Source organism: Streptomyces longispororuber (genome assembly GCF_024448165.1).
GTDB lineage: Bacteria > Actinomycetota > Actinomycetes > Streptomycetales > Streptomycetaceae > Streptomyces > Streptomyces longispororuber_A.
Map to the genome: position 1 here is coordinate 57,672 of NZ_JAMOLN010000001.1, position 101,605 is coordinate 159,276.

90 protein-coding genes and 22 pseudogenes (1 of these 112 running past the window's edge) are annotated in these 101,605 nt (G+C 69.0%); 55 read left to right on the forward strand and 57 right to left on the reverse strand.

What is annotated here, in order from left to right; translation table 11 throughout:
* A protein-coding gene (locus M4J07_RS00280; protein ID WP_255965656.1) for a cysteine hydrolase family protein crosses the window boundary here: on the forward strand, positions 1-403 show its 3' portion. 161 nt of this gene lie to the left of the window's left edge; 403 of the gene's 564 nt are visible here — the last part of the coding sequence; the start codon falls outside the window, past its left edge; the stop codon is at positions 401-403.
* Here the strand turns inward: M4J07_RS00280 and M4J07_RS00285 are convergent, their stop codons facing one another.
* Both M4J07_RS00285 and M4J07_RS00290 read right to left on the reverse strand, forming a co-directional pair.
* On the reverse strand, positions 404-682 hold the full coding sequence (locus M4J07_RS00285; RefSeq protein WP_374214964.1) for a VOC family protein: 279 nt from the start codon (positions 680-682) through the stop codon (positions 404-406).
* Between the two features lie 240 nt (positions 683-922).
* On the reverse strand, positions 923-1,150 hold the full coding sequence (locus tag M4J07_RS00290; RefSeq protein WP_255965658.1) for a DUF5133 domain-containing protein: 228 nt from the start codon (positions 1,148-1,150) through the stop codon (positions 923-925).
* 377 nt (positions 1,151-1,527) lie between these two features.
* Here M4J07_RS00290 and M4J07_RS00295 point away from each other — a divergent pair, with 377 nt between their 5' ends.
* The 3 genes and pseudogenes from M4J07_RS00295 (at position 1,528) to M4J07_RS00305 (ending at position 4,180) form a co-directional block, all read left to right on the forward strand.
* A complete protein-coding gene (locus M4J07_RS00295; RefSeq protein WP_255965865.1) occupies positions 1,528-2,316 on the forward strand; it encodes a SigB/SigF/SigG family RNA polymerase sigma factor in 789 nt (262 codons plus the stop codon).
* Between the two features lie 111 nt (positions 2,317-2,427).
* Positions 2,428-2,751, forward strand: coding sequence for an ANTAR domain-containing protein (locus M4J07_RS00300; RefSeq protein ID WP_255965661.1), 324 nt, complete (start codon positions 2,428-2,430; stop codon positions 2,749-2,751).
* 310 nt (positions 2,752-3,061) lie between these two features.
* Positions 3,062-4,180 (forward strand): annotated as a pseudogene (locus tag M4J07_RS00305) (IS630 family transposase).
* On the opposite strand, the gene M4J07_RS00310 reads toward M4J07_RS00305, so the two are convergent.
* Positions 4,181-4,414, reverse strand: coding sequence for a hypothetical protein (locus M4J07_RS00310; protein WP_255965664.1), 234 nt, complete (start codon positions 4,412-4,414; stop codon positions 4,181-4,183).
* A 1,079-nt stretch (positions 4,415-5,493) separates the two neighbouring features.
* On the opposite strand from M4J07_RS00310, the gene M4J07_RS00315 reads away from it, so the two are divergent.
* Positions 5,494-5,829 (forward strand): ANTAR domain-containing protein, encoded by a 336-nt coding sequence (locus M4J07_RS00315; RefSeq protein WP_255965666.1) that lies wholly within the window; start codon positions 5,494-5,496, stop codon positions 5,827-5,829.
* Positions 5,830-6,473: 644 nt separating this feature from the next.
* Positions 6,474-6,688, forward strand: a pseudogene (locus M4J07_RS00320) (IS256 family transposase); the annotation flags it as partial.
* Here the strand turns inward: M4J07_RS00320 and M4J07_RS00325 are convergent.
* Positions 6,684-7,569: pseudogene (locus tag M4J07_RS00325) on the reverse strand (transposase); the annotation flags it as partial. The pseudogenes M4J07_RS00320 and M4J07_RS00325 overlap by 5 nt on opposite strands.
* A 603-nt stretch (positions 7,570-8,172) precedes the next feature.
* Between M4J07_RS00325 and M4J07_RS00330 the strand changes: the two are divergent.
* The 4 genes and pseudogenes from M4J07_RS00330 to M4J07_RS00345 all read left to right on the forward strand — a co-directional run.
* Positions 8,173-9,027: pseudogene (locus M4J07_RS00330) on the forward strand (chitosanase); the annotation flags it as partial.
* A gap of 69 nt (positions 9,028-9,096) precedes the next feature.
* A complete protein-coding gene (locus M4J07_RS00335; protein WP_255965867.1) occupies positions 9,097-10,338 on the forward strand; it encodes a discoidin domain-containing protein in 1,242 nt (413 codons plus the stop codon).
* Between the two features lie 70 nt (positions 10,339-10,408).
* Positions 10,409-11,668 carry an MFS transporter gene (locus M4J07_RS00340; RefSeq protein ID WP_255965669.1) on the forward strand — a complete coding sequence of 420 codons (1,260 nt, stop codon included), beginning with the start codon at positions 10,409-10,411 and terminating at the stop codon, positions 11,666-11,668.
* Positions 11,665-12,648, forward strand: a complete 984-nt coding sequence (locus M4J07_RS00345) for a hypothetical protein (RefSeq protein ID WP_255965672.1) — start codon at positions 11,665-11,667, stop codon at positions 12,646-12,648. The genes M4J07_RS00340 and M4J07_RS00345 overlap by 4 nt, the downstream gene beginning before the upstream one ends.
* Before the next feature lie 267 nt (positions 12,649-12,915).
* Here the strand turns inward: M4J07_RS00345 and M4J07_RS00350 are convergent, their stop codons facing one another.
* Complete coding sequence (locus M4J07_RS00350; protein ID WP_255965674.1) at positions 12,916-13,926, reverse strand: hydroxyacid dehydrogenase; 1,011 nt, start codon at positions 13,924-13,926, stop codon at positions 12,916-12,918.
* Positions 13,927-14,414: 488 nt separating this feature from the next.
* Between M4J07_RS00350 and M4J07_RS00355 the strand changes: the two genes are divergently transcribed.
* The 10 genes from M4J07_RS00355 to M4J07_RS00400 all read left to right on the forward strand — a co-directional run bounded on the left by M4J07_RS00355 (position 14,415) and on the right by M4J07_RS00400 (position 24,575).
* Positions 14,415-15,743, forward strand: coding sequence for a sugar ABC transporter substrate-binding protein (locus M4J07_RS00355; protein WP_255965676.1), 1,329 nt, complete (start codon positions 14,415-14,417; stop codon positions 15,741-15,743).
* Positions 15,740-16,714 (forward strand): carbohydrate ABC transporter permease, encoded by a 975-nt coding sequence (locus M4J07_RS00360; protein ID WP_255965679.1) that lies wholly within the window; start codon positions 15,740-15,742, stop codon positions 16,712-16,714. The genes M4J07_RS00355 and M4J07_RS00360 overlap by 4 nt, the downstream gene beginning before the upstream one ends.
* A complete protein-coding gene (locus M4J07_RS00365) occupies positions 16,711-17,577 on the forward strand; it encodes a carbohydrate ABC transporter permease (RefSeq protein ID WP_255965681.1) in 867 nt (288 codons plus the stop codon). Before M4J07_RS00360 ends, M4J07_RS00365 begins: the two co-directional genes overlap by 4 nt.
* Positions 17,578-17,629: 52 nt before the next feature.
* The gene (locus M4J07_RS00370) at positions 17,630-18,958 is read left to right on the forward strand and encodes an alpha-L-fucosidase (RefSeq protein WP_374214960.1); all 1,329 of its coding nucleotides are present in this window, start codon (positions 17,630-17,632) and stop codon (positions 18,956-18,958) included.
* Between the two features lie 46 nt (positions 18,959-19,004).
* Positions 19,005-20,438 (forward strand): polysaccharide lyase 6 family protein, encoded by a 1,434-nt coding sequence (locus M4J07_RS00375; RefSeq protein WP_255965684.1) that lies wholly within the window; start codon positions 19,005-19,007, stop codon positions 20,436-20,438.
* A gap of 32 nt (positions 20,439-20,470) precedes the next feature.
* Entirely contained in the window at positions 20,471-21,898 is a 1,428-nt protein-coding gene (locus tag M4J07_RS00380) for a polysaccharide lyase 6 family protein (protein WP_255965686.1), read from the forward strand.
* A gap of 182 nt (positions 21,899-22,080) precedes the next feature.
* Positions 22,081-22,839 carry a sugar phosphate isomerase/epimerase family protein gene (locus tag M4J07_RS00385; protein WP_255965688.1) on the forward strand — a complete coding sequence of 253 codons (759 nt, stop codon included), beginning with the start codon at positions 22,081-22,083 and terminating at the stop codon, positions 22,837-22,839.
* Positions 22,840-22,937: 98 nt separating this feature from the next.
* Complete coding sequence (locus tag M4J07_RS00390) at positions 22,938-23,585, forward strand: GDSL-type esterase/lipase family protein (RefSeq protein ID WP_255965691.1); 648 nt, start codon at positions 22,938-22,940, stop codon at positions 23,583-23,585.
* A gap of 51 nt (positions 23,586-23,636) precedes the next feature.
* Positions 23,637-24,227 carry a nucleotidyltransferase domain-containing protein gene (locus tag M4J07_RS00395; RefSeq protein WP_255965693.1) on the forward strand — a complete coding sequence of 197 codons (591 nt, stop codon included), beginning with the start codon at positions 23,637-23,639 and terminating at the stop codon, positions 24,225-24,227.
* A 78-nt stretch (positions 24,228-24,305) separates the two neighbouring features.
* Complete coding sequence (locus M4J07_RS00400) at positions 24,306-24,575, forward strand: hypothetical protein (protein ID WP_255965695.1); 270 nt, start codon at positions 24,306-24,308, stop codon at positions 24,573-24,575.
* Positions 24,576-24,899: 324 nt separating this feature from the next.
* On the opposite strand, the pseudogene M4J07_RS48640 reads toward M4J07_RS00400, so the two are convergent.
* Positions 24,900-25,067, reverse strand: a pseudogene (locus M4J07_RS48640) (IS110 family transposase); the annotation flags it as partial.
* Between the two features lie 138 nt (positions 25,068-25,205).
* Here M4J07_RS48640 and M4J07_RS00410 point away from each other — a divergent pair.
* Together M4J07_RS00410 and M4J07_RS00415 are read left to right on the forward strand one after the other, a co-directional pair.
* Positions 25,206-26,417: an IS110 family transposase gene (locus M4J07_RS00410; RefSeq protein WP_255965697.1), complete on the forward strand. Its 1,212-nt coding sequence runs from the start codon at positions 25,206-25,208 to the stop codon at positions 26,415-26,417.
* A 214-nt stretch (positions 26,418-26,631) separates the two neighbouring features.
* Positions 26,632-26,991: pseudogene (locus tag M4J07_RS00415) on the forward strand (transposase); the annotation flags it as partial.
* Positions 26,992-27,056: 65 nt separating this feature from the next.
* Here the strand turns inward: M4J07_RS00415 and M4J07_RS00420 are convergent.
* On the reverse strand, positions 27,057-27,521 hold the full coding sequence (locus tag M4J07_RS00420) for a hypothetical protein (protein WP_255965699.1): 465 nt from the start codon (positions 27,519-27,521) through the stop codon (positions 27,057-27,059).
* A gap of 114 nt (positions 27,522-27,635) precedes the next feature.
* On the opposite strand from M4J07_RS00420, the gene M4J07_RS00425 reads away from it, so the two are divergent.
* A complete protein-coding gene (locus M4J07_RS00425; RefSeq protein ID WP_255965702.1) occupies positions 27,636-27,968 on the forward strand; it encodes a transposase in 333 nt (110 codons plus the stop codon).
* 249 nt (positions 27,969-28,217) lie between these two features.
* Here M4J07_RS00425 and M4J07_RS00430 read toward each other — a convergent pair whose 3' ends face one another.
* From M4J07_RS00430 to M4J07_RS00450, 6 genes and pseudogenes are all read right to left on the reverse strand, one after another.
* Positions 28,218-29,015 carry a hypothetical protein gene (locus M4J07_RS00430; protein WP_255965705.1) on the reverse strand — a complete coding sequence of 266 codons (798 nt, stop codon included), beginning with the start codon at positions 29,013-29,015 and terminating at the stop codon, positions 28,218-28,220.
* 174 nt (positions 29,016-29,189) lie between these two features.
* Entirely contained in the window at positions 29,190-29,444 is a 255-nt protein-coding gene (locus M4J07_RS00435) for a hypothetical protein (RefSeq protein WP_255965707.1), read from the reverse strand.
* Between the two features lie 442 nt (positions 29,445-29,886).
* A pseudogene (locus M4J07_RS48390) lies at positions 29,887-30,333 on the reverse strand (nSTAND1 domain-containing NTPase); the annotation flags it as partial.
* Positions 30,334-30,486: 153 nt separating this feature from the next.
* On the reverse strand, positions 30,487-30,861 hold the full coding sequence (locus tag M4J07_RS00440; protein ID WP_255965710.1) for a hypothetical protein: 375 nt from the start codon (positions 30,859-30,861) through the stop codon (positions 30,487-30,489).
* A gap of 338 nt (positions 30,862-31,199) precedes the next feature.
* Complete coding sequence (locus M4J07_RS00445; RefSeq protein ID WP_374214965.1) at positions 31,200-31,982, reverse strand: IS5 family transposase; 783 nt, start codon at positions 31,980-31,982, stop codon at positions 31,200-31,202.
* A gap of 333 nt (positions 31,983-32,315) precedes the next feature.
* A complete protein-coding gene (locus M4J07_RS00450) occupies positions 32,316-32,582 on the reverse strand; it encodes a hypothetical protein (RefSeq protein ID WP_255965712.1) in 267 nt (88 codons plus the stop codon).
* 528 nt (positions 32,583-33,110) lie between these two features.
* Here M4J07_RS00450 and M4J07_RS00455 point away from each other — a divergent pair.
* The 6 genes and pseudogenes from M4J07_RS00455 to M4J07_RS00480 form a co-directional block, all read left to right on the forward strand.
* Positions 33,111-33,329 (forward strand): annotated as a pseudogene (locus M4J07_RS00455) (IS30 family transposase); the annotation flags it as partial.
* Between the two features lie 666 nt (positions 33,330-33,995).
* The gene (locus M4J07_RS00460) at positions 33,996-34,574 is read left to right on the forward strand and encodes a reverse transcriptase N-terminal domain-containing protein (protein WP_255965715.1); all 579 of its coding nucleotides are present in this window, start codon (positions 33,996-33,998) and stop codon (positions 34,572-34,574) included.
* Positions 34,462-34,989, forward strand: a pseudogene (locus M4J07_RS00465) (reverse transcriptase/maturase family protein); the annotation flags it as partial. The gene M4J07_RS00460 and the pseudogene M4J07_RS00465, both read left to right, overlap by 113 nt.
* A gap of 138 nt (positions 34,990-35,127) precedes the next feature.
* Entirely contained in the window at positions 35,128-35,484 is a 357-nt protein-coding gene (locus tag M4J07_RS00470) for a group II intron maturase-specific domain-containing protein (RefSeq protein WP_255965872.1), read from the forward strand.
* A gap of 399 nt (positions 35,485-35,883) precedes the next feature.
* Positions 35,884-36,338 (forward strand): annotated as a pseudogene (locus M4J07_RS00475) (IS30 family transposase); the annotation flags it as partial.
* Between the two features lie 274 nt (positions 36,339-36,612).
* Positions 36,613-37,053: a hypothetical protein gene (locus M4J07_RS00480; protein ID WP_255965717.1), complete on the forward strand. Its 441-nt coding sequence runs from the start codon at positions 36,613-36,615 to the stop codon at positions 37,051-37,053.
* A gap of 267 nt (positions 37,054-37,320) precedes the next feature.
* On the opposite strand, the gene M4J07_RS00485 is transcribed toward M4J07_RS00480, so the two are convergent.
* From M4J07_RS00485 to M4J07_RS00515, 6 genes and pseudogenes are all read right to left on the reverse strand, one after another.
* Positions 37,321-38,763, reverse strand: a complete 1,443-nt coding sequence (locus M4J07_RS00485; RefSeq protein ID WP_255965720.1) for an IS30 family transposase — start codon at positions 38,761-38,763, stop codon at positions 37,321-37,323.
* 32 nt (positions 38,764-38,795) lie between these two features.
* Entirely contained in the window at positions 38,796-39,380 is a 585-nt protein-coding gene (locus M4J07_RS00490) for a DDE-type integrase/transposase/recombinase (protein ID WP_255965723.1), read from the reverse strand.
* Positions 39,377-39,685, reverse strand: coding sequence for a transposase (locus M4J07_RS00495; RefSeq protein ID WP_255965725.1), 309 nt, complete (start codon positions 39,683-39,685; stop codon positions 39,377-39,379). The genes M4J07_RS00490 and M4J07_RS00495 overlap by 4 nt, the downstream gene beginning before the upstream one ends.
* 284 nt (positions 39,686-39,969) lie before the next feature.
* Positions 39,970-40,368, reverse strand: a pseudogene (locus M4J07_RS48645) (winged helix-turn-helix domain-containing protein); the annotation flags it as partial.
* Between the two features lie 4 nt (positions 40,369-40,372).
* A pseudogene (locus tag M4J07_RS48650) lies at positions 40,373-40,633 on the reverse strand (transposase); the annotation flags it as partial.
* 200 nt (positions 40,634-40,833) lie between these two features.
* Positions 40,834-41,442 (reverse strand): TetR/AcrR family transcriptional regulator, encoded by a 609-nt coding sequence (locus M4J07_RS00515; RefSeq protein ID WP_255965729.1) that lies wholly within the window; start codon positions 41,440-41,442, stop codon positions 40,834-40,836.
* Between the two features lie 142 nt (positions 41,443-41,584).
* Here M4J07_RS00515 and M4J07_RS00520 point away from each other — a divergent pair, with 142 nt between their 5' ends.
* Positions 41,585-42,388: an alpha/beta fold hydrolase gene (locus M4J07_RS00520; protein ID WP_255965732.1), complete on the forward strand. Its 804-nt coding sequence runs from the start codon at positions 41,585-41,587 to the stop codon at positions 42,386-42,388.
* A 59-nt stretch (positions 42,389-42,447) separates the two neighbouring features.
* Here the strand turns inward: M4J07_RS00520 and M4J07_RS48655 are convergent.
* A pseudogene (locus tag M4J07_RS48655) lies at positions 42,448-43,455 on the reverse strand (IS256 family transposase); the annotation flags it as partial.
* A gap of 360 nt (positions 43,456-43,815) precedes the next feature.
* Between M4J07_RS48655 and M4J07_RS00540 the strand changes: the two are divergent.
* Both M4J07_RS00540 and M4J07_RS00545 read left to right on the forward strand, forming a co-directional pair.
* The gene (locus M4J07_RS00540; RefSeq protein ID WP_255965742.1) at positions 43,816-44,418 is read left to right on the forward strand and encodes a CGNR zinc finger domain-containing protein; all 603 of its coding nucleotides are present in this window, start codon (positions 43,816-43,818) and stop codon (positions 44,416-44,418) included.
* 5 nt (positions 44,419-44,423) lie between these two features.
* Complete coding sequence (locus M4J07_RS00545; RefSeq protein ID WP_255965744.1) at positions 44,424-44,819, forward strand: SRPBCC family protein; 396 nt, start codon at positions 44,424-44,426, stop codon at positions 44,817-44,819.
* A 566-nt stretch (positions 44,820-45,385) separates the two neighbouring features.
* On the opposite strand, the gene M4J07_RS00550 is transcribed toward M4J07_RS00545, so the two are convergent.
* Positions 45,386-45,493: a hypothetical protein gene (locus M4J07_RS00550; RefSeq protein WP_308284714.1), complete on the reverse strand. Its 108-nt coding sequence runs from the start codon at positions 45,491-45,493 to the stop codon at positions 45,386-45,388.
* A gap of 45 nt (positions 45,494-45,538) precedes the next feature.
* Here M4J07_RS00550 and M4J07_RS00555 point away from each other — a divergent pair.
* Both M4J07_RS00555 and M4J07_RS00560 read left to right on the forward strand, forming a co-directional pair.
* Positions 45,539-45,989, forward strand: a pseudogene (locus M4J07_RS00555) (transposase); the annotation flags it as partial.
* A gap of 273 nt (positions 45,990-46,262) precedes the next feature.
* Positions 46,263-46,595, forward strand: coding sequence for a chaplin (locus M4J07_RS00560; RefSeq protein WP_255965747.1), 333 nt, complete (start codon positions 46,263-46,265; stop codon positions 46,593-46,595).
* 412 nt (positions 46,596-47,007) lie between these two features.
* Here M4J07_RS00560 and M4J07_RS00565 read toward each other — a convergent pair whose 3' ends face one another.
* The 5 genes and pseudogenes from M4J07_RS00565 to M4J07_RS00585 all read right to left on the reverse strand — a co-directional run bounded on the left by M4J07_RS00565 (position 47,008) and on the right by M4J07_RS00585 (position 51,193).
* Positions 47,008-47,565 carry a GNAT family N-acetyltransferase gene (locus tag M4J07_RS00565; protein WP_255965749.1) on the reverse strand — a complete coding sequence of 186 codons (558 nt, stop codon included), beginning with the start codon at positions 47,563-47,565 and terminating at the stop codon, positions 47,008-47,010.
* A 67-nt stretch (positions 47,566-47,632) separates the two neighbouring features.
* Positions 47,633-48,857, reverse strand: a pseudogene (locus tag M4J07_RS00570) (IS256 family transposase).
* 560 nt (positions 48,858-49,417) lie between these two features.
* Complete coding sequence (locus M4J07_RS00575; RefSeq protein WP_255965751.1) at positions 49,418-50,065, reverse strand: fasciclin domain-containing protein; 648 nt, start codon at positions 50,063-50,065, stop codon at positions 49,418-49,420.
* A 135-nt stretch (positions 50,066-50,200) separates the two neighbouring features.
* Positions 50,201-50,701, reverse strand: coding sequence for a DUF4383 domain-containing protein (locus M4J07_RS00580; protein WP_255965754.1), 501 nt, complete (start codon positions 50,699-50,701; stop codon positions 50,201-50,203).
* A gap of 42 nt (positions 50,702-50,743) precedes the next feature.
* Positions 50,744-51,193, reverse strand: a complete 450-nt coding sequence (locus tag M4J07_RS00585) for a hypothetical protein (protein WP_255965756.1) — start codon at positions 51,191-51,193, stop codon at positions 50,744-50,746.
* Between the two features lie 292 nt (positions 51,194-51,485).
* On the opposite strand from M4J07_RS00585, the gene M4J07_RS00590 reads away from it, so the two are divergent.
* Positions 51,486-52,067, forward strand: a complete 582-nt coding sequence (locus M4J07_RS00590; protein WP_255965758.1) for a fasciclin domain-containing protein — start codon at positions 51,486-51,488, stop codon at positions 52,065-52,067.
* 98 nt (positions 52,068-52,165) lie between these two features.
* Here the strand turns inward: M4J07_RS00590 and M4J07_RS00595 are convergent, their stop codons facing one another.
* The 5 genes and pseudogenes from M4J07_RS00595 to M4J07_RS00615 form a co-directional block, all read right to left on the reverse strand.
* A complete protein-coding gene (locus M4J07_RS00595) occupies positions 52,166-52,771 on the reverse strand; it encodes an RskA family anti-sigma factor (protein WP_255965760.1) in 606 nt (201 codons plus the stop codon).
* A pseudogene (locus tag M4J07_RS00600) lies at positions 52,768-53,360 on the reverse strand (sigma-70 family RNA polymerase sigma factor). Before M4J07_RS00600 ends, M4J07_RS00595 begins: the two are co-directional and overlap by 4 nt.
* Positions 53,361-53,473: 113 nt before the next feature.
* Positions 53,474-55,147, reverse strand: coding sequence for a sulfite oxidase (locus M4J07_RS00605; RefSeq protein WP_255965762.1), 1,674 nt, complete (start codon positions 55,145-55,147; stop codon positions 53,474-53,476).
* A gap of 378 nt (positions 55,148-55,525) precedes the next feature.
* Positions 55,526-55,711 (reverse strand): annotated as a pseudogene (locus M4J07_RS00610) (transposase); the annotation flags it as partial.
* 71 nt (positions 55,712-55,782) lie between these two features.
* A complete protein-coding gene (locus M4J07_RS00615) occupies positions 55,783-56,442 on the reverse strand; it encodes an alpha/beta hydrolase (RefSeq protein ID WP_255965764.1) in 660 nt (219 codons plus the stop codon).
* 150 nt (positions 56,443-56,592) lie between these two features.
* Here M4J07_RS00615 and M4J07_RS00620 point away from each other — a divergent pair, with 150 nt between their 5' ends.
* Both M4J07_RS00620 and M4J07_RS00625 read left to right on the forward strand, forming a co-directional pair.
* Complete coding sequence (locus M4J07_RS00620; RefSeq protein ID WP_255965767.1) at positions 56,593-57,177, forward strand: sigma-70 family RNA polymerase sigma factor; 585 nt, start codon at positions 56,593-56,595, stop codon at positions 57,175-57,177.
* A complete protein-coding gene (locus tag M4J07_RS00625; protein WP_255965769.1) occupies positions 57,174-57,929 on the forward strand; it encodes an anti-sigma factor in 756 nt (251 codons plus the stop codon). Before M4J07_RS00620 ends, M4J07_RS00625 begins: the two co-directional genes overlap by 4 nt.
* 54 nt (positions 57,930-57,983) lie before the next feature.
* Here M4J07_RS00625 and M4J07_RS00630 read toward each other — a convergent pair whose 3' ends face one another.
* The 6 genes and pseudogenes from M4J07_RS00630 to M4J07_RS00655 all read right to left on the reverse strand — a co-directional run.
* Complete coding sequence (locus M4J07_RS00630; protein ID WP_255965771.1) at positions 57,984-58,784, reverse strand: DUF1295 domain-containing protein; 801 nt, start codon at positions 58,782-58,784, stop codon at positions 57,984-57,986.
* Positions 58,781-60,091: an SAM-dependent methyltransferase gene (locus tag M4J07_RS00635; RefSeq protein ID WP_255965774.1), complete on the reverse strand. Its 1,311-nt coding sequence runs from the start codon at positions 60,089-60,091 to the stop codon at positions 58,781-58,783. The genes M4J07_RS00630 and M4J07_RS00635 overlap by 4 nt, the downstream gene beginning before the upstream one ends.
* Positions 60,088-61,371, reverse strand: a complete 1,284-nt coding sequence (locus M4J07_RS00640) for an SAM-dependent methyltransferase (protein ID WP_255965776.1) — start codon at positions 61,369-61,371, stop codon at positions 60,088-60,090. The genes M4J07_RS00635 and M4J07_RS00640 overlap by 4 nt, the downstream gene beginning before the upstream one ends.
* Positions 61,368-62,110 (reverse strand): annotated as a pseudogene (locus M4J07_RS00645) (DUF1365 domain-containing protein). The gene M4J07_RS00640 and the pseudogene M4J07_RS00645 overlap by 4 nt, the downstream one beginning before the upstream one ends.
* Positions 62,104-63,426, reverse strand: a complete 1,323-nt coding sequence (locus M4J07_RS00650; RefSeq protein ID WP_255965778.1) for an NAD(P)/FAD-dependent oxidoreductase — start codon at positions 63,424-63,426, stop codon at positions 62,104-62,106. The pseudogene M4J07_RS00645 and the gene M4J07_RS00650 overlap by 7 nt, the downstream one beginning before the upstream one ends.
* A 162-nt stretch (positions 63,427-63,588) precedes the next feature.
* Positions 63,589-63,922 (reverse strand): annotated as a pseudogene (locus tag M4J07_RS00655) (transposase); the annotation flags it as partial.
* 1,003 nt (positions 63,923-64,925) lie between these two features.
* On the opposite strand from M4J07_RS00655, the gene M4J07_RS00660 reads away from it, so the two are divergent.
* Entirely contained in the window at positions 64,926-65,141 is a 216-nt protein-coding gene (locus M4J07_RS00660) for a hypothetical protein (RefSeq protein ID WP_255965781.1), read from the forward strand.
* Positions 65,142-65,215: 74 nt separating this feature from the next.
* Positions 65,216-65,965, forward strand: a complete 750-nt coding sequence (locus M4J07_RS00665) for a YqjF family protein (protein WP_255965800.1) — start codon at positions 65,216-65,218, stop codon at positions 65,963-65,965.
* A 33-nt stretch (positions 65,966-65,998) separates the two neighbouring features.
* Here the strand turns inward: M4J07_RS00665 and M4J07_RS48110 are convergent, their stop codons facing one another.
* Positions 65,999-68,053, reverse strand: a complete 2,055-nt coding sequence (locus M4J07_RS48110) for a glycosyltransferase (RefSeq protein WP_255965803.1) — start codon at positions 68,051-68,053, stop codon at positions 65,999-66,001.
* Between the two features lie 570 nt (positions 68,054-68,623).
* On the opposite strand from M4J07_RS48110, the gene M4J07_RS00675 reads away from it, so the two are divergent.
* Positions 68,624-69,976 carry a glycosyltransferase gene (locus M4J07_RS00675; protein WP_255965805.1) on the forward strand — a complete coding sequence of 451 codons (1,353 nt, stop codon included), beginning with the start codon at positions 68,624-68,626 and terminating at the stop codon, positions 69,974-69,976.
* Positions 69,977-70,155: 179 nt separating this feature from the next.
* Here the strand turns inward: M4J07_RS00675 and M4J07_RS00680 are convergent, their stop codons facing one another.
* Together M4J07_RS00680 and M4J07_RS00685 are read right to left on the reverse strand one after the other, a co-directional pair.
* The gene (locus tag M4J07_RS00680) at positions 70,156-70,719 is read right to left on the reverse strand and encodes a DUF4383 domain-containing protein (RefSeq protein WP_255965807.1); all 564 of its coding nucleotides are present in this window, start codon (positions 70,717-70,719) and stop codon (positions 70,156-70,158) included.
* An 81-nt stretch (positions 70,720-70,800) separates the two neighbouring features.
* Entirely contained in the window at positions 70,801-71,667 is an 867-nt protein-coding gene (locus tag M4J07_RS00685; RefSeq protein ID WP_255965809.1) for an alpha/beta fold hydrolase, read from the reverse strand.
* A 69-nt stretch (positions 71,668-71,736) separates the two neighbouring features.
* Here M4J07_RS00685 and M4J07_RS00690 point away from each other — a divergent pair, with 69 nt between their 5' ends.
* Entirely contained in the window at positions 71,737-72,702 is a 966-nt protein-coding gene (locus tag M4J07_RS00690) for an ArsR/SmtB family transcription factor (RefSeq protein WP_255965812.1), read from the forward strand.
* A 74-nt stretch (positions 72,703-72,776) separates the two neighbouring features.
* On the opposite strand, the gene M4J07_RS00695 is transcribed toward M4J07_RS00690, so the two are convergent.
* Positions 72,777-73,298, reverse strand: coding sequence for a DUF2231 domain-containing protein (locus tag M4J07_RS00695; RefSeq protein WP_255965814.1), 522 nt, complete (start codon positions 73,296-73,298; stop codon positions 72,777-72,779).
* A 355-nt stretch (positions 73,299-73,653) separates the two neighbouring features.
* Between M4J07_RS00695 and M4J07_RS00700 the strand changes: the two genes are divergently transcribed.
* The 4 genes and pseudogenes from M4J07_RS00700 (at position 73,654) to M4J07_RS48120 (ending at position 77,196) form a co-directional block, all read left to right on the forward strand.
* On the forward strand, positions 73,654-75,987 hold the full coding sequence (locus tag M4J07_RS00700; RefSeq protein WP_255965816.1) for a heavy metal translocating P-type ATPase: 2,334 nt from the start codon (positions 73,654-73,656) through the stop codon (positions 75,985-75,987).
* Positions 75,988-76,085: 98 nt separating this feature from the next.
* Entirely contained in the window at positions 76,086-76,484 is a 399-nt protein-coding gene (locus M4J07_RS00705) for a DUF6153 family protein (protein WP_255965818.1), read from the forward strand.
* A 303-nt stretch (positions 76,485-76,787) separates the two neighbouring features.
* Positions 76,788-76,868, forward strand: a pseudogene (locus tag M4J07_RS48115) (DUF305 domain-containing protein); the annotation flags it as partial.
* Between the two features lie 61 nt (positions 76,869-76,929).
* The gene (locus M4J07_RS48120; protein WP_308284710.1) at positions 76,930-77,196 is read left to right on the forward strand and encodes a DUF305 domain-containing protein; all 267 of its coding nucleotides are present in this window, start codon (positions 76,930-76,932) and stop codon (positions 77,194-77,196) included.
* Positions 77,197-77,308: 112 nt separating this feature from the next.
* Here M4J07_RS48120 and M4J07_RS48125 read toward each other — a convergent pair whose 3' ends face one another.
* The 6 genes from M4J07_RS48125 to acsA all read right to left on the reverse strand — a co-directional run bounded on the left by M4J07_RS48125 (position 77,309) and on the right by acsA (position 83,438).
* Positions 77,309-77,524 carry a hypothetical protein gene (locus M4J07_RS48125; protein ID WP_308284711.1) on the reverse strand — a complete coding sequence of 72 codons (216 nt, stop codon included), beginning with the start codon at positions 77,522-77,524 and terminating at the stop codon, positions 77,309-77,311.
* Positions 77,525-77,902: 378 nt separating this feature from the next.
* Positions 77,903-78,151, reverse strand: coding sequence for an acyl carrier protein (locus M4J07_RS00720; protein WP_255965819.1), 249 nt, complete (start codon positions 78,149-78,151; stop codon positions 77,903-77,905).
* Positions 78,148-79,512: a dihydrolipoamide acetyltransferase family protein gene (locus tag M4J07_RS00725; RefSeq protein WP_255965820.1), complete on the reverse strand. Its 1,365-nt coding sequence runs from the start codon at positions 79,510-79,512 to the stop codon at positions 78,148-78,150. Before M4J07_RS00725 ends, M4J07_RS00720 begins: the two co-directional genes overlap by 4 nt.
* A gap of 1 nt (position 79,513) precedes the next feature.
* Positions 79,514-80,566: an alpha-ketoacid dehydrogenase subunit beta gene (locus tag M4J07_RS00730; protein WP_255965822.1), complete on the reverse strand. Its 1,053-nt coding sequence runs from the start codon at positions 80,564-80,566 to the stop codon at positions 79,514-79,516.
* Positions 80,563-81,618 (reverse strand): pyruvate dehydrogenase (acetyl-transferring) E1 component subunit alpha, encoded by a 1,056-nt coding sequence (gene pdhA / locus M4J07_RS00735; protein ID WP_374214961.1) that lies wholly within the window; start codon positions 81,616-81,618, stop codon positions 80,563-80,565. The genes M4J07_RS00730 and pdhA overlap by 4 nt, the downstream gene beginning before the upstream one ends.
* Positions 81,615-83,438 (reverse strand): acetate--CoA ligase, encoded by a 1,824-nt coding sequence (gene acsA / locus M4J07_RS00740; protein ID WP_255965824.1) that lies wholly within the window; start codon positions 83,436-83,438, stop codon positions 81,615-81,617. The genes pdhA and acsA overlap by 4 nt, the downstream gene beginning before the upstream one ends.
* A 615-nt stretch (positions 83,439-84,053) precedes the next feature.
* On the opposite strand from acsA, the gene M4J07_RS00745 reads away from it, so the two are divergent.
* Both M4J07_RS00745 and M4J07_RS00750 read left to right on the forward strand, forming a co-directional pair.
* Complete coding sequence (locus M4J07_RS00745) at positions 84,054-84,215, forward strand: hypothetical protein (RefSeq protein WP_255965827.1); 162 nt, start codon at positions 84,054-84,056, stop codon at positions 84,213-84,215.
* 298 nt (positions 84,216-84,513) lie between these two features.
* Positions 84,514-85,173 carry a phosphoribosyltransferase gene (locus M4J07_RS00750; protein WP_255965830.1) on the forward strand — a complete coding sequence of 220 codons (660 nt, stop codon included), beginning with the start codon at positions 84,514-84,516 and terminating at the stop codon, positions 85,171-85,173.
* Between the two features lie 789 nt (positions 85,174-85,962).
* Here M4J07_RS00750 and M4J07_RS00755 read toward each other — a convergent pair.
* Positions 85,963-86,532 (reverse strand): AIR synthase-related protein, encoded by a 570-nt coding sequence (locus M4J07_RS00755; RefSeq protein WP_374214966.1) that lies wholly within the window; start codon positions 86,530-86,532, stop codon positions 85,963-85,965.
* A pseudogene (locus M4J07_RS00760) lies at positions 86,506-87,172 on the reverse strand (4Fe-4S dicluster domain-containing protein); the annotation flags it as partial. The gene M4J07_RS00755 and the pseudogene M4J07_RS00760, both read right to left, overlap by 27 nt.
* Before the next feature lie 175 nt (positions 87,173-87,347).
* Here M4J07_RS00760 and M4J07_RS00765 point away from each other — a divergent pair.
* Positions 87,348-87,575 carry a dsRBD fold-containing protein gene (locus tag M4J07_RS00765; protein ID WP_374214967.1) on the forward strand — a complete coding sequence of 76 codons (228 nt, stop codon included), beginning with the start codon at positions 87,348-87,350 and terminating at the stop codon, positions 87,573-87,575.
* Positions 87,576-87,840: 265 nt separating this feature from the next.
* Here M4J07_RS00765 and M4J07_RS00770 read toward each other — a convergent pair whose 3' ends face one another.
* Both M4J07_RS00770 and M4J07_RS00775 read right to left on the reverse strand, forming a co-directional pair.
* Positions 87,841-88,212 (reverse strand): hypothetical protein, encoded by a 372-nt coding sequence (locus M4J07_RS00770; protein WP_255965832.1) that lies wholly within the window; start codon positions 88,210-88,212, stop codon positions 87,841-87,843.
* Between the two features lie 18 nt (positions 88,213-88,230).
* Positions 88,231-88,383, reverse strand: coding sequence for a hypothetical protein (locus M4J07_RS00775; RefSeq protein ID WP_255965834.1), 153 nt, complete (start codon positions 88,381-88,383; stop codon positions 88,231-88,233).
* A gap of 340 nt (positions 88,384-88,723) precedes the next feature.
* Here M4J07_RS00775 and M4J07_RS00780 point away from each other — a divergent pair, with 340 nt between their 5' ends.
* Together M4J07_RS00780 and M4J07_RS00785 are read left to right on the forward strand one after the other, a co-directional pair.
* Positions 88,724-89,623: a universal stress protein gene (locus tag M4J07_RS00780; protein WP_255965836.1), complete on the forward strand. Its 900-nt coding sequence runs from the start codon at positions 88,724-88,726 to the stop codon at positions 89,621-89,623.
* A 259-nt stretch (positions 89,624-89,882) separates the two neighbouring features.
* Positions 89,883-90,911 carry an Acg family FMN-binding oxidoreductase gene (locus M4J07_RS00785; protein WP_255965838.1) on the forward strand — a complete coding sequence of 343 codons (1,029 nt, stop codon included), beginning with the start codon at positions 89,883-89,885 and terminating at the stop codon, positions 90,909-90,911.
* A gap of 5 nt (positions 90,912-90,916) precedes the next feature.
* Here the strand turns inward: M4J07_RS00785 and M4J07_RS48130 are convergent, their stop codons facing one another.
* From M4J07_RS48130 to M4J07_RS48140, 3 genes are all read right to left on the reverse strand, one after another.
* Positions 90,917-91,141 (reverse strand): universal stress protein, encoded by a 225-nt coding sequence (locus tag M4J07_RS48130; protein WP_308284712.1) that lies wholly within the window; start codon positions 91,139-91,141, stop codon positions 90,917-90,919.
* 160 nt (positions 91,142-91,301) lie between these two features.
* A complete protein-coding gene (locus M4J07_RS48135) occupies positions 91,302-91,517 on the reverse strand; it encodes a universal stress protein (RefSeq protein ID WP_308284715.1) in 216 nt (71 codons plus the stop codon).
* Entirely contained in the window at positions 91,514-91,939 is a 426-nt protein-coding gene (locus M4J07_RS48140; protein WP_308284713.1) for a universal stress protein, read from the reverse strand. Before M4J07_RS48140 ends, M4J07_RS48135 begins: the two co-directional genes overlap by 4 nt.
* Positions 91,940-92,181: 242 nt before the next feature.
* Here M4J07_RS48140 and M4J07_RS00795 point away from each other — a divergent pair, with 242 nt between their 5' ends.
* Positions 92,182-92,958, forward strand: a complete 777-nt coding sequence (locus tag M4J07_RS00795) for a hypothetical protein (protein WP_255965840.1) — start codon at positions 92,182-92,184, stop codon at positions 92,956-92,958.
* Between the two features lie 75 nt (positions 92,959-93,033).
* Here M4J07_RS00795 and M4J07_RS00800 read toward each other — a convergent pair whose 3' ends face one another.
* Entirely contained in the window at positions 93,034-93,462 is a 429-nt protein-coding gene (locus tag M4J07_RS00800) for an STAS domain-containing protein (protein WP_255965842.1), read from the reverse strand.
* Between the two features lie 1,104 nt (positions 93,463-94,566).
* On the opposite strand from M4J07_RS00800, the gene M4J07_RS00805 reads away from it, so the two are divergent.
* From M4J07_RS00805 to M4J07_RS00815, 3 genes are read left to right on the forward strand one after another with little or no spacing between them, the layout of a single operon-like run.
* Positions 94,567-95,445 carry a universal stress protein gene (locus tag M4J07_RS00805; RefSeq protein ID WP_255965844.1) on the forward strand — a complete coding sequence of 293 codons (879 nt, stop codon included), beginning with the start codon at positions 94,567-94,569 and terminating at the stop codon, positions 95,443-95,445.
* Between the two features lie 22 nt (positions 95,446-95,467).
* Positions 95,468-96,214 carry an HAD family hydrolase gene (locus M4J07_RS00810; protein ID WP_255965847.1) on the forward strand — a complete coding sequence of 249 codons (747 nt, stop codon included), beginning with the start codon at positions 95,468-95,470 and terminating at the stop codon, positions 96,212-96,214.
* The gene (locus M4J07_RS00815) at positions 96,211-98,610 is read left to right on the forward strand and encodes a glycoside hydrolase family 65 protein (protein ID WP_255965849.1); all 2,400 of its coding nucleotides are present in this window, start codon (positions 96,211-96,213) and stop codon (positions 98,608-98,610) included. Before M4J07_RS00810 ends, M4J07_RS00815 begins: the two co-directional genes overlap by 4 nt.
* 846 nt (positions 98,611-99,456) lie before the next feature.
* Here M4J07_RS00815 and M4J07_RS00820 read toward each other — a convergent pair.
* Entirely contained in the window at positions 99,457-100,086 is a 630-nt protein-coding gene (locus M4J07_RS00820; protein ID WP_374214962.1) for an IS3 family transposase, read from the reverse strand.
* A gap of 318 nt (positions 100,087-100,404) precedes the next feature.
* Between M4J07_RS00820 and M4J07_RS00825 the strand changes: the two genes are divergently transcribed.
* Positions 100,405-100,626 (forward strand): hypothetical protein, encoded by a 222-nt coding sequence (locus M4J07_RS00825; protein WP_255965852.1) that lies wholly within the window; start codon positions 100,405-100,407, stop codon positions 100,624-100,626.
* Positions 100,627-101,068: 442 nt separating this feature from the next.
* Here the strand turns inward: M4J07_RS00825 and M4J07_RS00830 are convergent.
* A pseudogene (locus tag M4J07_RS00830) lies at positions 101,069-101,605 on the reverse strand (hypothetical protein); the annotation flags it as partial.

The following is a 101,605-nucleotide window of genomic DNA, read 5'->3' on the forward strand; positions in this document are numbered from 1 at the left end:
GATCTACGCCAACGACAACTTCGGACAGTGGCGCTCCCACCACGGCGAGATCGTCGACGAGGCCCTGGCCGGGCCCCACGCGGACCTCGTGGAACCACTGCTCCCCGACGCGGAAGCGCTGTTCGTCGTCAAAGCCCGGCACTCGATCTTCTACGAGACGCCGCTGGCCTACCTGCTGTGGGAACTGGGCGTGCACCACGTCGTCCTGTGCGGGCAGGTGACCGAGCAATGCGTGCTGTACTCCGCCTTGGACGCCCACATCCGGCACCTCGATGTCACCGTGGTGTCCGACGCCGTGGCCCACATTTATCCACAGCTGGCCGACGCAGCCCTGGAGATGATGCGCCGGAACATGGGTGCCAGGGTCCTCGCCCGGCACGACATCACGTTCACGCCGAGGTAATCAGTCGACCTTCGGTCCGTGGCTCAGGGACTGCCGAACCCTGAACGAGTGCCCGGCCGGATCCGTGCACAGGCGGGCCTCCGTCGGACCGCCTCGGCCCGACGCCTCGATCGGGATCCCGCCCAGGGCCACAATCCGGCGCTCCAACTCGGCGAAGCCGTCGGCTTCGACGAGGAAGTCGACATGAGCCTGGGACGCGTCCTCGGGCCGCGGCCAGCTCGGCGGGGTGGCGTTGAGGTCCCGCCGAAACCCCATGCGCAGCCCGTTCGGCGCCTGGATGTCGGTGCGGTTGCTGGTGGTTTACGGTCACGGCTCTGCGCCGAGCAACTTCAGATAGGACTGGGCCAGTTCCTCCGGATACGAACACTCCAGCACGATCGCACCCGCAGTGATCAGTCCCACACCGCCTCATTGGCTCATGCGGCGGGGGGCCGTGGCAGTGCCGGACAAACGGAACCGCGCGTGAACGGCGCGAAGTCGAGCCGTGCCCCGACCGCGTCCGTGCCGCCAGGACACCGCTCACGAGGCAAGCAGAGAGTCGTCCTCCACGCCCGTGCCAGGCAGCCGGTGGCGCGCCGCAATGAGCGCGGAGTCGATGTCACGCGTGCCGGTACTCACACACAGCATGTACGCGAGGTCGTCCATGCGGTTTCGCACGTCTTCGGCACCGTTGCCCGCGTGCAGCACGCGCAGCGAGTCGTACTGCTCTACCAGGTTGTTCAGAACCGCAGGGTGCGCCATCAGCATGGGGACTCCTTCGATCGCTCGCACCAGAGGCCTTGCCGTCACTTCAGTACCCCCGCCGCACGGCCACACGCATCAAGGGCAAGAGACGAACGCACCCCCTCCCCTCTCCCTGCACCGGGTTACGGACCCGAACGCCGGCGCTCCCGGACAACTGTGTTCCGGAGATGGCACGCCCATCACCACGACGAGCACATCGTCCACTTCAGAAACCTAATCCCCACACGAGTCACGTGACCGTTTGCCGGTTCACATGCCGGGCAGGCGAAGCCGTGTGCTTGGGACAACAGGCGCAGCGAGAGGCAGCGGCACCGGACATCACGGCCCGTGCGTTTCTCGCGGTCACCTTGCCGAGTCCAGCGCTCGAGGAGCAATTTCTGATGGCTACTCGCCACTCGCACGACGACGCCCCCGACACCCAGCAAACCTTCGAGCGGCTCGCCGACGCCGCGGCAGGCCCCGAACACGACCTGCTCAGCAACGAGCTGGTCGAAGCATGGCTTCCCATGGCCCACCGCCTCGCCAGCCGGTTCCGCAACAAGGGCGAGAACATGGACGACCTCCGCCAGGTCGCGGCCATCGGCCTGGTCAAGGCCGTCGACCGCTACGAGGTCGAACGCGGCGCCTTCGAGCCCTACGCCGTGCCGACCATCACCGGCGAACTGCGCCGCCACTTCCGTGACCACACCTGGGACGTCCGGGTCCCCCGCCGCGTACAGGACCTGCGCAACAAGGTCCGCAGCACCCGCCGCGAGCTGGTCAACCAGCCCGGACGGCATGCCGAGCCCGGCATCGAGGAGATCGCCGCCGGCGCCGGCCTGACCCTCGACGAAGTCCGTGACGGGCTGGAAGCCCTCGACAGCTACAACGCCCTTTCCCTGGACGCCGAAATCGGCCCCGCCGACGAGGGCCTCAGCCTCTCCGACAGCATCGGCGCAACCGAACCCGGATACGACCTGATCATCGACCGCGAAACCGCCAAGGAAGGGCTCAAGCACCTCGCCGAACGCGAACGCGCCATCTTGTACCTGCGCTTCTTCGAAGACATGACCCAAGCAGCCATCGCCGAAGAGATCGGCATCTCCCAGATGCACGTCTCACGCCTGATCACCCGCAGCTGCGCACAGGTCCGCGACCACGCCACACCGGGTGCCCAGCAAGCGGCCTGATCTTGGCAGCACATCGTCCAACGGATGGCTCCAGCGAGGTCTTGCCGATCACCGTCTGTCGGGGCAGGGTGGCACAACGTACCCGCCCCCTGGCCCCCGGAGGCGATATCGGTGTCCACCACGCCGGAACAGTCCGCTGTAGACGACGAGGCCCCACCCGTCAGCGCCGAGGTCGAGGAATCGCGCGACGAGATCTCGCAGCTCAAGCACGCCGTGGATTCCCACGCCTCGGTCGACCAGGCCATCGGCGTGGTGCTCGCCGTGGGGCAGCTGACCCCGGCCGAGGCGTGGGACGTGCTCAGGGAACTCTCTATGCGGACCAACATTAAACTCCGGCATGTCGCCGAGCTGCTGGTCGAGTGGGGCAAGACGGGTGAACTCACTGGGGAGATCCGCGCCGAACTGGACCGTCAACTCCGTATGCGTCGCTCGTAGATGAGACAGGATGGCGGCGCTCTGCATCGGAGCACGGGCAGGGCTTCGGCGAGCAGTGTGAGGAAGGCTGCCATCGCTGGCGTCAGCAGGGGCTCCAGGGCCGGTCGTGCTCCGTGCCGCGGCCGGAAGGGTCGGCACCTTCTTGGGGAAGGTCGACTCAGGGCCCCTCCGAGAGCCTTGCACGAGGTAATGCCCGGCGGCCGTCCACGACAGCAGCGATCATCTAGTGCTCTGACCGGGTTGGATAGCCGGGTTGGTGGTCGGGGCACTTGGACGTGCGATGACGTCCGATCCGACCGGTGGAGGTGCGGTGGCTGAGCCTGTCCGTGTGCGCAGATTGACCGACCAGGAAGGGCAGAAGCTGCAGCAGATCGTGCGCCGGGGCAGCACCAGTTCGGTGCGCCACCGGCACGCGATGATCCTGCTGGCCCCGGCCGGCGGGAACCGCGTCCCAGTCATCGCCCAGCTGGTGCAGGCGGACGAGGACACGGTCCGCGACGTGATCCACCCGTTCAACGAGTCTGTCTGGCCTGCCTGGACCCTCGCTGGGCGGGAGGCCGTCCCCGCCTGCTCAGTCCTGACGACGAGGACTTCGTCGTCACGACGGCCACCACCCGCCCGACCAAGCTCGGCCAGCCCTTCACGCGCTGGTCGATCCGCAAACTCGTCATCTACCTGCGACGCGTTCACAGCCGCGTGATCCGGATCGGCCGGGAGGCGTTACGGTGCCTACTCGCCCGCCGCGGCGTCACCTTCCAGCGCACGAAGACCTGGAAGGGATCCCCGGACCCGGACCGCGACGCCAAGCTTGACCGGATCGAGCACGTCCTGGACCGCTTCCCCGGCCGGGTCTTCCCATTCGATGAGTTCGGACCCCTGGGAATCCGCCCGACCGGCGGCTCGGGCTGGAACGCCTCCGGACACCCCGAAGGGCATCCCACGACCTATCACCGCACCCACGGGGGTCCGCTACTTCCATGGCTGTTACTCAATCGGCGACGACACCCTGTGGGGCGTCAGCCCGCGCAAGAAGGGCGCCAGCAACACCTTGGCTGCGCTCAGATCGATCCGCGCGGCCCGCCCGGACGACGCCCCGCTCTACGTGATCTTGGACAACCTGTCCGCCCACAAGGGCGAGAGAATCCGTGCCTGGGCCAGGAAGAACCGGGTCGAGCTGTGCTTCACCCTCACCTACGCGTCCTGGGCGAATCCGATCGAGGCGCACTGCGGGCCGCTGCGGCAGTTCACCGTCGCCAACTCGAACCACCGCAACCACACGGCCCAGACCAGGGCTCTGCACGCCTATCTGCGCTGGCGCAACGCCAACTCCCGCCACCGCGATGTCCTGGCGGCCGAACGCCGCGAACGCGCCCGGATCCGCAGCGAGAAGGGGATCCGCTGGGGCGGACGAGCCCAGATGGCAGCCTGATCAGTGGCTGACGTTCATCGTCGCGCACCCCGCGACGCCCAGTTTGGACAGCACGCGCTGCAGTCGCTCCAGAGCCACGGCAGCTTCCAGACTCTCCGCGACTTCAAGGTCGAGATGGCAATGGCCCATGCCGCTGCCCGCCCCCGTGACCTCGCCGTCGAGCTCGAACGCCGCTTCCAACGCCTCCTCGACCTCGTCACGGTCGATCGGCAGCCCCACGAAGACGATCTCCACAAACACCACGGTCCTCCATCTCAACCCAGCGAACCATAGCGGTCACAGCACTAGGGAGCGCGTCGCCGCCGGGCCAGGGGCCGTGCCGGGGAGTTGCCGGTCCGCCGTCCTCGGGCGGCCGGAGCCGCATCGCCGACCGTACGGCTCCGGCCCTCCGTTCGCACTGCCGGTGATGGGCATCCTTCCGCATCCTTTGGCTCGGCGAACGGAGTGGTGCGATAGCACGGGGAGGGCCGTGCTATCACGAGCGGTGCTGTCTCCCGACACGGCGTCGCCCCGTACTTCATATCCGATACACGCGCGTAACAGCCCCCACTAGGCAACATCCACTCCGAGCCTCCTCATGCGCCCACGCCCCGCATGGCCGCAGAGCCCGGGAAAGGAGGGCAGCAAGGCCCAGGAACGAGACCGTCCAGACGCCGCCCCGGCTGCTGTCCGGCGTACGGTCAAGCAGGGCGCATTCAGGTATGCGCGGTCCGCAAGGTAGGCGAGGAGGACGGCCGCTGCCAGCGTCAATGGCGCGGCAGCGGCCGTCGTGTGCGCGGGACAGGGGGCTCCCCCCGGCCCCGCGTGGGTGTCCGCTGCGGCCCCGGCCGGCGGGAGCGCTCTGTCAGGCGGCAGCGGACGGGGGCTGGAGCCGTGTCTGTCGGCGAATGCGGCCCCAGCATGCCTCTGAGCCGCACGCGGTCATGCCGCCCCTGGGACTGGGAGGCGCGGCAGGGCGCGGGCGGTAACCGCAACGCTCACGGCGCTTACTCACAACACCTCCTCCAGAAGCGGAGCCTGGGCCAGGGGCGCGGTCTCGTTGCTCTCCATCCCCTCAACAACGAACAGAGCACGCGCCAAGCCACGCCCCGGCCAACACACCCGGGCAAGGCCCACACCTCGGACGGGCCCTGCCAAGGGTTCGGGCCGACGCCCTGCCATGCGGCATTTCGCGATCACGCGCTTCCGGGGATGTGCGACGTGCCAACGGAAGGAACAGGTCATCGCCGCGTTGAGGGGTTGCAGACCGTCCTGGGGCAGGGCACCGTGGGGGTACCCGACGCCGCAGCCCCCCATGTCCTCGGAGGCGAAGGTTGACGTCCAATGCCGAGCAGCCGTCCGAGCTGGCCGCCCACCTGGAAGCCGCCGAGGACAGGGTGGACGAGTTGCTCGGCGAAGTCCACCAGCTCAAGCATGCAGTGGCCTCACATGCGGATGTCGACCAGGCCATCGGCGTTGTCCTCGCCGTCGGCCAACTGACACCGGCCGAAGCCTGGGATGTACTGCGGGAGACCTCCATGCACACGAACACCAAGCTGCGGCGCCTGGCCGAACTGGTCGTCGAGTGGGGACGGGGCGCCGAGTTGCCCGCAGACATCCGCACCGAGCTCGACCGCCAGCTCCGTGCCCGGCAGGCCGCGTCCGAGTAGGTCCACCAGGAGGCCTGTTGTCCGTGCCGTGCGGTGGTCTGGCGACTCGCCGATACACCTCAGCCCCGTGACGCTGCAATTCTGTCGACCCCGCAGGGGCGTCACACTGCTGCCGCCTTCGTGGGGCCGGTCGTCCGGCCCGTCTCGCCCGTCGATGGGCGAGGACCGGTGGATTCAGCCCGCCCCGGCACTCCGCACGGGACTGATCAAGACACCGTGGTGCCGGCCCCGATCCAGCGGACGGTCGTGTGGTCAGCACGCCCGCCCCCTGAAGTCGGGCCCGCGACGAAGGCGCCGTGCCACGCCACGGGCCCCAGCCGAAAGGGACCTGCCCGACGTGTGCTGACAACTCGCTCCCCCACCGCAACTGAGGCCGCCGTCGGCAAGGAGCGACGTCAAACCAGGGCGAGACTGGGAGGAGGCGCCCCAGCGACCGTGTGCCTGGTGTGATGAACGGCTGCCCTACAAGAAGCGCGGCCGCATGCCGCGTTACTGCAGTAGATCGTGTCGGCAGCGGGCCTATGAGCTGCACACGGTGAGCCTGCCCAGTTCGATGAGCAGGCTGATGACCGCCAGGCTTCCGGGCCCGTCGGCGACAGCAAGGAGCAGTAGCTGTCCAACGCGCCACTCCCATTCAACGGTCTCCCGCTGGGTACGGAGTCCACCTGAGCACCACGACCCCATCGAGTCCTCCTTCGCGACGGATCGACTCCGCGCCAAGGTCACCAAGGGTGCCAAGGGTTCCGGAAGCACGGCCGCTGCCTCGGCCATGGTCTTCAACCTGGTGGAGTTTGCCCAGCAGCGGTGGCGAGCCGTGAACACACCACACCTCGTCGCGCTGTTCGGTGCCGGGGGGTGACGGAGGACCACAGCCAGACCGGTGGCGCATCACGGTCGCCGGGCAGGTGATCGACGTGGAGGCTGATCAACGTGCCCTCGACGACGGGGAGATCGCTGTCGTGGTCGATCCATGCGGATCTCTGCTGCAGCTTGGGGTGGAGTCGGTCCCAAGGCGCGGGCCTCGGCCTTGCCGTAGCGGGCTGTGTCGTTCACCGTGATCACGGACGGCTCGGGCCAGGAGGCGGGCCTGGCCAGGCTGAACTCCTTGCCGTGCCGGGGCGGTCACCCGCCCTGGGGATAGGCCTGGGCGTACTCCTTGAGCGAGGGCGCGGGCCGTCGCAGGAGACGGTCCGAACGCAGCCGCTCGATCAGCTCCACCGGCAGGTCGCGCAGTACCCAGGCCAGCCGCATCACGTCGTAGCCCACGTCCATCACGACCAGGACGTCGCGGTCACCGTCCTGCCACTGACCGGCCGCGATCAGGCGCTCAACCACGGTCCTCGGCTGACTGGCAGTGACCGCCGCGGCGTCGTTGGCCGGCCCCAGCCGGACCGCGTCCAGGACCTGTGTCCACGAGGTGCGGTCCGGGGTGAGCACGGCGACGAACGAGTACGGCCAGCCCGGCACTACGTGATCCGATGAGCGGCCGTTACGGCCGTGTACCAGGCAGAACAGCCGATCCGGCGAGCAGGCGGCGTCCGACCGCAGCCACGGTGAGACGTCGACGGTGAGCACGATCCACTCCACCGGAGCCCGAGTCGGACCGTCCGCACACAACAGCGCGTCGGTCAGCTCGAAGAACGCGTCCGCACGCGCGGACAGACATCCATAGAAGGCCGTCCGGAAGCTGGACAGTTCCGCGAGCGCCTCCCGCCCGTCGATCTGCGGCACCACACCCACCCCACGGCCTTCCCACTCAACTCCCCTATACAGCAGCTGAGTTCAGCATCGCGAGGAAGGCCGCCTCATACCCTGGAATCACTCCAAAGAGTGACGATATGGCCGAGCTAGAGGTTAAGGAACAAGCTCAGCGCCCTGTGGAACTTCGCCTACGACGCGGGCATGGGCGTCGGTGCCGTCGGCTTCGGAGTGCTCGCGAGCCGGACCGGATACCCCTGAGCCTTCGCGCTCACCGCCGCGCTGCTGCTCACCGCGCTCGCCCCGGCCTGGCGCGACCTCCGGGCCGGCGACCCCCCTCCGGTAGAGACGGCATCCACCCCCGGAGCGTCCGGGACGCCCTCTTTGCCCTCTTCCGCATGCCACTTTCGTCGCACGAGCTGGCGCACGCGTCTTGCGGAGCGGGTGATTCTGCCAATAGAAAGGAAAGGTTCCTATCAGTCAGTGGACAGGACAGGGACGATCAGCGCTCAGCGTTCCGCAGCTCGTCCAGCACGCTTCCGCACCTTCATGCAGCCCCGAACTCCCCTGCCGGGCCCGCGCGTCGGCCTGCCTCACGCCGCCCGCGCGAGCAGCACCCGGCCAGACGAGAAACCGGAGAAGCACATGCCACTCCCCACTCCGCGACGGCGTTCAGCGCCGCCCGGAACGCGGCATCGCACCCCCGTTCACCGACGCCGGCGCAAGACCGGCTTCAGGATCGCCCTCGCCATGGTGCTCGCCGCCGTCCCCGCGGTGATTCTCCTGAACACCAGTCAGGCAGCGGCTCCCACCGGGCTCGACGATCCGGTGACGAAGGAGATCGCCATGCAGCTGGTGTCCAGCGCCGAGAACTCCTCGCTGGACTGGAAGGACCAGTTCGCCTACATCGAGGACATCGACGACGGCCGCGGCTACACGGCCGGGATCGTCGGATTCTGCTCCGGCACCCACGACATGCTCGACCTCGTCGAGTACTACACCGAGCAGGTGCCCCAGAATCCGCTGGCCGCGTACCTGCCGGCCCTGCGCGAGGTCGACGGCTCCGATTCGCACGAAGGCCTCGACCCCGGCTTCACCGACGCGTGGAAGAAGGCCGCGCAGACCTCGCAGTTCCAGGCGGCACAGGAACACGAACGCGACCGCGTCTACTTCGACCCGGCCGTCTCCCGGGCCAAGGGGGACCACCTCCAGGAGCTGGGCCAGTTCGCCTACTACGACGCGATCGTGATGCACGGCCAGGAGGGCTTCGACTCGATCCGCGCCGCGGCCCGCACCGAGGCCGACACTCCGGCCGAGGGCGGTGACGAGACCGCGTACCTCAACGCGTTCCTCGACGCCCGTGTGGTGGAGATGAAGAAGGAGGCCGCGCACGAGGACACGAGCCGGGTGGACACCGCGCAGCGGGTCTTCCTCGACCAGGGGAACCTGCGCCTGAACACACCCCTGGCCTGGCACGTCTACGGGGATCCGTTCGAGATCACGCACGATCCCTCGACGGGATCCTCCCCGACCCCCTCACCAACCGAACCGGGCGGCGGGCAGGAGCAGTTGATCTCCCGGGGCAGGCCCGCGAGCTCGTCCTCCGACGAGGACGCGACGCTCACGGCCGGCCGGGCGGTCGACGGCGACACCGGCACCCGGTGGGCCAGCAAGGAGGGCGCGGACCCGCAGTGGCTCCGTGTCGACCTCGGCGAGAACTCCACCGTCTCCCGGGTGAAGCTGCTGTGGGAGGCCGCGTACGCCAAGGGCTACCGGGTCGAGATATCCGCCGACGGCACGTCCTGGAGCCCGCTCGCCGTCGAGGCGAACGGCAACGGCGGCACGGACGAGTGGACCGGCCTGAGCGGCAAGGGCCGCTACCTGCGGGTGTACGGGACGGCGCGCAGCACCGCGTACGGCTACTCGCTGTTCGAGGTGGAGGCCTACGGGACGAGCGGCTCGGGCCCCGGCCCGACCGATCCGCCGACCGACCCGCCCGCCGGGGCGTTCACCGTCGTCGGCGCGGGTGACATCGCCGACCGGTGCGACCAGGACGCGGCGGGCTGCCAGCACTTCAAGACCGCCGACCGGGCCGAGGCCATCGACCCGGACTTCTACCTCACCCTGGGCGACAACCAGTACGACGACGCCCACCTCGCCGACTTCAAGAACTACTACGACAAGTCCTGGGGCCGCTTCAAGGCGAACACGTACCCGGTGCCGGGCAACCACGAGTCCTACGACGACTACGAGAACCGGGACGAGAAGGCCTACCGCGAGTACTTCGGCTCCCGCGCCACTCCGCAGGGCAAGATGTGGTACTCGTACGACCGCGGGAACTGGCACTTCGTCGCGCTCAACTCCAACCGCTTCGACGAGCGCGAGCAGATCGACTGGCTCAAGGCCGACCTGGCCTCGAACGGAAAGAAGTGCGTGGCCGCGTACTGGCACGAGCCGCTGTTCAGCTCCGGCGACCACGGGAACGTGCCGGTGAGCCGGCCGGTGTGGGAGCTCCTCGAGTCGGCCGGCGCCGAACTGGTGCTCAACGGGCACGACCACCACTACGAGCGGTTCGCCCCGCAGACCCGGGACGCCAAGGCCGACCCGAACGGCATCGTCGAGATCATCGGCGGTGCGGGCGGCAAGGATCTGTACGGCGCCGGCGACACGGTCCAGCCCAACAGCGCGAAGCGCATCTGGGACAAGTTCGGTGTGCTGAAGCTCGACTTCACCGACACCGGGTTCCGTTCGCAGTTCGTCGGCACGGACGGAACGGTGCTCGACACCAGCCCCACGTACTCCTGCCACTGACCGGCCGACACCGGCGCCCCGGGCGCGTCCGTGAGCACGGGCACGTCCGGGGCGCTTCCCGGGAGTTCTCATGTATCTCGCCGCCGGCCGGAGCGGACCGTCCTCGACCGCTCCCGCCGCCCTCGAACCCCCCGCGCGCCGCACCCGTGTCGCCTCCACGGTCGTCGCGCTCGGTGCGGTCAGTCTGGTGACCGACATCTCCTCGGAGATGGTCACCGCGGTTCTTCCTCTCTACTTCGTCCTCCAACTGGGGCTCAATCCCCTGCAGTTCGGCTTTCTCGACGGGCTGTACACCGGCGTCTCGGCCGTCGTCCGCCTGGCCGGCGGGCATCTCGCCGACCGCCGGCAGCGCCACCGGCTCGTCGCGGGCTCCGGCTACGCCCTGTCCGCGCTGTGCAAGCTGGGGTTGCTGTTCGCCGGCGGCTCCACCGCGGCGCTGTCGGCGACGCTCGCCGCCGACCGGGTCGGCAAGGGCGTGCGGACGGCGCCGCGCGACGCGATGATCTCGCTGTCCTGCGCCGAGCGGGACCTCGGCCGCGCCTTCGGTGTGCACCGTGCGATGGACACGACGGGTGCGCTGCTGGGCCCGCTGGCGGCCTTCGCGCTGCTGTGGCTGGCGGTGGACGCGTACGACGTCGTGTTCCTCGTCAGCTTCTGCTTCGGCCTGTTCGGCGTGGTGCTCCTGTACGCGTTCGTACCGGAGCGGTCGTCGCCCGCGGTCTCCGCGTCCCGTCCGTCCACCCTGCGTGCGGTCCTCCGGCTGCCCGCCGTGCCCGCGTTCCGTCGCGTGCTGGTCACCGCGTCCCTGCTCGGTCTGGTGTCGGTCGGCGACGGCTTCCTCTATCTCGTCCTGCAGAAGCGTCTCGACCTGGACACGGTCTACTTCCCCCTGCTTCCGCTGGGCAGCGCCGCCGTCTACCTGCTCCTCGCCGTGCCGATCGGCCGGGCGGCGGACCGGGTGGGCCGCCGGATCCCCTATCTGTGCGGCCACCTGGGGCTGCTCGGGGTCTGTCTGGTCCTCTTCTCCCCTGCACCGGGGTGGCCGCTGACAGTCTGCGTGCTGGTGCTGCTCGGCACTTATTACGCGGCCACCGACGGAGTCCTCATGGCCCTGGGCGGCCCGGTCGTACCCGAGGAACAGCGGGCGGCCGGTCTGGCGCTGCTGCAGTCGGGGCAGGCGGTCGGGCGGCTGCTGGCCTCGGTGCTGTTCGGCGCCGCGTGGACGCTCTGGAGCATGCAGGCCGCGCTGGCACTCGCCGCCGCCGGGCTGGCGGCCGGCCTCCTTCTCGCCCGTTTCCTGTTGCCCGCGCACCCGAGGGAGTCCGGATGACCCCCACACTCTCCCCGCGCGCCCGGCTCGGCGCCGTCGCCCTGGCCGCCGCCGTACTGGCCGCGTTCGCCGTCGTCTACACGGTCCGGGCCGTCGGCCGCGACAGGCCCGCCGCCGGCTCCTCGCACCTCACTCTCGACAACACCCCTGGCCTGTACGTCCGGACGGCCGACGGAAAGGTCGCCGCGCTCGGCGAGCGGGGCCCGCGGAAGACCGCTCTGTCCTGCCGCCGCTTCTACGCGAGCGGCACCGGCGCCGTGTGCCTCACCACCAAGCCGGGCATCCCGCCCCGCACCCAGGCGATCGTCCTGGACCGGTCGCTGCGTCCGCGGCGCACGGTCACGTTCGGCGGGACGCCCAACCGGGCCCGGATCTCTCCGTCCGGTCGGATGGTCTCCTGGACGGTGTTCGTCAGCGGCGACTCGTACTCCGGCGGCTCGTTCTCCACCCGCAGCGGGATCCTCGACACGCGGACCGGCTACCTCATCAAGAACGTCGAGACCCTTCAGCTCACGCTCGGCGGACGGCGCTACAGCGCGTCCGACGTGAACTACTGGGGCATCACGTTCGCCCGGGACGACAACCGCTTCTACGCGACGGTGGCGACGCGCGGGAAGACGTATCTGGTGGAGGGCGATCTGAAGGCCTGGACGGCGCGCGCCCTGCGGGAGAACGTCGAGTGCCCGTCGCTGTCGCCCGACGGCACCCGCATCGCGTACAAGAAGCGGGTGCGGGACGGGAGCTCGGATCCCTGGCGGCTGCACGTCCTCGACCTCAGGACGCGGCGCGACACCCCGCTGGCGGAGACACGCAGCGTCGACGACCAGGCCGCGTGGCTGGACGACGGGACCGTGGCCTACGCCCTGCCCGGGCGGGCGCGCGGCTCCTCGGACGTCTGGTCCGTCCCTGCGGACGGCACGGGCAAGCCGGTGCGCAAGGCCCGGGACGCCTCCTCGCCGAGCATGAACGCGGTCCGCTGAAGCTCCCCGGGCGCCGGTATGAGAGGCGAACGCGCAGCTCAGAAGGGACGGAAGCCAAACGGCGACCGGGCGATAGCGGAGAGGCGACGGCACGGCGACGGCGCACGGGAAGGTGAGGGTCGCAAGGAGTCCACCGACTCGGGACGGAAAGACCTGAGGTGCGCCATGAGGGCAGGCCCGATCGAGCTGCGGCACGGACCCGGTGCCGCCCGGCATCGGCTGCCGAGCGCGCACAGGCGTCCGGCGGCCGATGCGTCGAGGGCGTCGTCAGGCGAGCGACGCGGCGCGGGCCGGGTCGAGGGCGTGCCGGAGCGGCTCGGCGAGGGTGAAGCGGCGCAGTTCGTCGAGCACGAGTTGCCCGAGGCGGTGGCGTTCGGTGCCCAGGGCGCCCGCGATGTGCGGGGTCAGGACGACGTTGGGCAGCGTGAACAGGGGCGAGTCCGGGGCCGGGGGTTCGGGATGCGTGACGTCGAGGACGGCGGTGAGATCCGGCCGGGCCCGCAGGACCCGTACGGCGGCCGGTTCGTCGATCAGCGCGCCGCGCGCGGTGTTGATCAGGGTCGCGCCCGGCCTCAGGGAGTCCAGCAGCCGCGCCCCGATGGCGCCCTCGGTCGCGGGCAGCTGGGGCGCGTGGAGGCTGACGACCTGGCAGGTGGCGAAGAGCTCGTCGAGGTCGGCCAGTCGGACGCCGGCCTGCCGGGCGGTCTCCGGCGACGCCGCGGGATCGGTGGCGACGACCTCGAGGTCGAAGCGGGCGAGGTGCCCGGCGACGAGACGGCCGATGTGGCCGAGCCCCCACAGGCCGACCCGTGCCCGGTACGCGCCCGGGACCTCGGGGTCGCGCGGAAAGCGCCGGTCGCTCGCGACGTCCCGGGCGATGCGGTGCGCCTGCTTCAGGCCGAGCAGGACCTGGGCGAGGGTGAACTCCGCCACCGGAACGGCATTGGCCGCGGCGGCCGAGACGATCGGGATGCCGCGCGCCCAGAAGGCGGGGGTGGTCAGGTGTCGTACGGATCCCGCCGCGACGAACACGGCCCGCAGCCGGGGAGCCCGCTCGAGCAGTGCGGCGTCCAGGACGGGCGCGCCCCAGCCGGTGAGCAGGACGTCGACGTCCCGCAGCACATCAGGGGCCGCGGCGAGCTCCTCTCGCGTACGCGGCGGTGCCTGCCAGGTGACGAGCCGGCCGATCCCGGCCAGCACCTCGGGCGGATAGACGTCCTCCCGGCGTTCCTTCTCCATGACCAGCAGGGCGGTGGGGGCGGTGGCCGGTGCGTTCATGCCGGGCGGGTCTCCTCGGGCAGATCCGGAGGGCGGGCGGGCGGCGAGGCAGCCACTCCCCCGGGTTCGGGTGTGTGCGAAAACGTGCGATCAGGCGATGCACCTTGGTGTGGCTTGTTTGATGCGCATGCCTTACAGCTGGCAGGGACCATACATCGGATGACTGGAGGGTCCTAGCGAGAATCTCGGACATCCTGCCGCACTCCGCCCGACGACGACGGCGGCCATACACCCGCTCTCCCACGCCGGACCGGCCCACTGCTCTGACGTCTCAAATACCTTTCAGAGCAAGGATGTTACGGAGACGAGAGCGCCTTTGGTATGCCCGCACACACGAACACCCACCCACCGGCCGCCCCCTCGGCAGATGTTTCGGCCGCGTAAAGCACTTTGAGATTCATCGGAGTATTGACCGTCGTTTCCGACCCCACTACGTTCCCAGCAAGCGCTTTCCAGGCCAACTGTGATGCGGCGAAACGGGAGTTGTCATGCAGAGATCGCGATGGGTCGGTGCCGGTGTCCTCGCCTCGGCGCTGGTCCTCACCAGCTGTTCGTCCGGGCCTGCGGGAGTGGACGCCAAGCAGAACAAGAAGGCGACCCTGGAGCTCTGGACCAGGACGACGCCGGGCGGGCCCGGCGAGCAGGGCGCGGTCAAGCTCGCCGCCGCCTTCCAGAAGGCCACGGGCTACAAGGTCAAGGTCACGGCCATCTTCGACGACTTCGAGACCAAGCTGCAGCAGCGGGCGGCGCAGAAGAAGCTCCCGGACATCGTCATGAACGACGTGACGCAGCTCGGGGCCATGCACAGTCAGGGGCTGCTGCGGGAGATCGACCTCGACAAGGTCGAGGACAGTGATCAGATCACCGCGCAGGGCCTGGACTCCGGCAAGAGTGTGGACGGCAAGCAGTACGGGCTGCCGTACTCGGCGCAGGCGTCCGCGCTGCTCATCCGCAAGGACTGGCGGCAGAAGCTGAAGCTGGACGTCCCCGAGACCTGGGACGACTTCGCCGCCATGGCCAAGGCCTTCACCACCCGGGACCCCGACGGCGACGGGAAGAAGGACACGGCCGGCCTCGCCGCCCCGCTGTCCACCAAGCGCGGCTACGCCTCCTGGTACTTCTCCAGCTTCCTGTGGGCCGCGGGCGGTGACTTCATCACCGAAGCGGGCAAGGGCACGTACAAGCCGGCGATGACCAGCAAGGCGTCGGCCGAGGCGGTGCAGTGGTTCCGCGACCTGGGCTGCAAGGACAAGGCCGTCCAGCCCGGCGCCGTGACCATGGACACCCCGCCGACGAACGAGACGTTCGAGTCCGGGAAGACCGGCATGTTCGTCGTCGGCCCCTACCTGCTGCCCCGCTTCGACGAGACCCTCGGCAAGGACAAGTACGAGGTCGTGCCGATGCCCAAGGGGCCGAAGGACTCCACCGTCCTGGCCGAGGGCGGCTCCGTCTACCTGATGGCGGGCTCCGACAACCGGGCCGGCCAGGACGCGTTCGCCTCCTTCGCCGTCTCGGCAGAGGGGCAGAAGACGGGCATGGAGGGCGACACCGCCTACACCGTGCAGCTTCCCGTCAACAAGTCCGTGGACATCTCCCAGGTGCGCCCCGACCCCCGCTGGAAGACGTACGCACAGGCGTACCAGGACTCCGGCCGGTACGCGCCGTCCATTCCGAACTGGACCCCGGTGCGCCAGGCGACGGCCGACACCCTGAACGCCCTCATGGCCGACTGCGGCCTGGACACCGGGACCAAGCTCCGTGAGCTCGACAAGCAGCTCGCCAGCATCCTCGAGGAGCAGGGGATCTCCGCGTCATGAGTCTCGACCAGGCCGAACCGGCGGCCGCCTCGGCCGCCGCTCCCGGTGTGCCCGGTGTGCGCAAGCCGGGCGGCGGCGCGGCCGCCGGCCGCCGGAGGCGCGACCGCAGGTCCGGCCGATGGTGGACGCCCTGGCTGTTCCTGGCCCCCGCGCTGATCCTCTTCCTGTACTTCAAGTTCATCCCCATGGCGAACGCGCTGACCATGTCCTTCCAGGACGTCCAGCCGTACCTGGGGAACAGGTGGGTCGGCACCGACAACTACGCCACGGTGCTCGGGTCCACCGGGTTCCGTGAGGCCACCTGGCACACGGTCGTCCTGGCCGCCGGACAGACGGCCGGCTCGATGGCGCTGGGCCTGGCTCTGGCCCTGCTGATGGAGGGGCAGAGCCGCCGGCTCGGATTCGTGCGCTCCGCGGCGTTCCTCCCGGTGGTGGTGCCGATCGCGGTCGTCGCCGAGCTGTGGCGCGTCATGTACCACCCGACCGGGGACGGCATGCTGAACTCCCTGCTCGGACTGGTGGGTTGGGGCCCTTCGGGGTTCATCAACGACCCGGACACCTCGATGGCCTCGATCATGCTCACCGGGATCTGGCGGGGCGCCCCCTACGACATGATGATCTTCCTCGCCGGTCTGACGAGTGTGGACCGCGGTCTGTACGAGGCCGCGAAGGTCGACGGCGCGTCCCGGTGGCAGCGGGTGTGGCACGTGACCGTGCCCGGCCTGCGGTCGGTCTTCTCCATCCTGTTCATCCTCGCCGCGATCCGCGGACTGCGGGTGTTCACCGAGGTGTTCCTGCTGACCAACGGTGGCCCGGACGGCTCCACCGAGGTCGTCATGACCCTCATCTACAAGCTCGGACTCGAGCAGAACCGGCTCGGCGTCGGAGCGGCGGGCGCCGTCCTGCTGTTCGTCGCGACGCTGATCCTGACCGTCGTCGTCCAACTGCTGCGGCGCAGGGAGAGCAAGTGAGTGCGCACACCGAGACCGCGCTGGGCCTGACCGAGAGCCGCGGCGCCGGCGGACGGATCCTCAAGGCCGTCGTCTACCTTCTAGTCCTGATCGTCTTCGCGGGGCCGCTGCTCGCCCTGCTCGTCAGCGCCTTCGGCCATGTCAAGGACCCGACGCAACTGAGCGTCGTCCCCTCCGGGCTCACGCTCGACAACTTCAGGATCGCCTTCGACCAGGGGGTGCTCGCCTATCTGCTGAACTCGTTCCTCGTGGTCGGCTTCGGCCTGCTGCTCCAGGTCACGGTGTCCGTGCTGGCCGGGTACGCGCTGGCCCGGAAGAAGTTCCCCGGCATGGCGCTGGTCCTCGTCGCGATCCTGGCGACGCTGATGCTGCCCGAGGAGATCCTCGCCCTGCCGCTGTCCCTGATCCTGTCCGACCTGCCGGTCGTCCACCTCAATCTGGTCGGCACCCTCGCCGGGATGATCGTGCCCCTGGGCGCCTGGGGCTTCTCCATCCTGGTGATGACGGAGTTCATGAAGGACGTGCCCCGCGAGCTCGAGGAGGCCGCGCGCATCGACGGCGCCGGCGACCTGCGGATCTTCGCCCAGATCATCCTGCCGATGTGCAAGCCCGCGCTGGGCGTCATCGGGGTGTTCGGCTTCACCATGATCTGGGACCAGTACCTGCTGCCGCTGCTGGTCTCCACCGACTCCTCCTCGTACACGCTCCCGCTCGCGCTGCGGACCCTGCGGATCGACCCCGCCGTCACACCCGGAGTCGTCATGGCCGCCTCGCTGCTGGCCCTACTGCCGTCCGTGATCGTCTTCCTGTTCTTCCAGCGCTCCTTCGTGAGCGGCCTGTCCTCCGGCGCTCTCAAGGGCTGACCCCCTCGGTTCCGCGCCCGTCCCGCCCGTGCACGAGAAGGAACGATGCCCCGTGTCGTCTGTCGCCGCAGCACAGCTGTCCGCTCCCCCGGCTCCCGAAGCGGCTCCGGATCCGGCCTGGTTCACCACCGCCCGGTTCGGGATGTTCGTCCACTGGGGCCTGTACTCCCTGGCCGCACGGCACGAGTGGGTGAAGAACCGGGAGCGGCTGACCGACGAGCAGTACCAGGTCTACTTCGACCACTTCGATCCCGACCGCTACGACCCGGTCCAGTGGGCCAGGACCGCCAAGGCCGCCGGCATGCGCTACGTCGTCCTCACGACCAAGCACCACGACGGCTTCTGCCTGTGGGACAGCGCCCTGACCGACTACAAGGTCACCAACACCCCGTACGGCCGTGACCTCGTCGGCCCGTTCGCCGAGGCGTGCCGGGCCGAAGGCCTCAAGGTGGGGCTCTACTACTCGCTGATCGACTGGCACCACCCGTCCTTCCCCGTCGACGGCACCCATCCGCAGCGCGACGACGAGGAGTTCAAGGCCGCCCACGCCGACCGGGACATCCACGACTACCAGCGCTACCTCCACGGCCAGGTCCGCGAACTGCTGACCTCGTTCGGGCGCGTCGACTACCTGTTCTTCGACTTCTCCTACGCCGGACGCACCTGGTGGGGCGGCAAGGGGCCCGACGACTGGGACTCCCCGAAGCTCCTGGAGACGGTCCGTGAGCTCCAGCCGCACGTGCTCGTCAACGACCGGACCGGGCTGCCCGGCGACTTCGTCACCCCCGAGCAGTACCAGCCGTCCGGCCCGATGACCGAGAACGGGCGGCCCGTGGCCTGGGAAGCCTGTCAGACAGTGAACGGCAGTTGGGGCTACGACCGCGACAACCTCGACCGCAAGAGCGCGGACCTGCTGATCCGCATGCTCGTCGACGGGGTGTCCAAGGGCGGCAACCTGCTGCTCAACGTGGGCCCCAACGGCCGGGGCGATCTCGATCCGCGCGACACCGAGGTGCTGGGCGAGATCGGCCGGTGGATGGGGCTGCACGAACGGTCCGTGCGCGGCTGCGGCCCGTCCCCGTACACCGCTCCCGCCGAGTGCCGCTACACCCAGCGCGGCGACCGCCTCTACGTCCACCTGTTCGCCTGGCCGCTGCGCCACCTGCACCTTCCCGGGCTCGCCGGCCGGGTGCGGTACGCCCAACTCCTCGACGACGCCTCCGAGATCATGCCGGTCCACATCGAGCCGGACCGGCCCGCGGTCAACACCGAGATGGGCGGACAGCCCGCCGGAACGCTCACGCTCCAGCTCCCGGTACGCCGCCCCGACACCCCCGTCCCCGTCATCGAACTGTTCCTCGACAACTCCGCCGAGGCCTGACCCCCGTCCCCCACAGGCCCGTCCACCGCACCCTCACGGAGGCCTCATGCAGCGCCGCACCTTCCTCATGAGCACCGCGGCAGCTCTGGCACTGACCGCCGCTCCCGCCGGCGCCCTGCCGACCGCCGGCGCCCTCACGACCCGCGCGACGGTGCGCACCCTGGACGAGCTCCGGGCAGCCGTCGACCGCGCGCGGCCGGGCGACCGGATCGTCGTGGCCGACGGCACCTACACCGTCCCGGCGGGCGCTCCCCTCCTCATCCGGAACAAGCGCGGCACCGACCGCGCGCCCGTCACCATCGCCGCCGAGACCCGGGGCGGTGTCGTCCTCCAGGGCGAACAGAGCTTCACCTTCGAGGCGTCCAGCCACATCACCCTCAGCGGGTTCGCCTTCCGGCAGAGCACCACCCTGGACGTTCCCCCGGACTGCTCCCACATCAGACTCACCCGCAACGACTTCCAGCTGGCGGACATCGAGGGCCTGCACTGGGTGATGGTGCGCGCGGACGACAGCACGGTCGACCGCAACCACTTCCACGGCAAGAGCACGCTCGGGATCTACCTCGGTGTGGAGGGAGCGGGCACGGACGAGATGGCCGAGCGCGTCCACATCCACCGCAACCATTTCTCCGACCACACCTTCGGCGGGTCCAACGGCGGCGAGCCCATCCGGCTCGGCGTTAGCCCCCGGGCCATGTCCAGCGCCCACGCGATCGTCGAGCACAACCTCTTCGAGCGCTGCGACGGCGACCCCGAAGCCATCTCCGTGAAGTCCTCCGACAACGTCATCCGGCACAACACGATCCGCGACAGCCTCGGCGGCATCGTCCTGCGCCACGGCAACCGCAACCGGATCGACGCCAACCACCTCCTCGACGGGACGGAGGGCATCCGGATCTACGGCAACGACCACGTCATCGTCAACAACCACCTCGCCGGCCTGTCCGGGCGCGCCCTGGTGATCGGCAGCGGATCGGAGCGTGACCACCTGCCCGGCGAATCACCCGAGGCGCGCCGGGGCAACGACGCCCCCGATCGCGTCCTCATCGCCCACAACACCCTGGTGAACAACACCGGCACACTCTCCGGCGAGAGCCAGCGCCCGCACGAGCCCCGGGACGTCGCCGTCGCCGACAACCTGTTCGTCTCGGACACCGGGCAACTGGTCGCGATGGCCGCCACCGTGCGTTTCACCTGGTCGGGCAACATCCTGTGGGGCGCCGCCGACGACGGCAACATGCCCGCGACGGGCGGCGTCCGGACCGACCCGCGCCTCGTGAAGGACGCGTACGGGATCGCCCGCCCGGCCGCCGACAGCCCGGCGATCGACGCCGGCACCCTCCGCCGGCCGCCCGTCACCCACGACATCGACGGTCAGCCGCGCGGCCGGCTCCGCGACGTGGGCGCCGACGAGTACTCCCCTCGCACTTCGGGGCGCGGCCCCCTGACTCCGGCCGATGTCGGCCCCGAAGCCCCCTGAACTCCTGTTCCCCCACCCCTGAAGGAGGCACCATGCACCGTCGTACGTTCCTCAGAACCGCCACCGTGGCCGCACTCGCCACCGTCCCCGTCGGCACCGCGCTGACCACCAGCGCGTCGGCGGCCGACATCCCCGTCTCGTCGCTGACCGCACTGCAGAACGCGATCAACAAGGCCGCGCCCGGGGACCGGATCGTCGTCGCCGACGGCACCTACACCGTCCCGTCCGGGGGCGCCCTCACCATCTCCGGCAAGCACGGCACCACCAGCGCACCGATCACCATCGTGTCCCAGAGCCGCGGCGGCGCCGTGCTGAAGGGCGAGCGCGGCTTCGTGCTCAGCAACTCCAGCAACATCACCCTGAGCGGCTTCGCCTTCCGGCAGAGCACCACGCTCGAACTGCCCGCGGACTGCTCGGCGATCCGGCTGACCCGCAACGACTTCCAGTTCGCCGACACCGGGGACCCCTACTGGGTCGTCGTACGGTCCAACGACTCGAAGATCGACCGGAACCATTTCCACGACAAGACCACCGCGGGCATCTTCCTGGTCGTCGACGGCCCCGGCTCCACGGACATGGCCCAGAACCTGCACATCCTGCGGAACCACTTCTCCGACCACAGCTTCGGCGGGTCCAACGGTGGCGAGCCCATCCGGCTCGGCGTCAGCGGCCGGGCCCTGTCCAGCGCCCACGCCCTCGTCGAGTACAACCTCTTCGAGCGCTGTGACGGCGATCCCGAAGCCATCTCCGTGAAGTCCTCCGACAACACCGTCCGGTACAACACGATCCGCGACAGCGTCGGCGGCATCGTCCTGCGCCACGGCAACCGCTCCACCGTCGAGAGCAACCATCTGATCGGCGGCAAGGAGGGCATCCGCGTCTACGGCAACGACCACAAGATCCTCAACAACTACGTCAGCGGTCTGTCCGGCCGCGCCCTGGTGATCGGCAGCGGCACCACACGCGACCATCACGAGGGCGAGACGGAGGACGAGCGGCGGGGCAACGACGCCTGCGACCGCGCGCTGGTCGCCCACAACTCCCTGATCGGCAACACGGAGACCCTGTCGGGCGAGACCCGGACCTACGAGCCGCAGAACGTCGTCGTCGCCGACAACCTGCTCGTCGGCGACACCGGCAGCCTCGTCGCCATGGGCGCCACCACCGGCTTCACCTGGCAGAGCAACCTGCTGTGGGGCGCGGCCTCGAACGGCAACATCCCCGCCGGCGGCTTCACCCGGGCCGACCCCCGCCTCGCCCAGGGCACCGACGGGGTCATGCGCCTGACCTCCGCCAGCCCCGCGATCGGCGCCGCCACCCTCGCCGGCACGCCCGTCACCGACGACGTCGACGGGGACCAGCGCGGCAGCGTCCGGGACATCGGGGCGGACGAGTACGCCACGGCGACCGCGCTGCGTCACCCGCTCACGGCGTCGGACGTGGGGCCCAACGCCCCCTGAGCGCACGCGGACCGATCCGAGGTCCTCCTCTGAAGCGGCTGCCCGTGGGGGGCGGCCGCTTCACCCCACCCGCTCCACCACGGAAGGAAGCCAGCACCATGCCCGGGACGAACAGCCCAGCCGGCAGACCAGACCCCGTCCCGGCCGACCCACCGGCCCCTCCGGATGCGGGACGGACCCGGTTGGGCCTCTGCTCGGTCACCTTCCGCCGACTGCCCGCCGTCGACGTCGCGCGGTACGCCGTCCACGCGGGCCTCGAGGTCGTCGAGTGGGGCGCGGACGTGCACGCCCCCGCGGAGGACCCCGCCACCGTCCGCGCGGTCCGCGAGATCTCCGACCGCTACGGACTCACGTGCTGCTCCTACGGTTCCTACTTCCGCGCCTCCCCCGGGGAACCGGCCGCGTTCCCCGCCGTCGCCCGGGCCGCGGCGACGCTCGGGGCGGAACGGATCCGCGTCTGGGCGGGAGGCACCGGATCGCGACACGTCCTGCCGGACGAGCGGCACGGGACGGTGTGCCGCCTGCGGGAGGCCGCCCGGATCGCCGCGGACCACGGCCTCACCCTCGCGACCGAGTTCCACGGCAACACCCTCACCGACTCGGTCACTTCGACCGTCCGGCTGCTCGACGAGGTGGATGCGGAGAACCTCCACACGTACTGGCAGCCGCCGCTCGACGTCCCCGACGAGGAGGCTCTCGCCGGGCTCATCGAACTGGGCGACCGGGTCGCCGCCGTCCACGCGTTCTCATGGTGGCCGGGCAACACACGGCTTCCCCTGGTGGAGCGCCAGGGCTTGTGGACCGTCGCCCTCGGCCTGCTGAACGGTCGAGGCGTCGACGCGCTCCTGGAGTTCGTCCCCGGCGACGCCCCCGAGGTCCTGGCACGCGAGGCGGCCGTACTACGGCAAGCTGCCGGACAGACCTTGTCCGCACAGCCGTAGTCGACCACCTCCGGACGCTCGACGAGGACCGCCCCATCAGCACGGCTTGCCCACTCACCTCCCCGGCTCTCCTCCCCTCCGACGCCAGGACGGCAGACATGCACTTCACGCACGACGACACCCTCCTGTTCATCGGTGACTCCATCACCGACGCGGGCCGCGACCGCACGGACGGCTCCTCCCTCGGCAACGGCTACGTGAGCGAGATCGCCCGGAGCCTGCGCGAGCGCGCGGAGAGCACGCCCGGGCCCCGGATCCTCAACCGGGGGGTCAACGGCCATCGCGTGTACGACCTCGAAGCCCGCTGGACGACCGACGTCATCGACGAGAAACCCACCGTGCTCACCGTCAAGATCGGCATCAACGACACCTGGCGACGCTACGACCGGGGCGTGCTCAGTCCCGTCGCCGAGTTCCACGCCTGCCTGGACCGTCTGCTGGCCGACACCACACGGCGGCTCTCGCCACGGCTGGTCGTCATCACCCCGTTCCTCCTGCCGGTGGAGCCAGGGCAGGAAGCCTGGTTCGAGGACCTGGATCCTCGTATCGACGCCGTGCTGCAGGCCGCCACGCATCACGAGGCCCAGGTGGTCCGCGCCGATCTCGTCCTGCAACGCGCCGCCCGGGACCACGCGGCGGCCGACCTTGCCCACGACGGCGTCCACCCGACCCCGTTGGGGCACCGCCTGATCGCCGACGCCTGGCTCTCCGCGGTCGGAGCCGGGTCGGCCCCCTCGGCTCAGTAACTCGCCCGTGTCACGCAAGGCCGGTGTGTGACTCGCGCGGCCGGTGATCGCTTGCGAAAGGACCACACCGCCGAGGCAGCCGCCGCGGCGATCGGGAAAACCGTCCGGACTCTGACCGGAGCCGCCGCCCGGGACAGCGAACTGCGGGCGGCGCTGGACGGAGAACCCGGGGGCGGGTGGGGCGTGGATGCGCTGCTCGGGAAGCAGACGCGGGAGCATTCCGACCTTGACGTATGGGCGCCGGCCGCACATCTCGAGCCGTTGTTCGTCGCGTTCGCTGAGGCTGGTGTCGACCGGATCTTCCCGTGGCCTGGTGACAGGCCGTGGAACTTCGTGTTGCACGACGGCGTTCGGCTGCGGATCGACTTGCACCTCTACGAGCCGCTCGCGGACGGATCACTGCACTACGGATCCGTGGTGGATGGCGGCCCTTTCCCAGCTGAAGCACTCGCCGGGCATGGTTCGATTGCCGGCACGGCGGTGCGGTGTGAGTCGGCCGAGTGGGCGGTGCGCTGGCATACCGGCTACCCGGCTCGTGATGTCGATCGCCACGACGTGCCCTTGCTGTGCCAGAAGTTCGCGATCCCTCTGCCTGAGGGCTTCGTGCCCGCAGACGAGCATTCCCCCAGCGGCACGGCATAGGCGCGGCCAGGCGCCGGTTGTCGTCGATGGCGTACCGGCCGGCGGGGCGGGACGAGGCCGCAGGTCTAAAGTCACGGCATGAACAAGACAATCGTGTGGCTTCTGGCGTGTGCCGGAACCGGCGTGATCGTGTGGCTGCTGACCAGCCCGCCGGACCTCGGCTCGTCGTACCCCCGCTCCGAGTGCCGCTCCATCCTCGGCAGCGAACGGGGCCCCGCTCGTGGATCAATGGAAGACGGCGTGGACGCGACGTGCGCCTCCTACCAGAACCGCCGCCTGGGATGGGCAGTCCTGGTTTCGCTGCCGACAGTGGTGCTCGCCTCAGCGGGCATGCGCCGGAGCGCCTGAGTGGGTGTTCTGAACCTCCGCGTCCTGTGCAGTCAGCAAGCGTTGCCACCCGCGGCGTGGGCGGCCAGAATCCTCTCCATGCTGTCAAGTGATCATTTCGATCCGGAGCATTATTAGGACTCCGTTAGGTCTTCCTGTTTGTGCTGATCAAGAGCATGTTGGATGCGTGGACGCACATGAAGTGAACCGTGTCCGGGCGAAGTTGGCGTTCTTCGTTGCGGATGTGTTTGCCTCGGTGCCGCGCAAGGACCAGCGGGCCAAGGGCGACTGCTACTGATTCCCAATGTGGTTGTCAATCCTGACTCGTGACTGACTGTGGTCACTTCATCCAAGGCTGGCAGCACGGGGTGGCGGACTGCTTTCGAAGAGACGACCGTCGCGCAGAAGTGCCCATAGGACATTCAGGCGGCGGCGTGCGAGGGCGATGACGGCCTGTTTGTGGGTCTTCTTCTCTGCCCTCTTGCGTTCGTAGAACGCCTTGGAGGCCGGGCAGCGCTGGGCAGCGACTGATTGGCCGCCCGGTGCCCCGCGACGACTCGGCCACTGATTGGGATACGCGCGACAAGATCGCTTGGTAAGGACACGCTGGCGAGGTCGTCTGCTGGGACAAGTGCAGGAACGACTCGGGAGGTGGCCGTGCCCGAACTGTGGGCCGGTATGGACGCGGGTAAAGCCGAGCATCACTGCGTGGTGATCGACACCGACGGTCAGCGGAAGTTGTCGCGGCGAGTGGCCAACGACGAGACCACACTGCTCAAACTGATAGACGATGTCCTCGCTCTGAGCGATGGCGAGCCGGTGAGCTGGGCTATCGATCTCAACGCCGGTGGCGCGGCACTGATGATCGCGCTGCTGACCGACAACGAACGGCAGGTCCTCTATATCCCCGGCCGCACCGTCCACCACGTCTCCGGCTCCTACCGGGGCGACGGGAAGACCGACGCGAAGGACGCCTTTGTCATCGCCGACCAGGCCCGCATGCGCCGCGACCTCCAACCGATGCACCGTGGCGACGACATTGCTGTCGACCTGCGCATCCTCACCGCCCGACGCCTCGACCTGGCCGCAGACCGCACCAGGGTAATCAACCGGATGCGGGCCCAGATGCTGGAGTACTTCCCCGCCCTGGAGCGGGCCTTCGAGTACAAGACCTCCAAGGCGTCCCTCGTGCTGCTGACCGGCTACCAGACCCCGGCCGCCCTTCGCAGAATCGGCAAGAACCGCCTCGCGGCGTGGCTGAAGAACCGCAAGGTCCGTAACTCCCAGCTCGTCGCGACCATCGCCGTCCAGGCCGCCGAGGCTCAGCACACCGCCGTCGCCGGGGAGAGGCTGGCCGCGGCCGTGGTGGCCAAGCTCGCGAGGGAGGTGACGGCCCTCGATGATGAGATCGCCCAGACCGACGCCCTGATCGAGGGCCGATTTCACGACCATCCGCACGCAGAGGTCATCCTGAGCATGCCCGGTCTCGGCCCCGTCCTCGGTGCCGAGTTCATCGCGCACACCGGCGGGGACGTGAGCGTATTCGGCAGCCCCGATCGACTCGCCGGCGTCGCCGGCCTGGCCCCCGTGCCCAAGGACTCCGGACGCATCAGCGGCAACATGCGTCGGCCCCGTCGCTACTGTCGTCGTCTCATGCGGGTCTTCTACATGTCTGCCCAGGTCGCTGCCCAGCACTGCCCGGCCTCCAAGGCGTTCTACGAACGCAAGAGGGCAGAGAAGAAGACCCACAAACAGGCCGTCATCGCCCTCGCACGCCGCCGCCTGAATGTCCTATGGGCACTTCTGCGCGACGGTCGTCTCTTCGAAAGCAGTCCGCCACCCCGTGCTGCCAGCCTTGGATGAAGTGACCACAGTCAGTCACGAGTCAGGCTTGACAACCACATTGGGAATCAGTAGTGCTGTGACCAGGAAGGTTCGCCGGGCGGGGGTTGGTTGGGGTGGTTCGAATTGGCGAGGGTGAACTGCCGCAGAGGGCCTCGATCGGGTTGGCCGCCTTGGCCATGGCCACCTTCGTCTCGAAGCCGACCGGTTGTGCACGGTCGACCAGGCGCCGAGGCGACGACGCCTCCGGCGTCGGCGAAAACTCCGGCTGAAGGCCGCCCTGCTCGGACGTTCCAGGGGTGGGCAGACCAGCAAGGTCCACCCCGCCGCCGACCGCAAGTGCCGCCCGCTGGCGTTCGTCCTGACCGCGGGCCAGGCCGCGGACAGCCCGCAGTTCATCCCCGTGCTCAGGAAGCTACGAGTCCGCGGGCCCATCGGCCGCCCCCGCACCCGGCCGGACGCGGTCGCCGGCGATAAGGCCTACTCGTCCCGCGGCAACCGCGCCCACCTGCGCAAACGCCGCATCAAGGCGGTCATCCCGGGGAAGAAGGACCAGGCCGCCAACCGGAAGAAGAAGGGCTTCAGGGGCGGCCGGGCGCGCCTCGATGATCTGGCTCAAGGACCTGACGCGGACCGCCCATTGATCACAATCGACGCGCCCTAGCCGTACGGGTTGAGTGCCCAGAAGCGGACGGTTTCGCTGCGACGGTCAAACCACAGTTTGGTGGAGTAGCCGCTGCCCTCGCGGTCGAGCTCGTGCGACCTGATCCACTGCGGGTTCTCCGGCCCCTCGCCCTTGACCGGCTTCTCGAACCACGAGGAGAAGTCATCGGCAGGCCCCTCAGAGACAAAGGCGTGAGCCGCCGTCAGCTCGGCAAGTTTCCCCGGTGACAGCCGGGCGAAGCCCGAGATCACCAGCTCCGGCGACGGCACGCCCCGATCGTTGTCCCGGCTGCTCACCCACTTGGCGTCGGTGAGCGGGCCCAACAGCGGGAAAGCCCGCTCCAGCGGTGCGGTGTCGGTGTGCCAGTCCCCCTTGGCCCCGTTCACCACCTGACGCAGGGCCCACCAGGAGGGTAGGAGCGCCAACCCCGCCCCGATCCCGATCAGCTTCCGTCGCTCCAACGCGATCCCCCTCGTGCCTAACTTCGGGGGCACCTTATCTGGCTCGAGCACCTCACCCGGCCCTTATTGATCACAACCAAATACGCGCCCTAGTCCGTCAAGGGAGCCGAGAAGGTGAGCAGGGGTACGCGCGGGTTCGACGGCGGGAAGCTGATCAACGGGCGAAAGCGCCACCTGGCCGTGGACATGCGCGGTATGCCGTTGGCCTTCATGGTCACCAAAGCCGCGCCACACGACAGCCTCCCCGCCCGCGACCTGCTCTCCCGCCTCGGACTCAGGCATCCCGAAGGCGCCGTCGCGTGGGCTGATTCCGCCTACGGCGGATCTCTGGTCGACTTCTCCAGGACTTTCCTCGACCTCACCCTCAAGACGGTGCACCATCGCAAGGACCGGGAAGGCTTCGCCGTCTTGGCAGAGCGGTGGCGCGTCGAGCGCGCCATATCGTGAATCGTTTCCCACAGTGACGCCCACCTCACCTGGACTTTCATCACCCTCATGGTGCGCCGTCTCACTCGCCCGCCCCGACCAGCGCGCACATCACCCCACCCTGCCGAACCGGCGAAGCAGGGCAGGCCCAAGCTCATCCCTCTCGCGGCGAAACCACGGGCCATTCGCCTGGCTTCCGCAGCCTTGCACTGAGCATCGGCACGCTGTGGGAGGGATCCTGTTGGCGGTGAGCGTGCGCGGGAGGCTGTCTCAATCGGGTGCCTGTAGGTCCAGGGCGTGGGTGATGTCGATGCTGCTCTGATCGCTCCTGTAGTTGGCAGCCATGTAGGCGGCGTCGCCGATCGCTCGGCGTGTCAGGGCCTCGCTGGCTTCTCGGGCCGCGAGGAGTTCGGGCGAGCCCATGCGGGATCGGCCGATGGAATCCCACAAAGCATCGCCAAGGCCGATCACCCGGGCCGCCTGGTCCGGGTCGGATGCGACCAGCGCCGGTGCCAGCGCATCAAGCGCCAGCGCGGCTCCGAACGTGTCGTGCATCTGCCACCGGATCGTGAGCGAGGCACGGGCGTACAGCGCGGCGGAAGCATGGTTGTTGTCGGCCATTGCGGCTACCGACAGGTAGTACAGCGCGAAGCTGCGCATCCACTGTTCGCCCTGTCGCTCGCATTCCTTGCGCAGCTGTTCCGCCGACTCGGCGGCCAGGGTGAACTCGCCCAGCTGCAACAAAGCAAACGCCCTCATACCCAGGGCGAGGAGGTGGACGGCGAGCGGTTTGCCGTACCCATCGGCTGGACTCAGGATCTCCGTCAGCAGAACAACGGCCCGCGCCGCCTGTCCGGTCGCCGACCAGCGCGCGCAGGTGAGGAATCGTGCCGCGGTGATCGCCTCCGGGGCGCCCAACCGTTCGGCCAGCGACAGGCACTCGTCCTCCACCGCCTCAACTCTGCTGAAGTCTCCTTGCGTCACGGATACGATGCCGAGCGCCCACAGGGCCCAGAACCGCTCGATGGTGGAAGGCTGGTCCGCCGCTGCGGCAAGGGAGCGTTCCAAGAAAGCGCGTCCCTCACGCATGAATCCGCACCCGGCCCAGAAGAACCATAGGTCACCCGCTACTTCCAGCGCCACGCCGGGGACCGGTGAGGCAAGGCAGCTTTCCAGCGCGAGGCGGATATTGGCATGTTCGTTGGTGAGGCGGTCGCACCATTCGAATTGGCTGGAGCCGGCCTATTCGCGGTTGCCGACCCGTGCCAGCCATCGGTAGTAGTCGCGATGCCGCTCCGTCATGGCGGCGGTCTCGCCGAGTTCGCCGAGCCATTGCTGACCGTACTCGCGCACCGTGTCGAGCAGGTGGTAGCGCGGACCGCGCGGTGTGGTGACGGGTTGGGCGATGGACTTGCCGACGAGCGCGGCCAGCAGCGGCGCGATGCGTTCCGCCGGGAGGGGGGGCAGTGCCGCACACCCATGCGGCGGCTTCCTCATCGAAGCCGCCGCTGAAGACCGACACCCGAGCCCAGAGCAAGCGCTCCAGCGGGGCGCACAGTTCGTGGCTCCATCCGATCGTGGTGTGCAGCGCCTGGTGCCGCTGCTCGTTGGTGTCCAGCCCAGAGTTCGGCGAGGCCAGGGTCCGCAGGCGGGTGCACAGGCTCCAGCGCAGGTGGTTCAGGTCCAATTCCGGCAGCTGTGCGGCGGCCAGTTCGATGGCCAGCGGAATGCCCTCCAGCCGGCGGCAGATGTAGGCCACGTCCTCGTCGTCCCTGCCGGCCTCGATCAGGCCCGGAGCAGCGGCACGGGCCCGGTCAAGAAACAGCTCCACCGCGGATCCCTCGGGTCTGTCCCCCGCGCCACGAACCGAACCGAGGGGCAGCGGGAACACCGGCAGGACGTGTTCCTGCGCGGACTCGAGGGGACGGCGGCTCGTGGCCAGGATCCTCAGCCCAGGCGAAGCCGTCAGCAACTCCGCTGCCACGGACGCGACGTGATGATGAAGATGCTCGCAGCAGTCCAGCAACAGCAGCAGTTTCTTGTCTTCGAGCCACTCAGCGACCACCTGCAGTGCGGGCCGCGTGGTCTGATCTGCCAGCTGAAGCACCTCGTAGATGCACAGGGCGATCGACGATGCCTCGCGCAGTGGGGACAGTTCGACCAGCCACACCCCGTCGGGGAAGGCGGACGCATGCAGGGCACCAGCCTGCCGGGCCAGACGGCTTTTGCCTACTCCGCCGGCCCCCGTCAACGTCACCAGATGTTCCCGGGACAGCAGCGCGCCGATGGCCGCCGTCTCCATCTGCCGTCCCACGAAACTCGTCGTCGCGCACGGGAGGTTGCCGCGCCGCCCGCTTGTGCCCCGGTCCATGTGCCTCAGCTCCATAGCGCATCGCTGTGCCGCAAGTCTGCACGGACACGAAGCTGCTGATTGTCAACTGCCAGGAGTTGTCCGTAACTCCTGGCAGTTCGACAGTTGCAGACATAGCTAATTGAAGAAGTCTTCAAGTCGCTGACAAAAAAAGAGAACTGTTGGAACTCAAACTTCCAGTTGCTCCTCGGTCTGCCTGAGGCGGTGCCGGGCCATGGCGAGGTTCGAGCGGGCCTTGTCGATGATGACGTAGATGCACAGGCCGTTGCCGGACCTACCCGCCACGGGGCGGATGAGGTGGTACTGGGTGCCCAGGGTGATCAGGATGTCCTCGATCTTGTCCTTGAGACCCAGCGTCTCCATGGTGCGCATCTTGGCGCGGATCACGTCGGTGTTACCGGCTGCGGCGACGCTCAGGTCCAGATTCTTGCCGCCGCCCAGGGTGCCAAGCGCCATGCCGCTGGTGTAGTCGACGACGGCGGCTCCCAGCGCGCCCTCGATCTCGGTCAGCAGGGTCTTCAGCGACACTTCCACACCGGTCATGGATCCTCCTAGGAGAGAAGTACGAGAGCTGGTTCCAAACTCTCGCGGAGAACCTAGGACGCGCACCGCCCACCTGCGGGACATATGCCTGAAGAGGTTGCAAAAGAAGGCGCCGCGCGATAAGACACCTGCCACGCAGGAGCTCATGACCAACTGGCACGCAAGGGCTCCGCCACAGGCCCGAAGCAGGTCGAGTGGGCCTACAGCCCCCTCAGCCAGGCCCAATCCAACGCCTCGATCCTCTACGACAAGACGGAGTGCTCGACGACACCGGCGTACGCACACCGGTCGGAGATCTTACTGAGTGTTTCGCCCTGTTAGGTGTGTTTGGTCCCAGGTCAGGTGCCGCGCCAGTTGGGGGTGGCTTCGCCGGTGAGGCGGCGGGCCATGAGGTCGATCATCGCGAGGTGGATCATGGCTTCGGAGCGGTGCGGGTGGGTCTCATAGTCGCGGGCGAGTCTGCGGTGGTGCATGAGCCAGCCGATGCTGCGTTCGATGGTCCAGCGTCTCGGGATGATGGTGAACCCGCGCGCGCCGGGCGGGCGTTGGACGGGGTGGACGTCGATGCCCAGGCGGGCGCCGTGGTCGATGGCGGTGGTGCGGTAGCCGGCGTCCACCCAGGCCTTGGTCACCTGCGGATGGGCGGCGGCGATCCGGGACAGCAGGGTCACCCCGGCCGCGGTGTCGGAGACGCTCGCGGCGGTGACCAGCACGGTCAGCAGCAGGCCGAGGGTGTCGCAGCCCAGGTGGCGTTTCCGTCCGATGATCCGCTTGCCTGCGTCGGTGCCCTGGTCGGCGAGGTGCACGTTGGCGGAGGTCTTGATGGTTTGGGAGTCCAGCACGCAGGCCGACGGTTCGCCGTGGCGCCCTTCGGCCTCGCGGACCAGGTGCCGCAGCAGGCCGGTGAGCTGGGCGAAGACGCCGTCGGTCTGCCAGTGGGCGAAGTAGCCGTAGACGGTGTTCCCGTGCGGGAACTCGTGGGGCAGATAGCGCCAGGGGATGCCATTGCGGTCGACGTAGAGCACGGCGTTCATCAGGGCACGCAGGTCGTGCTCGAGCGGGCGCCCGATGTCCAGGGCCTCCCTGCGGGGAGAAGCGGTGGCCGCCACTGACGTGGTCAGGGGAGCGCGGCTACCACTTCTGCGAGGACGCCGACGAACTGGAGCAGTGGGAACGCCAGTGGGCTGATGTGAAGTACACGCAGATCACCAGCTTCATGACCAACGTCCTTCACGGGCACGAGCGACTGTTTCCCAAGAGCCGCTGGCTGGCCTACGTCTCTGCACAGATGAACGCCGCCCAGAGTGCGCTCGACCTGATCGCTCGCCCGCAGCCTGTCGAGCCTTCCCCAGCGGGCCGACCGTGCAGCAGTTTCCGTGGGAGCAGCCGCCGCACGTCACCCGCCGTTTCTGGACATCCCGCAGGTGCGTGTGTCCTGACCACGCGTCTGTTCATTACGGGGGGGCATTGCGCGGGCTGTCGTGGCGGCAGCGGCGGGGCGGGCTGCGGCGCCGGGCCGTAAGCTCTTCCAGCGCTTCGCGCAGCGCCAGGAGTTCTTCCAACGTGGCCCCGGCGACGAATTGTTCGATGCGGGCACCAGCATGCCAATAGGCGCGCTGGGTGACCGCCCGGATGATGGCGTCGAGGGCGTCCCGGCGCGGTCCTGGCGGCAGCCCGGAAGGCCGGTCCGGTTCAAAGCTACGGGACGGTGTCTGGTTCATGGCTCCCCCTGGCTGTGTAGGTACAACGTCACAGGGTGACCCGGGGTACGGCCACACGGGGCGTGCATGCGTTTTGCCGATGGGGCGGGGGCCGGGCGGCAGCCCTCCGTCAAGCGGCGGTTGCTGCCCTCGGGGGCGCCAACCCGGCAGCCCCGAGGGCAGACCCCCGTGGTGCTCTTCGATGGTCCGGGGGGAACCGTGTCGGACGCGCACCACCGGTCTATGTAAAACTAATTGACTATGCTTCTGGCATATCACGTTAACGCTGAGGCCGGATAGGGCCGACTGGTCCACCCCGCGCTTCCTTGCGGCCCCCATCCCGTCGCTCCGTTCCAGTGGTCGTCGCAACACCCCAGTTCAGGGGACGCGATGGACTTCCAGATCAGGCCCGAGAAGCAGCACTCCCGGGGCAAGCCGACCCTGGAGCGGGAGGAATAGTTGCGGCTTATGCAGCTGGGCTGCAGCAACAAAGAGGCGAGCAAGCTCGTCGGTATCAACCTCCGCACCGGCCGTGAGTGGAAGAACGGCCGCCCAGAGATGCACGTGGTCCACGAGACCATCTACCAGGCCCTCTACCGTCCAGGCCGCGGTGAACTGCGGCGAGAACTTACCCGGGGGTTGCGGACCTGTAGGGTCCGCCGGCGCCCGCATCGCCAGGCATGGAAGCGAAAGCCGCGATTCTCCGGCAGCATGATGATCAGCAACCGGCCTGCCGACCATGCCGTGGCTGGGCATTGGGAGGGCGACCGTGCGACACGAAGTTGCACGAATTTGAGTGGACTGACCGATTGGAGAGGCGGCTGATGATGAGGCCGTAGGTGCAGTCACGGGTCCGTGTCCGTATGACCCATCCCCGGTCTTGACGTGCGACGCTGGTAACGGCGTGGTGCGAAGCTCAGGGGAAAGCCCAAGGGCTCCTGTTCCATCCGGGAGTTACCGGCAAGGGGAAGACCGGACGGGTGAACGCAAGTGACCTCCCGATGATGCCTCGTGATCCCAAGCCCTGCCGATGGAAGGCTCCAGTGGGGTGCATGGCTGGCCGCTGAGAAGCGGCAGGCGCTGGCCGGCAGAGGTCACTCCGGCCAGGTGGACACCGCAGCCTCGGGGTAAAGGGAGCACCCCCCGGTCGTATCTCATTCGTGTGGAACGTGGAAACCCCGTTGGGGTCCGGGCCGTCGTGGCCCGGTCGGCCGACCGTGAGGAAGGCCCAACTCCCCAGCGGGAACAGGACGGCCCAAGAAGCCAAAGCCGAAAGGAAACGGGAACCCGGGGCACGATGACCGGCCTCTCCGCCAGTCGCCCCACATAACCGTCCGGATACGGGTGCGCTGCCCGGACCCGAAAGGGTGCTGACGTGGGCCAGGTGAGCCTGTGCGGACTCACTGGACAAGGACGACGGAACCGAGGGACAAGTTGGACACCAAGACGGACACGGTCGAAACGGTCTCGACCGTCCCGACCGCCGTCGCGACGGTGAACGGACCCGAGGACGAAGACCTGGACGGGGCGTCGATCAACTGGCGCCGGGCCGAGGAAGACGTACGGCGTCTGCGGCAGAGAATCTTCACGGCATCGCAGGCAGGGGACCTGAAGAAGGTTCGCAACTTGCAGAAGCTGATGCTCCGATCCCGCCCGAACACGCTCCTGAGTGTGCGGCGGGCCACGGACATCAATGCGGGACGTGCGACGGCAGGAGTCGACGGCAAGGTGGTGCTGCTTCCCCAGCCCAAGGCCGCGCTGGCCGACTGGGTTCAACACCGTGCCCGGCCGTGGATTCCGAAGCCGGTCAAGCGGGTGTTCATCCCCAAGCCAGGGACGACGAAGAAGCGCGGACTCGGGATTCCCGTGATCGTTGACCGGTGCCTGCAAGCTGTGGCACTTGGGTGCACTGGAACCCGAGTGGGAAGCGCGGTTCGAGCCGAAGTCGTACGGCTTCCGGCCCGGCCGCGGCTGTCACGATGCGATCGGAGCCATCTACTCCACGCTCATTAGGAAGAACCCGCAGCGTGTGTGGGTGCTCGACGCGGACCTTATGGCGGCGTTCGACCGAATCGACCATGAACGGCTGATGGCCGCGCTCGGCACCTTCCCCGCTCGGGGACTGGTCCGACAGTGACTGAAGGCCGGGGCGGTGGATCGAGTCCGGTTCGCCCCGACCGAAGCGGGGACTCCGCAAGGCGGAGTGATCAGCCCGTTGCTCTTCAACGTGGCCCTGCTCGGGATGGAGGAAGCCGCAGGGGTCCGCTACTTCACGACTGGTAGAGACGCCGGAAGCGCGCAGAGCGGAAGCCCCGTGCTGGTGAGATACGCAGATGATTTTGTCGCGATGTGCACCAGCCGTGAGCAGGCCGAACAGGTCAAGGAACGGCTGACTGCATGGCTGACGCCCAGAGGGCTCGCCTTCCACGACGACAAGACACGCATCGTCCACGCGGCGAGCGGGTTCGACTTCCTGGGGTTCAACGTCCGCCGCTATCACGGCAAGTTGCTGATCAAGCCGAGCACAGCGGCTCAACGACGGATCCGGGAACGGCTGAGCACCGAGATGCTCGCCCTGCGAGGGGCCAATGCGGGAGCGGTGCTCAATAAGATCAACCCGATCGTGCGGGGTTGGTCGGCCTACTACCGGACGGTGGTATCCAGCGAGATCTTCACCGCGCTGGACAATCACATGTGGAAGCTCGCTTACAAGTGGGCCAAGCACAGTCACCCGAACAAGCCGAAGCACTGGATATCCGACAAGTACTTCGGCCAGTTCAACAAGTCCAGGAAGGACCGGTGGGTGTTCGGCGACCGCAGCAGCGGCACCTACCTGCTCAAGTTCTCCTGGATGAAGATCGTCCGGCACCAGTTGGTCAAGGGCAGGGCGTCCCCGGACGACCCGGCGCTGGAGTCGTACTAGGCCGAACGGCGCCGCAAGGGACCGCCTCCGCCGGTCGACGGCATGACCGTGCGCCTGCTCCGGGCGCAGCAAGGTCGCTGCCCGATCTGCGGAGGGCTCCTGTTGCACGTCGATCACCCGCCGCGAAGCCCCCAGGAGTGGGAAGCGTGGCAGCCTGTCATCAGGAGGGCGATCTCCAAGCAGTACGTCGCGTTCCCGGGCGGTGGCTCACCGGACGATCAACGGCTCCGTCTCCTCCACCCCCTTTGTCAACGGCGAATTGGAGCCGCCGGGTTGACGAGTCTTGCACCTTCTCCTGACCGCGAGCCCTTGGGGCTTGCTTGAGCCGTGTGCGGTGAACAGCTGCTTGCACACGGTTCTGAGGGGGCGGGGACGCAGCAATGCGTCCCCGCTACCCGACTCATTGTTGGCACCCGCCACAAGTCCGCGATCGGCACGCTGGTCGAGCGGACCGCTCGCTACCTCATGCTTGTCCACCTGCCAGATGGACGCCAGACCGAGCACTTCCACAAGGCTCTGGCCGCCACCGTCTCCCAACTACCGTTCCATCTGCGCCGATCACTGACCTGGAACCGAGGGAACGAGATGGCCAGCCACCACGTTTTCTCCACCACCAGCGGCATGCACGTCTACTTCTGCAATTCCGGCAGCCCCGCCCGTGGCACCGTGGCTCGAATAAGAACACAGGCGACCTGCTGCGGCAGTACTTCCCCAAAGGCACCAACCTCGCTCAGCACAGCCGCCGAGACCTCGACCTGGTGGCAGCCGAACTCAATGGCAGACCACGAAAGACGCTCGGCTGGGGAACCCCAGCCGAGCGTCTCGCCAAGTACCTGCCTTTGAAAGGGGCATGAAAACTGTGCCGACAGGGCAATCCGGCCATCCCTCCGTGCATGTCGTGGGAGGGAGTGCGCTTCCGCCGTGGAGTCCTAGTCTGGGAATGTGCCCCTGCCCCCGGCGCGGTGTTGACGTGCTGCAGGCCCTTCTTGGGTGTCCTGTTCACCATGGATCGCTCTGGTCGGGGAGGCGTTGATGGGACGGTCCGTTCAAATGCCTCGGTTGCCTCGCATCAACAGCCATGACGCTGATTTGTCCGCGGATGGGCTGCGTGGGCGTGGAGGTCTGTCGGTGGTGGTGGAGGTAGATCCGGACTCGCGTGACATGCAGCTTTTCGAGGAAGTCACCGCGACCGCGCTCGTGCGGGCGGGTACGCCGTCCCGAGTGGTGGCGCGTTCCACCGAGGCGGCCCGGATCGCGGCGCACTACGTCATCGGACACAGCGCCGGCGGACGGCTCCGCCTGCAGGTCGAAGTCGACGAGGAGGCGGTGACCGTCTCGGTGTCCGACTGCAGCACAGCGAGCCTGCCGGGCCCTCTCGCCTGGTTCCACATCTCTCTCGATGGCCAACTGCAATGGGACGGCCACACCACCAGCGACCCCCTGACACAGATAGAGAACGACTCGATGGTGGTCCATCGCACACTCGACGGACACGTACGCTTGGCGGTACGAATCCCCTGGGCACCGCACCACCCCGCCCGGGAAGCAGCACCAGGTTCCGCGCACTAGAGGTTGTCGCGTGGGGCTCCGGCTCCCTTAATTGAAAGTGGGGGCCGGCGGATCCGGGGTCGTGAGCGGGTCCGCGACCCCGGTCTCAAAGGGGCCAGCAGCACGGGGAGGCGCGAGCGCGGCACGGCTACTCACCGCCGTGCGCCGGTGACGGGCCCCGGCCCCGCACTCCGTCAGTCCAAGACCAGATCGATAGCAACCTCTAGCGACAGCTTGGGTGTACATGCCCCCAATTCAGGAACTAGGCTCCTGGCGATCGCCAGTTGATCACTGTGTTGCGACGATCATTGGAATCCGCCCTGTCGGGTGGCAAACCCCGGCTGAAGTGTTCACCCAGCAGCTACGATCACTTCCACCAACCAGCGTTGCGACGACCGATTGAATTCGTCCAGGGGTTTTCCGGGGCCGGTTGTTGAAGACCGCTGCGACAGCTTGGAGCTCTTCGCTGTTCCAGCGGGACAAGTCGGTGCCCTTGGGGAAGTACTGACGCAGTAGGCCGTTGGTGTTCTCGTTGGTCCCGCGTTGCCAGGGGCTGTGGGGGTCGGCGAAGTAGACAGGGATGCCGGTCTCGACCGTGAAGGCGGCGTGCGCGGACAACTCCTTGCCGCGGTCCCAGGTGAGAGACCGCCGAAGTTGGTCAGGCAGTGTCGTCATCGTCCTGGCCAGGGCGTTCTTCATCGTGATGGCGCCGTATCCGGCCAGAGCGGGTCCGTTCTTCGTGCGCGGGACCACACCGTAGCCCTCCTCGCGCGGCAGGTGGACCAGCATGGTGAATCTGGTGGTGCGCTCGACGAGAGTCCCGATCGCCGAGCGCTTCAGCCCGATGATGAGGTCGCCCTCCCAGTGCCCGGGAACGGCGCGGTCCTCGGCCTCGGCGGGACGCTCGCTGAGAAGGACCTTGTCGGTGACGTGGGCCCACGCCGTCTGCCGGCTGCGTGCCCGGGGAACACGCAGCGCCCGTCCGGTGCGCAGGCAGGCCACCAGCTCGCGTTTCAGCGCACCACGTCCCTCGACGTAGAGCGCCTGGTAGATCGCCTCGTGACTGATGCGCATGTCCTCGTCGTCGGGGAACTCGACCGGCAGGCGGCGCGCGATCTGCTCCGGGCTCCATGCTGTAACCCAGCCTCTGTCGCCGCGGTGCGGCTTGTTGCGCCCCTTCCAGGCCGGGCCCTCCGGGCCAACACGGTTGCCGCCGGCGTCGGTGACGTCTCCCGACAACCGGTCCTGGACAAAGGCTCTCAGCCTCGGATTGTCCACGAGCTTGGCTGTCTTGGGGCGTCGGGCCCGGCGTTCAGCGTGCCACTGCGCGGTCGAGGCCCGGTAGTCCAGCTTGTAGGTCCGAGTAGAGGCATTGCGCCGCAGTTCGCGGGATATCGTCGACGGCGCCCGTCCGAGCCTGCGGGCGATCTCGCGGACGCCGGCGCCCTGGGCGTGCCAGACGGCGATGTCCTCCCGTTCGGGAAACGACAGGTAGCGCCCGGACGCCTCATCAGGAAGACACGGATTCACGCCGCCAGCGTGCCGGAACCAGCGGAATCCCACCGGCCCGGACACCCCGGCAGCACTGCACGCATCCTCGGTCTTGGCACCCCGAGCGATCGCCGTCCAGAATCTGACCCTGTCCTCGCGCCAGGCCACCGACGGCCTGCCCGGCGACGGCATCAATCCCCGATACGCACGAACCTGCTTGTGCCGCTCCACAGATCCCATCGCTTCACCTCTCGATCAAGGTGTTGCGACGATCAGTTGAATCCGTCCTGCGATCCGCGATCGCTGTGCAGGATGCACCCGGCGACGCTCCCACGCCGGGCAACCGCGTTGTTCAGGGCTGTGACGGCCAGGCGGGACTTCATCCGCGTGTCGATCGAGTAGCCCACGATCCTCTTGCTGAAGACGTCCTTGATCGCGCAGAGATACAACTTGCCCTCAGTGGTGGCGTGTTCGGTGATATCGGTGAGCCACAGCTGGTTCGGTCCGGTCGCGCTGAAGTCGCGGCGGACGAGGTCGTCGTGCACCGGCGGGCCGGCCTTCTTGCTTCGGCTGCGCTTCTTGCCGAAGACGCTCCACCAGTTGTTGTCGCGGCAGATCCGCCACGCGGTCCGGTCCGCCATGCCCGATCCCGCGCTGCGGGCCTCGTCGGCCAGAAAGCGGTAGCCGAACTCCGGGTCGTCGCGGTGCGCGTCGAACAGTGCGTTCGCGCGGCTGACCCGCTCCAACTCGGTCTCGGTCACCGGTCGTTCCAGCCAGCGGTAGTAGGGCTGGCGGGCGAGCTTGAGCACCCGGCACGTCACCGTGACGGGCACCCCGTCCACGGCCAGCTCTTTCACGAGCGGGTAGATCCTTTTCCCGGCAGGTGTGCCTGCGACAGGTAGGCCGCGGCCCGCCGCAGGACTTCGTTCTCCTGCTCCAGCAGCTTGATCCGCCGACGCGCTTCCCGCAGTTCCGCGCTCTCCTGGCTGCTTGTTCCGGGCCTGGTCCCATCGTCGATGTCCGCCCGGCGCATCCACTTCCACAGTGTCATCGCGGGGACCCCGAAGTCGGCGGCCACCTGCTCCACCGTCACGCCCGGGCCGCGGTTCCTCGCGACCCGCACAACGTCCTGGCGGAACTCTTCCGGATAAGGCTTGGGCACAGCGGCATCCTTCCCACCCGCCCCACAGGGCAAGCCAGTTCAGATGTCACCCGATCGTGCATCAGCCCCAGTAGAACTCGCCCCGGAAGCGTGACAGTTCCGCCAGCGATTCCTGCCGGACATCCTGATACTGCAGACTCATCCTCACGGCCTTCGCGTTGGACGTGTGTGTTCCTTGGCCGGAGCACATGTTCAGGCGAAGGCCGTTTCCGCGTACGGCAGTTACCGAACCGAGTGATCAAGTACGACGCACCGTTCGACGGCATACGTTAAAGATCAAGCTAGTGGCTAAAGCCGTGCCGACGCAGCATCTTCGCGATGCCAGAGAGAGTGAAACTCTTGTGGAACCGGCGTCCGATGAGCGTTCTGATCCTGGCCAGCGTCCAGGTCTGGTCCGGCCCAGCCATGCGCCACCGGGCCCTTGGCCAACTCCTGTTCCAGCACCACGAACAGGGCCTCGCTCAGTCCTGGCCGAGAGGCCGATCCATTCGAGCACAAGCCGTGCTCTCCGGTGCCCTGCCATACCTGGCGCCATCGCTGCACCGACCTGATGCTGACCCGAAGCTGTTTGGCGATCACCGTGTTGTCCTGCCCGGCAGCGAACATCCTGGCTGCGTCCATACGGATGCCTCGCGAAACGCGCGCCGCTCGGCAGTCAGGCCACCGCCTTGCGGATACCTCATGGCTCGGGCATACCGCGACAATCGCCATCCGTCCGCCATCGCGACAACACACAGACAAGCTCAGTAAGCGTCTGGCCCGCACCTGGCAGCGCAGAATCTCCTGAATCTGCTGGTCGAGACCGTCCTCGCGCCACAGGGGGAAGGAGTAGAACACCGCCGACCAGGCCGGGAGATCATGCGGCAGCAGCCTCCACTGACAGCCCGTCCGGTTCTGGTACAGCAGCGCGTTCACGACTTCGCGCAGGTCGCAGGGGCCTGGATCTCCGGCCCTGTCGTCAACCGCCATCGGATCCTCTTGGATCTGAGCCGCCATCAAGCCCGGAAAGGCCGGGTTCATTGGACGCGCACTCAGTCTGTCGTCGTTCGATCGTTTGTCGACAGGGTGAAGCGCGACACGGAAGCCCGGCCTGCGGTCGGGTGTTCCACCCGGCAGATGCGCGTGAGCTGGCGAGGCCGGGGCGGCGGTCAGCGGTAGGCGGCGAGAAAGACACGGGCGCCGGCGGCGGCGTAGCGGTCGAGGTCGGCCTCGGTGTACTGGACACGGCCGGTGAACATGGCCTTGTTCACCGGGATCCATAGCAGCAGGCCGGAGAAGTGGTTCGCCGCCAGGAGCGGGTCGTCGACGCGAAGGAGCCCCTGGTCGGCCAGGCGCTGGAAGGTTGCCGCCAGCGTGGTGAGCCCTCGTTGGAAGCCTCGCTCGTACCACTCGGTTCCCAGGTCGGGGAAGAAGTCGGCGTTGGCGATGATCAGGCGCCGCAGTTGGATCACACGGGGGTCAGTGAGGGCGGTCAGGAATTGACGGGCGAGCCGGGTCAGGTTCTCTTCCAGGTTGGCGTCGTCGGTGGGGAGTTCGGCCAACAGGTCGATCGTGGTGTCAAGTCGGTCGGTGGTGGCCAGGACGATGTCGGCGAAGAGCTTTTCCTTGTCGGAGAAGTGCTTGTAGACGGTCTGTTTGGAGACCGCGGCCAGCTTCGCGATGTCGTCCATGCTCGTTCCCGCGTATCCCTTGTCCAGGAAGACGTTGGTCGCAGCCTCCAGGATTGCTTCGTGCTTGCGCGCTGAACGGCTGTCCATCATCGGCTCCTTCTTCGTGTGTCTGCCTCTCCGACGAGAGTACTGGACTGACCAGTACCCATGCGAGTACTGTACCGTCCAGTTCCAAAGAGGTGGGGCTTCCGGCCCTGCGTACCGCGCATACATGTGGAGTGGGTTTCTCATGGACAAGGTGTTCTCTGCCGACGGCACTGCCATCGCCTACGAACGGCAGGGCTCGGGCCCCGCGGTGGTGCTCGTCGGCGGCGCTTTCATGACGCGCGGCGATTCCGCCGCGCTCGCCGGCCTGCTGGCCGAGTACTACACCGTCATCACGTACGACCGCCGGGGACGCGGCGACAGCGGGGACAGTCCGGAGTACGACGTGCAGCGCGAGGTCGAGGACCTGGACGCCCTGATCGAGCGCGCGGGTGGCGAGGCGATGGTGTTCGGCATGTCCTCCGGCGCCGTGCTGGCGCTGGAGGCCGTCGCCCGTGGCAGCGTCGTCTCCAGGCTGGCCATGTACGAGCCGCCCTTCATCACCGACTCCAGCCGCCCGCCGCTGCCAGCCGACTACGTTGCCCACCTGGCGGACCTCGTGAAGCAGGGGGCGTACGGCGACGCTGCGGCCTACTTCATGAGCGCAGCCGTGGGCATGCCCGCCGAGGCCATCGCCGGGATGCGGCAGGCCCCCTTCTGGGCGGGCATGGAAGCCACCGCCCGCACTCTGCCCTATGACGGCCAGGTCATGGGTGACACCATGTCTGGTCGGCCGCTGCGCGCCGACCGCTGGCGGTCTGTGACTGTGCCCGTCCTCATCGGCAGCGGGGACGCGGGCGCCCCGCACATGCTCACCGGCGCACGAGAACTCGCCGTACTGGCCGACAACTTCACCCTGCACGTCTTCCCCGGCCAAGAGCACAACATCGGCCCAGAGATCCTCGCCCCCGTCCTGACCTGCTTCTTCACCACCGAAGAGCAGGCATGAGTAAGGTCTTCGCCACTCTAGGCATGCCCCTGGACGGCTTCATCGCCGGCCCCGATTCCCGTCCCGACAACCCGCTCGATCGGGTCCGTGGCCCGCAGATGGAGCCAGTGCTCGGCGGGGAAGTCGTAGACCGCCAACAGCTGATCCTCGTCATCGACGATCTTCTTGACGGCCAAACTCGGCCCCGTACTGCTTGGCGAACGCCTTGACCGCGGCGGCCGCGTGCTCCTTGTCCTCGGCGTTGTAGATGTCCTGGTTGGCCCTCTTCGCCGCGGGCTGGGCCGTCAGTTGGCCGTTCTGTGAACCCAGCATCTTTGGTCTTAGGTGGCGGGTTTCGGGGAAGATCTCGTTCAGCGCGTGCCAGAAGCCGAGGGCACCGTCGCCGACGGTGAGGACGGGAGCGCGCGTACCGCGCCGCTGGCAGTCGCGCAGCAGGCTCGCCCAGGACTCCGAGGACTCGCGGTAGCCGTCGGCCCTCGCGATCACCTCCTTGGTGCCGTCCGCGCTCGCCCATGACGACCACGACCGCGGCCTTCGCCTCGTCCAGGCGTATTGCCGTCGGCTCAGACGTAGACGTAGTCCGTGGCCGACAGGTCGCGCTCGCTGAACGTCTTGTGGTCGGCCTGCCACTGGGTGATCCAGGTGACGGTGGCCGGTGACAGGCCGACCGAAGAACCGAGGAACTGCTCGAGCGCAGGCACGAAATGCCCGCTGGACAGCCCGTGGAGGTAGAGGAGCGGCAGCACCTCGCTGATCTTCGGGGACTTCCTTGCCCAGAGCGGCGGGATCGCCAAGGGGAGCCGCTTGCGCTCGCCCGTCTCCTCGTCGATGCGTTCGGCATTCACGTGGGGAGCCTTGGCCTCGACCGTCTCGGCCGCGGTGGTCACGTTCCGGAGCTGGTGATGTCCGTTGCGGACCACGAGCCGCCGCTCACGCTCGTGCTTCTCATCGGCCAACTCGGCTACGTACGAGTCAATTTCGACCTCCAGAGCGGCGGCCGGCACTCGCCTGGCGCCCTCCCGGACGATGTCCAACTCATCAAAGCTCTGCAGCCCGGCCTCTTGCATGAACCGGGCGACGTCCTCTACGGAGTACGCGCGGCCGTGGATCGTCCCGTCGATACGGACGCGACGACCGCCGCCTGCGTCGGGCGGATAGATCACTAGAGGCATGGGGGCCATACCCTCAGCGTGCGGGACGGACGAGCGGGAGCAGCCTGGGTTACTCCCGCTCGCTGGCATCGGCTCTGTGCAAGAGCAGCTGGTGGTCGAGTTCACGGCGGATCACGGGGTCGAGCTGCGTGGTCTGCGCCCATGCAATCAACTGGTCAGCCACTGCGCGGAGCTCGGACGAGTTCCAGGCCGTGACTCTTCAACGGATGCCCCAGTTCCCACCTCATGTCGTCTGTAACCAGTTATATTGGTTACATGGATTCCCTGCCCATCGCGGGGCTGACGCTGCAGTCCCACACCGGCGTCAGCTATCGCTTCGACCCCGGTGCGCTGTGCCTGGAACTGCTGACCACCGGCGGCCCCGACCCCTACAGCCGGTATGAGGTCCTGCACGGGCCTGCCGACCTGGCCGCCTGGGTGGACCGGTCCCGGCTGACCCCGACGCCCGCGCTGGACATCTCCCATGCGGAAGTGGCCGACATCCGCAGGCTGCGCGACGCGCTGTTCCAGGTGGTCATCTCCCAGATGCGCGGGGAGCCTCACCCGCCCCGCGACCTGGAGGTCATCAACGAAGCGGCTGCCCGTTTGGCCATGGCCCCCGCCATCACCCCGGACGGCAAACGGCAGTGGGCCGCGGCCCTCACCGCAACGCACCTGACGGCCACCGTCGCCCGGGATGCCATCGACCTGCTTACCGGCCCTCTCGCGCACCGCGTCCGCACCTGCGCCGCGGAGGACTGTCACCTCATCTACGTCGACACCTCACGCCCCGGCCGTCGCCGCTGGTGCTCCATGGAGCACTGCGGCAACCGCCACAAAGTCAGGGCGCTGCGCGCCCGCCACATCGAGGAAGGATGACCCTCATGCCCACAGGGCTCACTCAGGACGCCGGCTGGCAGATCGGCGTGTCCCGCACCCTCCCCTATCCCGCAGCCATCGTCTGGGACTTCATCAGCAGCCCCGAAGGCATCGGCCTCTGGCTCGGCCCCGGCGCGGCCCTCACCCCGGAACGGGGCGCGCCCTACCGGACCGACGAAGGAGTGACGGGTGAGGTGCGCGGCTACCGTCCCGCGGACCGTATCCGCGTCACCCACGGCACCACCACGGTCCAGGTCGCCCTTGCCCCCGCCGCCGACGGCACCCGCACGATGCTCCGCTTCCACCAGGAGCACCTGGCCGACGCGGAAGAGCGCGAACGGCGACGCGCACACTGGCAGCAGGTCGTGGACCAGGTCGCCATCGCCCTCGACGAGCGGTAACAACGGCGCGCGGAATCCGACCGGAGGCCGGTAGGCTCCGGCGACGACGGACCGGGCACTGCTCCGCTTCGAACGGTCCTGCACGCGGGACAGGCCCCCTCATTGTCAGGGCTGGCCTGTCCCGGACTGCCCCCACCGGCACCAGAACGAGGGCGGTCAGCAGTGCCATACGGCGAGCACAGGACAAAAGGAGATCCCGGCTGCCGCCATGTGGCAGACGGATCGGCAGGTGAGAGGCCGCCGGTTGTCCGCCGGTCGCAAGGCGTTCGTTCGGCAGACGCAACCGGGTGCGGGTGGGTTCCTTGGAGGCGTTAACGAAGCCGTCTGTGCCAGTCGGGCTTGTCGAACCCGCGCCGGAACACTGCAACACCGGCGAACATCGACCGGTCACCGCCGGACTCCAGACGGAAGACGCTGTAACCAGCAGCGTGACCGCCGGTGCGGCTGACTTGCGCCGCTACTGCCCCTTGACGGTCACCGCACGACACCCGACCACGCGGTCGCGGCAACAGGGCTCCGCGCGACGCAGGTCCGCCCCCGGATCCGTAGACAACCAATGCCCTTTCTCACGCGGCGTCGACAGGGACCTTCTCCGCGCCGATTCGCTGGATGCCCTCCTGTCCCCACGCTGCCAGTGGCTCCAGACCGGTATGGAGGGTGAGGCCGTGCTCCATGAGGGAGTACTCGACCCGCGGCGCCACCACGGCGTGCACCTCCCGGTGCAGAAGTCGAGGGTGCGACCGCAGGGCGGCGGGACACCGGATACGCCAGATGAGATGCTGTTTGCGGCGATCGTCTAGGTGCTGGCCACCGGATGCGCATGACGGCAGTTGCCGCCCTGTTTTGGGATCTCGAAGTCGACTGCTCATCGGCGGTTCTTGATCTGGTCGAGAGCCGGTGTCCGGGGTCGGCTGCACGAGGCCGTGCTCCACCGACTCGACGATGCCGGCGTCATCGACGTCACCCGCGTCGTGCTCGACACCGCCCATGTCCTCGCTAGAAGGAGGGGGCGGACACACAGGCCCAAGCCCCGTGGACCGGCGCAAGCCAGGTACCAAGATGCACATCCTGTCGGACGCGAACGGACTGCCCCTGGCCGTCGGGATCGGAAATAATCACACCATCCGGCCGATTCTTTCTGTGCAGAATCCGGCGATATCTCCACCCCGTGTACTCACAATCCCGTTCTCCGGCATCTCGGGGCGTCAGTAAAGACGCGGAGCTGAATCGTCACGCCTCGACGCGGTTGACGATTTCCGCATTCAGATCTCTGTCGGTCCGTCCTTCTTTGGTCTGGGAGTTCGAGGTGTGGTCCGGACGGGTGAAGTCGCAGGGGTCGGCCAATCCGTGTCCCGCCGACGCTCCGGATTGCGAGTGAGGAGCAAGTAGTTCCTTGCCTCCGCCCGTTTGGGTCGGGGCTGTATGAGCAGTGAGGGAAAGTTCATGTCTCGTGTACTGAAGAGTGCGGCGATCGCGGTCACCGTCGGCGGTGCGGTCCTGGCCGGTGCGGGTGCCGCGTCCGCGGACGCCGGCGCTCAGGGTGCCGCTTGGGGCTCGCCGGGTGTCCTGTCGGGCAACGTGGTCCAGGTCCCGGTGCACGTCCCGGTCAACGCCTGCGGCAACACCGTCAACGTCATCGGCCTGCTCAACCCGGCCTTCGGCAACAACTGCTCCAACGGTTCGGACGGCTGGGGCGGTCACGCCTGGGATGAGGGCCACATGGGCGGCCAGCACGGCTCGATGAACCACGACGGCGACATGGGCACGTGGAAGTAGGCAACCACCCCACGCCAATCCGGGGCATCACCTGATGCCGCACGGTGAAAGGGCTCTGGCGCCGTCCGATCGGACGGCGCCAGAGCCCCTCGTGGCTCCGACGACATGGCGTCCCCGTCAACGGCCTAGTTTTGCTCACGTCGGCCTTTCGGTAACAGCTACGCCGACGGTTCGGGCGGTTGGGGCGTCGGCCAGCGGGGCGACGGCGGCGGTATGAGCCACAGCGATCAGGGCGGTATGCCGAAATAGCCCTCACCTCCTGGAGCAGCGCATTTGGTGACGCCCGTAGACGAGGATGCGCAAGGCTCTCTGACGTCCGGGGCACAGACAGGCCGCACCGGGCTGCCATCGGCACCCGTCCGGCGCGCGTGTAGGAGAAGTTTTCAAGAGTTGTGGATTGGGTCGTCGACATCTAACGCTGTTCCCACTCTGTCCGGGTGAGTTCGTACTCGACTTCACCGTGCTCGGACCCCTCGATCGCCTCCGGCCAGTCCCCGCTGAAGTTCCGGACGAAGGAGAGCCCCGACTTCTCCATGACACGGCGGGAACGGGTGTTGACGGCCATCGTGTTCGCCGTGACCCGCTCGACCTCCATGTCGGTGAACCCCTGATGGATTAGGGCCCGGGACCCCTCGGTGGCGTAGCCGTGCCCCCATGCCGCCTGGTTCAACCGGTAGCCGAGTTCGACCAGGGCGGAGCTGTACTCGTCCAGTGGGCGGAACTCGAACCAGCCCAGGAAAGTGCCGGTGGTCTTCTCCTGCACAGCCCAGTAACCGCGACTCTCCCAGCACGGGTAGTCGTGCAGAAGTCGCGGCAGGACTCGCGTCTCGATTGCCTCACGGCTGGTAGGACGGCCTCCGTTGATGAAGCGCATGACCTCGGGGTCGTTGTCCAGGTCGAGCAGATGGTCGGTGTCGGCCGCTGTGAAGGCGCGCAGGGCGAGCCGGTCGGTCTCCAGGAAGTTGGGCATGTCGCGATCTTCACCATGGGCTGGCGGGTCTGCCACCGGTTTTCCGGCCGGCGGCCGTCGGTAGTGTTCAGGCCGCGCGGGCCGCGGATCGCTCCACGAGGATGCCCCGTTCGAAGCAGGCCCCGGCACGGACCAGTGCGACGAGGTGGGGCGCGTTCACGGCTCGCCTCCGCTGCAGGGCGGAATCCACCAGTTTGACGACCATCGCCAAGTCGGCGGCCGCGCTGCCGGCGCCCTTCGTGACCTTCGTGCGGAGCCGGACCGTCGCGAAGGTGGACTCGATGGGGTTGGTGGTGCGCAGGTGGATCCAGTGCTCGGCAGGGAAGTCGTAGAACGCGAGCAGTTCGTCCGTGTCGTCGGTGATCTTCTTGACAGCTTTGGGGAACTTAACCCCGTAGGTCTTCTCGAACGCCGCGACGGCCTTGAGCGCGTGGTCGCGGTCCTCGGCGTTGTATTTCTCCCGCAGAGCGTCCTTTGCTCCAGGCAGGGACTTCGGCAGGGCGTTCGCGACGTTGGCGATCTTGTGAACCCAGCACCTCTGGTGGCGGGTCTCGGGGAAGACCTCGGTCAGAGCCCGCAAGGACGGGGGCGTGCATCCCGCGCCGCTGGCAGTCGCGCAGCAGGTCGGCCCAGGAGTCGGCCGATTCCCGGTAGCCGTCGCTCATGGCGGTCAACTCCTTGGTGCCGTCCATGCGCACACCCATCAACACGAGCACGCACGACTTCGCCTCCCGCAGGCGTATGCGCAGGTGGATGCCGTCGGCCCACACGTAGACGTAGTCACTGCCGGACAGATCACGCTCGCCGAACGCCTAGTGATCGGCCTGCCACTGCTGAGTGAGTCGAGTGACCGTCGCCGGTGACAGGCCCACCGAGCTGCCGAGGAAGTGCTCAAGAGCGGGCACGAAGTCGCCTGATGACAGGCCGTGCAGGTAGAGCAGAGGCAGCACCTCGCTGATCTTCGGAGACTTACGGCACCAGGGCGGAAGAATCGCCGAGGAAAACCGCTTGCGCTCACCTGTTGCCTCATCGATGGGCTTGTCGTTGACGCGCGGGGCCCGCACCTCGACGGCTCCCGCGGCCATGGATACCTTCCGCGGCTGGTGGTGACCGTTGCGGACCACGAGCCAGCGCCCCCGCTCGTCCTTCTCGTGCGCCAACTCAGCTATGTAGAAGTTGACTTCAGACTCCGGCGCGCCGGCCAGCATCCGCCTCGCACCTTCCCGGACGATCTCGTCGATCAAAGAGGAGACGTTGACCGTGGTGCCGTCGTTGTTCACTACGCTGAGCACGCACGTGCCTTCCCGGCCGGCGCTGCAACGTCGGCCTTGCTCGGTGCCCCATAGATCTCAGCCGGGAAGGTACCTCCTCCCAGGCTGATCCACAGGTCCTGAGCATTGCTCCCGCGTGTGGCGACGTAATACCAGTGACAGACATGCAGTCCTGGTGAGGCGAGTGCGATGCCGCAGGAAGAGTTCAGGCGGCTCATGGAGCAGGCTCGCGCGGAAGCCCGGCGCACCACCCTCGCTCGACGAGACGTCAGCGCCAGGGATCTGTACGAAGCCCGGGCGCGGCACGAGGAGTTCGGCGCCTGCGCTCATTGAGGTCGGCTCCGAGGGGCCAGACGTTATGGCTGGCAGAACGCCAGGAGCGGGCAGGAGGGGTGGGTTTGCTGTCGCGACCCCATCCCTCCCGCCCGCTGGACACGACCGCCGGGAAGGCACCGCAACCTCCCCGGCCCGACTCCGCAGGCCCGTGTGCACCCCGGATACCCAAGGAATCACCTGGGGCGGGCCTGTGTGCGGAGGCCGTTCGGCGCAGGCCGTCCCGCCGGCCGGCCTGCGCGGTCGTGTCAGCTCTTCGGCATGAGGACCGTGTCGATGATGTAGACGTTGGCGTTGGCGGTCTTGACGTTGCCGCAGACGACGTTGGCGCTGTCGTTGACCTTGTAGTTCTCGCCGGAGCCGGAGGTGGTGAGCCTCGACTTCTCCAGGGTGTCGAAGGAGCCGTTCTCCAGGTCCTTGGGCGCCAGCTTCTGGCCCACGACGTGGTAGGTCAGGATCTTGGTGAGCTGGGCCTTGTCGTTCAGGACCTTGTCCAGGTCGGCCTTCGGGATCTTGGCAAAGGCGTCGTTGGTGGGCGCGAAGACCGTGATGTCCTTGGCGTTGTTCAGGGTGTCGACGAGGCCGGCCTTCTTCACCGCGGTGACCAGGGTGGACAGGGCCGGGTTGTTGGAGGCGGCGGTGGCGACGGGGTCCTTGGCCATGCCGTCGAAGGAGCCCGCGCCGTCCTTGGGCACGGAGGAGCAGGCCGGGCCGAACGGCTCGTCGGCGGTGCTCATGTCGTCGGAGGGGCTGGCCATGCCCGACCCCTTCGACGCGGATGAGGCGCTGTCGGAGGCCTTGTCCTTGGAGTCGCTGTCGGAGCACGCGGTCAGGGCCAGCGGCAGCATGGCCGCGGCGGCGACGACGACGGCGGCACGACGAAGGCGAGTCTGCATGAAAATCCCTCAACGATCGGAACTGTGGAGGCCATCCGCCTCCATCGCGGGGAATCCGGTGCGGTCGCCGCCGCGGATTGGTCGGTTCCTCGAACGAGTGAAACCCAAGGGGAGGAGAGTCCTCGTCCGCCCTGGTCAGCCTGGGTGCCGGGAGCGCCAGTACGGGTTGTCGTGAGGGAGCCCTCCGCTGACTCTTCCGTACATGCCGCCGGTCATCAGCAGCAGTCCGGCGGCGAAGCTGAACAACACGTTCTGCATCCGGAAGTTGAGAAAGTTGAGGCGGCTGTCCAGCGCGAACAGGAACGCGAAGCCGGCCAGCAGGAAGCCGATGCCGAGCACCATGTTCACGGTGGACGCGGTGTTCCCGCCACGGACGGCGGCCGCCAGAAGGACGCCGCCGACCAGCAAGGACAGGACGCTCAGGGCCCCGTTGGTGTTGAGGCCGAGGACGGTGTTGGCGCCGGTGTCGAAGAAGCCGATACGGCGGATGAGGCCCAGGACGCCGAACGCCAGCAGGAACACGCCCATGATCCCGGCGCTGAACCGGTAGACCCGGCTCAGGCGGTGGTCGACCGGCAGGTGATCGTCGAGTGTCACCCGCGGTCGGGCGTGGGAGCCGGCGTGCAGTGTGGTCACTGCGAGAACCTCCTTGCCCCTCCTGGCGGATAAGGGCAGCTGTCAGCAGCTGGGCGGCTGCCAGCCGGTGGGCCGGACATGGGCGGCGCTGATCCAGCCGTGGGCGTCGTTGTCGAAGTACCAGACCGTTCCGTCCGCGTGGCCGCCGTCGGTCTGGCAGAACAGCCGGACGTGGGAGCCCGCGGGCAGCGTGGCGGTGGCCCTCGCGTGCACGGTCGGCGCGTCACGGACGTAGACCTCGGTCCGTGCCGTCACGACGGCCGGAGCGGCATGGTCGTCATGCCCGTTCCCGGACCAGGTCCAGGTCTCGGCCGCGGACTCCGTCCAGGACCCCGACCAGGTCAAGGTCTCAGACCAGGAGCCGCCGGGCCCCCAGTCGTCCGGATCCCAGCCGGAGGCGTGGGCGCTGCCGCCGGCGGCGAGGCCGGTCAGGGCGAAGGCCCCTGTCAGGACCGCGGCGCAGGCCCGGGTGAGGATCTTCGAGTGGTTCATGGCCGGCTCCTCCTTGAAGCGCCCCTCCTGTCCCGTGCGCCCGCGGATCCCGCTGCGAATGGCGCCGCACCACTGGGTGTGCCCTCCACCGGTAATCCGGCACCAGTATCCGCCGCGGATTGCCGAAAGTGACGAAATTCTCAGAACGAGGCAATCCGGATCCCGTGTGGCGTCGAATTACTGGTGTGAGGGCGCGAATGACGCGCCGACCCCCGGTAGCCCGCGCTCTCACCGGCCCCGGGCCGCTCGGGGGCCCGGCGGGTCCGCAGCCCGCCGCAAAGGAGTGTTGATCATGACTGCTCATCGCGTAAGCACCCGGATCCTGGTCGGAACGGCGGCGCTCGCGCTCCCGTTCTCGCTGGCGGCGCTGGCCCCGGCCGCCTCGGCCGACGACATGACGGGCCCGTTCGGCCCCGCCTGCTCCTCCGTCCCCAAGGACGGCGCGGGTTCCTTCGACGGCATGGCCAAGGACCCGGTGGCCACGGCAGCCTCGCACAACCCCGACCTGTCGACGCTGGTCACGGCGGTGAAGAAGGCCGGTCTCGTCGACACCCTGAACAACGCCAAGGACATCACGGTCTTCGCGCCGACGAACGAGGCGTTCGCGAAGATCCCGAAGGCGGACCTGGACAAGGTCCTCAACGACAAGGCGCAGCTGACCAAGATCCTCACGTACCACGTGGTGGGTGAGAAGGTCACGCAGGACAAGCTGGCCGACGGCAGCTTCAAGACGCTGGAGGGCAGCAAGCTGACGACCTCGGGCTCCGGCGAGAAGTTCAAGGTCAACGACAGCGCGAACATTGTCTGTGGCGATGTGCAGACCTCGAACGCCACTGTCCACATCATCGACAGTGTCCTGATGCCCAAGAGCTGACTGTACGACCGAACGGCGCGCAGTCGGAGGGAAAAGGGGAGTCAAGGGGTGCACCGAAGGTGCACCCCTTGACCATGGCCCGGGAAGGTCCGAATCGATCAGGCGGGCAGCTGCAGCAGGGCCACCGGCTGGGTGGTGGGCTGCTTGGAGCCGCCGTCCGGTTCGAGGGTGACACCCACGCCGGACGCCTTGCCGACGGCGCCCGCCATCAGGACGCTCTGGTTCGTCCGGGAGGGGTTCATCAGGCTCGAGGTCACCTTGGCGTCCGGAGCGGAGAGCACCTCGGTGATCTGGTCGGCCTGCCGCTGCGCGACCTGGGCCTGTTGACGGGCTTCGTCGGCCTGCTGGTGCTGCCACAGCGTCGTGCCGCCGAGCGCGGCAGCAGCGGCGACACAGGCGGCGAGCGCCCAACGCATGGCGTGCCCGCGACGTGCTGTGCGCGACAAGGCCGTCACCCCGGAATGAGGACGCTCCTGCTGCCGCACACCAGCGATCTGCTCCAATACCTGAGCCTTGAGGCGAGGCGGTGGCGGCATTGTGGCCGCGAGCGCCAGCCGTCCGGCGGTCGCCGTCAGCTCACATACTTCCTGGGCGCAGTCCTCGCACTTGGCGAGGTGTTGTTCGAACGCGACGCGCTCGTCTTCTTCCAGGGCATCCAGTGCGTAGGCGCCCGTCAGCGTGTGCAGGTCCGCCTGGGCGGTCATGCGGTCACCCCCAAGCAGTCGCGTAGCCGGATGAGCCCGTCACGCAGTCGCGTCTTGATCGTGCCCAACGGCGTGGACAGCGCCTCCGCGACCTCCTTGTAGGTAAGGCCCTGGTAGTACGCCAGCGTCACCGACTGACGCTGGATCTCACTGAGAGAACGCAGGCAGCGGCGCAGCTGTTTCCGCTCCAACTGCCCCTCCACCTGTTCACTCACCTCGTCGAACTCCGGGACCTGATCGAGCAGCGCGACCCGGTGGTCGCGCGCGGCAGCCGCCTCCACCGAACGGATCCGGTCCACGGTGCGCCGGTGCGCCGGTGCGCCAAGGTGAGCACCCAGTTCAGGACAGTGCCCTGATCCGCGCGGTAGCGCGCCGCGGTACGCCAGACCTCGACGAGCACTTCCTGAGCGACTTCCTCGGACTGGGCATGATCGCGCAGCAGCTTGCACACGACGCCGAACACGGGCGCGGCCACCGCCTCATAGATGACGGAGAACGCCTCGCGATCCCCCTGCGCGACGAGGGCAAGCTGATCCTGCAGATCAAGTCCACGGGCTGGACCGGGCCCGACCGGCCTGGGGTGTGTCATGTGCCGCCTTCCGAACACCGCTGGGCTGCGGCTGAGCAGGTCAAAGACACCAGTAACGCACAACGTTGCCCCTCCACTCGAATCAGGGGCCCGAAGTGCGCTTCGGCCAGGAGTCAGTCGACGGTGACGACGACGGAGTGCCATCCGGAGGCGCCGTCGGGGATGGTCGGAGTGCGCTTCTCGGTCTGGGTCTCGCCCGTCCGGTCCGTGGCCCGCACGGTCAGAGTGTGGCCGCCCTTGGTGGCGTCCCAGGGGTAGGACCACTGCCGCCAGGTGTCCCGGGTGTCCTCAGCGGCGAGCCGTGCTTCTTCCCAGGGCCCGTCGTCGACCCGGATCTCGACCTTGTCGATGCCGCGGTGCTGCGCCCAGGCGACACCGGCGACCATGACCGTGCCGGCCTTCGGGCGGGCGAACGGCTTGGGCGCGTCGATGCGCGACTCGGTCTTGATCGGCGCCTTCTGCGCCCAGTCCCGTTTGACCCAGTACGAGTCGTAGGCGTCGAACGTGGTCAGCTCGATGTCCTGGATCCACTTGCAGGCCGACACGTAGCCGTACAGTCCCGGGACGACCATGCGTACCGGGAAGCCGTGCTCGAACGGCAGCGGCTGGCCGTTCATGCCGAGGGCGAGCATCGCGTCGCGGCCGTCCATCACGTCCTCGACAGGGCTGCCGATGGTCATCCCGTCCACCGACCGCGCCACCAGTTGGTCGGCGGGCCCGCCCTTCGACGGCGGCTTCACCCCGCACTGCTTGAGCAGGTCGGTCAAGCGGACGCCGATCCAGCGAGCGTTGCCGACGTAGGGGCCGCCGACCTCGTTGGAGACGCAGGTCAGGGTGATGTTGCGTTCGATGAGCGGCATCTTCAGCAGGTCGTCGAAGGAGACGGTCAGTTCGCGCTCGACGCCCTTGCCGTGGATACGCAGCTTCCAGCTGGTGGCGTCGACCTTGGGGACAACCAGGGCGGTGTCGACGCGGTAGAAGTCACCGTTGGGCGTCACAAACGGGCTGATGCCCTTGATCCGCAGGGCGGCCCCGCGCGGCACCGGGGCCGCCTTCGACGCCGGGGCGGGAATCACCACGTCCTTCCGGGAGGCGACGGCGTTCTGGCCCTGCGAGCCGTTCAGTGCCCGGCCCGCGAGCCCAGCACCGGTGGAGGCCGCTGCCGCCGCGGTCGCGGCCAGGATGAACCCGCGCCGGTCCCACCCCGACCCACCTGAGCCGTCGGCGTCATGTACGGGGGCTGTGTCATCCAGTGCCGGCGCCGCGCCGTCATCCGGGACCGAGCCTCGAGAGGCAGAGGTCTGGCCGGTGACGTCCCCGGCGCGTCCAAGGCGCCCGATCAAGTAGTAGAGCAGGCAGGCGCCGACGATGGCGCCGACGGCGGAGGGCAGCGCGTCCGTGACGCTGGTGGAATCGGGCCTGCTGGTCGCGGCCAGGGCACCGACGACGCCGAACGCGAGGACACCCAGTGAGCCGATCAGTCGCCATCGCGCGGCGAGCGCCCCGAGCACCAGGGCGAGCACGGTCAGCACGGCCAGAATGCCCAGTTGCAGCACCAGCTTGTCGTTCGTGCCGAACTGCCGGATCGCCCAGTCCTTGACCGCCGGAGGGGTGCGGTCGATCGCCGCCCCGCCCACCGCGATGACCGGACCAGATTCGGGCCGCACCGCCGCGGAGACCAGCTCGGCGACCGCGATCGCCGCGTATCCGGCGAGCAGGCCGCTCAGCGCGCCCAAAGAGAAGCGTTTGATGCCGCGCAGCGGCGTGGGAGTCGAGTCGTCGTCCATGTCCGGGAATCCGTCCTTGCGCAGCGCTTGGATTGGTCGTTCACGCCATCGAGGGATGAAGGGGCATGCGGCAGCAGTAGCAGGCAAAGCAGCGCGGTCCCTGGTGACAGCGCCGCCGGGCTGCCGGTATTCCACGGTCTGGAAGGCAGCGTGCGCGGCGAAAGAGTGACGGCTTGTGCGAAGACCAAGCCGCGGGGCACAGGCCGCCGGATTACCGGAGGGCACACGGACCCACACGACACCGCCCGATCAGGTCAGGCAATGACCGCCGCAGGAAAGCGGTGATACCCGCCGCTTCAGCGGCCAGGTCGACTACTCCGGGGGAGCAGCCGTGAGAGTGCACATCCTGTCCGCGCCGTTGATGAGGCGGGTACGGCCCAACGCTGCCTGCTCGTTGGGGAAGTGCCCGCGGGCCTTGACCGCCCGGCGGATGCGGGCAGTCACCGGCTCGATCGCGTTCATCGTGCACACGATGCGGCGGATCCCGGTGTCGAACCGCAGGAACGGGGTGAACTCCTCCCAAGCGTTCTCCCACAGCTTCACGATCGCCGGGTACTTGCGGCCTCAGGCATCGGCGAACTCGGCGACCCGCTCCGGGGCACGGGAGCATCAGTGACGTGACGGGGTGAGGCGGCTCATCGCCGCAGCAAGCCCGCCACGGTCGAGGCAGCGGTACGGTGCCAGCGCGCGCTGTCCCGCAGCATCGCGTGGTCACCGCCGGGCACAAGGGACACGTCCGCCTGCGCTCCGGCATCCCGGGCCCGCCGCACGAACGCCACGGATGCCTGTGCGTCGGTGACGCGGTCGTCATCGCCGTGGAGCACGACGACATCCTTGCCGGCCAGGTGCGCAACCGGTTCCCCCTCCGGGCACCAAGGCGCCAGGGCCAGCACCGCCCGCACCTGCGGCGCGGCCGCGGCACGGAGCGCCGCCCGGCCCCCCATCGAATGCCCCACGAGCACCACCGGCACATCCCCGGCGATCCAAGCCAGTCCGTCGAGCGCCCGCCGGGCATCGTGCAGCGCGTCGGCGGCGTCCCCGTTCCAGCCGCGCACGCGGTAGCGCACCGTCGCCAGCAGGACATCATCGTCCGGCAGCGCCGCGGCGACGGCCCGGACGAAGGGCTTCATCCGCAGTGCGGCAAGGTGCCAGGGCCGCGACGGGGAGCGGCCGTCGGCGCGACCGCCGTGCAGGAACAGCACCGCGGCACGCGCTTCGGGCGGAGTACGGCGCAGGATCAGCGCTCCGTCCGCCCCGCTCCCGCCCACGCGCGCCCTCTGCTCATGCCCGGTCATCGGTCCTCCTCGCTCCACCCCGGTGTCACCGCCGGACACCCGCTACCGATCATTCGTCACCGGGTGCCGAAAGGTTTGGCCGCCTGGACCAATCCATGGGCGCTCGGGGTCCGGATTACGGCTGGACACACCCGACCACGGAGGGGCCCCGTGAAAGAAGCCGTACACATCGGCAGACATCCATCCGCCGAGCCGGATCTGGAGGAGCTCGTGAGCCGTGTCGCCCTGGGCGACGAGGACGCGTTCGCCTCCGTGTACGACAGAGTGGCGGGCCCGGTCCTCGGCACGGTGCGCGCGGTCCTGCGTGACCTGGCGCAGTCCGAGGAGGTGGCGCAGGAGACCCTCGTGGAGGTGTGGCGGACGGCACCGCGCTACCGCTCCGACCGGGGAACGGCGATCAACTGGATCCTCACCCTGGCGCACCGGCGCGCGATCGACCGGGTGCGCTCGGCCGAGGCTGCCGCGGCCCGCGACCACAAGGCCGCTCTCCTCGACCGTACGCCCGACTTCGACGAGGTGACCGAGCAGGTGGAGGCCCGTCTGGAGCGGGAGCAGGTGCGGCGCTGTCTGCGCACGCTGACCGAGATCCAGCGCCAGGCCGTCACGCTCGCCTACTACCGCGGGCTGACCTACCGTCAGGTGGCGGAATCCCTGGCTCTGCCGCTGGGCACGGTCAAGACGCGGCTGCGCGACGGTCTCATCCGGCTGCGCGACTGCCTGGGGGTGACCGCGTGACCACCGCCGACCTGCACACCCTGACGGGCGCCTACGCACTGCACGCTTTGCCGGACGAGGAACGCTCCGCCTTCGAGCGGCACCTGGCCGACTGCGACGCGTGCGCCCAGGAAACGGCCGAACTCACCGCGACCGCTGCCCGCCTGGGCCTGGCCGCCACCGTCGTTCCACGGGCCGCGCTGCGCGACCAGGTGCTGCGCCGGATCACGACGATCCGTCAGGAGCCGCCCCACGAGGCCGTCCTGCCGCGGGCCGCTCGCACGGCGGCGGCCCGCGGGCGGCTGATGTCACGCTGGGCGCTCGCCGCCTGCCTCGCGGCGGCCGCGGCACTCGGCGGGACCACGGTGTGGCAGCACCAGCGGGCCGACGACGCCGCCGAGCAGGCCCGGCGGGCGGAACAGGGGGCCGACGAGATCGCCGCCGTGCTCGCCGCGCCGGACGCCAGGACCGGTCCGGCGAAGCTGGCCGACGGCGCCTCCGGCACCGTCGTCGTCTCCAAGAGCCGGGACAGGGCCGTGTTCGTCGTCTCCCGCATGGCACGTCCGCCGCGCGGAAAGGTCTACCAACTGTGGTTCGACGACGGCGGAACCATGCGGGACGCGGGACTCATGGATGCCGGGCGCAGTGACCAGGCCGTGCTGCTGAGCGGCGACGTCGACGGGGCCTCGGGCATGGGCGTGACCGTGGAGCCCGCCGGCGGCTCCGACCACCCGACCTCGGAGCCGGTGGCGCTGATGCGTCTTCCCGCCTGAGCCGGATCGCGGCCGCCGGCCGGGGCCCCGCCGCCGGGCGGAGCCCCGCCCTCGTCAACGGCGGGGCGGCAGCGGAAAGAAGCCGCTGGTACGGGCCGCGTACTCGGCGTAGCCGGGACGCCGGGCCATGTGCCGCTCCAGCAGACGCTTACCGCTGCCCCGCGTCAGCAGCAGGCTCATCAGCAGCGGCGAGACGGCACCCGCGGCTGCCGCGGCGGGCGCGTCGCAGGCGATCAGGAACAGGCCCCACCACACACAGAAGTCCCCGAAGTAGTTGGGGTGCCTGGTGTAGCGCCACAGCCCTCGGTCCATGATCCGGCCCTTGTTCGCCGGGTCCTTCTTGAACCGGGCGAGCTGGTCGTCCCCCACCGCCTCGAAGAACACGCCGACCGCCCACAGGGCCGTACCCGCCCAGGCGACGCCGGTCATCGGGCCAGGCACGTACTGGGCCGCCTGGACGGGCAGCGACACGATCCACACCAACGCTCCTTGGAGCACGTAGACCATGCGCAGGGCGTACACGTTCCGGTTCCCGGGGGCCCTGGCGAGCAGCTTCTCGTAGCGCGGGTCCTCGCCGTGCCCGCGTCCACGCCGGGCGATGTGCCCGGCGAGGCGCAGCCCCCACACGGCCGTCAGGACGGTCACCAGGGTGCGCCGTCCCGGGTCGCCGGCACCGGTGGACGCCACGAAGCTCACCACGACGACCACGGTGAACCCGAGCCCCCACGCGACGTCGACGATGCGGTGCACGCCCTTGCGCACGGCCACGGCGAAGGTGACGAGCATGACGCCGAACGCGGCGCCCGCCGACCAGGCCAGACCGACGGCGAAGTCACCCCAGGGGAAGCCGCTCACAGCCGGTCCAGCCCGATGTACCAGTCCTTCGGCGTCGCCCCCGCACCGCTGTGCCCGGCGGCCGACGGGTGCACGGCGAGGATCTGGTCGACGCCCATGCGCCCCTCCTCGAACGCGAGGGCTCCACCGACCAGGTACAGCCGCCACACACGTGCCGTCTCCTCGCCGACCAGACGCACGACGTCGGCCCAGCGTTCCTCCAGCGTGCGGTGCCAGGCGGCGACCGTACGCACGTAGTGCTCACGCATCGACTCCACCGACCTGACCTCCAGTCCCGCCCCTTCCAGCAGACCGACGGTCGCGCCCACCGGCCGCATGTGCATGTCGGGGGCGATGTACGCCTCGATGAAGGCGCCGCCGCCCGGAGCCGTCGCCCCGCGGGACATCTGCTGGACCAGGACGCGTCCCATGGGCCGGACCATGCGGTGCAGCGTGCGGGCGAACGCCGGATACTCGCTGTCGCCCACGTGCTCACCCATCTCGACGGTGGCCACCGCGTCGTAGCCGCCGCCCGCGATGTCCCGGTAGTCCTGGCACACCACCTCGACGCGGTCGCTCAGGCCCCGCTCGCGCACCTGCTCGCGCACGTGGGCCGCCTGTTCCCGGGCCAGGGTCACCGCGGTGACCTGTACCTTGTGGCGTTCGGCCGCGTGCAGCGTGAGCGAGCCCCAGCCGCAGCCGATGTCGAGCAGCCGGGCTCCGGGCACCAGAGCGAGCTTGCGGCAGATCAGTTCCAGCTTGGCGCGCTGCGCGTCGGCTGCGGTGAACTCCGCTTCGTCACTGGCCCAGTAGCCGCACGAGTAGGCCATCGTCTCGTCGAGGAGCAGCCGGTAGAAGGCGTTGGACAGGTCGTAGTGGTGGCTGATGGCGGCCCGGTCGCGGGACTTGGTGTGCAGCGCTCCGCGCAGCCGGGCCTGGGAGGCCGGTGGGGGCACCGGCGGGCCCGCGACGCCCAGCCGGGCGGCGGTGCCGGCCGCGCGGGCCCGGTCGGCGAGGGTGAGGCGGGGCGGGTGGAGGCTGCGCTCCCGGGCCGCCGACCACATGGCCCGCAGCCCGGCGGCGAGATCGCCCTCCACGTCGAGCTCCGCGGTGACGTAGGCCTGGGCGAGACCCAACTCGCCGGGCTGCCACAGCAGTCGGCGCAGGGCGCGGCGGGACCGCACGACGACCACGGGGCCGTCGGGTGGCCCCGCCTCGGCGCCGTCCCAGGTGCGCAGGCGGACCGGGAGCGGTCCGCCGAGGGCGGTCTCGGCCAGTGCGGCGAGGCGGTGCGCGGCGCCGGCCCGGGCGGGACGGGGGGTGGTCATCGGACGGTGTCCTCCTTGGTGAGCAGGTACTGCTGGACATCGAGGTATCCGGAGCGGAACCCCGCTTCGGAGTAGGCGAGATAGAACGTCCACATGCGGCGGAAGGTCTCGTCGAAGCCCAGTACGCCGACCTCGTCCGCGCGCTCGGTGAACCGTTCGCGCCACAGGCGCAGCGTCTCGGCGTAGTGGGCGCCGTAGCCGTCGCGTCGGGCGACGGTGAGGCGGGTGTGATCGCGTACGGTCTCGGCGACCGCGTCGACGGAGGGCAGCAGTCCGCCGGGGAAGATGTACTTCTGGATCCAGGTGTAGGTGGAACGGCTGGCCAGCATGCGGTCGTGCGGCATGGTGATGGCCTGCAGCACGGCCCGGCCGCCCGGCGCCAGGCGCTCGTCGAGCGTCCGGAAGTACACGGGCCAGAACTCGGCGCCGACGGCCTCGATCATCTCGACGCTGACCACGGCGTCGTAGGTACCGCGGGCTTCGCGGTAGTCGCACAGCTCCACCTCGACCCGGCCGGACAGTCCGGCCGCCGCGATGCGCTCGCGCGCGAGGTCGCGCTGTTCGCGGGAGAGGGTGAGCGAGGTGACCTGGGCGCCGCGGGCGGCGGCACGCAGGGCGAGTTCGCCCCACCCGGTGCCGATCTCCAGGACCCGGCTGCCCTCCCCCACGCCGGCGAGATCGAGAAGACGGTCGATCTTGCGGCGCTGGGCGTCGGCGAGCAGACCCCACTGGGCGGGAAGGATCCGGAAGACGGCCGAGGAGTAGCTGAGTGTCTCGTCCAGGAAGAGTGCGAACAGGTCGTTGGACAGGTCGTAGTGGTGGCTGATGTTGGCCCGGGAGCCGACCGGGGTGTTGCGCCGTGCCGACGGCTGCCGCAGCGCCCACAGCCCGCGCAGCCGCTGCAGGGGTGCGGGGACCAGCTCCGGGGCGTGCGCGGCGAGCACGGTGAGGGCGGCCACCAGGTCGGGGGCGTCCCACTCCCCCGCCATGTACGACTCGCCGAACCCGATCAGTCCGTGCCTGCCGATGCGGCCGTGGAACGCGGTCGGGCGGTGGATGTCCAGGGCCGGCCCGCCCTGGCCCAGCACGGCTTTGTCGGCGAAGCGCACGCGCAGTGGCAACCGCCGCAGGGCATGCCGGACGACGGCGGCGGCTATGGCGGTACGGGGCCGGGACGCGGCCGGCGGGGCCGCGACGTCGGGCCAGCGGACCGGGTCCGCGGGGGCAGGTGCTGGGGCGGCCGGGCGCGCGGTCGCGCAGTGGGCCCCGCCGGTTGTCATCGGGCGTTCTCCGGGGTGCTGTGATCGGGGTGGGCGGGGCGGGGCTGGACGGGCAGTCCCCGCAGGTACAGCCGGATGCCGTGCAGGCGGATGGCCGCGGACACGGCGAGCGTCGACCAGGGCCGGCGCAGGGCCATGGACAGCAGGGTGCGTGTGCGCAGGTGCCGTCTGGTGCCGCGCACGGTCGCGGTGAAGGGGCGGCCGTCGGCGCGCTCCAGGTGCATGGTGAAGTCGACCCGGTCGCCGGGGGCGGGCAGCCGCATGCGGTAGCGGCCGTCCACGGGGAAGAACGGCGAGACGTAGAACTCCTTCGCGGTGACCGCCGTTCCCGAGTCGTCGGGTCGCAGCAGGTAGCAGTGGCGTTCGCCGTAGGTGTTGTGGACCTCGGCGACGACACAGCGCGGGGTGCCGTCGGGGTCGTGGCACCGTAGAGGGTGAGCGGGTTGAACACGTACCCGAGGACGCGTGCGTGGGTGAGCATCAGCACCGGGCCACCCTGGAGGTCGACTCCCTGCCCGGTCAGGAAGGCGTCGAGGCCGGCGCGCAGGGACGGCCCTCGGCCACTGAAGTGGTCGCGCGGGTCGAAGCGTGCCAACGGCCGCAGGAGCACGGGCAGTCGGGGAGGGTGGTCGGGGTCGATGAGCCACATGTAGGTTCGGTGGCGCAGCGCGTACCGCTGCGGGGCGGTGCGTATGTGCACGACCTCGACGCCGTACAGGGCCGACGCGCCGCTCACCATGTCACCCCGAGGGCCGCGGCGGCCTCCACCCCGGAACGGCAGCCGTCCTCGTGGAAACCCCAGCCGTGATAGGCCCCGGCGAACGCGGTGACACGGGTGCGCAGTTCGGGCAGCCGCTGTTGGGCGGCCACCGACTCCGGTGTGTAGACCGGGTGTTCGTAGACCATGCGGGCCAGGACCCGGGCCGCGTCGACGCGGTCCTCGCCGCCGAGCGTGACCACGTACGTCTCGGGCGCGTCCAGGCGCTGGAGCCGGTTCATGTCGTAACTGACCCGAACCTGGCCGGTGTCCGCCGCGCAGGACGGCATCAGGTAGTTCCAGGAGGCCCGGGCGCCCCGGGCCCGCGGCAGCAGACCGGTGTCTGTGTGCAGGAGCGTGGTGTTGCGCGAGTACCGGAACGCGCCGAGGACCTCCTTCTCCCGCGGGGTGGCGTCGGCCAGCAGTCTCAGCGCCTGGTCCGGGTGGGTGGCGACGACCACGGAGTCGTACGAGCGGGGGGTGCCGTCGGCGGTGGTGAGGGTGACGCCGTCCGGGTGCCGTTGCACGGCGCGGACCGGCGTCGCCAGGTGCACCGCGTGCAGGCGCCGGGCCACCTGGTCGACGTAGCTGCGGGAGCCGCCGGTGACGGTGCGCCAGGTCGGCGAGCCGGCGACCGAGAGCATCCCGTGATGGTGCAGGAACCGGAACAGGTAGATGGCCGGGTAGCGCTGCGCGGTGGCGGCGTCGCAGGACCACACGGCCGACACGAGTGGGGTCATGAAGTGCGTGCGGAAGTAGGAGGAGAAGCCCTCGCGGTCCAGGAACTCTCCCAGGGTGAGGGCCGTTCCGGCCTCTTGGGCGAGCAGGCGCCGCGCGGCCCGGTGGAAGACGGGCACCTGGGCGAGCAGCCGCAGGTAGCGCGGGTGAAAGGCGCTGCGGGGGCGGGCGAGGAGTCCGGCGGGGCCGCGGGCACCGGCGTACTCCAGCCCGCATCCCTCGCACCGCACGGACATGCTCATCTCCGACTCCTGTGTGGCGACGCCGAGCTCGGAGAACAGCCGCAGGAGGTTCGGATAGGTGCGGCGGTTGTGCACGATGAACCCGGAGTCGACGCGGTGTGCGGCTCCGTCGGGCGAGGTCACGTCGTGGGTGTGGGCGTGCCCTCCGAGCCGCTCGTCGGCCTCGTACAGCGTGACGTGATGGTCACGGGCGAGCACATGTGCGGCGGTGAGCCCGGCCACTCCGCTGCCGATCACGGCGGTACGCCGCCGGCCTTCGTCCGCGCGGGCCACCGGCTGCCCGGCCCTCCGCACGTCGCCCCTCGGCGTTATCGGCATCGCCTCTCCTCTCCTCTCGCCCCGCCACGAACGCGGTCCCAGGAGTTATCCGGAGCCGCCAGGCAGGCGGATTGGAGTCAGCTGGCCAGCGCTTGCGTCGCGCACGCGGGTCGGTGCGGGGTGCGTCCCGCTCGCCCCGCACAGGCCCGGTGGAGCTCCCGATCAGCTCGTAACGCCGATCGTGGCGATCAGGACGGTGGCTTCGAAGCGGACGGCGAGTTTGTCGAACCTGGTGGCGACCGCCCGGTTGCGCTTGAGCCGGTTGATCCCGCACTCGACCGCATGCCGGGCCTTGTCATCCCCGCGGTCGAACGCAGGAGGCCTCCCATCGGCCTTCCCGCGACGTCCGGTTGGCTGCCTGGTCTGCGGGCTTCGGAATCGTGCAGCGGATTCCCCACTCTCGCAGGTAGGCCCGGTTGGCGCGGGAGGAGTACGCCTGGTCGCCTCGCACTCGTAGTGGGCGGACGCAGGGACGGCCGGATCCGGTACGGGGCACCGCAGGTCAGCGCGGTGACAGACCTCAGTTCGCCGCCCTCCTCGAGGGCATCCGACAGACTCGAGTCCGCCGTGTAGCCGTCGCCGTAACTGCCACTCGGGCTGACCGCATGCTCCACAGTGACTCCAAGGACAAGGCGTCCGACAGCGCATCGGCGCCCGCGGAGAAGGGCTCGGACATGGCAAGCCCTTCCGACGACATGCCCCAGGCCGACGCACCCTTCGGACCGTCACCCCGGGAATGCAGCGGCTTGAGCTTCTGCGACAGTGCGCTATGAAAGTCCTGGACACCTGGCACTTTGCCGGTGGTTCCAGCCGCATCGTCCGACCGCCCGTCCAGCTCGCGCACATCCTCCGTGTCCTGACGCCGGTCGACCGGCCCATACAGGTCCTGCACAGAGTGCAGCCACCTCCGTCAGGGGCACAACGCGGAAAGCAGAGCGTGCGACGATGACAACCCTGGCTCTGACCTGCGGCCCGGCCCTGCTTCCTGATCCTGCTGAACAGGCCTTCCCGCGCACACCACCCGTTTCGCTGCGCATCACGAGCGGCCCAGTCGCTCCACCTAGGGAAAGGCCACCGGACAGGCCGGCATCGAGCGGACCTGTTGACGCACCGTCCCTGAAATTGCCACCCCGTCCCTCCCATCGCACGGCAGCCTGGGCGCGAGAGGCTCTCTGGCGGCCATCTCCCGGCAAAGCGCTCCCCCTACAGCGGCGGGACGGGCGCCGTGACCTCAGCCACCGCCGAGCACAGCACAGAACAGGCACGTGCTCGGCGGCCCGTGAGCGGCGAGCAGTGAGCTGACCACCGGGGTGCCCACCGCGCCACCTCGCTATTGGCCGCGTGCAACCTCAGAGCTTCCTTGGATACCGGGCAGAGAAAAGTAACAGCCTCGCATCCGAATGTCGGATTGGCGGCGAATGTCGTGTTGTGAGTGCGCGCCTGCGCATGGATCACGGCAGAACGAAGCAGTTCCGCTCCCGCACATCCATGGAGGAATCGTGATCGTCAAGAAGCTGCACGAAGCCGGCCTGAAGAGCGAGCACGCCTATCTGGCCGCCATCGGGTCCATCGGACTGTCACTGGCCTCATGGGTCGCGTCCAGCAGGAGCGAAAGCGTGGAGCGCGCAGACCGCTGGGGGATCTTCGTCGGTGAATGGGCCCCCACGTTCTTCGCCCTGGGGCTTGCACTCGCGAACTACGAGGAGGCCGAGTAGCGGCGCCTGCTCCCACGGCCAACGCCCGTCCGGAGCTCGGATGACGTCGACCTGTCGAGGAAAGAAGGGTTCCAGTGAACGCGTCAGAGGCCGAGCCGGTCACCCCATTGGCGCCTCGGCCTCTGGAACACACTCTGTTCCGCCAGTTCTGGCGGGACGTGGTGTTCCTGCACTGGGAAGTATGCCCTTTCGAAGTGGCAGCGCTTCTGCCACCTGGCGCCGCACCCGATCTGTATCAAGGCCGGGCCTACGTGGGTCTGGTCTTCTTCCGCATGGAGAATCTTGCGCTCGGAGCCGGTCCGCGACTGCCCCACGCAGGAACCTTCAACGAGGTCAATGTGCGCCTCTACAGCCGCGATACCTCGGGCAGACGAGGAGTGGTATTTCGTTCTCTCGACTGCGACCGGCTGGCGTCCGTCGTCGCGGCCCGCGGCGCCTTCGGTCTTGCCTACCAATGGTCACGGGTCTCCCACCGGTGGTTCGGGGATGACCGAAGACTGTTGTACCGCTCGCGACGCCGTTCCCGTAGTCCGGCCCGGAGCCATGTGTGGCTTGACGTTGTTCCTGAAGTACACACGCGTGCCAGCCAGTTGGAGTCGTTCCTGACCAACCGCTGGGGACTTCACGAAAGAGTGCTCGGGCGGACGTACTACCTCCCCAACACCCACCCGCAGTGGTCTTTTCTCCGTTGCAGCCTTCTCGGCTGGGACGCTTCGGTCGTCGGAGACAGCGGGCTAGGGCCACCAGCAGGCGAGCCGGTCAGCGTCTTGTACTCCCCCGGCCTGCCTGTCCGCTTCGGCCTTCCCTCACGCCTGTCGGCATAGTCGCTCAGCAGCTCCGCGTCGCAGCCGGGGCCGTCATGAGAAATCCTGCTCTGCGTCGTGGGTCCCCGCAGTGATGCGGTACTCGGACGCAAGCACGGAGGCCATGCGCTCGACCGAGTAGTTCTCTTGGACAACCCTCTGGGCCGAGCCGGCCATCATCACGCGCTCCGCTGCCGTAAGACGAGCGAGTCGCCGCATGCCGCGGACCAGACCCCATGAATGGCTGGTGTTCCACAGAATGCCGTTGACACCATCGTCGATATAGTGCGGGGCTCCGCCGGCTCGCGGCGCCGCCACTGGCAAACCAGCGTCCATCGCCTCCAGTACCGCGATGCCGAACTCCTCCTTCAGACTTGGGCATACGTACCAGACCGGGATCTCGCGAGCGCGATCAGCAAGCGTCCGCTCCAGGCATCTGACCCAGTGGTTGGGTCTGGCCGGCAGCATCGCCAATCGACGCCGCGCTGTCAGGTTGTGTGCGAGGAGGCCGTCGATGTCACGCCTCACACCGTCCTCGACACTCGTCGGCCTGCTCTGTGATCCTCCGACCAGGACGAGTGTGGAGGCGCGCCACATGCCGGACTCCAGCCAGGCGCGCACCAGTTGGTACTGCTGCTTCAAGGGGTGCAGGCGCCCCACACACAGCCAGACCGGCAGGGCCATGTCTTCGGTTCCGAGCGCATCAGGGCGCCGGCTGTCGGCGTACAAGGTCTGCAGGACGGACGCACGGGCCTTCGCGTCCTGCCTCCTTGCCGGGTAGGGCGTAATGCCCTCGGGGGCCGGGGTGGGACCGGCCCCGGCATTGACCGAGTGAATCTGCGGAAAGAAGCGGCCGAGTTGCTCGGCGTTGTCCCGGCCGGGGATGGATACGACGCGTGTGGCTCGAGCGACCAGGCGGTCGGCCAGGTAAACCTTATGGAGATCGAACCTCAGCTCGCGCATGCCCCCAAGATCACTGGCTCTGGTGTCCGCATGCCGCTGACTCACATGGCGGTGCGGATCCGGCGTCACGGTGAACACCACATCGCTGCCGAGCCGCTCAGCGGCCTGCGCCAACGCCAGAGTTCCGTCATCGGCATAACGCAGATGCATGGCATCGATTCGTGGCACCTGGCGCAGCAGATGGGTGGTCCACCACGTGAGCGCACTGTGGTGGAGGCGCATGTCGTACTGGGCGGGGACAGTGGGGGCGTCGACCGGCACCCGCACGATGTGGTGGCCAGGGCTTCGCTCGTACGACAGGCGCGGGTCGTGCAGAAGGTCATCGAGTCCAGCAGCGACCAGTGTGATCACCTGCGCGATGCCGGTCTGGCGGACCAGTTGGTCTCCGAGTCCGGCAAGCAGTACCGAAAGGCCGCCGCTTGCGCCTTGGCCGGGCGTCTCGAGCCCGCCGAGCAGCATGCTCTGGACAACGCAGAGCCCCTCGCTCGCCGGACGGACGGGCAGGTCGAGCCGCGGCGGCTGCGCCAGGAACTTCTCGTAGGGGTCGGATTCCTTGGGGATAGCCGGCAGCGTGGCCTTCCCGGAAGGACTGGCCTGGTGCAGGTAGCGCCACAGCGTGTGCCGCAGACTGCGGTCACGTGTGGTTTGCAGCAGCCGGACCGCCTCGGAGGTGTCGAGCGGACGCAGGTCAGCTGCAACGGCCAGGTCTATCAGGCGCCTTGTGTCCTGCGGTGAAGAGGTGCGGAGCAGCGCCGATGCCAGGCGTTTCCCGGCGTGGGACGCTCCGACTCGGCGCACTGCGTCGGGCCACATCTCGGCCACCGCAATGGTGGCGTGGGGGCTTGTGTGCGTGTGCGCAAGCAGGGTGTCCAACGAGAGTGGAGTTCCGCTCCTGCGGGCGCGCCGCAGCTCAGCCACCGCGCGGTCTTGGGGGCTCAGGAATGCGGGGCTGACCTGGTCGCAGGCGCCCAGAGACGCCGGGCCGTACTCGGCCTGGAGCATCCGTTGCAGGACACTGTCGCCGGCCGCTGGCGGCTCCTGGTCGAAAGTTTGGGGGCTCCCAACGGTGGCCCGAGCCCGGACGAAGGTGTCGACCACCAGCTCTGGACCGGTGGCATCCCTGCGGGAGGAAAGGTGGGGGGCCACGAGCAACTCCTTGTCACGAACGGCTGGCGCGGGGTTTTCAGCAGGTGCAGGCGCATCGGATGCAGGAAGAGTTGATCGTCGCGGTCCGCGAGTGTTCAGGCCGGACCGGAGGCAGCCTTGGATTCGGTGAGCGCATTGACGATCAGGCAGTCGTCATCCGTGATGGGCAGTTCCAGAGGTGGACGGAGCGGCTTCCGGCGATCCCACGGCCGGCGAAACCGGCGGAATAGCCGTAAGAGCGTGGGACTGGGCGGGCCGCGATCGCCATCATGTGATCTCCGCGTGTCCATTCAGGCGGTGTCGAGGTCCCTGGGTTGTGGTGCTTGATTCGCTCGTCTCTCGTTCGGATGAGCCACCAGAGATGGATGCACCAACTGAGCCTTTTGCTGTTTCCGGTCTGGTGTGACGCTCTTTCTGACCTGGGGGCTGGTGTGGCCAGGGCTTTGTCCGCGCTCTCCCCGGGCCGGAGGTGTGCGCGCTCCAGGTGCATCCGGGAGTGTGCGCCTTCAGGAAGGGTGAGATGCAATCGCGTCGCGTCCAGCGGCACGCGCCTATGGCGAGAGGGAGAGCATGCCGCGCGTTGTGGTGGTGAGCCCGCCGTTCAGCTCGCATGCGGAGCCGTTGGCCTCCCTGGCTGCGGCGCTTCGCCGCACCGGGGCCGATGTCCATTTCGCCTGCGCGCCTGGGTTTCAGGACCTCGCTCATCGGGCCCAGGTCCTTTTCGAGACTCTCGTCGTGACACGCAATGCGAACACGGGCGTCGCGGAGTCCACCGCACAGTCCTCCCGGGACGCACAACGACTCGCCGACTTCTTGGAGTCCACGCGACGAGGAGCAGTATCGGCGCTCCTCACTCAGGCGGCCCACCGGCGCGACGACATGCTGCCGGATCCAGGGGCAGTGCTTGACGCGATGCGCGCGTTGCACGCCCGGGTACGAGCCGACTGGTACGTCGTCGACCAGCTGAGCTATCCCGTCACCCTCGCCCTGCACTGTCTGCGGCTGCCCTACGCCACCTTGTGTCCGGGGCATCCAAGCTATGTGCTGGGCAGCGACGACGCGTTCTTCGGGATGCCACACAGCTGGCCGTCCCGCATTCGCCCCACGTCTCAGGACCTGGCCGCACTGCAGGCATCGGTGAAGGACAACGACCGGGCGTTCACTGCGGCGTTCGCGGATGTCGCGCGCAGTTCCGCACCAGGTTCCCCGTCTCCCGGGCGGGCCTTCGCGCTCACCTCCTCTCACGCGGTGGTCTATTCCTATCCGCATCTGCCGTGGCTGCCGGCCCGGCCCCACGGACCGGCTCACTTCTTCGCCGGGCACATGGTGGGACTTCAGCGTCCGCTTCCCGCACGATGGGTGGACCGCGTGACGAAACTACGAGGTGACGGGCGACGCCTGGTGCTGGTGGCCCTCGGTACCTTTCTGTCCGCGCGAGATGACGTGCTGCGTGCTGTGGCACGAAGCATTCTCGAGTCGTTCGACGACGTGGGCGTCATCGTGGCCGGAGGGGGACGCACCGCCGCTTTGGAAGACCTGGCCGGCGAACGATGCCTGGTCTTCCCGACCGTGCCGCAGCAGGCGCTCCTCGAGCAGGTCGACGCCATGGTGCATCACGGTGGCGCGAACTCGTTCACCGAGTGTCTGCGGGCCGGAGTTCCTGCCGTCGTACTTCCCTTCTCGAGTGACCAGTTCAGCGTTGCCGCAGATGCTGAACGGGCGGGAGTGGCAGCCGTATTGGACCCCAACTCGCTGAGCGAGCGCGATGTGCCGAACGCACTGCGCACACTGTGGTCGGGCCGCCGACGGCCGCTGGGCATCGTGGCGGCCGGTGCGGTGCGGGAGCGGGGACCAGCGTGGGCAGCAACGCAACTGCTCGAGGCAATGAGCCGGCCCCAGGGCCATCACCACCGCACCGGCTAGAACCACGGCTTCACGACAGGCAGCGAGAGAGCCCAGCGATCCCGGCGCCCGTTACCACGTCCTTCTGTACGCCCACGCGGACCCGGCCACCTGCACGACTCACACCTCGACTTCGGAGCGGCCAGTCAGGACGCTCCGAAGTCACTGCCGACTCTTTCCCGCCGACCGCGCAACGGTGCCTACGGGGTCCCGGTCCCGATGGGCTTGGGAGTGACGCTCGGTGCGATCGCCGTGGTGCCTGCCGCTTGGAGTGCCCTGCGCGCGGCTGCCTCTTTCGCCGCCTCTCGCGGATGGCGCCGCCGCCAGTAGGGGTTGTCGTGCGGCAGCCGACTGGACACGCGCCCGTACATGCCGAACGTCAGGATGACCAACCCCATGACGAAGCTGAAGATGACGTTGGTCATGCCGAAATCAAGCACGTTCGCGCCCTTGTCCAGGATAAAGATGTGGACGAAACCGCTGATCAGAAACAGGGTGCCGACGATCATGTTGAGCGTCGAAGCGATGTTCCCCCCGACGACGCCCCCGGCGATGAGGGCGAGACCGACGACCACGGAGATGAGGCTCAGAACCCCGTTGGTGCTCATGCCTGCGATCTCACCACCGCTGGTGTTGAAAGGACTCAGCTGGTCGGCGAAGCCGAGACAGCCGAACACCAGCAGGACGCCGCCGCAGAACGCGGCACCCCACCTGTACACCTGCGCCAACTTGTGGTCGAGGGGAAGTTCATCCTTGAGTTCCATGATGCGGGCACCTCTCTGATCGCATGTCGCGCCTTGTGCCCCCCGACCTCGATTCTTCTCAAATGGGTCCCGCGGTTGCATTCAGCGCAAATTGCCACCGCATGCATGGCTTGCGCCCAGGAAACCCAGGGCGGTCGTCAGGAACTGATCCGCGCCGTCGAGCCATGGGAAGTGTCCGGTTCCGGGTTGCACAACGAAATCGGCATTCGGAAACAGTCCAGCAAGCTCGGCACTCGTGGACGGAGGAGCGCCCGGGTCGACCTCACCGGTGAGCACGAGGACGGGTGCCGAGAAGCAGGCGATCGCCGCACGGGTGGCGTGCGGGGTGAAGGCGCCATCGGCGCCGAAAGCGGCCACGACCTCCATGTTCATCTGCTTCTCCTCGGCCGCCTGATGAGCCCGGGCCGCTTCGTCCCAGCGGCCGTAGGAGAACGGGGCGATGGCCTGCCAAGTACCGGTGTCGGCCTGGCCCGCTGCGATCGCCTCCAGGGCCGCGAACGCCTCAGGGAACCACGGCTCACTGCGACGCAGGCGCACGGTCTCGCGCCGCAGGTCCGCGGTGATCGCGATCCCGACGGCTCGAACGCTCGGCGTGACCAATACGAGCCTGCTGATACGTTCCGGACAGCGGCTCACGTACTGCACGGCCAGGTTGGCACCGCCAGAATGAGCCAGCAGGTCCATCCGGTCAAGGCCCAGGTGCTCCCTGAGTGCTTCTACGTCGTCGACCATCCGGTCGCAGCGGCAGAGGGCGAGGTCATCCGGCATCGCGGAGGCGCCGGTGCCACGAAGGTCCAGCCGGACCACCTGCCGGTGCGCGGGCAGGCAGCCGAGATCGCCCAGGTAGGCCGAGTCCTGCGGTCCCCCCGGCAGGCAGACCAACGGCGGGCCTTCCCCGGAGACGTGGTAGGCGAGTCTGGCTCCGTCGTACGAGGTGAAGAACTCCATGTGGCACAGCCTGGGGAGCGGCCAAGCGTGTCCGCTACCGTTTAGCCCCTGCTAAATGATGGGGGCCGGATGGCAGTCGAGTTCAGGTTCACCGCGGCGTCTGTCGCCAAGGTTCGATTTGCCGTCTCGCCCCTGGGCGAGACGGTTCTGGCCCTGCGAACCCTGCTCGGCGCGGGCGGGCACACCGTGCACCAACCGTGGCTGCGCAGGACCCGGCCGCTGCTGGCAGGCGAGCCCGAGTTGCCACTTCTACGGGCTCTCATCTCGGGGCCGATGCCATCATTCCTGTTCCCGGTGCCGCATGAGCGGCTGCCGTCGATCGCGACGGAGCTGGACCTGCTCCGGGCCACGGACGAAACCTTCTTCCGGCGGGAGTGCAGCGCGGTCCTGGGCGCACCGATCGAGAACGTCCCGGAACCGGATACGGTCCTGCCTCGGCTTGCGGAGGCGCTTCACCGCTGTCACGAGCGGCTGATCTCTCCGCAATGGGGCCGGATGCGCGCGGTGCTGGAAGCCGACGTCGGCAGGCGGGCGCTCACCCTGGTGAACGGCGGTACGCAGGCACTCTTCGCCGAGCTGCACCAAGACATCGCCTGGGACGGTGGCCAATTGGTGGTGCACGGCCGCCGCACCCCGCACTCCGTGCACACCGTGGATACCGGCGGTCATGGGCTGGTGCTGCTGCCCAGCATCTTCAACTGGCCGAACATCGGCGTCGACAAGTCCCCGGTCGAAGCGGCTTCGATTCGCTATCCGGCGGTGGGCGTCGGCCTGCTCTGGGAACCGCCCCCGCCGGCCCTGGCGGGCCTGGCCCCTGTGCTGGGCCGCACGAGGACGGAGCTCCTCGCCGCCCTGGCCGAGCCTCTGACAACTGCCGCCCTGGCCGGCCACCTGGGCGTCACCCCAAGCGCTGTCTCGCAGCACCTGGGTGCCCTGCGCGGCGCGGGTCTGGTGTCGACGCACCGCAACGGCCGCATGGCCCTCCATCTGCGCACGGAGCGAGCGAACCACCTGCTGGCGCCCTCAGCGTCGTAGACGCCGCCAACCGCCGCCAAGGGGCATGCCCCCTCCGAGTCGGAACATCGATCGCTCCAAAGGCGAAGCACCCGTCAGCCGTCGTACCCGTCGCCCCCCGACGCGGTCTTGGAGAAGCCGTCGTGCCAGGCGGCCTTCGCCCCTGAGTCGCCGATGCGGTAGACGTCCACCACAGCTCCCACGGAGACGACGATCGCCAGCACCGCGGCCGCGATGCGCACGAGCGCGGCGGACAGTTGGGTACGGCCGCCCGAGGAGCCGGATCCGGATGCGGCGGCGCGGCGAGCCATCCACCAGATGGCGACCGCCAAGAGAAACAGGCACCCGACCCAGGGCAGCAGACCGTCACCGAGCGAGGCATGCCGCCGCACCAACGCGTCGCGGTCTACGTGCCTCTCCAGCCACTCACCGGCCTCCGTGGTCAGCGGAACGCTGACGAGCGTGACCAGGGCCAGCAACGGCAGCACGATCCCCATGCGCCGTGCAACTCTCGGCCAGATCGCGCAGACCGCGAGTGCCAGGGCGGTGAGGGGAACGAGCACAACGACGAAATGCACGAGCAGAATATGCGCGGGCAGTCCGTTGATCAGGCTCATCAGAGCTCCTCCAGCGGGTCGGTCATGCGATGTGCCGTCAGGCGCGCCAGCCTGGCACAGGAAGTTCTGAGCTCCTTCTGAGATCACGCACGACCAGCCCTCGCTCGTCGCGCGCCATGTGATGGACGCCGTACAACCGACGATGTGCCAGTCAGGCCACTGACTTCCCGTCAGAGCGAGCGCGCTTCACGGGGTCCTCGCCCCCACGACGGGCAGGCATGATCCAGACGCGTGTGCGGAGGGCCGACCAGCCCCGTGTCAAGGCCGGCCAGTCCCTGCCCCGGGCCTCGACGCCGGGATGAGATGAGGAGAGACCGATCCAGCAGTCTCTGCGCCGGTCCTACCGAGGTGTGCCATGACCCACTCCGCCCGCACAGCAGCACGACGGCGCCGTTCGAGTCGCGCAGCCGTGTCACCGCGACTCGAACCAGTTCTTCTGGCCGTCACATCAGCAGCCCTGATCGCCGGTGCCGTCGCCTGGCTCACGGATGCCGTCGCCCTCGCCGACCTGTTCTGGGCGATAGGAACCGTCTCCGCCGTCGTCCCCGCAGTGGGATGGGTGCTGGCCGCCCTGCGGCGCGGACAGGCAGGCGTGGATCTGATCGCCGTGCTCGCGCTCGGCGGCACCGTGGCCGTGGGCGAGTACCTGGCCGGTGCCCTCATCGCGCTCATGCTCGCCACCGGCCGCACCCTGGAAGCCGTGGCCCAGCGGCGCGCCTCCCACGACCTGCGCGCCTTGCTCGAGCACTCCCCGCGCTCGGCACATCGCCGCACTGATACCGGAGTGGACACGGTGCCGCTGGGCGAGGTCGCCGTCGGCGACCTGCTCGTCATCCGCCCAGGTGAAGTCGTCGGCGTCGACGGCCTCGTGGAGAGCACGGCCGCCGTGCTCGATGAGTCGGTACTGACCGGTGAGACCCTGCCGGTCGAGCGACCCCGTGGCGAAGGCGTGCGCAGCGGTGTGGTCAACGCGGGCGGCGCCTTCGAACTGCGCACCACCGCGGCCGAACAGGACAGCACCTACGCAGAAATCGTGCGGCTGGCCCGGCAGGCCGGGGCCGAGTCCGCGCCGCTGGTGCGGCTGGCCGACCGGTACGCGGCCTGGTTCCTTCCCGTGTCCCTCGCGGTGGCGGGGCTGGCTTGGCTGATCAGCGGATCCGTCGTACGCGCGGTCGCCGTCCTGGTCGTCGCCACCCCCTGCCCCCTGCTGCTGGCCGCCCCCGTCGCCATCGTCTCCGGCCTGTCCCGGGCCTCCCGCCTCGGCGTCATCATTCGCGACGGCGGCGCGTTGGAGAACCTCGGCCGCGGCCGCACTCTCGTGCTCGACAAAACCGGCACGCTCACCCGCGGGCACCCTCGCGTCCTCGACGTCACCGCCGCCCCCGGCCTGCGGCCCGCGGAAGTGCTGCGCCTGGCGGCCTCGGTCGACCAGTACTCGCCGCACGTCCTGGCCCGGGCCCTCGTCGACACCGCTCGGGAACGCGGACTGGAGTTGTCCGCCCCGACCGAAGTCACCGAAGAACCCGGCACAGGGGCCACCGGCACCGTGGACGGACACCGGGTCTCCATCGGCCGCCTCGGCCCCGCAACCGCACATCCCGCCTGGGCCAGGGCAGTTGACCACCGCGCCCTCCTCGACGGTGCGGCCGTCGCTTGGCTCACCCTCGACGGACAGCCGGCCGGTGCCGTCCTGCTGATCGACCCTCTACGCAATGACGCACCCCGCACCCTGCGCCACCTACGGGCGTCCGGTATCGATCGACTGCTGATGCTGACCGGTGACCGCACGGCACCCGCCCGTGAAGTCGCCTCCGTTCTCGGCCTCGACGTCGTACGCGCCGAACTCTCCCCGGCCGACAAAGTGGCCGCCGTGCGAGCCGAACGTGAACGCGCCGTCACCATCATGGTCGGTGACGGTGTCAACGACGCCCCCGCCCTCGCCGCGGCGGACGTAGGCGTCGCCATGGGTGCCCACGGCTCCACCGCCTCCTCCGAAGCCGCCGACATCGTCCTGACCACCGACCGCGTCGGCCGTCTCGCCGACGCCGTCACCCTCGCCCAGGGCGCCCGTCGGATCGCCGTCCAAAGCGCTCTCGGCGGCATGCTGATGTCCTTGGCCGCCATGGCCGCAGCTGCCGTGGGCCTGCTCCCGCCCGCTGTCGGCGCACTCTTGCAGGAGGGTATCGATGTCACCGTCATTCTCTACAGCCTGCGCGCCCTGCGACTCGGTCAGGCCGCGCGGCCGGCCCTCACCCCCGCCGCCGAGGCTCTCATCCACCGTTTCGCCGGCGAGCACGACGACCTCCAGGACGTCCTCGACGCGGTACGCGACGCAGCCGACCGCCTCTCCGACGCCCCTGGGCCCAAGGCTCTGGCCGCAGCCGAGGCGACCCATCGCCTGCTCACCGACCGACTGCTGCCCCACGAGTACGCCGAAGAACACCAGCTCTACCCAGCCCTCGCCCCCACCCTCGGCGGTCCCGAATCCACCGCCACCATGAGCCGAGCCCATACCGAGATCGAACGTCTCTCCCGCCGCATCGCCACCCACGTGCAACTGGCCCACGCCGAAGGCGGCCTGGCGCCCGAACAACTCGACGATCTGCGCGCCTGCCTCTACGGCCTCAACACCGTCCTGCGTCTGCACTTCGCCCAGGAAGAGGAGAACTACTTCTCGCTCGCACCGTAGAGATGCCCGTCCGCAGAACCTTCGCCACGTCAGGGCCGACGAACTGCGGGCGAATACGACACTGGGACGACGGCGGGTCTACGCCGTCCCTCCGTAGCATGAGGAGCGTGACGCTCCGAGAACCGCATCGGGCCGCTCCGGCTGTTGGGCGGTGGCGTGCAGTGCTGGTGCTTGCGCTGCTGGCCGGGCTCTTGGGCATGCATGCCTTGGCGCCTGTGGCCATGATGCGCCCACGGGCCATGCAGGAGCACGCGGTTGTGACCGTCGCCGCTCAGGGGGCGTGCCACGGCGGTGAACGGGGCGGAGGGCATGCCCATCATGCCGATCCGGTCTGTGCGTCCAGTGCGATCAGCGGCGGATTCCGGCTGCCCCCGCCGGCGCTCTCCGGAAGTGAAACGCCTGCCGCGGACCGCGCAGTGTGGCGTCAGGTGCCATCAGCACCGCAAGAGGCCCGTGGGCCGCCGGATCTGACTGTTCTCCAGGTGCTGCGGACGTAGGAGAGGCCGCGCCGCCGGTTCTGCCCGCTGGGCCGGACGCGCTGCGGCAGACGGCTCTGTCCACGACCACCGCACACCAGGAGATCAACCATGACCACCACCCGTACCGTGGCTCGCCGCACGGCTCTGACCGTCGCCGCCCTGACGACGGCGCTCACTCTTGCCGCGTGCGGCAGCGACAGCAGCACCTCCTCGCCCAAGGGCACAGCCCCGGCGAACGCGCGGAACACCACAGGTGCCCTCAACGACCAGGACGTTTCGTTCGCCCAGGGCATGATTCCCCATCACCGGCAGGCACTGCAGATGGCACGCCTGACCGACCGTCGCGCCGCCTCCCCCGACGTCAAGGACCTCGCGGCGCGCATCGAAACGGCTCAGGGCGCGCAGATCAGGACGATGTCCGGCTGGCTGAGGGCCTGGGGGGGACGACGTGCCCTCCTGGTCCATGCCCGGCATGGGCCAGGACAGGTCCCCTGGGGTGCCCGGGATGATCGACCAGGATCACATGAACGGCCTACGTCGGGCGTCCGGCACGGGCTTCGACACGATGTTCCTGACCATGATGGTCAAACACCACAACGGCGCCGTCCGGATGGCCGTGATCGAGAAGAACGAAGGACGTTACGGTCCCGCCATGAAGATGGCCCGGACCATCATCGCCACCCAGAACGCCGAGATCACGGAGATGAACACGATGCTGGGCAAGGGCTGACACCGGAAGCCCCACCCGTGATCGTGGGGTCTCCGCTTACGGGTGGAGACCCCGTACGGCCACAGGTCAACTCTCGCGCCAGACAAGCTTGAGGAGCCGGTTCTTGGCGTCCTCAGCGACATCGGGGGCGGTGACCACGTCGTAGCGGGCGGCGACGATCTGGCTCCGGGAGGCGAAGTCGCGACGGCCTCGGGTGAGGGCATGGCCGGTGCAGCCGAACAGGGCGCCGAAGGCCGGCCCCGGTCAGCGCGGCACGGCCGACGGTCAGGCGGCCGAGAACGGTTTCGACCACGCGCGGATCGCTGCCGATGATCGCGGTGCGCTCCACCGGGAAGTGGCTGTCGGACAGGAAGTCGACCGCCCGCTGGGCGCCTTCCTAGGTGGGGTAGGAGCCGACGACCGGCCGGTCGTCGAGGGTGGGCTGCTGTTCGGTCACAGAGGCTCTACTTCCAGGACGGGCGCCTGTGCGGCCGCACGCTCGGCCGTGCCACCACGAGTGCCGCACCCGGCGACGCCCATGTGCTCCGGGGATTCGTGGTGGATGGACTCCCGTGCGGCGGACTGCGAGGGGCCAGAACGTGGGAATGAGGGCGGCCATGCGGCGGGGCATCCCGCCGGTCGCAGCGCCGCGGTCCGCGCCGAAGGCCCCCACTGCGGTTCAGGCCCTACGCTGAGCAAACTCCCCCCGACGGCACAGGAAGTCCTGTCACACTCCCGCCCGGGCCGCGACGAGGCGAGCACCGTCCGCGAGTGTGGTGAGGTCCTGGTAGTCGTCCTCGTCGAGACGGACCCCCGTCAGCCCGGAGAGGACCTCGACGAACTCCAGGAAGTCGAGCGAGTCGACCTCCAGGACGTCGCGGAACTTCTCGTCGGGGCCGACGGAGGCGAAGCCCGCGTCGGGCACGACGCGGGAGAGCGCCTCCCTGACGAGGCCGAGTGCCTGTTCGTACGTCATAGCTCCTCCGGGTGCTGCAACAGGCGGTCGACAGTGGTGAGGTAGCGGGCGCCCACGGCGCCGTCGGAGGCCCGGTGGTCGGCACTGAGGGTGGCGGTCACCATGGGGTGGACGCCGAGCAGACCGTTCACCGCGCAGGGGCGGTCGGTGACCGCGCCGAAGCCGACGACTGCCACCTGGGGCGGAAGGATGACACCGAGGACCGTCTCGATGCCCTGGTCTCCCAGGTTGGTGACGGTGAGGGTGGCGTCGGTCAGTTCGCTCGCGCGCAGGCGGCCGGCGCGGGCGCGGCCCGCGAGGTCCTTCAACGCGGCCATCAGGGCAGGAAGTTGCAGAGTGTCCGCGTCCCGTAGGACCGGTGTGAGCAAGCCTCCGCCGCGCAGGGACACGGCGACGCCGAGGTGAACCCCGTCACCGGGTTCGAAGTGGTCGTCGTGCCAGTAGCCGTTGAGGTCGGGTACTGCCCGGGCGGCGCGGGCTGCGGCCTTGAGGAGCAGCGCGGCAGGCAACACCCTCTCCTTCACCGGGCGTTGACGGTTGGCGGCACGCAGCCAGGCGAGCGCCGTCGCGAGGTCGAGGGTGGTGGACAGGTAGTAGTGCGGGATCTCGCGCTTCGAGCGGGCCATGAGATGTGCGATGGTTCCGCGCATGGATTGGCCGCCGCCGTGCTGTTCCGGTGGGCGAGTCACCGGGGCAGGACGTCCGCCCTTTCCCTTCGTGGCGGCCCCGGCCGCACGCACGTCCGCGGCCCGCACGGCCCCCTGTTCACCCGTCCCTTGGAGGGCGGTGAGATCGATGTTCAGTTCCTCGGCAACTTTGCGGGCGTACGGGGTGGCCCGCACGCGTGGGATGCCTGCCACCGAGGCTCGATCCACGTCGTGGCGGGTGACGCGCCCACCGCGACCGGTGCCCCTGATCCGCGCTATGTCCACGTTCCTGTCGTGGGCCAGGTGCCGTACGAGAGGGCCCGTCACAGGAGGTCCCGCAGCGACCGGAGCCCTTGCCGGCGGCCTGGCGAGCTGCGGAACGAGGTTCTCGGTGGGAGTTGCGGGCACGACAACCGGCACGGCCACCAGCGGCTTCTTGGCGGCCGGTTCACGCCGCGCCTCGGTCGGCGCCCGTGTGTCGGCCGTTTCGATCACGGCGAGCGGCGCCCCCACGGGCACGCGGGTGCCTGGCTCAACCAGCAGCACACCTACGGTACCGGTCTCGAAGCACTCCACCTCGATGGTCGCCTTGTCCGTCTCGACGACCGCGACGACGTCGCCCTTGGCCACGCGCACACCGGGCGAGACGAGCCACTCCTGAAGCACGCCCTCGTCCATGTCGGCGCCCAGCGACGGCATGGTGAACTCGGCCATGTCAGCCCACCGCCTCCCGCGCGGCCGTCACGATGTCGGCAACCTGGGGCAGAGCCGCAGCTTCCAGTTCGCGGGCGTAGGGAATGGGGACTTCCGCGCTGCACACGCGTCGCACTCGGGCGTCGAGCGAGTAGAAGGCCTGTTCACCGATACGCGCCGAGACCTCGGCGGCGAGGGAACCGGTACGCCACGCCTCGTCGACGACCACGGCCCGGTGGGTGCGGACCACCGAATCGATGATCGTGGTGTCGTCGAGCGGGCGCAGGCTTCGCAGGTCCACGACCTCTGCCGAGATACCGGCCGCGGCGAGTTCGTCGGCCGCCGCGAGGGTCTTCGGCAAGGACCCCCCGTAGGTGATGAGGGTGACGTCCGTTCCCGTCCGGCGGATCGCCGCTCGGTCGAGGGGCAACGGCTCTGCCGCCGGGCCGAGTTCACCTGAGGCGTTGTACAGAGTGCCGTGCTCGAAGATCAGGACCGGGTCGGGGTCGGCGAGGGCCGGTGCGAGCATGTGACGGGCGTCCTCGATGGTCGCGGGCGCGAGCACGCGCAGACCGGGGATGTGCGCGTACCAGCCCTCCAGACTGTGCGAGTGCTGCGCGGCGAGTTGCCGCCCGGCGCCCGTCGTCATCCGGATCACGAGCGGGACCGGCAGCTGGCCTCCGGACATATGCAGCAGCGTGGCCGCGTTGTTGAGGATCTGGTCGAGTGCCAGCAGACTGAAGTTCACGGTCATGATCTCGACGATCGGTCGCATCCCGGCCAGCGCGGCGCCGATCCCCGCACCGACGAACGCCGACTCCGACAGCGGCGTGTCCCGGATCCGCTCCGGTCCGAACTCCTCCAGCAGGCCGAGACTGACGCCGAAGCAGCCGCCGTACGCGCCCACGTCCTCCCCCATGAGGAACACCCGCCCGTCGGTGTTCAACGCCTCGCGCAGCGCCTCGCGGAGCGCTTCCCGATAGGTGGTCTTGTGCGGGGCCGCTGATGTCCCGCTCCGCGATGCCGTCTCCGCCTTCTCCGTCGCTGTCCGGTCGTTGACGTTCACGGCGGTCATAGCCGTGCCTCCTCCTCTTTCCGGGTCTCCCCCACCCCGCTGGTCACGTGCAGCAGCAGGTCCTCGACAGGTTCGGCCGCAGCCAGGTCCGCGGCCTCCACCGCGTGATCGATCTCCGCGCCCACCCGGTTCTCGATGTCCCGCAGCCGCGCGGTCGGCAAGGAGTGTTCGCGGCGCAGCCGGTCGGCGAACGTGACAACGGGGTCGCGTTTCCTCCATCGCTCGATCTCGTCCTTGTCGCGGTAGCGGTCGGGGTCGTACATCGAGTGGGCACGGAAGCGGTACGTGCGCAGTTCCAGGAAGTGCGGGCCGCTGCCCGAACGGATGGCCTCGGTGGCGCGCAGCGCGGCGCGTTCGACAGCCTCGACGTCCATGCCGTCGACCGCCCAGGCCACCATGCCGTACGAGGAGGCGCGCAGCGCCAGGTCCGTCTCGGCCTGGGCACGGTCGAGGGCGGTGCCCATCGCGTACTGGTTGTTCTCGCAGACAAGGAGCAGCGGCAGCCCCCAGAGGGCGGCCAGGTTCGCGGTCTCGTGAAACTCGCCCTCGGCCACCGCGCCGTCCCCGAAGAAGCAACAGGTGACGCGGCAGCGGCCGTTCATCCGGTCCGCGAGGGCGAGCCCCGCCGCGAGCGGCAGGCCGCCGCCGACGATCGCATTGCCGCCGTAGAAGCGCCGGCTCGCGTCGAAGAGGTGCATGGAGCCGCCCCGGCCGTGACTGCATCCGGTGACCTTCCCGAACATCTCGGCCATCACGGCCTCCGACGTCAGCCCCCGGGCCAGCGCATGGCCGTGCTCCCGGTACGTCGACACGATCGCGTCATCCTCGGTCAGCGCCTCGTTGACGCCGACGGCGACGGCTTCCTCTCCTACATAGAGATGGACGAAGCCCCGGATTCGAGCGGCGCTGTACAGCTCCACGCTGCGTTCCTCGAAGCGCCGGATGCGCAGCATGGACTCCAGCAACTTCTGCCGGTGCTCCGCCGTCGCCTTTCGGGCGGTACCCCGTCGGTTCGTCGCGCTCGCGGCGCGGTCGGTGCGTTTGGTGGTCACGGCTGTTCCTCCGATCCCTCCGGTCCTTCAACGGTCGAGAGATCTCCTTCGGGCAGACCCAGTTCACGGGCTCGCAGCAGTCGCCGCATGACCTTGCCACTACGGGTGTGCGGCAGGTTCTGGTCGAAGGCAATCTCGCGCGGGGAAACCGCGGGGCCGAGCCTGCGCCGGGCGAAGACCAGCAACTCCCTTTCCAGCTCGGGTCCTTGTTCATACCCGGAGCGCACCGACACGAAGGCCTTCACGATGTTCCCGGCGACCGGATCCGGCCGCCCCACGACCCCGGCCTCGGCGACGGCGGGATGTTCCATCAGCGCGCTCTCGACCTCGAAGGGACCGATCAGATGCCCCGCCGACTTGATCACGTCGTCGGCGCGCCCCACGAACCAGTACCAACCGTCCGCGTCCCGTCGCGCCAGGTCTCCGGTGAGGTACCAACCGTCAACGAATGCCTCGTCGTAACGCGCCTTGTCGTGGAGGTAGCCGCGGAACATCGACGGCCAGCCGGGGCGCAGCGCCAATTCGCCTTCCAGGTCCGCGGTTTCGAGGACGTGGACGTGTCCGTCGGCGGTGACCTTCGCCCGTCCGTCTGCGCCCTGTTCGAGCACCGCCGCGGTCACGCCGGGCAGCGGCCGCCCCATGGAGCCGGGCCGGATCTCGCACGCCGCGAAGTTGCCGATCATGATGGCGCCTGTCTCGGTCTGCCACCAATTGTCGTGCACAGGAAGCCCCAGGACCTCCTGCCCCCACACCACGGCCTCCGGATTGAGCGGTTCACCGACGGAGGCGATGAACCGCAGCGCCGACAGGTCGTACTCGCGAGGCAGCCGGTGGTCCCCCTGGCGGGGTGTCGTCCGCATCAGCATGCGCAACGCGGTGGGTGCCGTGTACCAGACGGTGACGTGCTGCTCCGCGAGGATGCGATACCAGCGCCGCGCGTCGAAGTCGCCCTCGTCCACGACCAGGCTGACCCCATGGGTGAGCGGGGCGACGATCCCGTACGACACGCCGGTCACCCAGCCCGGATCGGCGGTGCACCAGAACACGTCGCCGTGGTGCAGGTCCAACGCGTAGGCGGCGGTGACGTGATGCGCGAGCACGGCTTCGTGCACGTGCACGGCGCCCTTGGGGGCGGCGGTCGTCCCGCTGGTGAAATGCAGCAATGCCATGTCCTCACCGGACGTCGGCGGGATCGTGAACTCCGGCGGGGCGGCCGCCATGAGTTCGTCGTAGGACTGCGTCCCGGGCAGGTCCTGTGCCCCCTCCCCCACGATCAGTACGTGCCACAGACCGGGGAGCTCATTCCGGATGCCCGCGACTTTCCGCCGGTACAGCGCGGCTGTGGTGACCAGGATCCGGGCGTCGCTCAGGGCGAGGCGTTGGCGCACCGGCTCCGGCCCGAACGCGGAGAACAGCGGGCACAGCACACTCGTGTTCTTCAGCGCGCCGAGAACAACAGTGAACAGCTCGGGTCCGCGTCCCAACAACGTGCACACACGGTCGCCGCGACCGATGCCGAGAGAGCGCAGGAGGTTCGCGAACTGGTTCGTCAGCTGGGCGAGTTCGGAGTAGGTGATGGTCGCGAGGGTGTCGTCACGTCCGACGCAGCGCAGTGCCACCGTCGCCCCGTGGCCCGCATGGACATGCCGGTCCACCGCCTCGTACGCGATGTTCAGGCCGCACCCGCCCGGCAGGCCGAGTAACTGTCCGCGTGCGTTGGACCAGGTGAACCAGCGGCGCTCGCGCTCGTAGTCGGCCAAGTTCGGCGGCACACGAAACCCTGTTCCCTCTGCGGGTTTGTGGATGGTCTGCCACGGCATGACGCCCTCCCATCGGCTACGGCTCCTCCTTCGACCATCCGCCCCTGAGCCAAAGGCCTGGAGGGGCCGAACGACCCCGAATGGGGCCCCGGCCGGACCTCGCTCGGCGCTGCCAGGCACTTCCGGGCGGGCTCACGCAGCCGGCCCAGCCTGGCCTCCCGACGCTCACCTGCGGCGAGCCAGGGGCGCCGCCACGACAGCCGGCTCCTGCAACGGTCCCCAGGTACCGCTCATCGCCGACCTCTCCCGGAGGGCGGGGTGGTGTGTGCTTCGAAGCCTGGGACGTCCGCGCGCGGGGCACCAAGGGGCGATCGGCCCGCGAAGAGGCCGGCCGATCACTCCTGCCGGCGGAGTGCGTGGGAGCACTGTGGGGACAGGGGCCAGAAAGGGCCGTCAGACCTGATGGCCCGGAACACACTGAACGCAGGAAGGAAGGCACCCCATGTACGGGTTCGCAATGCTCGCACTGCTCGGCCTCGCCGTGCTCGCCGTTGCGCAGGTCGGCCCCGGTTCGTCTCCCTCGACCCGGAACTGTGGGCGTTCGTCCTGGTCACACTGAGCGTCGGCGCGGCATGGCTGGTGGACTTCAACCTGTTCGCGATCTGGAGGATGCCGGTGCGCAACGACACGATCGGAGTCACGGTGACCGGTCTGCTCATCGGAGGCGCAGGGCTCTTCTGGCTCGAAGTGCTGCGCTTTTACGCGGGTCTCGCCCGCAAGCTGACCGACGAGGCGGCCACCATGGAGAAGTCGGAGGGACTGCGCCGCGTCGCCTGAACCAGTCGCGGTGGATCCGGAGAGCTCCGCTCCGTGCGGCCCGGCGTTCTTCTCTCACCGGGCCACGCACGAGCGGGGGAACCCCACCAAAGAGGAGGTCGCTCGGCCCACCTTGTTCTTGGCCACTCCAAGCAGGGCCGGGCGTCCTGCCGTCTTCGCCCCGGTCGGCACTGGCACACCGCCTGGGCATCCGTAGGCTGGGATCAGCCTGCGGGCGAGCGGCCTCTCCCCTCCACCTCGCAGGTTCCGGCTGTTTCCCGAAGCTGCGATGCCGATGGGAGAGCGGGGACGGTGAATCATGATGGTGTTCACGTGTCGTACCGCCGCGGGCCGCTGCCTGGCCCAGCAGGTGGCGGCTCTGCCTCGATGGACCGCATGCCGAACTCCCCGGGCGGTGTTCGGAATCGCCCGCGGGGGTGTTCCCGTCGCAGCCGAGGTCGCGCATCTCCTCGGCGCCCCTCTCGACATCGTTGTCGTACGCAAGGTCACCGCTCCCGGCAATCCCGGTCTGACCGTCGGGGCGATGGCGGAGGACGGGACACTCGTGTGCACGGGCGCCTTCCTGCGACGATTCGCCGCAGACAGCCCCCGGCTGCCCGAACTGGCCCGGGAGACCGAAAGCTGGCTCGCACGGCAGGCACACCTGCTGCGTGGGCGACACGAAGCCTTGGGCATCCGGGGTGGTGACGTCGTGCTGGTGGACGATGCCGCGTGCACCGGCGCCTCGGCACACGCCGCCCTGAAGGTCCTGCGACACCGGGGAGCTGCTTCGCTCGTCCTGGCCCTGCCGGGCGGGTCGCCGGAGGCTCTGGGACGTCTGCGCCCGTCGGTCGACGAGATCGTCTGCCTCGAGGCACTCGACACTGCGCTTGACTCCTGGTATGTGGATCAGAATCCCGTCAGTGACAGAGAGATCGTCAGCCTGCTGGAGACACATCGCACTGCGGTCGGGCGCTAGCCGCTCCCCTCCGGTCCGAGTTTCCAGAGCCCACGTCCCGCGCCTGCTCGACGGGGCGCGCGGCCACCGGTCGCGTCTCAAGCCGCCCCGGGTGCGGCCTCTGGGACGGTCGACCCCACGGCTGGGCCGATTGGCTCCCTTTTGGGGCCTGTCGCCTGTGTATGCATGTATGGCGTCGTCGTACAACAGAAGTAGAGGTTTCCCGTCCTCCAAACCAGGCGGCATCGTTCCTCCCGCGGCGCCGAGGTACGGGACGGGTGGCCTCTCGGCAGCGATCCAGCTGCCGGGGCGGCGGGCCGCTGGAGCGGGAGCGCGGCCCGCTCGCCTCGTTTCCCCTTGCTGCCTCAACTGGCTTGCGAGGTCTACGATGCGTGAGACCTGACTTGATGAACACGTAGGCGACCCGCCGGGTTCGGGCATTTCCGATGCCCAGCGCCGGGCCATCGCGGTGATCGTCCAGGCGATAGCCGACGGCGAGCGGTGGCGGGTGGCACTGTTGATGGAGCGCTTCATCGTGGACGCGGAACTGACAGCTCTGTTGGCACTGCGCGAGGCTCTCCGACAAGCACGCGCGAACGACGAGACCTGAGCGTGCAGGGCCCCGTTCGGCCGTCTGTAAGCATGGACGAATCAAGCGCAGGGATGCCTGGCCTCGGTGCCCGGCCCTGTCGCACCGGCAGGGTGAACGCCACGCGGAGACGAGTCGACGGGTGTCCTGCGGGCCGGTCAGCCGTGCCACCGGGAAACTACGGCACCCGCGGCACAGGCACTCCGCGATGGCGGCCGACGTCAGCAGATGCGGGGCAGTTGCTCGCCCAACGGCATGTCCACGATGCGTTTGCCACCCACCAGGGTGCGCAGGACCACGCGGCCGGCCGACGCCTTGACGGCTGTGCCTATACGGACCGCCGCGGTGCCTTCCGGCAAGGCGTGCAAGGCGTCGAGCGCGGCGTCGGCGGCGTGGGGGGCGATGAAGGCGACGAAGCAGCCTTCGTTGGCCACGACGAGCGGGTCCAGGCCGAGCAGGTCGCCGGCCGGAGGGACGGGGACGGCGCCCTCCTCGATCTCGACGCCGATGTGCGCGTCACGGGCGATCTCCTTCAGGGCCGCCGCGACTCCTCCCCAGGGGGATCGCGCAGTGCGTGCACGTGTGCGCCGAAGGGAGCGAGCGCCGTGACGAGCCGGTGCAGGGGCTGGGTGTCGGAGGCGATCTCGACTTCGAAGCCGAGGCCCTCTCGGGTGGAGAGGATGGCGGTGCCGTGGAGTCCATGAGTCCACAGAGGAGTATGGCGTCACCGGGCCTGGCGCGGGCGGCGGACGGGGTGAGCCCGGGGCCGCATCGACCGCTGCCCGTGCCACCGCCGCTGTCAGCTGATCGCTTTCCGCGCGGGGCACCCGGGCCAGAGTCCGAGCGCCTTCCGCGCTGCCGACCCTCACCAGGTATCGAGGCCCCCGGCGTCCGCCAACTCGGTCAGAGCGACATCGACCCCGGTGTCCGCCGCGGGTCCGCCCCCCATCGACACGCAGAAACATGTCGCCCCCGGCTCGGTGCACTCGACAGCGACGAGGAACGCCCCCTTCCGGCACTCCCCGTATCCGTCGTCCTGGAAGCGCCCACGGGCCAGGACCCGGTCCTGAATGGCGATGAAGGCCGTTCCGGCTGAGCCGCACGTACGACGAGTTCGCCGTCCGCGTCCCGGTCGACGTCCCACAGCTTCTCGCGCTGCGGGTGCAGGAAGGACTCCCAGGACTGCGGTCCGGAGGTGTGCGCGAAGGCCGCGCCGTCGGTGCGGCGCACCAATCGGTAGCGCCCTGCGTCCAGTTCGGTTCCCCAGCCCCACGGCAGGACGTCCGCGCTGTCGATCTCGGCGAGGACGACCGCGCCGTCACGGACCGTCGGTCCGATCACCGGGCGTCCATCGGCCACCAAGGCCGCTACGAGGGCGTCGAGCCCCGCACGATCGAGAACCGCTGATCCTCCGGTCTCTGCATCGCCCATCCTCCGTCGTCGTCCGCCGCCCGCAGTTGCGGGCTCCGTTGCCAGCTTCACGCGAACGGCTCGTCACGGGGATGGGCCGGGCGGCCCCAGTGCCAGGGCCTGCCTGGCCCGCGGGCCCGCCCGCGCGTGGCGTGCCGCGACATGCTCGGTGGCGTGCGTGCCCGCGACGTGCGAGGTGAGAGCACGCGGCCGTTGGCCGGCGGTCTTGGATCTCACGTGCCGGGCGCCAAAGAGGCGGGGCACCGCGCGCCGCAACCCGATCGACCGGCCGGTTCCCGAGATCGGCGACGAACTCGCTGCCAGCCGAGCCTTGGAGGACCTGGCGCTACGGTTCCATGACGTCGCGTCGAGCGACATCGTCGAGTTGACCGGGCCCGCGGAGCCGGGGAACCGGCCCTTGTGAGAGAGCGGAGCGCATGTCCGTGGTCATCGCCCGCGCTCGTGCGCACGACTCCACCCGTGACGTCACCGCCCGGATCACACGGCCCGGCTTCGTCGTCGAGCTGCGCCGACTCGACGGTACGGCCGTGGCGCCACCCCGCGCAGCCGCACTCGCCAACGCGGTGCACGACGGGGCGTGGCTCCCACCGGACCGACTTCCCTCGCGGTCGGGTGAGTTGGTGGGTGCGTGGCGTGTGCCGCACGGGGCGCTGTGGTCTCGTTCGCTTTCAGAGCAGCAAGGTCGGCCAGCCCTCCGCCACCGCGACCAGCACCGCCACGTCGAGCAGCAGCCCGGCGGTCAGCCGCGGGCTGTACCAGAAGAACTTGAGGACAAGTCCGACCACGGCAGCGGCCACGGCCGCAATTGCCCAGTCCGCGAGGCCCACGAGCAGTGCCGCACCCGCGATGGCGTACAGCGCTGCAGTCGTGCAGGCGAGCAACCTGGCCGCGGCCGGTGCCCGCGCCTGAGGCAGGTCGGCTGCAGCCAGCACCCACGAGCGGTGTGGGGCGCGGTAGCCGCGCCGACGCGGTGCCAGCCACATCGGCATGTGCACGAAGCCGTGGCCCAGCAGGTACGCGACGACGAGTGAGCTGACCATGGCAGCACTCCCGTGTTGTCAGCGGTGGTACGGGGAACGGTCGTCGAGGTCCCCGCCGTCGCCGACGCAGCGGCGCTCCACGACGACGGTCTCCCGCTCGCCCGGCAGGCGCCGCCTGTCCAGACCGACATCCAGGATCACCGCACCGGTCATCGACAGCGGAACGAACATGATCGTCTCCTACCTCTGGACCGCGAGCCTTGAGCCCTCGGCTTCCCATCTTCAGGCTCTACCCGGCCCGGTCGGACGTCTGGGGCCGAACGTCCCGCGCAAGGGCCCGGACCGGCTCTGCCGCCAGGCCGCCTCCGGGTGACAAGGTGACAGTGTGAAGCCGTCCCGGCCCGCCCCTGGCCGACAGCGGCGACAGGCGGCGGCACGGACTCCGTCAGGCGAGATCGTTCCGGTCGTCCCCACGGTGCTTCCGGTCGACGTCGTGCGTCGCGCCTGCACACCGGCAGATCCGCATTGACCGACTCACCGCAGCGACAGCACTCCTGGGGAGGCGAAGATCATGACCAAACCGGTCGTCGTCGGCCTCGACGGCTCACGAGAAAGCCTTGCCGCGGCCGACTGGGGCGCCCGCGCGGCGCTCCACCGCGACCTGCTGCTCCGGCTCATCCACGCCTGGGAAGGCGCACCGGGGCTCGGGACCGCCGAGATACTGCAGCACGGCCGCTGCGTACCGCAGTACTGGGCGCGACGCACCTTGCGCGGTGCGCTGGAAGTGATCACCGAGCGCTATCCGCAGGTGTACGTCAGCGCGGAGCAGGTGCACAAACCGCCCCGCGAGGCCCTGCTGTCCGAGGCGGCGAGCGCCGAACTGCTGGTCCTCGGCAACGCGGGGCTCAGTGGTGTCGGGAGCCTCCTCACGGGATCCGTCGCCCTGACGATCATCTCTCACGCCACGGTCCCCGTCGTCCTCGTCCGTGCCGGCTGGTCCGCCGCGGCCGACCGCAGCCCCGAGGGCGGCCCCACGTCCCTACGCACCCCGTACCGCGACACCGTCGTCGCCGTCGACCCGAGCCGGTCCTGCGACGGCCTGCTGGCGTTCGCGTTCGACGAGGCCGCCAGGCGCGGCACGGCGCTGCACGCGGTGCACATCTGGCACCTGCCGTACAGCACCTCGAACACGCCGGCCTCGAGCGTCCACTCCCGTGCTCAGGATGCCGCCGTGGCGGCACTCGACGAACAGCTGCAGCCTTGGCGGGACAAGTACCCCGTAGTACCCGTGCACGCCACCGCCGTCCATGCCCGCAGTGCCCACGAGATCGTCCACGCCGCTCGTGACGCCGGACTGCTCGTCGTGGGACGCAGGCCACGCCGCATCGGTCTGGGACCACACACGGGACCCGTCACCCACACGGTCATTCACCATGTCGGGTGCCCCGTCGCGGTGGTGCCGCACGACTGACAGCCGATGGCGGCTGACGTCCCTCTGGCAGGCCCCGCAAAGGTACACCGAGAGCCATATGGCCAGGGCATTCCGTCCCGGCCTGAGGCCGTACGACCTCTGCCCCTCACTGCCCCTGGACAGTGAGGCTCGAAGAAGGGACGAAGGAGAGCCGAACCGGAGAGCCAGTGAACCCGACTACACCCGGCGCTGCGGGGCCAGTTGTCGGACACCCGGCGGGAGAGACGGTGCCGTCATGGAAACGACGTCCACAAAGGGCTTGCGCCTCACAGCCGCGTATCCCTACCACGCGGCCAACTATCTGGTACGCGCGGCCATCACCGCGCCGTCCCTCCACAACTCGCAGCCGTGGCTGTTCATCGGCGACCGGACATGCCTCGACCTGTACGCGAACCCCGCCCGCCAGCTACCGGCTGCCGACCCCGACGGCCGGGAACTCGTCATCGGTTGTGGGGCAGCCCTCTTCAACGTGCGGCTCGCCATGCGGCACCTGGGGTTCCGGCCCGACGTCCGCGTCTGCCCGACCCGCTGGAACCCCGCGCACCTCGCGCGCATCGGCTGGGGCCCGTTCGGAAGGGCAGGTGCGAACGAGGAGTTGATGCATCACGCCCTGCGCGCCCGCCGCACGCACCGCGGCCCGTTCCAGTCGCCCCCGCTCCCCCAGCGGCTCGTCGACGACCTGCGTCGGCAGGCCCGAGCCGAGGGCGCCGACCTGTATGTCGTCACGGACGGCAACGTGCGGGGCCACCTCGCAGAGTTGGTGCGCGAGGCCGAGACGATCCAGCGCACGGACCCCGCATGGCGCGCCGAGCTCTACCACTGGACTCAGGAGTTCACCGGCACACGGCTGGATGGCGTCCCGCTCGCCACCTGTACTTATCACCCCGACTGCGTCCCCTTCGCCGGACGTGATTTCCTCGGTCTGAGCGCCACCATGCCCGACCCACCAGAGGTGTGGTCCGAGCACACCGGGCTGGTCGCCGTACTGACAACCTGCTACGACACCCGTGTGGAGTGGCTCCAGGCGGGACAGGCGCTGCAGCGACTCCTGCTGCACGCGGCCGCCCATCGGGTGTCGGCAGCCTTCCACACGCAGCCGCTGGAACTGCCCCGTCTGCGGGCCCAAGTACGCGCCGGATTGCTGTTCGGTCAGTTCCCGCAGATGATCCTCCGCCTCGGTCACACGCGACGCGGCGCGCCGACACCACGGCGTCCGGCCACCGACGTGCTGCGGATGCGCTCGGAGAGCGGTGGAGGAGCGACGCGTCTGGGTACGCCTCGGCGATGACGCGATCAGTCGTGAGGCACGACGGCGACGGGGCAGGCCGCATGATGGAGGACGGCGTGAGTGACGGGGCCGACGCGCGGGCCGATGTGCGGTCCGGGCCGACGCCGCCGGCCGACGACTACGAGCCCGGCTCCGGACGCGGCGTCCAGCAACGCGTCCAGGAGATGCCCCTCGGTCAAGGCCCGGGCCACGCCTACCACGGGGTACTTGTCGCACCAGGTGCGCGGCATCGCCTCCTGGAAGCCGTCCCAGTCCAGGGCAGCGCCTGTTGCGGCGTTTCGGCCATGGCTACGTCGCCGGGGCCGACGGTGAGCGGATTGGGCCGGTGCCACGCGGAGACGACGCGCAGGCGGCCGTCGCGCACGCGAGCCGTCTGGAAGGCGAAGTCGATCAACGCGTCACGAGGGTCGTCGAGGTCCAGGCCGAGGACGACATCCTGGGGCCTTCTGTCTCGCCTTCGTGGCGGTCACCGTCTCTGACGAGCACCACGGGGCACGCCGCTCGCGCCACCGCTGCGGCCGCGACGGATCCGACGAGCATCCCGGACAGAGCGCCGAGGCCGCGCGAGCCGAGCACCAGAAAGCCCGCCTCCTCAGCGGCGTTCAGGAGGGCGGCCGTCGCCGGTCCTCGATCGTCTCGGTGGTGGCGTACCCGGCGGGCAGGATCTCCGACAGACGCGTGGCTGCGGCCGCCACGACCTGGGAGGCACGACGGCGCTGTCCGGTAGCCTCCGGCACACTCGCGGGTGGATGCGGGGACCAGGCCCAGGCGTGCACCAGATGCAGGGGGGAATGCCGACGCCGCGCCTCGTGTGCCGCCCGGTGCAAGGCTACCGCGCTCTCGGGAGACTCGTCGACGCCGACGACGATGCGCTGGTGGGGCCTGGCACGTCGCCTCCGGCCGGGCAGCTCCTTGTGGTTGTCAACCTTGTGCGGGACAGGGAGTCGTAGCAGGGGCCACCGGTCCTCGGAACAGAACCATTCGGCTCCTGCACACCACGTACACACAGCCGAGTCGACGGTGGACACGTCCGGCAGGTGGACAGTCCCGTAGTGCCCTACCTGCGGGCCGGGCCGACCCTGCCACCCGCCTGTGCGAACCGGGAACCGGGCGAGGCGCGTTCTGGCTCGGATCGGGCATGAAGGGGGCCCGTTGCCCAAGGACTTTGCCCGGCCGGCCCCTGGGGCGAGGGCCGGGACGGTGCGAGGTTGGGACCAGCGGCCGGCGGAACGGCGGTCGCGAGCGAGGCCCGGCCACGGAGGTGAGAATCATGACGCGCAGGCGTGCACAGGCCGCCACTGCCGCGGCGCTGATCCTGGCGGCAACCATGTCCATCGGGGCCTGTGGGGCAGCCGGCACCGCCAGTACCACCCCCACCACGACGTCCAGCCCCGCCACCGCCCCGGGCAACAGCACACCGGAGCCCGGGGCGGGCCGCGCTCCGTCCACCGGGCCGACCAGTGGGTGGGGACCGGGCATGTGGAACACCGCCCGGGGGCCGGGAATGAGGGGCAACTGGGGCCCCGGCATGACGGGTCCGGGGACGATGGGCAACTGGTGGCTGGCCGGTGACGGCCACCGGGTGCAGACGCTCGATCAGGCCCGGCAGCGCGCTGTGGCGTTCGCTGATCGGCTCGGCCTGTCCGTCGGCGAGATCATGCAGTTCTCCCGGAACTTCTACGCGGAGCTGGAGACCGTGGCCGGCCGGCCTGCCACCGAGGTACTGGTCAACCCGGCCGATGGCACCGTACAGATCGAGTACGGGCCCGCGATGATGTGGAACACCGCCTATGGCATGCGCCACGGCACCCGGGGCGGGCCCCAGGCCCGGATCTCCGCCACGGAGGCCCAGCAGATCGCCCAGCAGTGGCTCCGTGACCACCGCACCGGGTGGGCCGCGGGCAATCCCACAGTCTTCCCCGGCTACTGCACCCTGCACACCACGCAATCCGGGAGGATCACCGGCATGCTGTCGGTCAACGCCACGACCGGACAGGTCTGGTACCACGCCTGGCACGGCACCCACATAGCATCCAGCCGGCGGTAACCCTCCACGGGCAGGCGTCGCGCCAGGTCCTTTCTGGCTTCCGGGCCAGCTTGAGACCCACCGGACGCGGTCAGTTCACGCCCGTGGAGCCGGGCTTGCCTCCTGGCCGCCGCTCGCGGCCGCCTCGCAGCCCTGGGGAGACATGCCCTGGGCCTCCGGCGGGAGAGCACTGTCGAGGCTTTCGACGACGTCCAGGACTCTGTCCACCCGCATCAGCCGAAACAGGCGACGGTGGAACGGGTTGTCGACGACGACGGTCAACTGTCCCTTCTGCGCCTTGAGACGGTGGTGGACGCGGAGCAGCGATGACCGCCCGCTGCAGTCCATGAACGCAACGTCGCGCAGATCGAGGACGAGCGAGTGACACTCCTCAGGGAGGAGTCGGAGCAGCCGGTCGGGCAGCCGACAGCCGGCGAAGACGTCGAGTTCGCCCCACAACTCGACGACCAGCAGAACTCCCTGGCGGCGGATTCTGAGGCCGAAGGTCAGGTCGTCCTCGGGCATGGTCCCCTCGCTGTGGTGTTGCGCGCGGAGTTTCGGTGGGCTCCAACGCCCCCGTCCACCGGGGTCCTGGGTGGACCTGCATCGATGCCCCTGGCGTACCCGCGATGACGCCGAGACGCAACCCCCGTGACCGAGTCGGGAAATCGGCGCGAACGGCCCCTCCTCCGCTGATGTCATCCGGTCCCGATCGCGACCCTCGGGGGGACGCGCAGCGTGTTGTCGGCCGTGCAGTGGCTGACCACTGCATGCAGTCCCTCGATGCGCGCCGTGCTGAGACCGGCCGGTGGGCGGACAGAGATGCTGATGGCCGCGACGCGGACGGGACGGTCGTCGGCGAGGTCGAAGTCGCCCCGGACACGCAGATGTTCGTACGACAGGTGGTGGCGCTGGAGGAAAAGCCCGGCGTAGTGGGCGACACAGGAGCGAGCGAGATCACGAACGGTTCCACCGGGTTGGGGCCGTCGTGGTCACCGCCGGAATCCAGCCGCAGCTCGACGGTGAGTTCGTGTCGCGGACGAAAACCGCGTATGCCTGGTCCACGACCTGGGTCACCTCGATGCGGCCCGGCGGTTCCGCGGGCTCAGCGGCGCCGCGCCATGCGGAGACCGCGGGGGTGGAGTGGGGGGCGTTTTCATGGCACACCTTCTCTATGTGGTGCCGACAGGACCACGTCAGGGCGGGAAGTTGCCAGGTGGCTGAGGTGAGCCAGGCCAGAGCCCGGCTGAGGCCCGTAAGGGCGACGCAGCAGACAGGACGGCCGTCGTCGAGGACCAGGGGCAGCGGTCCCGACCCCACCTCACCGCGTACGACCCGTTGCGGCCCCCTGCCCACACCTTCATCGTGCGCCCATGAACAGCCGCTGGCGACAGGCCGGTCGGCCCCGACCATGGGATCTGCCGGTCAGAACCGCAGACCGCCCGCGCAGGACGAGCGAACACCGCATATCGCCCCACGACCACGCGCTGCACTGTGCCGCGGCCCCGGGCCGACGGCCCCCGCCAAAGGCCGAACGGGCCCTGCGCCCCGGCCCCTGCCTCATGCCACGGTGAGACCGAGGACCCGCTCCGGCTCCCCCACGAGCCCGGTCGAGAGGCGGTGCACGCCATGTCCCTTCCCCTGGTCGTCGGTGTCGACGGTTCCGAGGCCAGCCTCCGCGCGGTGGACTGGGCCGCCGAAGAGGCCGCGATGCGCGGGCTCGAACTACGCCTCCTGCACGCCTCTCTCTGGGAACCGTACGAAGGTACCGGTCCCAACGTGCCCCTTAACCGACCCCACGGTCTCGACATCGCCGCGCAGATCCTGCAAGGCGCCATCGCACGGGCCGCGGCACGCCATCGGGAAGTGAAGATCTTCGCCGAGACGCTGGCGGAGGAACCCGAGCCCGTACTGATGCGCGCCGCACTCAACGCGACGGCGTTGGTGACCGGACGGCGCGGTCGCGGCCCGGTACAGGAGTTGCTCCTGGGGTCCGTAAGTCTCGCTGTGGCCGCGCACGCGCCGTGCCCGGTCATCGTGGTACGCGGCAGCGAAGCCGGGCGCAACGCCATCCACGAGCGCATTCTGCTCGGGGTAGGAGATGCCGACTCCTCGGTTTCAGCCATCCGATTCGCGTTCGCCGAGGCGGCGACGCGCCATTGCGTGCTCGACGCGGTGCGCGCCTGGCGCTCCCCTGTTCGCGAGCCACTCCACCACCCTCCGCAACCGGGAGAGTCGGCCTGTCCTGATCAGCTGCGCGCCCAGGAGCTGTTGGCCGACTCTCTGCGTGGACCGGCACGCGTGCATCCCGATGTGCGGATGCGCCCGGTCGCCGTGGAAGGCCCGGCCCGCCGGATCCTGATCGACCGTTCGGCCGCTGCCGACCTGCTGGTCGTCGGCACCCGACGCCGCCATAGCCACTTCGGACTCCAGCTCGGCCCGGTCGGCCACGCTCTCCTGCACCATGCGGACTGCCCGGTAGCCATCGTTCCGCAGCACGGCTCATGACCTGGCTTTGTGAGGAGTTCTCGTGCGAGACCTCGCCCCACCGCTGCGTGCCGTCCGCGCGGTGATCTTCGACACCGACGGCGTGATCACTGATTCGGCCCGTCTGCACGCAACAGCCTGGAAGGCCACGTTCGACGCCTACCTCCGCGAGCATCCGCCTCGCCTGCCCGCACATTGGCGGCCGTTCGACATCTCCACCGACTATCCCCTGTATGTGGACGGCAAGTCCCGGCGCGAGGGCACGACCGCGTTCCTCGAATCCCGCGGGATCAAGCCGATCTCCGAGACGGTCGAGGCTCTGGCCGCCGCCAAGGACCGTCGCTACACCGAGCGACTGCGCTCCGGAAACCCCGTACCCGCCTATCCCGGCACCGTCGACCTGCTCCACGCACTGCTGGAGGCTGACGTTCTGGTGGCCGCCGTGTCCGCGTCCCGTCATGCCCGGGAACTCCTGGTGGAGGCTCACGTGATGAGTCTCTTCGACACCGTGGTGGACGGTTCGGAAGCGGACCGCCTCGGGCTGCGCGGAAAGCCGGCTCCCGATCTCTTCCTCGAAGCGGCCCACAGGCTGCGCACCGTTCCCGCGCAGGCAGTGGTCGTCGAGGACGCCCTGGCCGGCGTCGAGGCGGGTGAGCGGGGCGGGTTCGGCCTCGTGGTCGGCGTCGACCGGACGGCCGGGCGCAACCGGACGGACGAACTGCTCAGCCACGGTGCCGATCTGGTGGTCGCCGACCTCTGTGAGCTTCTGATGGAGGGAGCCGCCCCGTGACCGATGAGTGGACATGGCGATACGACGGATACGCCCCGGACGAGGAACGTCTCAGGGAATCACTGTGCACCCTGGGTAACGGCTATTTCGCCACGCGCGGGGCTCTTCCCGAATGCGCGGCGGACGAGTTCCACTACCCCGGCACCTACGTGGCGGGCTGCTACGACCGACTTGCCTCGCAGGTCGCGGGCCGCCGCATCGGGAACGAGGACATGGTCAACCTGCCCAACTGGCTGCCCCTGCGCTTCCGTTGCCGGGGTGAGGACGGCAGTGGACCCTGGCTGCATCCCGACAGCGCCCGGATCCTCGACCACCACCAGACGCTCATCATCACCAACGGCCTGCTGGAACGTCGAACGACGTACGAGGACAGCGAAGGCCGCCGGATCGCGGTTCGGCAGCTGCGCCTCGTGCACATGGCTGATGCGCACCTCGCCGCGCTGCGTACGGAGTTCACGGCCGAGAACTGGTCGGGTGAACTGGAGGTCGAGGCCTCTCTGGACGGCGCCGTGCGCAACGCGGGCGTAGCGCGCTACCGCGACCTGGACGGTCAGCACCTCGTCCACGGTCATACCGGCACCGCCGCGCCGGACCTTCTGTGGCTGCGCTGCCGAACCCGTACTTCCGACGTCCGCATCGCCGTCGCCGCCCGCGCCACCTGTGCGGACGCCACACACGCCTACGGCGTCAACACCCACGCACGAGCGACTCGGCTCCTGCGGCTGCCGCTCACGGCTGGCCGCACCGCGACGGTGGACAAGATCGTGGCCCTGCACACCTCCCGCGACCCTGCCATCAGTGACCCTCTCCAGGCGGCGGTCGACACCTCACGCCGGGCTCGTTCCTTCGACGAACTGCTCAAGACCCACCTCACCGCGTGGGACCAACTGTGGCGCAGGGCGGACCTCGACGTGCCGGGTAAGGCGGGTCGCATCCTGCGCCTGCACCTCTTCCACGTGCTGCAGACCCTGTCTCCCCACACCGCCGAGCTGGACGTCGGAGTACCGGCGCGCGGCCTGCACGGAGAGGCGTACCGGGGCCATGTCTTCTGGGACGAACTGTTCGTGCTGCCCTACCTGAACCTGCACTTCCCGGAGGTCTCCCGGGCCCTGCTCACCTACCGGCACCGGCGTCTCGGCGCAGCCTGCCGCGCGGCGCAGGATGCCGGACAGCGGGGCGCCATGTATCCGTGGCAGAGCGGCAGCGACGGTCGCGAGGAGACCCAGCGGATGCACCTCAACCCTCGCTCCGGCCGTTGGTTGCCGGACCACACGCACCTCCAGCATCACGTCGGTTCGGCGATCGCGTACAACATCTGGCGGTACTGGGAAGCGAGCGGCGACGCGGAGTTCCTGCACACCAAGGGCGCTGAGATGCTGCTACAGATCGCCCGTTTCTGGGCGGGCGCGGCAACCTACGACGCACGGTTCCGTCGCTACCGGATCCGGCAGGTCATCGGCCCCGACGAATACCACGACGCCTACCCGGGCGCCGAACATCCGGGAATCGACGACAACGCGTACACCAGCGTCACCGCCGCCTGGGTGCTCGCCCGCGCGCTCGACCTGCTGGAGGTCCTGCCCGAGCCACGCCGCCACGAGCTGGCTGAGCGAATCGGCTTCGACGGGGGCGAGCCGGAGCGGTGGCGGGACGTTTCGCGGTCTCTCCACGTCCCGTTCCACGACGGGGTCATCAGCCAGTTCGAGGGATACGACCGCCTCGCTGAGCTGGACTGGGAGGCGTACACGAAGAAGTACGGCGACATCCGTCGGCTGGACCGGATCCTGGAGGCCGAAAGCGACAGCGTCAACCGTTACCAGGCCTCCAAACAGGCCGACGTCCTGATGCTCGGTCACCTCTTCCCTCCTCCCGAACTCGGCGCCCTGTTCGCCCAGTTGGGGTACACCGTCGATGATGCGACCTGGCATCGGACCATCGACCACTACCTGCGCCGCACCAGCCACGGTTCCACCCTCAGCGGTCTGGTGCACGGCTGGGTGCTGGCGCGGGCCAGGCGCAGCGACGCCTGGAAGTTCGTGCACGAGGCGCTCATCGGAGACATCGCGGATGTCCAGGGCGGCACCACCGGCGAAGGGATCCACCTCGGCGCCATGGCCGGCACCCTCGACCTGGTCCAGCGAGGACTCACGGGCCTGGAGACGCGCGACGACGCGCTGTGGCTGGATCCGGCGCCGCTGCCGCAGCTGACCGGTTCCTCCTCGTACGGATTCACGCTCCGCTACCGAGGCCACTGGGGGATCCGGCTGCGCTTGTCCCCGGCTCGCTTGCGCGTCATCCTGCCTGCCTCGGACCGCTCCCCCATCACGATCGAGTTGCCTGACCGAGCGGTCACGGTCAGGCCGGGGGAGACCTGCGAACTGGTGCTGCTCGATTGACTATCGACCGGTCCACGTCGGTACCGCCGGGTCACCAGGTCTACGAGGTAGACCCGGTCCCCGTACACGACCGCGCTCGACACACCGCACCGTGCGCCGTCGACCCAGGCGTTTGCGGTGGCGTCGGGCAGCACTGGCCGTGCCGGGCGATCCGGCGCGGGACGGGACTTCCGGACGGCTTGGTCGTGAACGTGACACGCAGAAGGCATCCTCAGGAGTGTCGGACCCTGGGCGTTCTTTGATGGCGCGTCAGAGATCGCCCGATGGAGCGGCTACAGGTACCGAAGAGGTCGCGTCGGCGGTCGGCGCCCCGGAGTCGTGCTTACGCTGATGCATCAACAACCCCACGAACCCGGCGAGAAAGCCGCTGACGAACTCTCGCGCCGACGGCTCCGCCACCAGTGCAGCGAGGCTGAAGGCACTCCTCCAGAGGAAGCCCCGGCACGTCCTGCGGCCACCCCCTGGAACAGAGCGCGCACAGAACCTCAGCGAGCTAGCGACCGCTGAACTGCACTGTGCGCCGACTGCTCAGACGCGACTGGCCACACTCTTCCGCCACGTCCTGGAACCACATGCCCGTTCGAATCCAGCTCCGACTGGATCCACTTGAGGTCGTACGGTCCGATGAGTGGGTGAGGCCGGACAAGGCCGCACCACCGCCCCCTGGTGTTGTAGCGGTGGAGCCATCTGAACGCGTCGAGTCTGGCCTCGCGCTCGTCTGGCCTGCCCTTTCATCCCTGCAGGGTCCCGCGTTTGAAGGTCACGTTGAAGGACTCGACGAGTGCGTTGTCCGCGCTGGACCCGACCGCGCTCATGCTCTGTCGGACCCCTGCTGACCTTCGGGCTTCAGCGAAGGTCGTGCTCGTGTACTGGGCTGAGTGGTCGGTGTGCATGATCGATTCCGCGAGACTTCCGCAAGTACGGACGGGCCGCGGCCAGGGCATCGGTCACGAGGTCCACGCGCATGTGGTCGGCGATCGCCCAGCCGGCCAGACGGCGCGAGGCGAGGTCGATGACGGTCGCCAGGTAGCAGAACTTCCCGCCGTCGATGGGCAGGTAGGTGATGTCGCCGACGTAATTCGTGTTCGGCCTTCCCGCGGTGAAGTCGCGGCGGATCAGGTCCGGAGCCTTGGCCGCAGCCGGATCGGGGACGGTGGTGCGTTGCCGGCGGCGCAACCGGACCCCTTCGATCCCGAATTCCCGCATGATCCTGGCGACCCGCTTGTGGTTGACCGCCTCACCGCTGGTTTCGCGGAGCTCGGCGGTGGTCCTCGGAGCTCCGTAAGTGCCGTCCGATTCCTGGTGCACCACCCGTACCCCGGCAGCCAGTTGTGCGTCGGCTGCCCACCGGGCGGCCCGGTCGGCGGCTGTCCGGCGCCAGTGGCAGAAGCTCGAGCAGCTGACACCGAGGACGTGGCAGAGCCGCTTCATGCCGTATCGGCACTGCAGGCCGGCGACGCACTGGAAGCGGTTCACCAGCGCGTCTCCCCGGCGAAATACTTCGCTGCCTTCCGCAGGATCTCGCGTTCCCCCTCAAGCTCGCGGACCTTCTTCCGCAAGGCCGCGTTCTCTGCTTCCAGCGGTTCCCGCGGCTGGGCCGCCTCCGGTGTCCGGCGTCCCCGCGGACGGCTTGCTCCAGCAGCCCGCACCCAGTTCCGCAGGGTCTTGTCCGTGTTGGTCGAACGATCCAAGGCCCCTGCTCTTTGTGTCTATGTGATGGACAGCGACTGTGCGGCGATCGAAGCCCTCGGTGTCCGGACCGGATCCTGGCGGACCTGCCTGGGAAGGGAATCGATGACTGCCTACATGGCCGAGAGCGGTGAGACCATCGAGGAATGGTTCCCATCGGCCGACGAGTCCGTGCGGGCGGCGCTGGACTGGGCGCGGGACGCGGGTGCCGATCCGTCCGAGAACGGTCTGGCGGAGGCCCTCGTCGCGGTGCCCGATCCGTTCGTGGAGCCGATCTTCGTTGCGATGCTGGAAGCCGTGGGGATCCGCTCCGTCTCCGACGACTGATGTCCATCGGGCGAACTGCATGTCAGGACTTGCCGCCCACACTCGGGACCAGTGACACCAGGGAGCCCGCCTGCGCTGAGATGGATGGAGGTTCGTGACGGACGTCGGCGGCTCCTCACGTTCGCAGCGACAAGCTCGTGCGGGCCAGCGAGATGGATCTGCGCTACGCGCATTTTCTCGCCCAGGTGGAACTTGCACTACAGCCGGAGATCTTGAGGGTCGGTGATGGGTGGGATCGGCTGATGGTTGGCCCAGACTCGTAGGTGGTGCGGGAGAGGGTCGCCGCGGCGGCGGTAGTGGCTGACGAGGGCGCGGGTCTGGTGGAGTCGGCGCCAGAAGTCGCAGGCCAGGATGGTCTCGACGGGATGGTGGGGGTTGAGGTGGGTGGCGGCGAGGCAGTGCCGGATGGCGTGGGCCGAGGGCCGCAGGAACGGTCCGGGGATCAGCCGGTGGCCTCGCTCTCGGCTGTGACAGGGACCTTTCCCACGGTGCCATCCTGGTCCGGATCGGCTTCGGCTTCGGCTTCGGCTTCGGCTTCGGCTTCGGCTTCGGCTTCGGCTTCGGCTTCGGCTTCGGCTTCGGCTTCGGCTTCGGCTTCGGGGAACGCTGCGCGCCGGACGGCGAGGAAGGCGGTGGCGAGTATGCAGGCGGTGACGTGCCGGTGCCAGGGAGTCCACTTGCGGACCTGGTACTGGTCGAAGCCGACGAGCTGTTTGTTGAACTCGTTGTCCTCCTCGATCTGCCAGCGGCCGCCGGCCCGAGCGATGATCTCGGACACCCTGGCGTCGGCGGGTGCGTGGACGAGGAAGTAGGTAATCTCTCGGTGGAGTTGCCCGTCGTTGCCCCGCCGGTTGGGGTGCAGGGACCTGCGCAGGACCAGCCAGTGCGTGAAGCCCTCGACCGGCCTCTCGCTCTTGAGTAGCTCTTGTCGGCGACCACCCGCGCGGGGCGGGTGCGTGGACGTCCCGGGCCGGGGCCA

Coding starts and splice junctions, on each gene's coding strand:
- M4J07_RS00290 (WP_255965658.1), bottom strand. CDS start 1,150: ATGCTGATGGCGCACCCTGCGGTTCTGAACAACCTGGTAGAGCAGTAC.
- M4J07_RS00295 (WP_255965865.1), top strand. CDS start 1,528: ATGGCTACTCGCCACTCGCACGACGACGCCCCCGACACCCAGCAAACC.
- M4J07_RS00340 (WP_255965669.1), top strand. CDS start 10,409: ATGTATCTCGCCGCCGGCCGGAGCGGACCGTCCTCGACCGCTCCCGCC.
- M4J07_RS00345 (WP_255965672.1), top strand. CDS start 11,665: ATGACCCCCACACTCTCCCCGCGCGCCCGGCTCGGCGCCGTCGCCCTG.
- M4J07_RS00350 (WP_255965674.1), bottom strand. CDS start 13,926: ATGAACGCACCGGCCACCGCCCCCACCGCCCTGCTGGTCATGGAGAAG.
- M4J07_RS00355 (WP_255965676.1), top strand. CDS start 14,415: ATGCAGAGATCGCGATGGGTCGGTGCCGGTGTCCTCGCCTCGGCGCTG.
- M4J07_RS00360 (WP_255965679.1), top strand. CDS start 15,740: ATGAGTCTCGACCAGGCCGAACCGGCGGCCGCCTCGGCCGCCGCTCCC.
- M4J07_RS00375 (WP_255965684.1), top strand. CDS start 19,005: ATGCAGCGCCGCACCTTCCTCATGAGCACCGCGGCAGCTCTGGCACTG.
- M4J07_RS00380 (WP_255965686.1), top strand. CDS start 20,471: ATGCACCGTCGTACGTTCCTCAGAACCGCCACCGTGGCCGCACTCGCC.
- M4J07_RS00390 (WP_255965691.1), top strand. CDS start 22,938: ATGCACTTCACGCACGACGACACCCTCCTGTTCATCGGTGACTCCATC.
- M4J07_RS00400 (WP_255965695.1), top strand. CDS start 24,306: ATGAACAAGACAATCGTGTGGCTTCTGGCGTGTGCCGGAACCGGCGTG.
- M4J07_RS00435 (WP_255965707.1), bottom strand. CDS start 29,444: ATGAGGAAGCCGCCGCATGGGTGTGCGGCACTGCCCCCCCTCCCGGCG.
- M4J07_RS00440 (WP_255965710.1), bottom strand. CDS start 30,861: ATGACCGGTGTGGAAGTGTCGCTGAAGACCCTGCTGACCGAGATCGAG.
- M4J07_RS00450 (WP_255965712.1), bottom strand. CDS start 32,582: ATGAACCAGACACCGTCCCGTAGCTTTGAACCGGACCGGCCTTCCGGG.
- M4J07_RS00470 (WP_255965872.1), top strand. CDS start 35,128: ATGCTCGCCCTGCGAGGGGCCAATGCGGGAGCGGTGCTCAATAAGATC.
- M4J07_RS00485 (WP_255965720.1), bottom strand. CDS start 38,763: ATGGGATCTGTGGAGCGGCACAAGCAGGTTCGTGCGTATCGGGGATTG.
- M4J07_RS00515 (WP_255965729.1), bottom strand. CDS start 41,442: ATGGACAGCCGTTCAGCGCGCAAGCACGAAGCAATCCTGGAGGCTGCG.
- M4J07_RS00520 (WP_255965732.1), top strand. CDS start 41,585: ATGGACAAGGTGTTCTCTGCCGACGGCACTGCCATCGCCTACGAACGG.
- M4J07_RS00540 (WP_255965742.1), top strand. CDS start 43,816: ATGGATTCCCTGCCCATCGCGGGGCTGACGCTGCAGTCCCACACCGGC.
- M4J07_RS00545 (WP_255965744.1), top strand. CDS start 44,424: ATGCCCACAGGGCTCACTCAGGACGCCGGCTGGCAGATCGGCGTGTCC.
- M4J07_RS00550 (WP_308284714.1), bottom strand. CDS start 45,493: ATGGAGCACGGCCTCACCCTCCATACCGGTCTGGAGCCACTGGCAGCG.
- M4J07_RS00560 (WP_255965747.1), top strand. CDS start 46,263: ATGTCTCGTGTACTGAAGAGTGCGGCGATCGCGGTCACCGTCGGCGGT.
- M4J07_RS00565 (WP_255965749.1), bottom strand. CDS start 47,565: ATGCCCAACTTCCTGGAGACCGACCGGCTCGCCCTGCGCGCCTTCACA.
- M4J07_RS00575 (WP_255965751.1), bottom strand. CDS start 50,065: ATGCAGACTCGCCTTCGTCGTGCCGCCGTCGTCGTCGCCGCCGCGGCC.
- M4J07_RS00585 (WP_255965756.1), bottom strand. CDS start 51,193: ATGAACCACTCGAAGATCCTCACCCGGGCCTGCGCCGCGGTCCTGACA.
- M4J07_RS00590 (WP_255965758.1), top strand. CDS start 51,486: ATGACTGCTCATCGCGTAAGCACCCGGATCCTGGTCGGAACGGCGGCG.
- M4J07_RS00595 (WP_255965760.1), bottom strand. CDS start 52,771: ATGACCGCCCAGGCGGACCTGCACACGCTGACGGGCGCCTACGCACTG.
- M4J07_RS00605 (WP_255965762.1), bottom strand. CDS start 55,147: ATGGACGACGACTCGACTCCCACGCCGCTGCGCGGCATCAAACGCTTC.
- M4J07_RS00615 (WP_255965764.1), bottom strand. CDS start 56,442: ATGACCGGGCATGAGCAGAGGGCGCGCGTGGGCGGGAGCGGGGCGGAC.
- M4J07_RS00635 (WP_255965774.1), bottom strand. CDS start 60,091: ATGACCACCCCCCGTCCCGCCCGGGCCGGCGCCGCGCACCGCCTCGCC.
- M4J07_RS00640 (WP_255965776.1), bottom strand. CDS start 61,371: ATGACAACCGGCGGGGCCCACTGCGCGACCGCGCGCCCGGCCGCCCCA.
- M4J07_RS00650 (WP_255965778.1), bottom strand. CDS start 63,426: ATGCCGATAACGCCGAGGGGCGACGTGCGGAGGGCCGGGCAGCCGGTG.
- M4J07_RS00675 (WP_255965805.1), top strand. CDS start 68,624: ATGCCGCGCGTTGTGGTGGTGAGCCCGCCGTTCAGCTCGCATGCGGAG.
- M4J07_RS00680 (WP_255965807.1), bottom strand. CDS start 70,719: ATGGAACTCAAGGATGAACTTCCCCTCGACCACAAGTTGGCGCAGGTG.
- M4J07_RS00685 (WP_255965809.1), bottom strand. CDS start 71,667: ATGGAGTTCTTCACCTCGTACGACGGAGCCAGACTCGCCTACCACGTC.
- M4J07_RS00690 (WP_255965812.1), top strand. CDS start 71,737: ATGGCAGTCGAGTTCAGGTTCACCGCGGCGTCTGTCGCCAAGGTTCGA.
- M4J07_RS00695 (WP_255965814.1), bottom strand. CDS start 73,298: ATGAGCCTGATCAACGGACTGCCCGCGCATATTCTGCTCGTGCATTTC.
- M4J07_RS00700 (WP_255965816.1), top strand. CDS start 73,654: ATGACCCACTCCGCCCGCACAGCAGCACGACGGCGCCGTTCGAGTCGC.
- M4J07_RS00705 (WP_255965818.1), top strand. CDS start 76,086: ATGAGGAGCGTGACGCTCCGAGAACCGCATCGGGCCGCTCCGGCTGTT.
- M4J07_RS48120 (WP_308284710.1), top strand. CDS start 76,930: ATGCCCGGCATGGGCCAGGACAGGTCCCCTGGGGTGCCCGGGATGATC.
- M4J07_RS00720 (WP_255965819.1), bottom strand. CDS start 78,151: ATGACGTACGAACAGGCACTCGGCCTCGTCAGGGAGGCGCTCTCCCGC.
- M4J07_RS00725 (WP_255965820.1), bottom strand. CDS start 79,512: ATGGCCGAGTTCACCATGCCGTCGCTGGGCGCCGACATGGACGAGGGC.
- M4J07_RS00730 (WP_255965822.1), bottom strand. CDS start 80,566: ATGACCGCCGTGAACGTCAACGACCGGACAGCGACGGAGAAGGCGGAG.
- acsA (WP_255965824.1), bottom strand. CDS start 83,438: ATGCCGTGGCAGACCATCCACAAACCCGCAGAGGGAACAGGGTTTCGT.
- M4J07_RS00750 (WP_255965830.1), top strand. CDS start 84,514: ATGATGGTGTTCACGTGTCGTACCGCCGCGGGCCGCTGCCTGGCCCAG.
- M4J07_RS00770 (WP_255965832.1), bottom strand. CDS start 88,212: ATGGTCAGCTCACTCGTCGTCGCGTACCTGCTGGGCCACGGCTTCGTG.
- M4J07_RS00775 (WP_255965834.1), bottom strand. CDS start 88,383: ATGTTCGTTCCGCTGTCGATGACCGGTGCGGTGATCCTGGATGTCGGT.
- M4J07_RS00780 (WP_255965836.1), top strand. CDS start 88,724: ATGACCAAACCGGTCGTCGTCGGCCTCGACGGCTCACGAGAAAGCCTT.
- M4J07_RS48130 (WP_308284712.1), bottom strand. CDS start 91,141: ATGCCGCGCACCTGGTGCGACAAGTACCCCGTGGTAGGCGTGGCCCGG.
- M4J07_RS00795 (WP_255965840.1), top strand. CDS start 92,182: ATGACGCGCAGGCGTGCACAGGCCGCCACTGCCGCGGCGCTGATCCTG.
- M4J07_RS00800 (WP_255965842.1), bottom strand. CDS start 93,462: ATGCCCGAGGACGACCTGACCTTCGGCCTCAGAATCCGCCGCCAGGGA.
- M4J07_RS00805 (WP_255965844.1), top strand. CDS start 94,567: ATGTCCCTTCCCCTGGTCGTCGGTGTCGACGGTTCCGAGGCCAGCCTC.
- M4J07_RS00825 (WP_255965852.1), top strand. CDS start 100,405: ATGACTGCCTACATGGCCGAGAGCGGTGAGACCATCGAGGAATGGTTC.